Raw genomic sequence first — 115,343 nt, 5'->3', positions numbered from 1 at the left:
ACTGCCTGTGAAGGATTCGTTGAAACGGCGCACGTTGTCCATCGGCGTCTTGTTTTGCGGCACGACGGAGAGGTCGGGCAGCGGCTGATAATCGAGATTGGTGTTGGCGCTTTTATCGGGCAGCACGTCGGTTTTCAGCTGAATGCGCGGCCATTGCTTGAGTTCGGCGAAAAGGCTGTCGACTTTCAGCCACAGCAGGTCCGGCTCCACCAGCGGGCGCATCGGGTCGACGCGGCGGTTTTCGTAACGCTGCACCACATCCTGCCAGAAACGCTCGGCAGACTGCTCGAGAGATCCGGTATTCAGCACCAGCGTATTTTTTGGCAGATAGCTAAACAGGCTGCTCAGCGGCTGGCTGAAAAACAGCGGCTGCCAGTATTCAATACCGGCAGGAAAGGTGCCTTTGCTTACCTGCTGATAGAGATGTTCGGCATCGCGGCGCACCTCGAACTTCTCGCGGAACTGGCTGCGAAACAGCTCGATGGCGTTTTTATCGGTCGGGAATTCGTGCGCGGGCAGCAGGTTGATGGACTCGACTTCGCTCAGCGTGCGCTGGGTATCGACATCAAACAGGCGCAGGCTGTCTATCTCGTCATCAAAGAAGTCGATGCGGAACGGCTCGTCGCTGCCCATCGGATACAGGTCGAGCAGGGCGCCACGGGTAGCAAATTCGCCGTGTTCCATCACTTGATCGACACTGCGATACCCCGCCTGCTCCAGCTGCGATCGCAGTTTGTCGCGAGACAGGCGCTGGCCTTTTTTCATCACCAGCGCATGGCCGTGCAGAAACTCGTGCGGGCAGACGCGCTGCATCAATGTATTCACCGGCAAAATAATAATGCCGCGTTCCATCGTTGGCAGTTGATAAAGGCTCGACAGACGGGTTGAAATTATTTCCTGATGCGGAGAAAAACTGTCGTAGGGCAGCGTTTCCCAATCCGAGAGGCTGATGACTTTGTGTTCGGTAAACTGCTGGATTTCATCGCGCAGCCGCAGGGCGTTTTGCATATCCGGCGCGACAAGCATCACCGGACCCGCGTGACGTTCACTGATTTGTGCGCATTCCAGTGCGCAGGCCGATCCGGTGAGTTGTCCGAGCTGACGTGTGTCGCCCGCACGTTCTGGCAGTGAGTAACGCAGGTCTTTAGGTATTTTTTGAAGCATAAGCAGTTTCACTATCTCTCTTGTCGGCGGGTAAGGGCCGGATTTATAAACCGTATCTTGCGACGGGGTTTACTATCAGGTCAATCCGATTTGTACACGACTCTACATAAATAAAAGCCGTCGAGTTACACCGTTAATGGTTCCATAAAGCGGAGGTAGCCTTTATTATCGTTGATCACTTTGCATTGAGCTACTGCACATAACGGATTTCATGTATCAACCTGTCGCGCTATTTATCGGCCTGCGTTATATGCGCGGGCGAGCTTCGGACCGCTTTGGGCGGTTTGTTTCCTGGCTATCCACCATTGGCATTACCCTTGGGGTAATGGCGCTGGTCACCGTGCTGTCGGTGATGAACGGTTTTGAGAAAGATCTCGAAGGCAATATTTTGGGATTGATGCCTCAAGCTTACCTCACCACAGCGCAGGGATCGCTTAATCCTCAACAAGTTACCCATGACGACGCCATGAAGTTGCAGGGCGTACGCCGTGCCGTGCCGTTCACCACCGGTGACGTGGTACTGCAAAGCCCGGCGAGCGTGGCGGTGGGCGTGATGCTCGGGGTTGATCCCGGGCAGCTCGATCAACTCTCCAGCACGCTGGTGGGCGTCAGTCAGCAGGTGCTGCAACCGAATAAATATCAGGTGATTCTGGGCGACCAGCTCGCCCAGCAGCTGAAGGTCAAGCGTGGCGACACCCTGCGTCTGATGGTGACAAGCGTCAGTCAGTTTACGCCGATGGGCCGCATTCCGAGCCAGCGCCTCTTCACCGTGGCGGGCACCTTTGCGGCCAACAGTGAAGTCGACGGCTACGAAATGCTGGTCAATGTGCAGGACGCCTCGCGCATGATGCTCTATCCACAGGGCAACGTCACCGGCTGGCGGCTGTATCTGAACAATCCGCTGGACGTCGATACCCTCGCGACGCAGGCGCTGCCGAAAGGCACGCAGTGGAAAGACTGGCGCGAGCGTCGCGGCGAACTGTTCCAGGCCGTGCGCATGGAGAAAAACATGATGGGGCTGCTGCTGAGCCTGATCGTTGCCGTCGCTGCGTTCAACATCATCACCTCGCTGGGTCTGCTGGTCATGGAGAAACAGGGCGAGGTCGCGATTCTCAAAACCCAGGGCCTGACGCGCCGCCAGATCATGGCTATTTTCATGGTGCAGGGCGCGAGTGCGGGCGTGATTGGCGCACTGCTGGGCGCGCTGCTGGGCGTGTTGCTTGCCACCCAGTTGAATACCATTATGCCGGCGATTGGCGTGATGCTCGACGGCGCGTCGCTGCCTGTCGACATCGAGCCGCTGCAAGTCGTGGTTATCGCGCTGGTCGCGATGGCCATCGCGTTACTGTCTACGTTCTACCCTTCATGGCGCGCCGCCGCCGCCCAACCCGCAGAGGCTTTACGTTATGAATGATTCCTTGTTGTTGCAGTGCGAAAACCTCTGCAAGACCTATCAGGAAGGCAAACTGAATACCGACGTGCTGCGTGACGTCTCCTTTGCCATCCAGCCGGGCGAGATGATGGCCATCGTCGGCAGTTCCGGCTCCGGTAAAAGTACCTTGCTGCACCTGTTGGGCGGGCTGGATTCCCCGACGTCGGGCGAAGTGATTTTCAAAGGCCAATCGCTGAATGCCATGTCATCGTCGGCCAAGGCCGAGTTGCGTAATCGTCAGTTGGGCTTTATCTATCAGTTTCACCACCTGCTGCCGGACTTCACCGCGCTTGAAAACGTGGCAATGCCGCTATTGATAGGCAGAAACAAGGCATCCGAAGTGCAGGACCGCGCGCGCGAAATGCTGGCTGCCGTAGGGCTTGAGCATCGCAGCAAACATCGACCTTCCGAGCTGTCGGGCGGCGAACGTCAGCGTGTGGCGATTGCCCGCGCGCTGGTAAACAACCCGGCGCTGGTGCTGGCCGATGAACCGACCGGCAACCTCGACCAGAAAAACGCCGACAGCATTTTCGAGCTGCTCGGCGAGTTGAACGTGCGTCAGGGCACGGCGTTTCTGGTGGTGACTCACGATTTGCATCTGGCCAATCGCCTGAGCCGCCAGCTTGAAATGCGCGACGGCAAGTTGCAGACCGACTCTACCCTGCTGGGGGCGCGTTGATGTCAGCCATGCCATTCTCTCTTCTTATCGGCCTGCGCTTTAGCCGTGGCCGACGCGGCGGCGGCATGGTGTCGCTGATTTCCGTGATTTCGACGCTGGGTATTGCGCTCGGCGTTGCGGTACTGATTGTCGGCCTGAGCGCGATGAACGGCTTTGAGCGCGAGCTGAAAGACCGCGTGCTGGCCGTAGTGCCTCATGGTCAGATTAGCCCTGTCAATCAACCGTTCAACGGCTGGCAGGGGGTTATCGATCGCGTCGAGAAGGTGCCGGGCATCGTTGCCGCTGCGCCGTATATCCAGTTTAGTGGTCTGGTTGAAAATGGTGCCAAGCTGCGCGCCCTGCAGGTCAAGGGCGTCTCTCCCGATCAGGAAGGGCGTATCAGCGCGGTGCCGCGGTTTGTGCAGGGTGATGCCTGGCAGAACTTCAAGGCCGGTGAACAGCAGATAATTCTGGGCAAGGGCGTCGCCGATGCGCTGAAACGTCAGGCAGGGCGGCTATGTCACCGTGATGATCCCGAACAGTGACCCTGAAATGAAACTGTTGCAGCCCAAAAGGATCCGCCTGCATGTCACCGGCATTCTGCAACTGAGCGGACAACTTGACCACAGCATGGCGCTGATTCCGCTGGCCGATGCGCAGCAGTATCAGGACATGGGCACCAGCATTACCGGAATCGACATCAAGGTTAACGATGTTTTTGCTGCCAACAAGCTGGTGCGTGATGCGGGAGAGGTCACAAAAGCCTACGTTTACATTAGCAGTTGGATAGGCACTTACGGTTATATGTATCGAGATATCCAGATGATCCGCGCCATTATGTATCTGGCGATGGTGCTGGTGATTGGCGTTGCCTGTTTTAATATCGTCTCGACCCTTGTCATGGCGGTAAAGGATAAAAGCAGCGATATCGCGGTGTTACGCACGCTGGGTGCCAAAGACGGTTTGATCCGCGCGGTATTTATCTGGTACGGGCTTATGGCCGGACTGGTCGGCAGCGTGTGCGGAGTGGTGATAGGCGTCATTGCGTCGTTACAATTGACGAATATCATTAATGCATTGCAGAAGCTGACGGGGCATAAATTCCTCTCCGGCGATATTTATTTCATCGATTTTTTACCTTCGGAACTGCATTGGATAGATGTGGCAAGCGTATTGGCGACGGCGTTGGTGTTGAGCCTTATCGCAAGCTGGTATCCGGCGCGTCGCGCCAGCCGTATCGACCCGGCCCGCGTATTGAGCGGGGGCAGTAATCGATTCCTATGACTACAGTCAGAGTAAGAATCACGACAAGGAGCGGTGAAAATGCGCACACACCATCGTCTGCGACGATTTCGCAAAAACAAGCGCATACGCCATCAGCGTTTTCGGTCGAATATCTTTCATCGCGACAGCATGGCGGCGGCTGAATTGAAACGACCTTACGTGGTGGTGCTCACCGGTGCCGGTATTTCGGCCGAGTCCGGGATCCGCACTTTCCGTGCGGCGGATGGACTCTGGGAGGAACATAAGGTCGAAGATGTCGCTACACCCGAAGGTTATCGCCGCGATCCCGAGCTGGTTCAGGCGTTTTACAATGCGCGTCGCCAGCAGTTGCAGGAAGACTCCATCAAGCCCAATGCCGCGCACCATGCGCTCGCCGTGCTTGAAGATGCCCTGGGCGACAATTTCCTGCTGGTGACGCAAAATATCGACAACCTTCACGAGCGTGCCGGCAGCTCTCGCGTGCTGCACATGCACGGCGAGCTGATGAAAGTGCGCTGTACCGTGTCGGGGCAGGTGTTTGACTGGACCACGGATCTGACGGTAAACGATCGTTGCCACTGCTGCCAGTTTCCGGCGCCACTGCGCCCGCACGTCGTGTGGTTCGGCGAAATGCCGGTTCGCATGGACGAAATCTACAGCGCCCTGGCCAAGGCGGATTTCTTTATCGCCATCGGCACGTCGGGACATGTCTATCCGGCCGCAGGATTTGTGCATGAAGCCCATATTCAGGGCGCGCATACCTTCGAGCTTAACCTGGAGCCGAGCCAGGTTGAAAGCCAGTTCGACGAGCGCATCTACGGCCTTGCCAGTACCGTGGTTCCCGAATTCGTTCACGCCTTTTTAAGTCGAAAGAGCGACGACTGGCGATAAGTCAGCGCGTCAGGGATTGCGCCTATGCATGACCTGACGCAACATCAATTAAATTCAAGCTGCGCATACTACCTTTCTGTTTCCTGAGGATGCCCGATTATGGACAAGTTGCTAGAACGCTTCCTTCATTATGTTTCCATCGATACCCAATCCAAACCCAACGCGAAAACCATTCCGAGCACGGAAGGGCAGCGTCGTTTTGCCGAGATTCTCCGCGACGAGCTGACCACGCTAGGGTTGAGTGACGTCACCATTACGCCAAAAGGCTGCGTGGTAGCGACGTTGCCCGCCAATGTAAGCTGGCCGGTGCCGACTGTCGGTTTTATCTCTCACCTCGACACGGCACCCGATTTTACGGGGCGCAATGTCAATCCGCAGATAGTCGAGAACTATCGCGGGGGCGATATTGCCCTCGGCGATGGCGAAGATTGCCTTTCTCCCGAGATGTTCCCCGTGCTGCACAGCATGCACGGTAAAACGTTGATCACCACGGATGGCAAAACGCTGCTGGGTGCCGATGACAAAGCCGGGATCGCGGAAATCGTCACCGCGATGGTGCGACTGAAAAACAGCGATGTTCCGCACGGCAAGGTGCGCATTGCCTTTTCTCCGGATGAAGAAATCGGCACAGGCGCGCAGTCGTTCGATGTCGAGCATTTTGCCGCCGACTGGGCGTATACGGTGGACGGCAGCGCCGTGGGTGAACTGGAGTTCGAAAACTTCAACGCGGCGTCGGCAACGGTCAATATTGTCGGGAATAATGTGCATCCGGGCAGTGCCAAAGGCGTGATGGTGAATGCGATGTCGCTGGCCACGCGTTTTCACGCCGCCTTACCCGCCGAGGAAACACCTGAAAATACAGAAGGTTATGAAGGTTTCTATCACCTGACCGGGATCAAGGGCAACGTTGAACGCACCGAGATGCACTACATTATTCGTGATTTCGACACGGCGGCATTCGAGGCGCGTAAACAAAAGATGCGCGACATTGCGCAGCAGTTGAGTCAGGGGTTGCATCGTGACTGGTTTCGGTCGAGGTGACGCTGAGCGATTCCTATTTCAACATGCGCGACAAGGTGGCCGAGCATCCGCATATCATTGCCATTGCCGAGCAGGCGATGAAAGATTGCGATATTACCCCGATAATCAAGCCGATTCGCGGCGGCACAGACGGTTCACAGCTGTCATTTCGTGGTTTGCCCTGCCCGAATATCTTTGCCGGTGGCTACAACTTCCACGGTAAACACGAGTTCATTACGCTTGAAGGAATGGAGAGCGCCGTGGCGGTAATCATGAAGATTGCGGAGCTGACCGCAGAGCGCGCAAAACGCTGAAAGAAGAGGCCTCCTTGTTCAGGGAGGCCTCGGACAACACGGGCTTAATCGTTAAAGTACCAGTAACCGTTGTTGATAAACGCACACAGCATGGCAAGGAAAGAGGGATCTTCCAGCGCGTCGCCGAGCATGTCGTGGGTGACAATCAGACTGCGGCTCAGCGCATCGGCGGCCTTGATATGCTCGGTTACCATAGGTTCACCGTTGACATAGCAGCGGTTGCCAACGTGGAGCACGCGCAGCCCGCCAAGACGTTGCAGCGTTTCACCCGACTCCAGCAGTTCATAGATTTCGCCCGGCTGATAAGGCGGCTCTGGTGGCGCGACATCAAGCTCGTGGCGCGACTGAGTGATGAATTCGCCGAACCAGCTGTTGAAGTGTTCCGGATTGCCGACCAGATCCAGCATCATGTTGCGCAGGCCGTCCAGCTCCTGCGGCTGTATTTCGGCAGGGTTTTCACGGGTTACCAACTCGGGGTCGGTGTAGCGCTTGCCACCAAGTTCACGCGAAAGCACATAGTCGGCAAAGCCGCTGACCATTTCACGAGAGCTGGGCGCGCGGAAGCCGACAGAATAATTCAGCGCATTTTCAAGCGAATAGCCTTCATGCGGGAAGCCGGGCGGAATATAGATAATGTCGCCGGGTTCCATCTCTTCGTCGATGATAGCGTCAAACGGCTCGACCTGAAGCAAATCAGGGTGCGGCGTGTGCTGTTTCATCGGGATTTTCTCGCCAACGCGCCAGCGGCGACGACCGGTACCCTGAATGATAAACACATCATACTGGTCGAGATGCGGACCCACGCCGCCGCCCGGTACCGAGAAGGAGATCATGAGATCATCCATACGCCAGTCGGGGATCTGGCGGAAAGGGCGCATCAGATGTGAAGACGGCTCATGCCAGTGATCCACGGCCTGAACCAGAATCGACCAGTTGTTCTCGCCGAGATGGTCATAGCTTTCGAAAGGCCCGTGGCTGACCTGCCAGCGACCCTTGTCATGACTTACAAGGCGGCTGTCTACCTCGTTTTCCATTGCGAGGCCCGCGAGTTCATCAGGGGAGATGGGATCGATGAAGTTTTTAAAGCCGCGTTTAAGCAGGACAGGACGCTTCTGCCAGTAACGCGCAAGGAAATCGTCCCAGTCTAAATCAAGTTGATAATCCATATTTTATTCCACGGATTGCTAATGTCTGACAGAGATTATAACGGAACATCAAGCCGCTGGCGCAGGCAATCTCCGCTCAATTCGTCGATAAGGCTCGCAGATTGGCGTAAAACTCAGGAGGGATCGCTGTCATATTGCTGACCAAAGCAGATACGCATGCTCGCGCCACCCAACTCGCTTTCGCCTATCAGGATTTTGCCGTCATATTGCTCGATGATTTCACTGGCGAGCGACAGCCCGAGGCCCTGACCCGGACGCAGCGTATCGGCGCGCTGACCCCGTTTGAAGATCATTTCACGCTGGTTTTCGGCAATGCCCGGTCCGTCGTCTTCGACCAGAATCACCAGCTCGTTTTCCGTATGCACCGCGCTGATTTCGACAAACTCCAGACAGTATTTGCAGGCATTGTCGATGACGTTGCCCATAATCTCCATAAAGTCGTTTTTTCGCCGATAAAGGTGATTTCGGGAGAGATATCCACGGTCAGCTCGACGCCCTTGCGCTGATAAACCTTGTTCAGGGCCGAGCAGAGGCCGTCGAGCAGCGCTGGAACAGAATGGATTTCGCGCACCAGAATCAGGTGCTCGGAGCGCAAGGTGGCGCGATGCAGATAGTAGCCAATCTGCTGTGAGATGCGGCTTATCTGTTCCAGCATTATGGGTTCGGCTTTCTCGATGGTCATCTGCTGGCTGTTGCGCATGGAGCGCAGTGTCGTCTGCAGCACCGCCAGCGGCGTTTTCAGGCTGTGCGTCAGGTCGGCAAGCGTGGTGCGATAACGGTCATAGCGGCCGCGGTTCGCTGCTTAACAGGATGTTGAGATTGCGCACCAGCCCGCGAAGTTCGAGCGGCGTGTGTTCGTCGAGCAACTCCCGCTCCCGGGTTTCAAGCTCGGCGACCTGTCCAATCAGTGCCTTGATAGGGCGCAGACTCCAGTAGGCCACCAGCCAGAGCAGGGGAACCACCAGCAGCAGGTTGGCCAGCAACACATAGCTGAACCATTCCCACACCAGATCAGAGTGTTGCAACTCCTGCGGAATACTGTCGATCACCACGATATTCAGCGCCGGAAGCCGCGAAGTGGCGGCGTAGGTATTCACCGCCACCGAGTGCGTCATGGCGGAAGCATTGTTGCCATCGTAATTCTTCAGTTGATCCTGCGCGCGGGGATTATTGCCGACCACCTCGCTCGACGTCAGCGTATCGGTGTCGAGGTCATAAAATCCGGCCTTGTTGAGCCATGACTTGCTGATTTGCGCCTCGAGATCGGGCACGCGCCGCTGCGCCCACAGCAGTTTGCCGTGGGTGTCATAGATAAACACCAGCGTCGGGAAATTCAGGTCCAGATCGGGCGGGACATTGATGGAGAGTTTGTTGTCGTGCCACTGTGCAAGGCTGAAAAACAGATTGCTTTCTCCGCGCAGCAGGCGATAGGCCGTTTTATCGAAGCTGACCATATACCCGACTACCGCCACCAGCCCGTAGGCCAGAGACAGCGCCAGCACAACGGCGGCGGTCGCCATCATGTAGCGCGATCGCAGTGAAAAAGGATTTTTACCCTTGCTGCGCATCGATTTCACGGCCGAATATCAAAGCGATAACCTTGACCGCGCACTGTAGTAATCACCTCTTGCGGATGTTCGACCTGCAACTTCTTGCGCAACCGGCCCATCAGCACATCAACGGTGTGACTTTCTCGCAGTTCGGCGTCGGGATAAAGTTGCAGCATCAGGCTGTCTTTGCTTACCACTTTTCCGGCGTTGCGGATAAGGGTTTCAATAATGGTGTATTCGAAGGCGGTAAGTTTGACCGGCTGGTTCGTTGACGGTAAGTTCACGCCGCGACAGGTCGATAACGAACGGCGGCAGGGCGATGACCTGCGAGGCCAGACCGCTGTTGCGGCGCATCAAGGCCTGCATCCGCGCGATCACTTCTTCGAGATGAAAGGGCTTGGTAACGTAATCGTCGGCACCGGCTTCAAGCACCGCGACCTTGTCTTGCCAGCTTTCGCGCGCGGTCAGTACCAGAATCGGCAGTTTGACCTGATGATTACGCCAGCGCTGGATCATGCTCAATCCGTCTTCACCCGGCAGGCCGAGGTCTACAATGGCGATATCAGGCGCATGCTCCTGCAAAAAATAGTCGGCCTCTTTGGCATCTTCGGCAGAATCTACCTGGTTTCCCATCTCGCGCAACTGCACGGACAGATGATGGCGCAACAGCGCATTATCTTCAACGACTAAAATTCGCATAATGTTCTCCGGTTTCGGCTGGGCTCATTATCATCGTTAAAAGATAAACCTGCTATCAACCAGCGGTGGGAAATTATAAACGAAATATAAACGAGAAAAGAAAGTCACGTGAGGTTATTTTTTTAGTGCGAGATGAGTGCGCCAATGTGTCGAGATTCTTGATAACGGGCAAGGTATAAAAGAAAAAGGGAGAAAACAGATGTTTTCTCTCCTCATGATTCAACAGAAAGCGGTCACTTACTTCAGTTCGTCAACCATAGTGGCGGCGCGACCGATGTAGTTCGCAGGTGTCATGGCTTTCAGGCGCACTTTCTCTTCTTCCGGCAGTTCGAGGCTGTCGATAAAGACTTTCATGCCTTCGGCGTCAACACGCTTGCCGCGGGTCAGCTCTTTCAGCTTCTCGTAAGGCTTCTCGATGCCGTAACGACGCATGACGGTCTGAATCGGCTCTGCCAGCACTTCCCAGTTGCGGTCCAGCTCGCCCACCAGATTGGCTTCGTTGACTTCCAGCTTGCTGATGCCTTTCATGGTTGCCTGATAGGCAATCAGCGCATAGCCCAGGCCCACGCCCAGATTACGCAGCACGGTGGAGTCGGTCAGGTCACGCTGCCAGCGGGAAACAGGCAGTTTGCTGGAGAGATGGTTCAGTACGGCGTTCGCCAGACCCAGATTGCCTTCGGAGTTTTCGAAGTCGATCGGGTTAACCTTGTGCGGCATGGTTGAAGAACCAATTTCACCAGCAATGGTTTTCTGCTTGAAGTGGTTCAGCGCGATGTAGCCCCAGATATCACGATCGAAGTCGATCAGGATAGTGTTGAAGCGCGCAACGCAGTCAAACAGCTCGGCAATGTAGTCGTGCGGCTCGATTTGGGTGGTGTACGGGTTCCAGGTAATTCCGAGCGAAGTCACAAACTCTTCGCTGAACTGGTGCCAGTCAACTTCAGGATAGGCCACGATGTGCGCATTGTAGTTGCCCACAGCGCCGTTGATTTTACCCAGAATTTCAACTTGTTGCAGCTGCCTGACCTGGCGGTCCATACGGTAGGCGACGTTGGCCAGCTCTTTACCGATGGTGGAAGGCGTGGCAGGTTGGCCGTGAGTACGGGACAACAGCGGGATATCGCGGTACTGGGCAGCCAGCGCCTTGATGGAATCCACGATGTTCAGCCAGTAGGGCAGCACCACATCCTGACGCGCAGTTTGCAGCATCAGCGCGTGCGACAGGTTGTTGATGTCTTCGGAGGTACAGGCGAAGTGGATGAACTCTGAAACGGCGTGCAGAGCCGGGATAGCGGCTACTTTTTCTTTCAGGAAATATTCCACGGCTTTCACGTCGTGGTTGGTGGTCTTCTCGATGTCTTTAATACGCTGAGCGTCTTTTTCATCGAAATTGGCCACTAACTGGTCAAGGAAAGCGTTTGCGTCGGCGTCAAAAGCAGGGACTTCTTTGATTTCTGCACAGGTGGCCAATTTTTGCAGCCAACGTACTTCAACCTGCACGCGGAATTTCAGCAAACCAAATTCGCTGAAAATAGTGCGCAGCGCGCTGACTTTGTCACCGTAGCGTCCGTCAACGGGGGAAACGGCTGTCAGTGAGGATAATTCCATCGGTAGCAACTCCAGGATCTTATTAACAGTAAAATTTCATACCTGTCTGGCGACGGGTATCACAAATCTGATTTTCAGCAACGGGCGAGAATGCTTTTCGCCTGTTCGAACAATCGGTTACGGGAAAACATCAGCTGTAGGCGGCCACCGCCTACCTGCTGCCACAACACTGCTGCGCGAATGCCTGCAAGCAGCAAGGCCCGAACTTTGGCCTGAATCTGTGGGTTCTGCAAAATGGCTGGCGAACCAACCACCTGAATTCTTGGGCCTGCCGGACTCACGATGTCGACATAAATCGAGGCCAGCGAACTTATCATCTGCTCGGACTCAAGCTCGAAGTGCGCCAACTGGCGGTCGAGCTGGTCGATGCGCTGCCCGAGCTGGTCCATCGACGACTTTTTGGCGTGGAGTTTGCGCTCCAGCACCATCAGACTCAGCGTATAACGCGTGAGCTCGGCCCCGAGTCCCTGACGATTGGCATTCAATACGCCCATCAGCGTTTCAAGGCCCATCTTCAGATTGGCTTCGTTATTGCCAAATACCGCAAGCGTAGACGCCGGATTCATCTCGAGCAGGCTGCGCAGTGAAACGGTCATCCCTTCGCGATCGCACGTCCCTTCGTGGGCCAATTGCTGAACTAGACGCGCAGTCTGGCACATACCCGCCAGCGCTAGCGTAATGTCATAATAATTTTTGGCCACGGTTACTCCTGTAAGCGTTGTTTGACGGCAACGTTCTGCGACTCTTTTTGCGGGGTGCCACTAATGGCGACAGATCATGCCACAAAACGGCGGCTAAACACAGCGCCGAAAAGCAGGGAATGTGGCGGCGATGCCGATAAAATGGAACAGATAGCCTAAACTTGGCCCTAATCGAGTTATTTACCGCTGGACTCTCGTGAAAACGGGCGCATAAATGGCCTTCGAGGGTTGGCAAAAAGAGAGGTGAGATGAAGACGTTAGCAAAGTTCGCCGCCGGATCCGCCGCCGTGTTGTTGTCACTCGGCGCACAGGCTGCTACGCCCGGCAAAGCCATCGATCAAAAAATCGAGCAGTGTTCGCAGAAGGCCATGTCCACACTTGATTCCGAAAGCTGTTTACAGCAAGGCTATGCCGAATGGGACAAAGAGTTGAATGTACAGTATCAGGCATTGCTGAAAGGGCAGGCGGCTGGGGTTAAAAAAGCATTGTGCAGTCGCAGCGGGACTGGCTGACCTACCAGAAATCGTATTTTACCGCACTGGACAACTTTTATCGTCAGCAGCAGGGAACCGTTTGGGGGCTGGTGGATGCGCAGGCCAAACTGGATTTCATCCGTAACAAGGCCATCGAGCTGAATATACTCCGGGGCAGTCTGGATGTGAGCGGCGGAAACGGCTGATTCGCGTTCGAGAAGAGCGCGCAGAAAGCAAAACCCCGTCCTGAAGACGGGGTTGGCAAGGTGCCGCGTTATTGCGTCAGCGGAATGCGCTGTTCAATCACACCGCCGCCCAGGCAGACTTCACCCAGATAAAACACCGCAGACTGACCCGGCGTCACGGCCGCTACCGGCGAGTCGAAACGCACTTCGATACGGTTATCATCCAGTGGCGTAATCACGCACGGAATATCTTCCTGACGATAGCGCGTCTTCACGACGCAGTGCAGCGGAGCGGTGATCGGCTGACGATCGACCCAGTCCAGCTGCTGGGCAATCAAGCCCACCGACATCAGACGCGGGTGCTCGTGGCCCTGTGCAACATAAAGTATGTTGTTGGCGACGTCTTTGTCGACCACGTACCACGGATCTTCGCCGCCGTCTTTCTGACCGCCGATGCCCAGACCTTTACGCTGACCCAGCGTGTGATACATCAGGCCCTGATGCTTGCCCATGTCCTGACCGTCGACGCTTTTGATAGGGCCGGGTTGCGCGGGCAGATAACGTCCGAGGAAGTCGCGGAATTTGCGCTCGCCGATAAAGCAGATCCCGGTGGAATCTTTCTTTTTGGCGGTAACCAGTTCCTGCTCTTCGGCAATGCGGCGTACTTCGGGCTTTTCGAGCTCACCGACCGGGAACAGACTTTTGGCAATCTGCTGGCTGCCCAGCGTGTAAAGGAAGTAGCTTTGATCCTTGTTGCCGTCGAGTCCGCGCAGCAGCAGGCTCTGGCCGTTTATATCCTGACGACGGACATAGTGCCCGGTCGCGATGTAGTCTGCGCCGAGATCTTCGGCGGCAAATTCCAGGAACGCCTTGAACTTTATCTCTTTGTTGCACAGGATGTCGGGGTTTGGCGTGCGGCCGGCCTTGTACTCCTGCAAGAAATGTTCGAACACGTTGTCCCAGTATTCGGCTGCAAAATTAATGGTGTGCAGCTTGATGCCCAGCTTGTCGCTGACCGCTTGCGCATCGGCAAGGTCAGTGGCGGCGGAGCAGTATTCTTCGTCGTCGTCCTCTTCCCAATTCTTCATAAAGAGGCCCTCGACCTGATAACCTTGCTGAAGCAGCAGGTAGGCAGATACCGAGGAATCGACACCGCCGGACATCCCGACGATCACTTTTTTCTGGCTGTTGTCTGACATAGCAGTTCCAAAACATAGAGTCATAACCCGAAAACGCCATCCACACGAGGATGAAGGCCGCGTGCCAACGACGTTTTTTGCGGGGGCATAAAAAGAGCAGGCAGAATTTTATCACGTTGCCTGCCTGGCTGCACTACACCTTGGGAGCGGGCTTTCAGGACGGCAGATTAAAATTGCCGAGCAGCGACAGCGGGTAGCGCAGGTTCTGCTGATAGAGACGAATGCTTTCGGCCACGAGTGGCGAACGCAGATGACTGGAGCGGAATATCTCGTCGGCGCTCAACCAGCGGCAACCGGAGATATCGCTGTCCTGTGGATGTGTCGGCACGATTTCATGCAAGTCGATAACGAAGGAAAAGCGCAAAAATGCCGTGTTGTCGGGTGCCTGCCATTGATGCAGCCCGATAAAAGCCTGCGGCGCGGCGTGGATGCCGGTCTCTTCGAACAGTTCCCGCCGGACGGCGGCTACCAGCGTTTCATTGGCTTCAAGATGACCGGCAGGCTGGTTCAGCGTCAGTCGATCGTTAATGATTTCATCAACCAGCAGGAATCTGCCTTCCGCCTGAACCACGCAGGCGACGGTGACGTTCGGTTTAAACTGGGGTTCAGCCTGGGGTGTTGCCATAATCAATCTCCTTCCATTGTCCCGGCGCCAAATCGCCAAGGGTCAGCTCGCCCATGCTGTAGCGAACAAGCCGTAATGTAGGATAGCCAATATGCGCGGTCATGCGGCGCACCTGACGATTTTTCCCCTCATACAGCGTGATTTTAAGCCAGCAGGTGGGAATGTTCTTGCGCTCGCGAATAGGCGGAATGCGCGCCCATAGCCAGTGGGGTTCGTCGACTTTTTCCACACCCGCCGGAAGGGTTTGCCCGTCTTTAAGCGGTAATCCACGACGAAAAGCCTGCAAGGCGGCCTCATCCGGTTCACCTTCAACCTGTGCGTAATAGATTTTAGCCGTGCGCTTGCCGGGCTGGGTCAGTTGCGCCTGAAGCTGACCATCGTTGGTCAGCACTAGCAATCCTTCGCTGTCTCTGTCGAGACGTCCCGCCGCGTAGACATCCGCCACGGCAATATAGTCTTTCAACGTCGCACGTCCGGCCTCGTCGGTGAACTGTGGCAGCACATCAAAGGGTTTATTGAATAACAGGACCTTGCGCGGCTTGACTGCCGTTGTGCCTGCGCGTGCGGGCTTTGGGCTGAATCGTTTAACCTTGTGATTTTTAACAGGTAATTTAGTCATAATTTTTAAAGTAGCGAATAATCAGCGCATTATACTGCAATTTGGTTTCGGATTGGCGGCAGTAAAATATTCGAGTAGTATCTACATGCATCTTACAAATCATTAACAAATAATGCGCTCAAGGAGAGATTGATGGAAAGCAAAGTAGTTGTCCCTACTGAAGGAACCAAGATTACCGTTGACGCCAAAGGTAAGCTGGTTGTGCCCAATAATCCGATTATCCCTTACATTGAGGGTGACGGCATCGGTGTAGACGTGACGCCGGCCATGTTGAAAGTGGTCGATGCCGCCGTGCAGAAAGCGTATAACGGCGAGCGCAAGATTTCCTGGATGGAAATCTATACCGGTGAAAAATCTGTCGAACTGTATGGCGACGATGTCTGGCTGCCGCAGGAAACGCTGGACCTTATCCGCGAGTATCGCGTGGCTATAAAAGGCCCTCTGACCACGCCGGTGGGCGGCGGGATTCGCTCTTTGAATGTGGCGCTGCGCCAGCAACTCGACCTTTACATCTGCCTGCGTCCGGTGCGTTATTACACCGGCACGCCAAGCCCGGTAAAACGCCCTGAAGATATCGACATGGTTATCTTCCGCGAGAACTCCGAAGATATCTATGCCGGTATCGAATGGAAAGCCGGTTCCGCCGAAGCGGATAAAGTCATCAAGTTCCTTCAGGACGAGATGGGCGTAAACAAGATTCGCTTCCCGCAGGACTGCGGTATCGGCGTGAAGCCGTGTTCCGAAGAGGGTACCAAACGTCTGGTTCGCGCGGCAATCGAATACACCATCACCAACGATCGTGACTCGCTGACGCTGGTGCATAAAGGCAACATCATGAAGTTCACCGAAGGTGCCTTCAAGGATTGGGGCTATCAGCTGGCGCGTGAAGAGTTCGGCGGCGAACTCATCGACGGCGGCCCGTGGGTGAAAATCAAGAATCCAAACAACGGCAAAGATATCATCATCAAAGACGTGATTGCCGATGCCTTCCTGCAACAGATTCTGCTGCGTCCTGCCGAATATGACGTCATTGCCTGTATGAACCTCAACGGCGACTACATTTCCGATGCGCTGGCGGCACAGGTTGGCGGTATCGGTATTGCACCGGGCGCCAACATCGGTTCCGAGTGCGCGCTGTTCGAAGCAACGCACGGTACAGCCCCGAAATATGCCGGTCAGGACAAAGTGAATCCAGGTTCAGTCATTCTTTCGGCCGAGATGATGTTACGTCATCTGGAATGGTTCGAAGCGGCGGACCTTATCGTCAAGGGAATGGAAGCGGCGATAGCCAAGAAAACCGTGACCTACGATTTCGAACGTCTGATGGATGGCGCTAAACTCTTGAAATGCTCAGAGTTCGGCGACGCGATGATTGAGAATATGTAATCTCGCGAAATACGCAACACCAATACGGGAGCCGCAAGGGTTCCCGTTTTTTTATCGAGAAAGGGCGTGATGCCACATTAGAAATAAACTGTGTTTAATCCAAAATCAATTATATTAAAGCAACATTAAGGCCATGAAGTGGCAGGGCTTAACAGTTGATTCCAGTTACTTTGCATGGAGTAATCTTGGAAGTGTTTCAATAATTAATTGATATTGACCCGCGTATATTTATCTTTTTGCAGGCTGTTTTTTGGGTGATTTTTGGATTGGTTATCAAATACATGGATTATCCCCGCAAGCGGGTAAAGCGAAAGGGTCAAAGAAAGGTCAGTCAGGAAAATAGAAGATTGGAAAGCCAAAACCAGCCCGACTTGTCGAGGTTCAACATCAGGCTGAGGGTTTTAGTGGCTTGAGCACAATGCTCATCACGACAAAACTAATTCATATTTAAGCATCAACACCTACACCACCCATCAACGCATTGGCAGCGGCTGGTCCAACGCTCTGGAAACGAATACGTTTTTAATATGCTGTTCGATGAACTCTTCTTTCCTGTCGGTCTTCATTAATTCTGCATGCATATAGCAGGGCACGGCAACATATTGATAAGCTTCACCTTCTGAAAAAATGACATTCAAGGTATGAAGCCCCGGGTTATAGCAGATGGAGCGAAGTTTTGAGGTAATATGTTGATTGCACACCATGTTTCACCTTAGAGATAAAATCTGTAGCAACGGAAATGATGACGGGTCTTTCAGTGACAACCTTTAAAATATAGCTCTGTTTTCAGTTTTGCTCCAATTTGACGAACAAAAAGTGCTTCTCGACACAGGAGTAAGTCATTAAGTACAACTTGCTGAAAATAATAATAAAAAAGGGCATCACGATGGATGCCCCTGGAGGATTTCAATCGCTGCCCGCTTTTTGTTTATTTCATCAGCTTGAGCAGGATTGATATTTATTTTTGTGGCTGCTGTTTCTGCGCCTGAGCCTGCTGCTCTTTCTCTTTTTGGCTTTGGAAGCCATATGATGACCTACAGCACAGCCGCCAACGGCGCCCAGCACGGCGTGGTGATGTGCCACGTGGCCCGCCACGCCGCCCACGGCAGCGCCTTTCAGGCAACCGGCAGCGTTGGCCATGGAGGTAGCAGACATCAATACGGCGAATACGGCGGCGTAGCAAGAAACCTTAATCATAATTCATTCCCCAAAGTGAAAATAAAGATACGGATAAAAGATGGCACAACTCCCGGATGGCGTCATGGCGGCTTCTGTAAGCAAGTAATGCGCCTGTTACGTCAAATAACGGGCGCAGGGACGCAGGGCGGGGCCTGCGTCTTTAGCGGTATAATCAGCTGCTTACAATTAAAGGCACAAGGTGGCAAGGTTTTGTACAATCTGGGGATTGGTTAATCGTAACTTTTGATTTAAAGTGAAATGAACTGATTAAAATACACGCATTAAACAACGTATTTTTCAGTTTCCACTGCCAAAAACAGAAGGATGCCGCTATGTCCAATGAACAGCAGTTACAGGCACTGATGGCGCGTATCGATGCGCTGGAAAAGCGCGAACAGCAACTCACCTATGCTTCAAACGCCTATCAGGCGATCCTCACCACTCTGCTTGGTAACCTTGATAAAACCACCCGCGACAAAGTGATAAGCATGGTCGATCAGGCTCATGATATTGCCTACAAAAAAGCCAACGTGGAACAGAAAAACCGCATCCTCGGCGCAGATGACATTACGCAGCGTATATTTCTGTTTGCTCAGGGACGTGCTTCCCAGTCCCGTTAGGGCGACAAGCACAAGGGAGAATACGGGCGAAATCCCGGCGATGTCAATGCGTCGCCATTTGCTCGCCTTCCTCTTGCGGATTCAAAAACCGGGAGGGACTTTTTTACGAGCGCCTGTCGGTTTTCAGCAAATTAATGGCCGCACCAATAAGGATCCGCTGCTGTACGCCTGCGGTTTTCAGATTGCTTTCCAGATAACTGACCAATGATTCTGACGTCAACGGTTCACCGCGATGGCGCAGTTGAATGACTGCCTCACCGATAATGCGGGCAACTTCGTCCCAAAGGGGTTGTATCTCGCTTGCCGAGAAATGCATAGGGCCTCCCATCTGTACGGATACTGTTCAATTTATCATCTGGGGCAGAGGAGGCAAGCGCATTAGGAAAGCATTTTTGAATCGTGGCGGAGTGAGAGCCTGAGAGGCGGCATTGACCCGTTCATTAGCAAATCAACAGGGTCAATGCGCATCTTTAATCTGATCGACATCTGAATTTCAGGCTACAAGCATGAATATCTCTGAGTTAAACCTGAGTGAAACCTGAAATCAGTGTTTAATCACATACAGATCCTTGGCACGAACACGGCCTTGTGGATCATGATCGTCGTAGCCTCCGATGTAGGGTTTGACCAGTTTGGCGCTGACATAATGATAGAGAGGTACCACCGGTGCTTCTGAACTCAAAATATCTTCGGCGCGTTGATAATCCTTCTGCACCTGATCTTTGCTGGTGGCCGCCAGAGCGTCGTCCAAAACCTTGTCGTAATCGGCATTTTTGAAATGCGGGGTATTTTCGCTGTTATCGCTGCGGAACGTGTTCAGGAAGGTGGAAGGCTCGTTGTAATCGGCAATCCAGGCATATCGCACGACCTCATAATTGCCCTGATGCATGGTATCGAGCATGGTTTTCCACTCCTGATTCTGCAATACCGCCGTCACGCCGAGATTTTTTCCACATCGATGAGGCGGCAATGGCAATGCGCTGGTGTGATTCGTTGGTGTTATAAAGCAGATTGAATTTGAGCGGATGCTGTGGCCCAAAGCCTGCCTCGCTCAACAGTTTGCGGGCTTCGGCATTGCGTTGCGCCTGCGTCCATTTTGCCGATGCCGCGGGCGTAAAGGTGTAACCGCCTGTATTGGCGGGCGTTACGGTGTAGGCGGCGGTTTGCCCCTGACCCAGCACTTTTTCGGCAATGATATTGCGGTCGAGGGATAGACTCAGCGCCTGTCGCACCCTCGGATCGTTGAACGGCGGTTTCTGATTGTTGAACGCATAGTAATACACGCCAAGACTCGGCCCGACATGCACCTGAGTGCCCAGCTCCTTTTTCAGCGACGCAAACTGGATCTCGGGAATAGTGCGGGTAATATCGATTTCACCGGCTTTGTAGCGGTTGACGTCGGCGGTACTGGACGTCACAGGCAGATAGGTAATCTGCGACAACACGGTGTGGGCACTATTCCAGTAATTCGGGTTACGCACCGCGACAATCCGCTCGTTGACTGACCAGGTTTGCAGTTTGAAAGGACCGCTGCTGACCAGATTGCCCGGTTGAGTCCACTTGTCGCCAAATTTTTTCACTTCGGCTTCATTGACCGGGAATAAAGACGAGTGCGCCACCATTTGCAGGAAATAAGACATCGGACGGGTCAATTCGACCTCAACGGTGTGTGCATCCAGAGCCTTGATGCCAAGCTGACTGGCCGGCATTTTTCCGGCGATGATGCCGTCGGCGTTAAGCACATTTACCGTGCCGAGATAACTTTCGTAAGGAGAGGCGGTTTTAGGGTCTATCAATCGCTGCCAGCTAAACACTACGTCCTGCGCGGTTATCGGCGTGCCGTCGGACCAGCGCGCGTCGGGTCGTAAGTGGAAGATCCAGGTCTTGTTGTCTTTCGATTCCCAGCTTGCGGCCAGTTCGGGCTGTGGATTGCCGCTGTCATCAATGCTGACCAGACCTACAAATAAATCGCTTAGAATATTGGTTTCGACATCGCTTTCGGCTTTGTGCAGATCCAGCGTCGCTGGCTCGTCGCCATTATTGCGCACGACTTCCTGTTTTTGCGCCAACACCACGCCCGCAGGGACCGTGGCCGCATTGACCATCTGGGAAGTGAATCCGCATCCTGAAACGAGAAGTGCAAGAGGAAGAAATCTGCCCAGTGTGTTGCTTCTTTGCATCGCGATTTTCCTATTCAAATTAATATGAAATATCAATGAGTAACAGGATAGTGATAGCGCCAAAGAGGGCGTATTGCAATACCTGAAAGCGTTACAGGGAGGGGCGGAATTGAGGATTTAGTAGTCAACACGAGTGTGGGCGGGGATCCAGTAGCCGTCAATAAATTCTTCTATAGGGTAACATCCTGCCTGACGCAGGCCCTGGTTCCTGCATGTTGACGCGGCACTCCTGAGCGGTATTGAAAGCATCTACCACTAAATCGTCACAGCCTCCGCCGAGATAACATACGGTTAAAACCAGTGCAAACATCTCTGCCTCCCATGCATTTTGCTCATTTAAGCATAGAAGCTTTGACGAAATTCAACAGCGGCGTGTTATCCTTTGCGCCGACTTTTTTTGCACAATAATTTTGAACGACACTACGTACCGAGGAGTCACCGGGATGTCACAGAGCTTATCCAAAGATCAGGAACTTGAGTCAGATTTGGTTGCGTGCCAGCTGGTCATTAAACAAATTCTGGATGTTATCGACATCATTGCGCCGACCGAAGTGCGCGACAAAATGTCTCATCAGCTGAAAAACATCGATTTCAGCACCCATCCGGCCGGGGCAGATCCTGTTACCCGCCGCGCTATCGAGAAAGCGGTGTCACTGATTGAGCTGAAATTTACGCGTCAAGACAGCTAGGCATGACGCAACCCGCAGGACCTGCCTGCGGGTTGTGGGCTTTTTTCAATCAGGACTTGTCGACGACGTTATCTATCTGTTTCAGAATCGGGCATTTCGCCACGCCAACGATACCGCTATCAGTATGAATATACTGGGAATCGACGATACCGCGCGCCGTGAGATAATGGCATTTCAGCCCGAGTCCTGCCGCATTTTCGCTGCTGCCGACGGTGATGCCGTAGCCGGAAAACAGCAGGGCAGCATAGATTACCGCGAGTACAATAATGGTTTTGATCACGCTCATTCCTTAGGTGCAATGAAAGTCAGGCAATCGAAGTATACCCTGAGCCAGCCTGATGAGTGTCGTGTAATTCTCTGAAAAAAATCATGAAAACGGCAAGCATTTCAACGCCGTTTATCACTGATTGTCATGATAGGTCTGCTCTGTTTTAAATTTGTTTAACTTATACAGAGTAGGATAGGCTGATATTTTCCAACGTGTCGGACGCAGATTTGGGCATCAACAAGCGCGTGTTAAATCCTGAGAGATCTGCCATCAAATTGAAAAAACCCCTCTTATCCGTGAGAAAAATTGTCGCCATCGCCGTTTTTCTTCTGGCGTGTGTGGGACTCTATCTGCTTGCCTTGAACAGCTATTGCGATCAAGGGGGCAACTTCGATCTCGGCATTTGCTCCGTCACCTCGTTTATCCCCTGGTAACGCCCCGTAATTTCGCACATTTTTGGCCTTTTTCGGAAGCTTCTCTATTTTCGCCAACACCTTCCCTGTGTGTCTGACAATGATAAGATAGGCCTTCCGTTCATCACGTTGTAGGGTGGTCAATGCTTGAACAATTATTGGGCCAAACAGGTTTGGCCTCGCTGCTGCTGTTTGTGCTGCTGGCGCTTCTCTTTCTGATCATCTGGTTTTTCGTCAACCGGGCGAGCGTAAAGGCTACGCGTCAGATTCAGCTCTTGCACGACATCGCCGAGCAGCAGCGCCGTCAGACCGAACTGCTCGAAATTCTGGTCCGCTCGCAGGGAAAATCGCCTGCCGATGCCTTCGATGACGATCACGTCTCCAGCCTGCGAGGCTTCATTCCTGAAAGATAAGTAACCCGATTGCCAAAAAAACCGCCTTAATGGCGGTTTTTGCGTTCATAAAACTGTCTTGTTTCTGCGGTAGGTTGTTGCATAACATTACAGCAGGATATTGTCCGATGATTAAATGGTCCGAAGAACCCGATAACGAATTGAATCATAATGTCGCTCTGTTGACCGGCGAAGACCCCGACAAGTGGTATCCCTACGGCGGAATGAAAGGCAAAGACTACTGCAACAATCCCTCCGACGCCTGGCCGATTATCTGTGCCAACAAAATAAACTTGAATTTCAAAGAGATGACTCATAGCAAGGAGTGGCTGGCGCACATCTCGAGTCAGGAAGGGGAGTGGCAGGCCTCCAGCGCCAGGCCTTTGCGTGCGGCAATGATTTGTTTCTTGCTAAGTAAAACTTGCGCCTGACAAAAAGCGCAGAGATACTCATCTTGTTACAAGCTATATACAAAGCAGTGATTCGAATAAGCGTCGCATAAAGCGAGGCGTATCAAGTGATTAATGTTTCCTCATTTTGACAGCAGTGTCTTAGACGGAGTCCATTATGAAGCGCATCATTAAAGGTGATAAAACTCTCTCTCATCTGGTCGTGGCTCATGCAGCCATCGACAGTCACGAAAAAGCCTATGGCAAACGTCGCCAGGGGTGGCCTTCGACTTACCTGATCAAATACAAAGACACGCGTGTTGCCGTGGAAGTGGTCACGCGCAGGCAGTCTTACGTTGCGACTTTAATGATTGGAGCCAGAAACCTTACCAAGCTTTGTGGGATGGCAGCCTGAGGTCGGCTGACAGTGTAAACATGTAAGTAACCTGTTTTTGTAACTGCTGTTTCTGAGTGAACCTGCATTTTTGCGTCATAAGCAGTGTGTAAACCAAGCCCCGCCGGTTTCAACAACTCGGCGGGGCTTTTTTATCTGCAGGCGGCATTGAATAAACTGACCTTGGCTGACGATGCTGTACAAATACCCCCTTGCACTTTTTGTAGTGAAAAGCAGCAATCCTTTGTGTTACTTAATAGTTAATTCGATCGATACAGCCTTCAACACAACAGCAATTCACTTATAAGGGAAATCATGGCCGAAAAAAATCCCTATTACGATCCTGCCAAACCGCATCACACGCCGAACGGGTTTACCAATCTCGAAAGTGATACGCGTAAAGAGGGCGATCTCAAGCGCTGGCGCAAGGAGCGTAAAGAGCAGGGCTTCCCGCGTCCGCCGGGTAAAGGTTATGACGCGTTCATTCGCGAATGGTGCCAGACGCCCGATTTTGGCGGCAGCGAAGACCGATTGTGGTTTCTGGGCCACGCCTGTCTGCTGCTGCGTGTCGACGGCCGTTATATTCTGACCGATCCGGTGCTGTCCGAGCGCGCCTCACCGCTAAGTTTCTATGGTCCAAAACGCAGAACGCCGGCGGCGGTGACGGTGGCGTCTCTGCCGAAGATAGATTATGTGATGATCTCGCATAATCATTACGATCATCTGGACAAAGCCACGATCCGCAAACTCGTGGATCGTTTCCCGCAGGTTATCTTTATGGTGCCGCTGGGCATGAAGCCGTGGATGGAACGGCAGGGCGCGCACTATATCGAAGAGATGGACTGGTGGGATGCGCTGGTGATGGACGGTGTGAGCTTTCACGCCGTACCGGCGCGGCACTGGAGCATGCGCACGCCGTGGGATAGAAATCGTTCATTATGGTGTGGCTGGGTGGTCAAGCACCGCAATCTCAACTTCTATTTTTCCGGCGACAGTGCCTACAGTGAACAGTTTGCGCAAATCGGCGAGCGGCTGGGGCCTTTTGACATTGCGGCCTTGCCAATCGGTGCCTATGCACCAAGATGGTTCATGCATTCTCATCACATGGACCCGCAGCAGGCTGTGCAAGTGTTTGGCGAAACCCGCTGTCAGCGCGCCATTCCTATTCACTGGGGCGTCTTTGAACTGGCCGACGAGTCGCTGGATGAGCCGCCAAGAGAATTGCGCGACGCGATTGAAGCGGGTGGCCTGAACGCCGATAAATTTTCGCCCCTGAAAATCGGCCAGCATATTTCATTATAATTAACAGGCGCGATATTTCTTTTTAGGTCATTTCGCGCCTGAATTTTTCAACATCGGAAGATTTATCGATTAGAAATGTAAACAGATTGTTTCTTTAATTCGAGATAATCACCGGCTTCTTCTAACGTGACAAATCGTGTCATTCAAATTATCTCTGCTCTTTGGCAAGATATTCAGGACAAAAATCTGTTGTTGAACACTCTCGTTGAGCTAATCAACTTAACTCCCTTGAGTGCTCGCCCATGCCTCCTCGCGAAAGGTCTGACAGACATCGACAGCGGTCACGCCCCTGCAAGCGGCGTCGACACTGGCTTGCATAAAAATGCGTGCCACTGGCAGAGTCCGGCGTCGTGCAAATATTGTTCAGTTAAACTAATTGATTCCATGCGAATATTAGCGCGTAGCGGAAAAAGGCCATTTCCTTATTAATATATTCGGCAATCCTATGCCGGTATTTGAATATATCGTCTGAAATCTGTTCACACCCTTTAATATAAGATTCATTGATTTGTAAACTTTATGCATTATTGACTCTCGATCAAAATTACGTTTATTTGATCTAGGTCAAAAAATCGATAAACGCCTTCACGATTTGTCGCCTGCAAAGAAATTTATCAATTAAAATCACGCACGCTTAAGGTGCAGATTAATAGCATTACCACTTGTCTTGCACCAGATTAGTACCAGGTTGCCTGAGTTGGTGATTGCATAATCAATCTAATTGCTTCTCAGGGTTGCGCAACAAATGGCCGAGACGCGCCTTTGAAAAAGTCGGTCACAGGCGGTGGAATTCCCCCTTGCAAACTTGTGAAGGCCTGCTATAACTGATGCAGATGAACGGGAAGGGGGTTTCTTCTCTGCTGACAGTAGTGCTGAAAAGGTTGCGCAAAAGTCTTTTGTGTTATATCAAATGCGATAATAATTCATTTAAAGCTGACTTTTACTCTTACGCTTCAGTCTTTATTGAGCAATAATCAGCTGTGAGCCGTTATAGATTTGCCGAGCCGCTTCTGCAATGTTTCAAGCAGAAAATAGCAGACGCATCAACCTATTTTGGTCTCACTTGGCAGTAAGTGCCTTTAACCGGCTCAAATATGTGCGACAAGTCCATCGCTGATTAAAAATGGCTTGCCATTAAATTCAGAGTATGTGATAACGCATCTGGGTAAAACGAGGTACAGTTCTGTATATGTGTGGCATTTTCAGTAAAGAAGTTTTGAGTAAAGACGTTATCGTTGAATACCGCTTCCTTGCCGATTTTAATCTTGGTGCCTCAAGCAGTAACGACTCAAGTTTGTCTGTGTAACGCCAAATGGCGGTTTAAACAATCCAAAGGAAATACTCAAAATGGCAAAGATCAAAGGTCAAGTTAAGTGGTTCAACGAGTCTAAAGGTTTCGGTTTCATCACTCCAGCTGACGGCAGCAAAGACGTGTTCGTACACTTCTCTGCAATCCAGGGTAACGGTTTCAAAACCCTGGCTGAAGGCCAGAACGTTGAGTTCGAAATTCAGGATGGCCAGAAAGGCCCATCTGCAGTTAACGTAAACGCTATCTAAGCGACGTTAGTTGTTAAAAAAACCCGCCATGTTGCGGGTTTTTTTGTTTTTGTCCTTTATGCCGCGCGCGTTGCGCTAACTCGGCAAAATGATGATCCCCGACTGCTGATTGCGTCCCTTGATGCCCGGAATGCTCGGGTCAATGGCGCGTCTTAGGCTATTGCGTCGAAAGCTGGTGTATTTATGGCGCGTCGCACCGTGCGGTTCGTCAGCCTGCTTTGTATCAAGACTGCAAATAGTGCAGCTGCCGGCAAAATCAACGGCGGCGAATCCGGCCTGCATCAGCTTGGCATGCGCAATGGCGGGCAAATCAAGATGGCGAAAGGAGGGCGAAATCAACGTCGGCGGCAAATCCAGCCCGTGTTGAAACTCGTCGACCAGTTCCTGACTGACTTCATAGCAGCACGGTCCCGCCGCAGGGCCGATGGAAGCCACCCAGTCCTGCGTTGACCCACTGCGATTAATCCGCGCCGCCATCTGTTCCAGAATGCCGTGACGCAGCCCGCGCCAGCCCGCATGCACCGCCGCCACGGCTTTACCGTCGCGATGTGAAAAAATCACCGGCAGACAGTCGGCCGTCAATACCGCCAGTAATATTCCCGGCTGCTCGGTATAAAACCCGTCGGCCTCGCCGCACGCCTGCCGAGGTTCCACCACATCGACAATTCTCAGGCCGTGAACCTGTTTTTTCTCGGACAAACTTTCGCTATAAGGTTGCAGCGAAAGGGGTAACAGGGCTTCTTTGCTGCCGAAGCCATATTTGATGGCCGGAATATTGGCCAGCAGGGCAGAAATATCGCTCATGACATCACTTATCGTTAGGGGGAACAGAACAAGAATACGGCGCAGGGCAAAAGTTGCAACTGTCAGCGGCCTTCTTTAGACTTGGCGGCCTCAAGACGCGGAAGAATTTTCCTGCCGCGGCCGCTTTCTGGAAACCCGCATGACCTATCAATGTCCTCTTTGCCATCAACCTCTTCAACGCCTCGATAAACAGTGGCGCTGTGAAAATAATCATCAGTTTGATAATGCCAAAGAGGGATACGTCAACCTGCTGCCGGTGCAGCACAAGCGCTCCAGACAGCCGGGCGACAGCGCCGAGATGATGCTCTCACGCCGGACTTTCCTCGAAGGTGCGCACTATCAACCGCTGCGTGACCGCGTTGTTACGTTGCTGGACGCGCATCTCGATGAAAAAGCCGACGCGCTGCTGGATATCGGCTGCGGCGAAGGTTATTACACCTCTGCCATCGAACAGGGGCTTAATGCCCGCCGCAAGATGCAGGTTTACGGACTCGACGTCGCGAAAGTCGCCATTCGCCATGCCGCCAAACGCTATCACAACGTGGAGTTCTGCGTGGCCTCCAGTCATCGTCTGCCGTTCGCCGACCAGTCTCTCGACGCCATTGTGCGTATCTATGCGCCGTGCAAAGCCCCGGAACTGCATCGGGTCGTTAAATCCGCCGGACTGGTATTGACCGTCGCACCGGGGCCGAGACATCTCTATCAACTGAAAGGGCTGATTTATTCCGAGGTTCAGTTGCACAGCGATGCAGAAGAAAGTCTGGAAGGTTTCGAGCGCGTGAGCACAGAATCCCTGCGCTACGAGATGGCGCTGAATGGCAGTCAGGCGTTCGATTTGCTGCAGATGACGCCGTTTGCATGGCGTGCGACAGAAGCGGTGATGCAGGATTTATCGCAGCGCGAGGCGTTTGCCTGCGAAACGGATTTCGTGATTAGCCTGTTCCGCCGAATCGACGGCTAAGCGCAAGGCATCAGGCCGCCCGGCCTGATGTCAGGTTTTCATCCCCTCGTCTCACTGGGCATTGACCATAAATTTATAGATATGCTCAAGATCGTCCATCTGCCGTACCCGCACCAGAAGGGGTTTCTGCTCAAGCTGAATCACCAGCACGCCATCTTCGGAAAGATTCATCGCCTTGATGCGATCGTAGGTGATGAAAATGGTGGCGTAGTAAAACCCGCGTGTCTTGAAGCGCATCTTGGGCCAGCGGATAAACGAGAAATAAAACGCCACCAGCGCAAGCCCGATAAGCAGATAGGCCGTCAGGCTGCTGCCGTGGGCCGTGAGGTTGTTGTAGAGTAAAATCGCCAGCAAACCGATAAAGATAATCGCATCGAGCTTGTTTCTGCGTTGCAGCTGAACTTTGAGCAGCGTATTGCCTTCGCGGCCGTCCAGCAGAAATTCGTCGTAAATACAGTATGCCAACATCAAAACGATAAAAATCACCAGCGCAATATCTGTGACCGACATCCCGAGTCTCCCTGCCCATAAAAAAGCCGGGGGCGAAAGGCCCCCGGCTGACGTCAGGATTATAGGCCCAGCAGGCCAATCCAGTAACCGAATATACCGAGCACAAAGAAGCCGATGATTATCCACAGCGCATTGACCTTTCTGCGTAGCAGCCACATGCAGCCGAAGGTCAGCAACAGCGGCACCAGACCTGGCATTAACTGGTCGAGAATGCCCTGCACAGTGGTGACGGTCGTTTTACCGGTACTGTCGGTAATCTGGGACACCACCAGCGGTATGTTGACGTGGGTCCACTTGTTGACCAGCGCCCCCATGACAAAGAGGCCAAGAATCGACGCCCCCTCGGTCAGTTTTTGCAGGAAGCCGCCGCCCATATCGTTGACGATATCCACGCCTTTCCGGTAGCCGTAGGCCACCCCGTAATAACGGTTCAGCAGGCGCACAAGGTTAAACAGCACGAAGAACAGCAGCGGACCCAGCAGGCTGCCGCTCATGGCGATCCCGGCGCCCAGTGCAGCGAATACCGGACGCACGGTTCCCCAGAAGATAGGGTCGCCGACACCGGCCAGCGGCCCCATCAAGCCTACTTTCAGGCCGTTGATGGCCGCATCGTCGATAGGCGCACCGTTTGCACGCTGCTCTTCCATCGCAAGGGTAACGCCCAGAACCGGCGCAGCGACGTAGGGATGCGTGTTGAAGAACTCCAGATGGCGTTTTATCGCCGCCTTGCGGTCGTCGTTATTTTCGGGATACAGACGACGAATGGCGGGCACCATGCAGTAACAGAAGCCCAGTGCCTGCATACGTTCGAAGTTCCATGACCCCTGAAACAGGTTGGAGCGCAGGAACACACCGCGAATATCGCCGGGTGTGAGTTTTTTTACTTGAGTTTGTTCAGTCATTTCTCTCACCCTAGTCCAGTTCGTTGTCGAGATCGTTAACACCCGGTGCCGCGCGGGCCGCCTGTGCAGACTTGTTGTACTTCGGACTGAGCTGGATATACAGCACGGCCATCACCACACCAATTACCCCCAGCGCAACCAGGTTGAAGTTGGTGAAGGCGGCAGTCACAAAGCCCAGATAGAAGAACGGCATCAGGTAGCCGGCGCGCATCATGTTGATAACCATCGCGTAACCGACCACAACGATCATGCCGCCTGCGATGTTCAGACCGCTGGTGACGACTTCTGGAATCGCGCTCAGCATGCTCTGCACTACGCTTGTACCGACAGACACCGCCACGATTGCCGCAGGCACCGCGATACGCATTGCCTGAAGGATCAAGGCGGAGACGTGGATCCAGGAAATCGCCGTCAGGTTACCTTTTTCGGCCGCCTTGTCAGCGGCGTGCTGGAAGGCCACGGTGATGGTACGCACGATAATGGTTAATACCTGACCTGCGGCCGCCAGCGGAATGGCAAGGGCAATCCCTGCGCCAATCGACTGACCGCCTGCGATGACCAGAATGGTGGAGATTATCGAGGCGAGGGCGGCATCGGGTGCCACGGCGGCCCCGATGTTCATCCAGCCAAGGGCAATCATCTCCAGCGTACCGCCGATAATGATGCCGGTTTTCATGTCGCCAAGTACGATACCTATCAACGTACAGGCGACCAGCGGACGGTGAAACTGAAACTCATCCAGAATGGATTCCATTCCGGCAATACATGCGACAATAAATATCAGCACAATTTGTAGTGTGGTGATCTCCATTGACCTTCTCCTATACCAAAGGAAGCTGAGGTAAATAATGCCAACCTGAATAGCCCGCGGCTCACCGCCGGTTCGGACTCTCTGCGCGGGCCTTATTAGTTCATCTTGTTAATCAGATCCATCATCTTCACACGGTTGTCTGAAGAGACTTTGCGCACTTCAAGTTCGATACCCTGGCTGTTTAATTGCTTAAACGCGTCGATATCTTTCTGGTCAACGGAAACCGCATTGGTTACCTGGGTCTTGCCTTGCCGGAACGCCATCCCGCCGATATTCACCGTGGTAATCTTGACGCCGCCTTCGACTACCCGAACCACATCGGTCGGATTGGTAAACAGCAGCATGACGCGATCGCCGGCATATTTCGGGTTGTCGTAGACGCGGATAGCCTTGGCGACATCGACCACGTGCGCCGTAACGCCGGGTGGTGCCACCTGCGTGAGCAGGGTTTTGCGCACGGTATCGGCAGCGACTTCATCACTGACCACGATGATGCGGTTGACGTTGGTTTCCTTGGTCCAGCGGGTGGCGACCTGACCGTGAATCAGACGGTCATCGATTCGGGCAAGCCCGATTTTCATGTGGTCGTTTGGACCCAGAGCCTTGGCAGGTGCAGCCGACGGGGCAACTTTCGCGGCAGCGGGTGGGGCAGTAACGGGCTTATCACTCTCCGGTTCGGCGAGCTTCAGGGCTCGAACGCCGACTCGGCCGGTTTCCAGCGCGATGCTGGTCAATTCGGCGAGAGAAGGGTTGTCGTCGCGGCCCATAAAGGTTTCGACCATCATGGGAATGTTAACTCCGGTGACGACCTCATAGTCCGGTTTGTCGAGAACGATGCGGCTGGCGGCATTGAACGGGCTGCCGCCCCAGGTATCGACCAGAAACAGCACGCCGCTGCTCTTGTCGAGGTTTTCAAGCTTTGCGTTGTATTTTTCAACCAGCGTATCGGCATTTTCCCCTGGAACGAAATCGATAAAGGCGACGTTATCCTGATCGCCTATTAACATTTCCGTCGTTTTCAGCAGCTGTTCGGCCGCTGAACCATGAGTGCCGATGATAATAGCAATAGTCACTCGCTACCTCCTCTTGTCACCCGACTTGCGGGTTCTGCACTTGGTGATGAAGCTTTTTGATTCGTCGGCAGACTGCATCGACGAACATGGTGTCCCTACACAGTTTTGGAATTTAAAAACTCTGTTTTCCTTTAGTTTCTGAAAAATCAATAACCAAACAGCGGAAATACCGGTCGAGCAATTCGACTGGATTTATTTTAGTGTGTGAAAAAATAATTTTTGTGACGACCGTCTGCTATTGAGAGAGACAAAAGGGGCGATTCAGGCTGTTTTTGCTATTTATCGGATTAACTGCAAGATTCGGCTTTGAGCATAGGCGTTGAAGTAATGGAACGCTTTAAAAGGGGCTTTGCTAAAAGAATCAGAGCTGTTACATTATATTTCCAATTATTACACAGGAGTACCGGGCCTCAGCCCACCCTATGGACTGTCACCGAAGACGCTTAACAACGCTCGACACCCCGACATTTACGATTTCCCGGAAAGCACGACACCTCAGGCACGGCCACATCGCGCCATTATCTGCCTTGAGAACGCCCTTGTTTCCACCTCTCTGTTTATTACTTTCCAATGGCTTATCGCCACAGGCGGCCTCTGGTTCGTCCGCTAAATCAATCCAGAACGCGCGTTTGCTCCCCTCTCGACGCCGCTGGCTTTTTTCCGATGACACATTGCGGAGTTTGAAATGGAATTTTTAATGGATCCTTCGATTTGGGTCGGCCTGCTGACGCTTATCGTGCTCGAAATTGTTCTGGGTATCGACAACCTGGTCTTTATCGCTATTCTGGCCGACAAACTGCCGCCAAAACAGCGCGACAAAGCGCGAATCATCGGCTTGTCACTGGCGCTGATCATGCGACTGGGCCTGCTGTCGCTGATTTCGTGGATGGTGAAACTCACCACGCCGCTGTTTAGCATCGCGCAGTTCAGCTTCTCCGGACGCGACCTTATTCTGCTGTTCGGCGGCCTGTTCCTGCTGTTCAAGGCGACGAGCGAACTGCATGAGCGGCTGGAAGGGCACAATGGACTGGGCAGCAATAACCGTGGCTATTCCGGTTTCTGGGCCGTGGTGGCGCAGATTGTGGTACTCGACGCCGTGTTCTCGCTCGATGCCGTCATCACCGCCGTGGGTATGGTGAACAATCTGGCCGTCATGATGACCGCCGTGGTCATCGCGATGGGCGTGATGCTGCTGGCTTCGAAGGCGCTCACCCGTTTCGTGAACGCGCACCCGACCGTGGTCGTGCTGTGTCTGAGCTTCCTGCTGATGATAGGTTTGAGTCTGATTGCAGAAGGTTTCGGTTTCCACATTCCGAAAGGTTACCTGTATGCGGCCATCGGCTTCTCGGTACTCATTGAGCTGTTTAACCAGATTGCGCGCCGGAACTTCATCAGGCATCAGGCGCATCGCCCGATGCGCGAACGTACTGCCGAGGCGATTCATCGTCTGATGGGCGGCAAACGTGACAGTGACCGCCATGAAGAAGAAGAGCATGACGCGGATACGCCGAAGGACGAAACCTTTGCGGAAGAAGAGCGCTTCATGATTAGCGGCGTGCTGACGCTGGCATCGCGTTCCCTGCGCAGCATCATGACGCCGCGCAACGATATCTCCTGGGTCGACTGTGAACGTCCCGCCGAAGAGATTCGCATGCAACTGCTGGACACTCCGCACAGCCTGTTCCCGATTTGTCGACAGTCTCTGGACGACGTCATTGGTGTGGTGCGGGCCAAAGATCTGCTGGTGGCGCTGGAAGACGGCAAGGACATTGTCGCCTTCGCCGCCAGGACACCGCCTATCGTGGTGCCGGAAACCATGGATGTCATCAAGCTGCTGGCGGTTCTGCGCCGCGCGAAGGGCCGTTTGGTGGTGGTGAGCAACGAATTTGGAGTGATTCAGGGGCTGGTCACACCGCTCGACGTGCTTGAAGCCATCGCGGGTGAATTCCCGGACGAAGATGAAACGCCGGATGTGGTGGTCGACGGTGACGGCTGGATGGCGAAGGGCGGCACGGATCTGCATTCGCTGGAACAGTTGCTGAACAATTTCGAGCTGTTTAGCCCGAATGCCGATTATGCCACGCTGGCCGGTCTGCTGCTTTCCGAATCCGGGCAGATGCCGGTAGTCGGTGAAATTATCGAGATGGCCGGATTACGCTTTGAAATCATTGAAGTTTCTGAATACCGTATCGATCGTGTGCGCATCACCAAGGTGGCGTATCAGGATCCCCGCGAAGAAGCCGAATAACGTTTCGCGCTGGGGTGTCAAGACCGCGCTTCACGAATAGAAAGGGGCAGGTATCTCGCGATGCCTGCCCCTTTTCATGAGCGGCCCCTCTTATTGACGGGCCGTTTTCATTGATACGTGTGAATCAGTGATACACGGCCAAGCCGTTAATCACACTGCACTTTGATTGCCAACCCGCCGCGCGAAGTTTCGCGGTATTTGGAATTCATGTCTTTACCGGTTTCGTACATGGTTTCGATGACTTTATCCAGCGACACGCGTGGCGCGCTGGTGCGGCGCAGGGCCATGCGCGCAGAGTTGATCGCCTTGACCGAGGCAATGGCGTTACGCTCGATGCACGGCACCTGAACCTGACCGGCAACGGGGTCACAGGTCAGGCCCAGATTGTGTTCCATGCCGATTTCGGCAGCGACACAGACTTGCTCGGGACTGCCGCCCATCAATTCGGTTAATCCGGCCGCCGCCATTGAGCAGGCCACGCCGACTTCACCCTGACAACCGACTTCCGCGCCGGAAATCGAGGCGTTCATCTTGTAAAGGATGCCGATAGCGCCCGAGGTCAGGAAATAGCGCTGGTAAATATCGGCGCTGACGGGTTCGATAAACTTGTCGTAATAGGCGAGTACCGCAGGCACGATGCCGCAGGCGCCGTTGGTCGGCGCTGTGACCACGCGTCCACCGGCAGCGTTTTCTTCATTGACCGCCAGCGCGAACATATTGACCCAGTCAATGACGTGCATCGGGTCATTGGAAAGCTTGTCATTGGAAACCAGCATCCGGCGCAGCGCGGAGGCACGACGCGGCACGCGCAACGGACCGGGCAGCACGCCTTCGGTATTCAACCCTCTGTCGATACAGGCCTGCATGGTGTGCCAAATCGCCTCGAAATACTGGTCGATCTCGGCTTTGCTGTGCTGCGCCAATTCGTTTTTCATCATCAGGCCGGACAGCGAAAGGCCGGTTTCATGGCATTTTTGCAGCATTTCGGTGGCGGAATTAAAGGCATAGGGCACATCGACCTGATCCAGCACCGGCTGCCCGAAATGTTCGTCATCGACGATAAAACCCCCGCCGACGGAATAATAGGTTTTGCTGTAAATAAGCTGTTCGCCTACGTAGGCGTGGATCTGCATGCCGTTTTCATGGCGCGGCAGATTTTCGCCCCGGAATACCATTCCGGTATCACGCGGAAAATCGACCTCGTGATGGGTATCGCCAATCGGCAGGCGCTGGCGCTGCTCGACATCCTTGATAAAGTGCGGAATGGCGTCGATGTCGACGGTATCGGGTTTATTCCCTGCCAGGCCGAGAATAATGGCGACATCGGTGTGGTGACCTTTGCCGGTCAGAGACAATGAGCCATAGACATCGACCGAAATGCGGGTCACGTCGGGCAGCAGGTTTTTTCCAGCAGGTCATCGGCAAATTGTTTGCCCGCTTTCATGGGGCCGAGCGTATGGGAACTGGAAGGGCCAATCCCTACTTTGAACATGTCGAATACACTGATCACTTAACACTCCTGGTAAGGCAACGCGGCGGGGAAAAAGATTGGATGGCCGCTTTCGCCCAAATTTTGCTTATTTATTGTTCGGTTGTTAGAGGTATAGTGTAAAAGGGTGTGACAAAGAACGCAGCGCTTTTCGCATGAAAAAAAGTAATTTATCGCATTAGTGTGAGATGGGGTGGGAAACGGCAATAAACCAAAGACTACTCGCCTATCTGTCTGGCAAGCTGGAGAATTATTCCGGCGGTCATTCCCCAGACAAACTGCTCTTCGTACCAGGAAAGATAAACACGACGGCGCAAACCCGCCCGGTGAATATCCAGCGGATGATAACGCGAGAAGTTCAGCGCGTCGTGCAGCGGGATTTCAAACAGTTCCGCGACCTCATCTTCATTGGGATGCAGCGGCACATCGACCGGAATAAGCCCGACGATGGGCGTGACCTGAAAACCGGTGCTGCTGTCGACGGGGTTCAGTTGGCCCAGCACTCTGACCGACGAGGGCGGAATGGCGACTTCTTCATAGGCTTCGCGCAGCGCGGTAAAGACCAGCGACGGGTCGGAATCATCCGCCTTTCCGCCCGGAAAGGCCACCTGACCCGGATGTTTACGCAACTGGTCGGAACGGCGGGTCAGCAGCAGGGTGGGTTCTTCGCGGCAGATAATCGGCACCAACACCGCCGCCCGACGTTTTCCGGTGGCCTTGCGAGGTGGCGTGGTCGGCAGGTGCAGCTGAAAACGGCGCACAAAGTCTTCGACGGCGCTTGGCAGGGCCAAGGCAAGAGGCTGGCTCATGGCATTGCTTCCTCACCCAGCGGCGGCAGAATACGCGCCACCTTGTCGAAGGTTTCCTGATATTCGGCCTGCTCGCGGCTGTCGGCGACAATCCCGCCACCGGCCCAGCAGAAGATTCTTCCCTGCTCGGTCAGTAAGGTACGAATGGTGATGTTGCTGTCCATTGTGCCGCAGCAACTGATATAGGCAATACTGCCGCAATAGCCGTTGCGACGCTGCGGTTCCAGCTCTTCAATAATCTGCATCGCGCGAATTTTTGGCGCACCGGTAATCGAGCCGCCCGGAAAGCAGGCGCGCAGGAGTTCGGCCGGATGACAGCTTTGCGGCAATCGCGCCGTAATGGTGCTGACCAGATGATGCACGGCAGGAAAAGGCTCGACCACAAAGAGTTCCGGCACCTTGACGCTGCCCGGAATCGCCACGCGGCCGATGTCGTTGCGCAGCAGGTCAACGATCATCAGGTTTTCCGAGCGGTCCTTCTCCGATTCCGCCAGCTGTCTTGCCCGTTGTTGATCCGTGTCGGGATCGGCACTGCGGGGCAGAGTGCCCTTTATCGGGCGCGTCTGGATGCGGTCCTCTTCAAGCCAGATAAAACGTTCGGGCGAGAGGCTCAGCACGGCGTTTTCCGGCAGGCGGAGAAAGGCCGAGAAGGGCGCGCGGTTGGCATGATTCAGGCGCAGAAACGCCTGCCATTCATCACCCTGATAATCGGCGTCGAAACGCTGCGCCAGATTGATTTGATAACAGTCGCCGCTGTGCAGATACGCCTGCACCTTGCGAAATTTTTGCCCGTAGGCTTCGCGGGTCATATTGGCGCGCCAGCCGGATTGCAGGGTGAATGGCGTGCTAGGCGCAACCTGTTGATGCTGCGCCAGCCAGTCGAGCCGCGCCTGAATATCGCCATGCGCCACAAGCGTAAGCCGCTCGAGATGATGGTCGGCGACAAGCGCCCAGTCATAGATGCCCATCGCCATGTCCGGCAGCGCAATATCATGCTCCGCCCACGCGGGAAGCTTTTCTATCGAACGACCAAGATCATAACCCAGCAGGCCCAGAGCGCCGCCCTGGAACGGCAGCGCCGGATTCACCTCTGCATGCAGCCCGCTGTTTTCCAGCTCGCGCTGCAATAAAAGGAAAGGGTCATCGCTCAGGACATCCGTTTGGCCATTCTGCCGCGTGATTTCTGTCAGGTGACCCCGTGTTGTCAGGGTTATGCGCGGATCGGCCACCAGAATATCGAAGCGATTATGCGCATGCTGCGCCGATCCCGAATGCAGCAGCATCGCCCACGGCAGGGAAGCCAACGGCGCAAAGCGGGTCAGCAAGGCATCGGGCTGATAAGGTAATTCTTTTATTTCAAGGGATTTTGCGGCTGACATAATTCGACTGGCTTCCTGACACCTGAGTGGCTGACACGACGTTACGGCTGTTCCTGACCGCGCGATCCTAGCATATATTTGCCGGGGTAGGTCATTGGCAGATTAAGGCGTATAATAGCCTGCTTGATTCGCACCACTCACGTTAAATGATGACAGGAATTTTCTCATGCTCACCGGTATGCCTTCACTTTCACACACAGAGCAGCAAGATGCCGCAGAACGAATCCATCAGTTAATGCAGGAGGGGATGAGCAGCGGTCAGGCGATCGCCGTGGTGGCTGCCGAAATTCGCGAGACGCATAAAGGCGATCGCGTGACCGTTATCTTTGATGACGAAGACGACGAATAAATCCCTTCGCGTTGAAACCGCCGTTGCACGCACATTTTACCCCGCGCAACGGCCAGTTTTAATGAGCTTGGAGCCTTAACTAATCAGCCTTTCACCACAACGGCCGCCGCCGCCCTGATAGCCGTTTCAACGGCCTGTTCAATCGTTTCGCCAATCGACAGCGCAACACCCAGACGACGCTTGCCGCTGATTTCCGGTTTGCCGAACAGACGCACCTGATTGGAACCCACCAGTGCATGCTCCAGACCGCTAAAGCTGACGTTGTTGCTGGTCAGTTCCGGCAGGATAACGGCAGAAGCTGAAGGGCCGAACTGGCGAATGGTGCCGATGGGCAGACCCAGGAAAGCACGCACGTGCAGCGCAAATTCCGACAGATCCTGAGAAATCAGCGTCACCATGCCGGTATCGTGCGGGCGAGGGGAAACTTCGCTGAACACCACGTCGTCACCGCAGACAAACAGTTCAACACCAAACAGACCGTGACCGCCGAGCGCCTTGACTACTTTGCTGGCAATGTCTTTGGCCCGCTCAAGCGCCAGCTCACTCATCTGCTGCGGCTGCCAGGATTCGCGGTAATCGCCGTCTTCCTGACGGTGCCCGATAGGCGCGCAGAAATGGATGCCGTCAACGGCGCTGATGGTCAGCAGCGTAATCTCGAAATCAAATTTCACCAACCCTTCGACAATGACGCGACCGCCACCGGCACGTCCGCCGAGCTGCGCATAATCCCACGCGGCCTGCAACGTTTCTTCGCTGCGGATAAGGCTCTGACCCTTGCCGGACGAGCTCATCACCGGCTTGATGATGCACGGATAACCGATTTCCAGCACCGCCTGCCTGAAACTGGCTTCATCATCGGCGAAACGGTAGGTAGACGTCGGTAATTGCAACGTTTCGGCGGCCAGACGGCGAATGCCTTCGCGGTTCATTGTGAGGCGAGTGGCTTCGGCGCAAGGCACCACGTTGTGGCCCTGTTTTTCCAGTTCGACCAGCATGCTGGTGGCGATCGCTTCGATTTCCGGCACGATAAAATCAGGGCGTTCACTTTCGATAAGCTGCTTCAGCGCATCACCGTCGAGCATATTGATGACGTGACTGCGGTGGGCAACCTGCATTGCGGGCGCGTCGGCATAGCGATCGACGGCGATCACTTCCAGACCCAGACGTTGGCATTCGATAGCCACTTCTTTGCCCAGTTCGCCGGAGCCTAATAACATGACGCGGGTCGCGTCGGTTCGCAGTGCAGTTCCAAGAGTTAACATAGCGGGATACCTAATTCTTTGTCGGCAATACCGACGTGGATAATGAATTGTGTTGGCGGTTTTAACCTTGTCGAAAGTCGTTCTGAAGGCGTGCCGAAATTAATTGGCGGTATTATATAGGAAAATTGCCAGCTACGAAAACGATTGCGCAGGCCAGTCTGCATTTGCGTGCGGCCGCCGAATATGCGTTAATAGTCGGGCATTCGCGATCGAGGCGGGTGCTTTTTTAATAGTAAAGGATAGTATAATGAGCAAGTTAACTGGTCAGGTAAAATGGTTCAACGAAAGCAAGGGCTTCGGTTTCATCACCCCTGCTGATGGTTCCAAAGACGTTTTCGTACATTTTTCCGCAATCAACAGCGATGGCTTCAAAACTCTGGCTGAAGGTCAGAACGTTGAGTTCACCATCCAGGACAGCCCACGCGGCCCGTCTGCTGCCAACGTCATCGCGCTGTAATCAGTTTTCTGGCTTATTAAGTCAGACACTAATGAGTAGATAACGTTTTTCTAAAACCCGCCTGCGTTGCGGGTTTTTTTGTGTCTGCCGTTTCTCCTTTCCCGGTTTTTTAGCGCGTAGCGTAGAGCGCTAAGGCGCGGTTTGCCCTTCTCTGTTATTATTCACCTTATTACAGGGCGCCGACCGTCTTGCGCCGTTTCGTTTTATTCGTCTTACATAAGAGTTATCGCCTTGAGCACGCATTCTTTTTCTACCCTGACTTTGCCATCTGAACAACTTGCCAACCTCGAAGAGCTGGGTTACACCCAGATGACGCCGATTCAGGAAGCCGCGCTGCCTGCCATTCTGCTTGGGCAGGACGTACGCGCCAAAGCCAAGACCGGCAGCGGCAAGACCGCCGCCTTCGGCATTGGTCTGCTGGATAAAATCACCGTCAGCGAGTTCGTGTGTCAGACGCTGGTGCTGTGCCCGACCCGCGAACTGGCGGATCAGGTCAGTAAAGAGCTGCGTCGTCTGGCGCGCTTCACCCAAAACATCAAGATCCTGACCCTCTGCGGCGGCCAGCCTATTTCCCCACAGCTTGATTCGCTGGTGCGTCAGCCGCATATCGTGGTCGGAACGCCGGGCCGTATCCAGGAGCACCTGCGCAAGGGCACGCTGAAACTCGACAGCCTGAAAGTGCTGGTGCTCGACGAAGCCGACCGCATGCTAGACATGGGCTTTAGCGAAGACATCGAAGACGTCGTGAGCTATACGCCGCCAACGCGCCAGACCCTGCTGTTCTCCGCGACCTACCCGGAAGGCATCGAGCGCATCAGCGGCAAGTTCCAGCGTCAGCCGCTCAATGTGGAAATCGAAGGCGGGGAAGACGTCGCCGACATCGAACAGATTTTCATCGAAGCCGATCGCCACAGCCGTCTGTCGCTGCTGGCTGCGGTGCTGTATCAGCATCAGCCGACCTCCTGTGTCGTGTTCTGCAATACCAAACGCGACTGTCAGGAAATTGCCGACACGCTGTCGAAAAAGGGCATCTCCGTGCTGGCGCTGAATGGCGATCTCGAACAGCGCGACCGCGACCGCGTACTGGTCCGGTTCTCGAACGGCAGTTGCCGCGTACTGGTCGCGACCGATGTTGCCGCCCGCGGTCTGGACATCAAACAGCTGGGCCTGGTTATCAACTACGAGCTGTCCTTTGACCCTGAAGTCCACGTGCACCGCGTGGGCCGTACCGGTCGTGCGGGCACGAGCGGAGTGGCGGTAAGCCTGGTTGCGCCGCAGGAAATGACCCGCGTTCACGCGCTCGAAGACTACACCAACAAGAAATTCAAATGGCAGCCTGCCTCGCAGAGCCTCTCGGCCCCGGCGGTGACGCTCGAGCCGGAAATGCTGACACTGTGCATCGACGGTGGCCGTAAAGCCAAAATCCGTCCGGGCGATATTCTGGGCGCACTGACCGGCGAAGCAGGGCTCACCGCCGCCGAAGTCGGTAAAATCGATATGTTCCCTATCCATGCCTACGTTGCCATTCGTAAAAATAGCGCCAAGAAGGCGTTGCAACGTTTGCAGGAGGGCAAAATCAAGGGCAAAAACTGCAAAGCGATGTTGATGCGCTGATTGCTGGCGTCCCGACCTTTGCTTCTACACCTCGAGAGGAGAGAGACCGAATAATGATGACACCTCCAAAGGCAGAAAAACGTCCTTACCCGATCACCACGCACGGCGATACGCGCGTGGACGACTACTATTGGCTGCGCGATGACGAGCGCAGCGATGAAGATGTGCTGAACTATCTGCAGGCCGAAAACCGCTGGACCGAGCAGGCCATGAAGCCGCATCAGGCGCTGCGTGAAGCGCTGTATCAGGAGATGGTCGGCCGTATTCCGCAGCAGGATCACTCCGTGCCTTATGTCAGGCACGGCTATCGTTATCAGACGCGCTACGAACCGGGCAACGAATACGCGATTTATCTGCGCCAGCCTGCCGAAGCCACCGAGGAATGGCAGACACTGATTGACGGCAACGAACGCGCCGCCGACCGCGAGTTCTACACGCTGGGCGGGCTGGATGTCAGCCCCGATAACCAGCGCCTGCTGGTGGCGGAAGATTTCCTGTCGCGTCGTCAGTATGATATTCGTGTGAAAAACCTGGTTGACGGGAGTTGGTCTGAAGAAGTTCTGAGTAATACCTCAGGAAGCGCCGAGTGGGCCAACGACTCGAAAACGATTTTTTATGTACGAAAACATAAGACGACGTTGCTGCCTTATCAGGTTTATCGCCATGAAGTCGGCACCGATCCGGCCAATGACGTTCTGATTTACGAAGAGAAGGACGACACTTTTTACGTCGGCCTCGACAAAACCACGTCGGAACGTTTTATCCTTATTCATCTCGACAGCACCACGACTTCGGAGTGCCTGCTGCTGGATGCTGACAACCCGCTGGCCGAACCGAAAATGTTCCTGTCGCGCAGAAAAGACCATGAATACGCGCTCGACCATTATCAGGGGCATTTCTATATTCGCTCGAACAAAGACGGCAAGAACTTTGGCCTCTATAAAAGCGAAAGCGCCGAAGAGGCAAGCTGGCAGACGCTGATTGCCGCGCGCGACGACGTCATGCTCGAAGGCTTTAGCCTGTTCCGCGACTGGCTGGTTATCGAAGAGCGTCAGGACGGATTGACCCATCTGCGCCAGATCCACTGGCAGACGGGCGAAGAAAAATCGCTGAAATTTGACGATCCAACCTATGTCACCTGGCTGTCGTTCAATCCCGACCCGGATACTTCGCTGCTGCGCTATGGCTATTCCTCCATGACCACCGCCAGCTCGCTGTTTGAGCTGGATCTCGACACCGGCGAACGTAAGCTTCTGAAACAGCAGGAAGTTAAAGATTTCGACGCTAAAAACTATCGTAGCGAGCGCGTATGGGTGACCGCGCGCGACGGCGTAAAAGTGCCGGTTTCACTGGTCTATCGTCACGATATGTTCAAGGCCGGGCACAATCCGCTGATGATCTATGCTTACGGATCCTATGGCAGCAGCATGGATCCGGGCTTTAGCGGCAGCCGTCTCAGCCTGCTGGATCGCGGTTTCGTGTTTGCGCTGGCGCATATTCGCGGCGGGGCCGATTTGGGTCAGCAGTGGTATGACGACGGCAAGCTGTTCAACAAGATGAACACCTTCCACGATTTCGTGGATGTCACCCATGAACTGGTTGCGCAGCAGTATGGCGACAAAGATAAAGTGTTCGCCATGGGCGGCAGTGCGGGCGGCTTGCTGATGGGGGCTGTCATCAATCAGGCCCCGGATTTGTATCACGCCGTAGTGGCGCAGGTCCCGTTTGTCGATGTGGTTACCACCATGCTCGACGAGTCTATCCCGCTGACTACCGGCGAATATGACGAGTGGGGCAATCCCAACGACAAGGCCTATTACGACTATATTCTGCAATACAGCCCGTATGATCAGGTCAAGGCGCAGAATTATCCGCATATGCTGGTCACGACCGGCCTGCATGATTCTCAGGTGCAATACTGGGAACCGGCAAAGTGGGTGGCAAAACTGCGAGAACCGAAAACCGACGATCGCCAGTTGCTGATGTATACCGACATGGATTCGGGGCATGGCGGTAAATCGGGGCGCTTCAAGGCCTATGAAGATATCGCGATGGAATACGCCTTCGTCATTGCCCTGAGTCAGTAAACTCAGGTTTTACTCAGTATTCTCATCAAAAAATCAGAGAAATATCAGAGTAAATCGGCAATAATAAGAGGCGGTCAAGGCCGCCTCTTTCTTCACACGAAAAACCCTTCGGCTGAAACGTCAGTTTTGCAGGAAATACTGCAAACTGTACTTCATATCGGCACTCAGGCTGGTGACTGAACGCAGCATCCAGCGAAGATACCCGGGATCCTGCAACGCCACTTCGGCAATCTTTTGTCCGCGATACTTGCCAAACTTTAACGTACGCAGCAGCGTAGGGCGTTCGGCAATCGCCACCATCTCTTCCGGTGTCCAGTCGGACTCTTGCAGAATACGCTGCAACAAGGCGGCCGTGACATAACAGTCATACAAGGCGCGGTGCGCGTGTAAATCCTGCGGCGGATGGGTGTCGAGATTCAGGCTCTTGCGCAGGTTTTGCAGGCTGTAGCTCGGCTGATTCGGAAACAGTTCGCGCGACAGCTTGACGGTGCAAATCCATTGGCCGTTCATTTCGGGCAGCATCTTGCGGTCAAAGGCGGCGTTGTGCGCCACATAAAACGGATGATTTTGATACCGCCTGACCGCCACGGCGATGCGGGGCTTATCTTCCACCATCTCTTCGGTAATACGATGAATGGCCATGGCCTGCGGGCTAATCGGCCTATCCGGACACACCAGATCGCTCATCGGCTGAGTGATGATGCCGTCGACCACATCGACCGAGGCTATCTCTACCACGCCGCCGTCGAAGCCACAGGTTTCTGTATCAATCACCCTGAAAGTCATGTTGCTTTGCTCCTGATAGTCTAGGTTCCCTGATAGCTTAACAGCTCGACGTGTCCCTGCCAGCCGTTGTGAGTTTGTCTGGCGATAACAATCGCGTCTTTGTCTTCCGGCCCGACGGCAATCACATGGCCGAGTTCGGACCAGATAACGCTTTTGCCTGCCGGTGACCAGCCGCCGGTTGGGGCGCAGTGGTTGGCCATCACGACCGTCATGCCATGCATCTCGGCATATCCGCGCATCATGCTGCTGTCTTTGTCATAACCGGGTTTGGAGATTAACACCCCGGCGGCATAGATATCTGCGCCGTGGTCGGCGGCATATTGCGGATGCGAAGGCTCTGCGATGTCGGCGCAAATTGCTATTCCGAGCGTTTTATCCGCCACGCTGAGTTGAGGACCGCCCTGACCGGGTGTGAAGAACGCGTCTTCATCGGCGTGCAGATATTGCTTGGTATAGGAATACAACGTGCCGTCGGGGGAGAACACCACCGCGCCGATATACAGCGCATCGCCATCGGTACACCCTAACGGCGCGCCTACCACGATAGTCATATTGTGGATCTTGGCCTGACTGCGCAGAATTTCAAGTCTGGGGTCCTGTAAAGTCAGTCCGAGTTTTCGGGCAAGTTCCAGTTCGTAACCTGTCAGGGAAAGCTCGGGGAATATTAGCAGATCGACGTCGCTTTTCGCAGCCTGCGCCACGGCTTGCGCGTGACGTTCGATGTTTACTTCGATATTGCCGGCCAGGCAGGAGATCTGCGCCGCAGCAAGAGTAAAGTCACGCATTCAATGTTCTCGGGTGGTTTCAACAAAGGCCAATTAACAAAAAAACCCGCAATGGCGGGTTTATCTTGATACGAAGTCAGGGATTACGCAGAAGCCTTTTTCGCGCGTTTTTCAGCCTTTTTTCGGCTGGCGTTTTCAGCGGCTTTTTCTTCGCATTTTTTTTGCTATCCATTCCTTTACTCATATCGGCCTCTCTAAAGCGGGTTGGATGGGTTGCTCTGCTATTTACTGCCTATTTGCGGCAAGTTGCAAGAGGGGACTGCGAATATTTAGGCAATCCCCGATACCGGCCCTTCACGGGTTACACGCATGAAAAGCCGAACTGCTGATTATCTGCGCAGTGTCGCCGATTTACTGTGCTGTCAGTCGAAAAACACCGTCTTTTTTACGCCTGAAAGAAGCAAGGTGATTGACCCCTCACGCCGGATACGCTGTTATTAAGACCAGCAAGCAAATCAATACACTGGAATGAAAACATAACAGGAAATGTCATGCCTAGATTGAAAGGGTTGTATTTACCTCGGGAAGCATACGCCAGTGGATTGCTGGATACCGGCGACGGTCATCAGATTTACTGGGAACGCAGCGGAAATCCCAAAGGAAAACCGGCGGTCTTTCTGCATGGCGGTCCGGGCGGCGGATGCTCTTCCGTGCATCGGCAGTTGTTCGACCCCAATGACTATGACGTCATGCTTTTCGACCAGCGCGGTTGCGGGCGCTCACTGCCGCACGCCAGTCTCGAAAATAACACCACCTGGGATTTGGTGGCCGATATCGAACGTCTGCGCGAAATGGCCGGTGTCGAAAAATGGCTGGTGTTTGGAGGTTCATGGGGATCGACACTTGCGCTGGCCTATGCCCAGAAACATCCGGATCGCGTGAGCGAAATGGTGTTGCGCGGCATCTTTACCATCAGAAAGCAGGAACTGCTGTGGTATTACCAGGAAGGCGCCTCACGTTTCTTCCCCGAGAAATGGCAACGCGTGTTGTCGATTCTTTCGAAAGAAGAGCGCAAAGACGTGATTGCCTCCTATCGCGCGCGGTTGACCAGCGAAGACAGAGAAGTACAGCTCGAAGCCGCCAAAGTCTGGAGTCTGTGGGAAGGCGAGACTGTTACGCTGCTGCCCACAGAGGATTCCGCCTCGTTCGGCGAAGAGGATTTCGCGCTGGCGTTTGCCCGTATCGAAAACCACTACTTCACCCATTTGGGCTTTATGGAAACCGACGATCAACTGCTGCGCGACGTCGAGAAAATCCGTCATATTCCGGCCGTCATTGTGCATGGTCGTTACGACATGGCCTGTCAGGTGCAGAAACGCCTGGGATCTGGCCAATGCCTGGCCCGAAGCCGAGTTGCATATCATTGAAGGGGCAGGGCACTCATTTAACGAACCCGGCATTCTTGACCAGTTGATCCGCGCCAACCAGAAATTCGCGCGTCGCTGATTGTCCGTTTAATCCTGTCTGCTTTCTGTTTGAAGAGGCGAATTATCGCTGCTTCGGTTCATAAGGCAGGCGGGAGTATTTATGTGATTCCACCCGATAAAACGCCACGCGCTCGCGAAAATAGTCGCGCAGATGCGCAGGCTGCTCACGTTCCACGATTTCAGACACCACCGGCATGTTGTAGCGCTCTTTGAACGCCACGGCGGAGGCGGCCAGATCCACGTTAATCTTGTCCATCTCTTCTTTGCTGATTTCAGCCAGATTTCGATTCATCTTTATCTTCCTGCAAGGTAATGGCGCACATTGTACGCGAGCGCAGCGCCGAGGTGAATGCTTTGCGCGAGCGTAGGGGCAAGTGGCTCAATCTAAATGAGATGAATAATCATTTATATTTCCGTTGTGGATTATTTATTAATTGGCTTCATTTTATGTGCAATTAAATATAATCGTAATAAGAATGATTCTTTTTATTCACCGCAAAAGGCTTGAATAATTCTCAATAACAATATGATTCTTATTTCTTATGATTTTTTTAATTCATTTAAATCAATAACTTAAATTATTTAATTGATTTTCATGATATTAATCAAAACAAGGCTTTTTATTTGAAGGTGAGTTGGGCATAATGCTCGGAAATAACGATTCGCACTAATAAAGAAATTTATTTATTTAAATTCTGGAGACTCATCATGCTTAAAGAAGATATGGTAAAACAGCTTAACGCCCAGCTGAATCTTGAATTCTATTCCGCCAACTTGTATTTGCAGATGAGTGCCTGGTGTAGCGATAAAGGGTTTGAAGGTGCGGCTGCGTTCCTGATGGAACACTCTCGTGAAGAGATGGACCACATGCATCGCCTGTTCAAATACGTAAGCGACACGGGCGCATTGCCGCTGCTGGGCACCATTGAAGCGCCGCGCGCCGACTTTGTTTCGCTTTCTGACGTTTTCAATCTGGCTTACAAGCATGAGCAACTGATCACTGAAGAAATCAACAAGCTTGCCGATTTGGCGATGACCACCAAAGATTACTCAACCTTCAACTTCCTGCAATGGTACGTTGCCGAGCAGCATGAAGAAGAGACGCTGTTTAAACTGGTTCTCGACAAACTGGGTCTGGTCAGCAATACCGGTAATGGTCTGTTCTTCGTCGATAAAGATCTTAAAGGCATGGTTGGGCAATCCACTCCTGTCTAAGCGTTAAAGAAAAACATACACGCAGGGTTGTTCACACGACTCTGCGTTTTTTTTAAGCTTATTATTCATGTCATTACTCCTCTCTCCTCTCTGAACTTTTTGTGCGGGATCCGTGCAATTGCATCTTACGATTATCTTAAGCCAATAATTTTCACAGATCCGGACGGCAGATTGCGCTAAAGTTGCGCGTGCATTTTTCATGTTCAGCTAGCCAAGGATAAATTGTGTCGATTAAAAAACTGATGCGTTCACGGAGTTTCAGTATTGCCTGTGTTTTAGCCGCAGGTTTGATTTCACAACAGGCGCTTGCCCACGCACACCTCAAGACCGAAACACCGTCTGCCGACAGTCAGGTTGCCACCGCGCCGACCGAATTGACGCTCGGCTTCAGCGAAGGCGTTGAACCCAGCTTCAGCAAGGTGGAGTTGACCGGGCCGAACAATAAACCGGTTAAAACCGGTGATTTCAAGCTCGCGACCAATGACAATACGCAGGTGCTGATAACCTTGCCGACGCCTCTGGTTTCCGGAAATTATGTCGTTTCCTGGCACGTAGTTTCCGTTGACGGCCACAAGACGCAGGGTAAATACAGCTTTAGCGTGAAGTAGCCCATGAGTCTGGCGTCACTGTTTGTCTTATGCCGCTTTGTGCATTTCGTGTCGGTGATGCAACTGTTTGGTGCCTGCGTTTTTACCCGCCTGCTGTCGCCGGACGGTTTTTCGGCGATTCTGGCGCGTAAAAATCAGACCTTAATCCTCGTATCGGCCAGCATCTCGGCATTCACTGCCGTACTGATGCTGGCGGTGCAGGCCGGCGTGATGGGTAATGGCTGGGCCGATATCTCCAACCTCAACGTCTGGTTGCTGGTGCTCACTACTGCCTTCGGCGAGGTTTGGCGCTGGCATATGCTGATGGCCGTGTTTGCCTTGCTGCTGTTGCTGATTGACGGCTTACCCGGCCGCTATCTGCTGGTGATAGCGCTGAGCGGCGGACTGCTCGTCGGTCAGGCGTGGATTGGTCATGCTGCCATGCACGACGGGCTGCGCGGGTCCCTGCAACGCATCAATCATGCAGTGCACCTAATCAGCGCTGCCTACTGGTTTGGCAGCCTTGTCCCGCTGTTGACCTGTATGGCCTTCACTCATCAGCCCGGCACGCGACCTGCGGCGATTGTCACCCTGTTGCGATTCTCCACGCTCGGCCATTTTGCCGTGGCGCTGGTGGTACTCACTGGTGTTATCAATAGTGCCATGATTTTGGGCCGTTGGCCGACCAATACACATTCACCTTATGAATTGCTGCTGGTCGTCAAGGCGGGATTGGTGCTGCTGATGGTCGCCGTCGCCGTGTATAATCGCTATCGGCTGGTGCCGCAGCTGGCGCGTGATCCGCACAATGCGCAGCGGCGCATGATTGCCGTTTGCTGGTTCGAATTTGCTTTAGCACTGCTGGTGATTGCGCTGGTCAGCCTTTTTGCTACCCTGTCGCCCAATTAATGATGTCGGCAATTTGCGTCAAGATTGATTTTGGAAAGTTAAACGAGGAAGAGTCATGAAAAAAACACTGCTTGGGTGCCTGTTACTCACTCTGTCTGCCAGCAGTTTTGCGGCGCCACAAGTTATTACTGTCAGCCGTTTGCAGTTTGGCAAGGCGTGGGCGTTTACCCGCGAAGAAGTGATGCTGCAATGCCGTCCGGGCAATGCTCTGTTTGTAATCAACGACAGCACCCTGGCGCAGTATCCCCTTAATGACGTCGCGACTCAGATGGTCAAAGAGGGCAAGTTCAGCGCCTTGCCGTTGAGCACGATTCAGCTCGATGACCCTCAAAACCCCGGTCACAAGATGAGTCTCGCTCCCTTTATCGAACGCGCCAAAACGCTGTGCTAATCTGATTTCCCGAGGCTGACGCCGTTGGCCTCTATTAATGATTTATCATTCAAATGACTGATGAGTTTCGCAGTGTAATCATGTCAGGATGATAAGACCTGTTGGCTTGTTCCCGACTTTTCGTCTCTTATTCGGCCTTTATTCATTAATAATCCACCACGTTTTGCGAATCCGCTCACAAATCTAAACTCATTTCCCCAAGTTATTATCACTTGATGACAAACCCGCTGGTAAACCCATAAGCCTCGTCTACGCTTTAAGGTGTAAGGCTTAAACGCCTGCATCAATGCCAACTTTTAGCGCACGGCTCTCTCCCAAGAGCCATTTCCCTAGACCGAGTATAGGAATCGTACTCGGTCTTTTTTTTAGGTTTTTTAAAACAGCCACTTACATGAAAATCAGTCACTTATGGAGTGTCCTGTTCTACCCTGTACCCCTGTGTATACCCCTCGTAGTCAATTTGTAGTCAGTGAATTCAGCCTTTGCAGAGGGTTGAAATTAATTGCGTCCTCTAAATGGTCTGGTGCGAAATGCGCATAACGCATCGTTACGCGAATATCGGAATGACCAATAATATGCTGTAGTACAATTATGTTTCCCCCGACATCATAAAATGACTGGCGAAAGTATGCTGCAAGACGTGGCTCATCTGGCCTTCAGGTAATTCTATTTTTGCAATCTTGAGCACGCGATAAAACTGACGGTAGCATTCGTCAAAGAGCTTGCCCTTGCGGGCTATTAACTCATCGTAAAGCGTCTGGCTAATAGGTATTGTGCGGTTTTTCTTACCTTTAGTTTTAATAAAGGTGATCTTCCCTGGTGAAAGCTGCGAGGCTTTAAGCTTGGCGGCTTCGTTCCAGCGCGAGCCGGTGCTCAGACATATCTTAACGATTAAAGTGAGGTCAGGGTTTGCGTGTCCGCGACAGGCGCGCATCAGGCGGGTTAACTGTTCATCGGTCAGCCAGGCCATCTCTTTTTCTGGCACAACGAACTCACGGACGCTTTTCAGCGGGTTAGGGTAGCTGATCTCACCTAGTCGGACTAACTCATTAAACACCGCACGTATAAACGCATGTTCACAGTTTACGGTCGCAATCGAGACTTTGAGGGACTTTGTGCTGGTCTTATAGCCGTTTTCAATCTCGCCACGCAGCCGGCAATCGCGATAGTGCGCTCAATCTTTTGCCGTCAGAGTATTAGCAACCTGATCGCCCAGACCGCGACAAATTATATGCAGTTTGCCGAGGCGGCCTTTCTTGTCGTTGAGTGAACAGCCGTGCAGTTTGTACCAGAGGTCGATTAGCTCACTGAGGTGACGTTGGTCGTCTTTTTCGCCCAGCCACGGTTTAGACTCAATTTCAGCCATCATAAATTTTTCGTAATTGATGGCTTCCCCACGGGTTATAAAGGTTTTACGAACCCGCTTAGAACCACGGCCATTGAGGTAGAAATCACACTGCCATTTTCCGTCCGCAAGCTTTTTAAGGCCCATAGTCATTCTGCGCTTTTGAAATCAAAAGACGCAAAAAACTGTATATAAAAACAGTGTTCAATGTTTGTTTTAGTTGTTTTAAACCAATGCTTGGGTATTGGGGAACATTCGAGCCCTAGTTTGCTCTCTCGTTGAATCCTATTACTAAACTAGCAATGTATTCCAGGAAAAATACCTTCTCCCATGCTTAATAATCATACTAATGCTACTAGGTAACATCATATACCAAGCTTTAAAACTGTCAGTAACACAATAGTTCCAGTCAAACTTGATGTAACAAGATAAAGGGTCATTACACCAAGTTATTTCTGTATATAATATTTTCGTAATGTTAGTAATTATTGAATGTTCATAGACTGCACTAATATGAGTTAGTCAATAGTCTCTGACGCAAATATAGCTGTTGGTGTATTGGCCTGGGCACGTATTATTGGCCAATAGAAAGGAGTATCTCTCCATTCATTTTTTGCTTTTCCCTCCTGACGTAGTAAAAACAGAATTGGGTGATCTATTGCATATGCTTTTGCAAGCTTACCTTCAGTTTTCTCTGAATCTGGAGTTTCAATGAATTTTGCATGTGATGTCATGCTTGCTAAACGTGCTGAATTACGTCCGTTAGCCGCCCAAAGCCAAATCTTGCCACGCTGGTCCTTTTGTGTATTTTGGGCACTTAAGTGAGCAAGTGCAGCTCGTGCGCCCTCCCAGTTAAACGGATGCGCGTCTTCTTCGTCTTCGAAAATTAGAGTTGTCTCTATCTGACTTAATAAATCTTGGCCTTCTTGTAGTGAGATAAGTACTGGCTCATCTGCATTAAATCCTATGAGTTTCTCTACCTCAGAATCGATCTTTTCAATTACTTTCTCAATACCATTAGCACCAGTACGATAACCAGTTTGGAAGCCTATCGGAAGAATGCGTTTAAAGGGGCGTAAAGTTTGAGTTGTGGATACCAATATTTTGTTTGGGCTGCATGGCACGATAGTACCGTCCTTAGCTTTGCGAATAAACTGTACAGTTTTATCGCCGCCAGTTTCAATAGCTTCACGTAACGTTGAATCAAATTCTTCCATCTGTTTCATTGTGGCATGGATTGACTGGGACGTGTAAAAACGTGTTACTGCCAGTTCTGCACGTCTATAACCGTACATTCGTGAGTGTTGTAGCACAGTATCTTGCTGAAACTTTTGGGGACGGCGACCATAATAAAAACCAATTAGGTTTGCTAAGGTTATTCCGCGATCAAGGACTTGTCCTCCTAAAAATACATTAAGCGGGCTGCGGAGTTTAAGTTGGCCTGTGTCATCAAGCATGTTGATGACGTTTTCTTCCGAATTTACTTTGGTGATTGTTATATGATCATCGTTTAGAGCCTTAAGAACTGCGGTGCAAACCTCGTCAAGTGTCGGTACTGGCTTATGGTCCAAAATTAACGACTGATATAAGTCGTCATACGAGGTTTTTATCAGCTTGTGAAATATATCACTGCCGTCTTCAGCGGATTTTTTAAGTTGGCTTACTAGCTCAACTGTCAATTTCTCTTGCCAATCGTGGGAATCCCTACCTGCCTCTGAATGCAGGAGAAAAGAATAACGTAGTTTCTTAGCATTAATTTTTGCTATTACACCTTTTATCGACAGAATACACCCACCGACTATAAAAGTGATTAGAGCTGTGCGATACCCCTTAATTTTCGGGCTCTCTAGAGCATTTTCTAGCTTGAAAGCACGGCCATCTTGCTTTTTTAGCCGATCAAATTCACGATGATCTACACGATGGTAGATTAAGCTTTCCAACGTTTCATCATTACGACTTGAAAGCTCACCGAAATAAGTGTCCCCCCTACATACTCAGCTGGTACGGGTACTAATTTAGTGAAAGCTGGTCGCGTGGGCTTAAATTCAAGGACATTACTAACTTCAACCTCAGTTGGTTGAAGATAAAGTGAATAAGGTGTTGCGGTAACTTGGAGAAAAGAAACTTTGGATATAAGTGAGCGAAGTTCGCTAATCTTCGATGCAATCTTGTTTGCTTTTATGACATCTCCTTCTTTTGAGTATCCTATAGATGCACTATCCGCCTCATCATCTATAATAAGTACGCGTTTTTCAGCCATTTGGGGGTGATTTTGGAATAAATCAATCAAGTTTCGTAGGTTGTCATCTTGCTTTTTGGCAATAAATATCATCTTAGAATCAAGCTCAAACTTACCAAATGACTTTGGAGCGCTCATTATGTCATAGATTTCTAGTTCATGGTCATCAACAAACATCTCAAAATCTTTACGGAGTCGCTTATAAGTCTGTTGGGTCAGTGCCTTGGAATTTTTGGTGAGAACAATAGCGAAATCGAAACTATTGTCGAAGGCTAATGCTAGTATGCTTATAAAGGTGCGTGTCTTACCACTTTGAACTTTACCAAGTAGCATGCCAGGATGTTCTGATGTTGTCGAAGTGTTCAATAGTGATGAAATTGTTTCTTCAGCACAAGTAAAGGTATCTTGGCTAAAAGTAACGTTAGATTTTCTGAATTCCGTATAGAAAAAACCTTCTCTGTCAATGGTTTTCATTATTTTTCCTTATGTATTTTTATTTTCACAATAATAGTGAAATTAAAATTAATACATATTTCGGAAAAATGCTAAAAAATTGCGATTACCTGGTACGACTCATAACCTATCCACATTCTGCGAGAAAAATTGTGTCCTTTATCAGATGAGCTCATAGTACTTAACTTTTAATCTATTGACCTTCTAAAAAACAAACCCCGCATCAGCGGGGTAGGGGACTTGTAGTGGCATAGTGAATTTGGCCACCTGAATAGAGGTGATATCATCACCTCATAGTCAAAACAGGTGACATTATGACCGGACGTAACAGACGCAATTTTAGCCCCGAGTTTCGCCTCGAAGCTGCCCAGCTTGTACTCGATCAGCACTACACCGTTGCCGCCGCTGCCACTGCGATGAATGTCGGCAAATCCACGATGGACAAATGGGTTCGACAAATGAAAGAAGAGCGAGCGGGAAAATCACCCGTAGCGTCACCCATGACACCCGAGCAGATTGAGATACGTGAGTTGAAGAAAAGACTTCAACGCGTTGAAATGTAAAGGGATATATTAAAAAAGGCTACCGCGCTCTTGATGTCAGACTCTCTGAACAGTTCTCATTAGTTGAGAAACTCAGGGCGCGGTTTCCTGTTGCCGTTGTGTGCAACGTGTTTGGGGTTCATCGCAGCAGTTATAAATACTGGCGGCAGCCTAGGAATCCTGACGCCACGAGAGTGGCTTTACTGAGCCTTATGCGTGAAGTTTATCGCGAAAGTAACGGTTCAGCAGGAGCGCGAAGCATTGCCGCAATGGTCACCACCAAAGGTATAAAACTGAGCCGCTGGCGGGCAACAAAGCTGATGAAAGCGCTCAATATTATCAGTTGTCAGCAACCTGGCCATCGTTATAAGAAGGCGTCTAAAGAACATATTGAGATCCCTAATTATCTGGATCGCCAGTTTGCTGTTACCGAGCCTAATCAGGCTTGGTGCGGTGATGTGACTTATATCTGGACGGGAAAACGCTGGGCTTATCTGGCTGTTGTACTCGATTTGTTTTCCCGTAAACCGGTTGGCTGGGCTATGTCATTTTTCCCTGATTCAGCACTGACAGGTAAAGCCCTGTCGATGGCCTGGGAAGCACGGGGGAAACCGGCTAATTTACTGTATCACTCGGATCAAGGCAGTCACTATACCAGCAGGAATTTCAGACAGTTACTGTGGAGATATCAGATAAAGCAAAGCCTGAGTCGCCGGGGAAATTGCTGGGATAACAGCCCAATGGAACGGTTTTTCAGAAGCCTGAAAACAGAGTGGGTGCCGGATAATGGTTACGTAAATTTTAGCGAAGCCAGCACAGCGATAACAAATTACATCACGGGATATTATAGCCAGCTCAGACCTCATCAATATAATGGAGGTCTGACGCCGAATGAATCAGAACGATTGTTCTGGAAAAACTCTAAAGACGTGGCCAGTTTTAGTTGACCACTACGTGGGTCTTAACATTAAGTGTCATGATTCTATATATTTAACTACCTTGCTATGACTCAAACTTGAATAGCCAACCAATTTCTCCACTCAGCATTAGGCGTGTTTATATCTGTTGACATGGAGAGGCCAGCCAGTGGGTTTTTGCTGTAAACCTGATTGATTAGACTTGATTGATCATGCTTTGTGATGGGGTTACCTCCATTCCAGGACAGTGTTTCCTCCTGTCAGCACATTTTCCCTAAATCCCCTTCATCCTCCTAAAAGTAGGTTCGTCGAACCTGTACAACCTCGGCCCCATCGTAGCTGTTAATGAGTCTCTGGCGGGTAGGCTTGTACAACTTTCTAAGCTGATTCCTAAGTCAAATTTTATGATTTAAGAATCCTTCTAATTTTATAAAAACGTAATAAAATCAATAGTCACTTAATTAATTAACAATCCATTGACCTCCGACCACACAAAAAACTCTGCATAAAGTTGTACAAGGTGCAGTTTCTTGTATAACTTTATGGCGTGACAGTTAGTCACACGTAACGAAGGTGCTTTGCGCCGCCTCTGAAGGAATTACGGAACTAAACTTTCAGAGGTCTTTTTTTCCAAATTTGATTATTTGATTGATGATTTTGCTTGTTTAGCAATGTTTTTCATCGCATCCAAACTCTGACAATTTCTGGGCTAGGGAGTTAAAATGTTGCGTACCGCGAGTACTGAAACCAAAATAACTGAATATCTCAAAGGCTCTGAGACTCATTCAAATAATGAGATTGAGGCAATCTCCTCAATCTATAATTCGCTCTACGGTAATAAAAAGTTTGTGACCAACAAAGACATTATTCTCGGGCTTATCGAAAAGCTGGAAACCGAATCAGATCCCATGAAGCTCGATGTTTATCGTCAGGCGCTGGAGATTGTGGTCGATCATACGCCGGATGACATAGAGTCCTGATTTATTAGGTGTTAGTGTCTCAAAACAAGGAAGTTAGCTGTCTGCAAGCTATTTTGCCTCTGAATCATTCGGAGGCTTTTTTATGGGGTTATCCCTTCGCATAAAAAATCCGCTCGACTATTCCTTTCACTCAACCATTACTTTCACACAATAAAAGAGTAAAAGTTGCCCATCTGCTTAAACGCAAATCGACGAATCACACGACGATGTGCCTGCCTTGTTATTAAGAATTTATGCGCCGTTAATGCACAGCGTGGGAAATAACCTACATTGCGTATTAATTGAACAATAAAGAGAGGGGAAAGGGGACGTAAGGTATTACCGATGCGAAGAGAAACCAAAGGGAGATTTTTTTAGAGGAAAAGTTCACCACAAGGCCCGGATATGGCTGCCTTGTGATGGGAACCGATTAGACTAAATCGTCAGGGGTGCGAAACACGACGGCTTCGAGAGCGTTACGGTAGATATCCAGTTTAACCACGTCAGACTCAGTCTCCAGCATCGAGATCAGTTTAATCATAATGGCTTTGTTTGTTACCAGGCGACCCTTTGTTGCTAACTCTATTTTAATGTCCTGGATAACGTCTAATTCACTTTGAAAGGAGTGTGCAGTAAAGCGGGTCTTTTCAAATTCTACAAAATTCATTTGCGACATTTTATAACCCTAAAAGGTAGTCAAAAAAATACCACTGAGGATGGAAATCAACGTGGCATCCTCAGTGGCAATGCAAAGCATCTTCGTTACAAGCTCCAGTAGAGCTGCAATAAACTTATACAAAAACCCGAGGTTGTACAACTTTTAAATGAACTATTTGTGCGTTCGTGGGATTTTTTTGCATTTTAGTTATAAGCAAGCATGGGGATTCGCTTTTTAGTTGTATGCAAAATAAACATTTTACGGGTGATGATTGATGTAACTGGCTGTTTAACAGCACTTTATGCCCGATTTGATTCGTTTTTAATCCAAATTTGTGTTACTCGGACATTCTCGCTGTACAGATTATTTACAGGTAACTTTTTCACCCTTGTACAACGTCTCGAACACGTTAAATGTCTATTGCGACGGGTATTCTAGTCAGCTAAAAACGCCACGGCAAAAATGGCCGGTTAAATAATCGCCGTAAAATCAATGATTCGGATTTTTCTTAGCTGTGATTCTTGAGTGCGTTTTTAAAACCCAGGATATTTACGTTCACCAATGCTTTTACACTTCTGCCTCATTTTTTCTGCACACTCAAACTACCCCTTTATCATTCTGTATGCTTAACGTGCAGCGAATGTTTCAGCGCATTATGATGCGTAACTTTTTCAGAATATCGGGACTCGCCGCAAATAATTGTCTTTTGATGTTCTAAGCTGAAAGGGTGATTGTTAACAAACTGCATAAGACAGTTATGTTTAAGCAACCTTCTCATCAAAAAGGAACTAAAAATGAGCGATGCAATTTTTGAACAGGCACCGATGAAATTGATTACGCGATTCACGCTGGGTGACGGCGTGGCGCTGGTGACTTTTCCTGTGGGAAATCCGCCTGTGAGTTATCACCTCGAGGCGAAGATCGTTGAAGTCCGGGATAACGACTATGTGGGGAAATCACCAAGGTTGATCCGGTTGGGCGCGACTCTTTCGAGCAGCATCACTTTCACATTGGTGGGCACGTCGAATTCCTGTCGGAAAATATTATGGCCAACGCACCATAAGAGAATTTTAAAATATCAACTTCCGTTATATTAAGGGCCTTCAAGATTCCCTGCACGCGTGTCGATAGATGCCCGTGCAGGTCGAAATCAGATATCGCCGATTCAAGCTTTTCAACGACTCTGCCACGTTAGCCGTGAGAACTTTGTATCGCTATGTTGGCGATAGAACCTTCTCGTGTTCTTCGCGGAGACCCAAACGTGAAAAAATCATCCTGATTTGTGCCGCGCTGGTTATGGCCGGATGTTCTGCCGGCCCTTACGAGCCAACTCAGCAGGTTTTACAGGCTTACAGCACCAGCAAACCTGATACCACCAAAGTGCGCGTTCATCGTAAACCTCAAATCTCGGGGTCGATTCTTGATGAAAGCTGTCCGCTCATCGTTTATGTCGATGAAAAGGAAGCTGCCGGTTTGCAGAAAAATCAGTACGCCGACCTGTATATCCCGAATGGGATTCACACGCTGAAAGTGAAGTTTTCCTGTGCCATCACGCCATTGGATAAAGCCATGACCATCGAACTTGACGGCACCCCGCAAACCTTTGAGACGGCGTTGAATTCATTGCACCGTTATAGCCTGACGAGAATCAAATAAAGTGATGTCCCTGATTGAGCAAGAAGAAACGCTGATCCTGGTCGATGAGCAGGATAACCGCGTTGGCACGGGTCCTAAATTGCAGGTGCATCTTCAGGGAAAGTTGCATCGCGCGTTTTCAGTGTTCGTGTTCAACCGTCAGGGACAATTAATGTTGCAGCAACGGGCGAGCGGGAAATACCACTCGGGCGGGTTGTGGACCAACTCGTGCTGCGGCCATCCACGGCCCGATGAAGACAATGCGCAGGCGGCGACCCGTCGACTTTACGAGGAGATGGGATTCACCTGCACATTGACGGAAGTTGATCGGATCCTTTATCGGGTCGAGGTGTCTGACGGGTTGGTTGAACATGAATATAATCATACATTTATGGGCGTATTCGATGCCGCGCCGGTCTTGAATCCGGAAGAGGCGGAAGGGTGGCAGTGGATATCGGTCGCCGATGTCTTCACTGCCGTCGAACAAGCCCCTCAGGATTTTACCGCGTGGTTCAAGGTCATTCTGGCCCATTTCGGCCAGCCGGTTATTCAGGGCTGGGCGCAGCGTTGTCTCCCTCATTGACCGAAACCAGCGTTTTGCCGTCCTTGGCCGCGTCGGTGCGGACAATCTTATGCAGCCTGCCATCGCGAAAATGCAACGCAACGCCATCGTCGGCGGCATAGGCTTGCATAATACTTTGCTCTTTCAGCAAGTTGACAAACGACTCCTCTCTGCCTTCCTCTGAACCAAAGTGAGGGCACATGACGCCGGTCAGCAAGCCCAGACCCGGAATCAACGAATACCCTCCGCCCGAATCCGAATGCCCCAAATCGAACCAGCAGATAGCGCCGGCACTGGACCCGCAGAGCACGGCCCCGTGGCGCAGGGCAGATTTCAGCTGCTGGTCGATGGAGAACTCGCGCCAGACGGCCATCATGGCGCGCGTGTTTCCCCCGCAACGAAAATTACATCCGCCTGAGAGATAAGCTCGTCTATTTCCTTCACGGTATGATAAGGCGTGCGGAACAGCGACAGCACACTAACTTTGTGCCCCGCCGAGGTGAACTTGCGTTCGAATTGCTCGATTCTCTCCGGTACGTCGCCGCTTGCGGTAGAAATATAAAGAATCTGCGGATCTTCCTTTTGGGTTAAGGACAGGATGTAGCTGTCAATAGGGGTAATTTGCTGCAAATCTGCCGATGTTTCTCCGCCGATGGCAACAATGTTGGCCTGCTTGATACCGGTATTTTCAGAGTTGGCTTCCATCTTGACCTCTTTTTAAGTAAATCGCATATCCTTCACTATAATAGAAAATTCGGAATGTTATCGTCGCTAGAGGAGCAAAGGGTATGCGTTATATCCTCTTCGCGTTGGTTGTGCTGGTTGCAGGTTTTGCGGTTTATCCGTGGCTGCAAAGCCAGCTTCCCCCGCAGTACAATCCTTTTACCCCGCTTTCCGTGAGCGATCCGCCCGGACTGATTACCCAATATAAACTCAAAAGATTAAGTAAAAATCCGGCTGCCTGTCTGGCCGTGCTTGAACGCGCCAAAGCCGATGGCCTGCTGAATTTTCAAAGCGTAGGCAATACTCGCGGGCAATGTCCATTAACCGATGCGGTGCGCGTACAGAATTTTGGCAAGGTGTCGCTCAGCTCAAGCTTTCTGGCGAGCTGCCCGCTGGCGGTAAGCACGACGATGTTTGTGGCGCAGGCGGCGGCTCCGGTGGCTGAGCGCGTCATGAATCAGAGGCTGATACGCATCGATCATCTCGGCAGTTTTGCCTGTCGCAATGTTTATCATCGGGCTGAGGGGCGGATTAGCGAGCACGCCACGGCAGATGCGCTGGATGTTTCGGGATTCAGAATGACGGGCGGGGAAAATGTCACGGTCGCCGGAGGATGGAAAAGAGAGGACAAGACCTCAACCTTCCTGCATGACGTCTTCAGCGAAGGGTGTCCGTTTTTTGGCAACATTATCGGACCGGACTACAACGCAGCGCACGCCAATCATTTTCATCTCGGCATGCGCTGGTTTGGTTTCTGCCGCTAGTCGGCATTCATGGGCGATTATTCGGCCAGATAACGCTCAACCAGACGGGTCCAGTAGGCGACACCAAACGGCAGGCTGTCGTCGTTGAAGTTATAGGCAGGATTGTGCAGCACGGCGCTGTCGCCATTGCCTAGACGCAGGAAGCAGCCCGGTTTCTGTTGCAGGAAATAGGCAAAATCTTCGCTGCCGGAAATCGGCGGCAGGTCGGCTACCACATTCTCTTCGCCCAGCAGTTCCTGCGCGACCTTCGTGGCGAATTCCGTCTCCTGATGATGATTCACCAGCACCGGATAACCGGGCACATAGTCAATCTCGGCCGTAGCGCCATAGCCCTCGGCATGGCGGGTCACCAGAGAGGTGATGCGCTCTTCGAGAATCTTGCGCACGCCTTTGTCAAACGAACGCACGCTCATTTCGAGGCGCGCGGTATCCGGGATAACGTTCGCCGCATGGCCGGAATGCAGGGAACCAATGGTAATCACGGCAGTCTCATTAGGGTCAATATTGCGCGAGATGACCGTTTGCAGCGCTACGACCAAGCTGCTGGCAACCAGAATCGGGTCGACGGTCATATGAGGGCGCGCCGCATGACCGCCTTTGCCGTGGATAGTGATGTTAACGGTATCGCAGGCCGCCATAAACGGACCCGGACGGAACATCATCTTACCGACCGGATAACCCGGATGATTGTGCAGGCCATAGACGGCATCGCAAGGGAAACGGTCAAACAGGCCTTCCGCCAGCATGCGCTCGGCGCCGCTGTTGAACCCAATCTCTTCGGCAGGCTGGAAAATAAGATGCACGGTACCGGAGAAATTACGGCTGCGAGCCAGTTGTTCCGCCGCACCCAGCAGCATGGCCGTGTGGCCGTCGTGACCGCAGGCGTGCATTTTGCCGGGCGTCTGGCTGGCATAGTCGAGGCCGGTGAGTTCGGTTATCGGCAGGGCGTCCATGTCGGCACGAATACCGATGCTGCGCGTACCATTGCCGACTTTCAGCGAGCCGACTACGCCGAAGCCGCCTACGCCGGTCGACACTTCAAAACCCAGCGCGTGAAGTTTGCCGGCAACCAGTTCGGCCGTGTTGGCTTCTTCGTTTGAAAGCTCGGGATGTTGGTGCAGGTGTTGGCGAATCTCACGCAGGCCGGGTTCAAGGTCGGCTACGTCAGCAAGTGTGCAAAGATTTTTATTATTCATGGCGAATTGTCTGTCTCTTTTGGAGAAGATGAACCCGGCATTGCCGAGTCAACGTGATGTAACACACAGAATGCAATGTCTTTTGGCGTGTGGCAAGCGGCAGAAGACCCGCAAGGGCAGAAGGGAGAATCCCCCTGGATCTGCTATAAAATAGAGAGAAGAATTTTGCAAAAAGCGCCGCTGGGCGCAGCCTGTGGGGGAGTGAGACGCGATTCGAAGACACTTTATGCAGCGCTTTGAGGTCATGCGTGGTAAAAAGTCGATTTTCTACACACTTAACGCGTAATAAAGTGTTTTGATAGGCTCTCAGTCAATAAAATAGCTGCTTTTTGTTGCTCAAGCTGACACCCTATAAGAAATAGCGAACAACATTCATAGAGCTTGATTATTATCGTATTTTCGCTGGCCGCCGTATGCCGGGAACCTGCATGGGGTCAGCGTCGTACCTTTCATCATCTATCAGTCAAAAGGGAATCGGATGATTTATTCCGAAACACTAAAACATGTCATGAATTTCAGTGCATTGGCGCTGGTTCTAGGTACCGCACTTTCTGCACCTGCCCAGGCCGACGATGCCTGGCTGCGAGCGTGTACCGCGCCAAAAACGGCCGACAGCTGTCAGTTGCCTTTCCAGCAGGGCCTTGCGCCGGTGCTGATGGGGTCAAGCCGCGATCAGCAAGGGCTGTGGGGCTTTATCGATGCCTCCGGCAAGATGGTTATCGAGCCTGCCTATCGCGAAGCGCACGGATTTGCCAACGGGCTGGCTGCCGTTAAAAAAGATGACCTGTATGGCTACATAGATGCAAAAGGCCATCTGGCCATCACGCCACGTTTTACCCGTGCCACCGATTTCAACGCGCAGGGCACGGCGCTGGTGGTCACTGACAACCGTTTGGCCCTCATCGACAAGCAGGGCGCGATTATCAAAACCCTGCCGTTTGCGGCGTCACTGGATTCCGCCGGTTTTGAGCAGGGCCAGCCTCTGGCAAGCGTTCAGGTGCAAATTTCTCCGGCGTTGTGGAATGCCACCCAGGGGCGCTCCGTCTCTTTGCCTGATGACGTGATGAATCTGGACGAACCGCAGTCCGGCTTGATCCCCGCCCAGCAGCGCGACACGGCGCAGAGTGGATATTGGGGCTATCTCGATGACAACGGTCAGTGGGCCGTCGACCCGATGAAACTGAAAACGCGCAATCAGCCGCTGCTTAATGGCGATGTGGTTGCCGTCAAGGGTAAGGCCTCCTGGACATTTGTCGATCGCAACGGTGTGAGTCTGAGTAAAGACCAGTATAAGTCCGTTATGCCTCTTAAATCAGGCAGTTGGATTGTTGTCACCGCAAACAATACTCAGCAATTACTCAGTAATAAATTGGAAAAAACTCAGGATCTCCCAGCCGATCAGGCCGACGATTATCAGACCTGGGGCAACATGCTGCTGGGTAAAGGCAGTAAAGGTCTGGTGCTTGTCGGTGCAGACGACCGCGTGGTGGATATCAAGGCCAACAAGCCCCAGTTATTGAGTCAGCATGGCAAACTCTGGGTACAGCAGGTTGATGCACGCGGTGAAAACCGTCCGCCGCAGCTGGTGCAAATTTATGATGCCAATGGCGTGGGGCTGCTGACGGCGGCCACGCTCACGGCGTTGAACGAATATAAGGTGCAGCCGCTCGATGCCCGCGATCTCAATCAGGCCAGCAGTAGCGACGATGCCGACTCGGGCCTGCCGCTGGCCTTGCTGACGCCCAATGACAAGACTAAAAAACCGGCCATCCTGACCGCCGAAGGCGAGATTTACAGCGATCCGCAGTGGGCCGAATTGGGCGCGCCGGGGCGTAACGGGCCGCTGGTGGTGAAAACCGAAAACGGCATGATGGGGGCCGTGACCGCAAACGGTCAGTGGCTGGTCCCGCCAAAATTCCGGCAGGTCGCCCCGTTTGACGGCGCTTATAGCTGGGCCACCGTCGTTGACGACAAAAACGTCGAAAGCCGTAAAGTCATTGATGCACAGGGCAACGTGGTCGATATTCCGACGCGCGGTTCTGCAAACGGCGCAACAGGTTTCAGGCAATGACCTGCTTTATACGCATGGCGACAATGACGAGCGCCGCTGGGGTATCTGGGATATCGCGGCTAACAGCGCCAGAATTCCTCCGCGTTTTATCCAGCTTGAGGCCTTCCACGACGGATATGCGCTCGCGCGCAACGACATTGGCTGGGGCGTGATTAACCCGAAAGGGCTGTGGGCGATTGCGCCTGACGCCGAACGCAGCGGCAAGCCGCAGCCGGCCGGTGACAACATCTTCATGATTGCCGAAGGCGATACGCCGGGCGAACACGATACCAGCAACAACCGTTACAGCCTGTACAGTGCGGTGACCGGCCTTGGCCTCGCGACCCATTTGCTGAGCAATCCGCAGAAAATTGGCGACACGCATTGGCTTATCCGTCCTGAAAATGGCGGCGTGGCGCTAATGGACGACGACGGTCGGGCCGTGGTCAGCAAGCAGATTGCCCCGGAATCGGTGCGCATCAACGGCGACTGGGCCTTGCTCGGCTTTGGCCCGCACATTGGTGCCATCGACAGTCAGGGCAACTGGCAAATCGCGCCTATCTACTCTTCCGCCCTGCGGTTTATTTCACCCCAAAGCTGGGCCAGCGCGCAGAGCGACGGACATACTACGCTTATCGATGCCAACGGTGTTCAGCCTCTGGCCGATAATAACGCGGCGCAGCCACTGGCCTCGATGGACCGCATCGTCATGAATGACGACAGCACCGGCGAAACCGTGTTGCTCGATACGCAGGGCAATGAAATCAGCCGTTTTGCAGGTTTGAACAGCCTGGCGGCCGCCCAGTCGAGTGAAGGCATGGTGCCGGTGCGCGGCACTGACGGGTTGTACGGATTTATCGATGCCAATGGCAAGCCCTTGACGGGTAATTATTTCACCCGCGTCGGCGCCATGAAAGACACCCGCGCCACCGCCGTCAAGCAGGACACATACGGCCAGCTGATAGGCTACATCAACGGCAGCGGAAGTTTCACCACCTTGCCGAAATACAGCTGGGCCAGTGATTTCAGCGAGAAGCGTGCGTGGGTAGTGGCGAAGGGCGTCGTGCAACTCATCGATCCCGACGGTGCCGTTCAGGCGCAGTTGCCGCAAAAATGTAATCAACGTGTGATCCTCAATGCCAAGGGGCATCAACTCTGGCCCGCCAAACCGGTGAACTGTGCGAATCCGGTTCAAAACGGAGGAGCACAATAATGTCTCCATCGACTCTCCAGACCAAACGTTTATCGCGGGCGGTTCGTCACGCTCTGACCCTCGGCGGCGCAATGGGCCTGATGGCGATGACTCTGCCTGCCCATGCCGTGGCCGAAAGCGCCTGTTTTGCGCCAAATACGCTCGATGAAGCCCAGCGCGCCGAAAGGGCGCTGCCCGCCACGCAAAATATCTGTATTCGTGCGGCCAATGAAAGCCGTGCTGCCGTGCTGCTGCCCGATGCCGGACAAGCTATCGACGATGTCGCACTGGTCAAGGATCTCGGCGGTCATCGCTGGGGCTTTCTCGACAATCGCGGCCAGCTGGTTATCAAACCGGTCTTCGAGCAGGTCGGCGATTTCCACTACGGCCTTGCCGCGGCGAAGCTCAAGGGAAAATGGGGTTATATCGACGCCACGGGCAAATGGGCCATTCAGCCTACCTTTGACCGCGCCGAAGACTTCACGCAGGTCGAGCTGGCGCTGGTCGAGAATGCCGGTAAAACGCAGCTTATCAATCGTCAGGGCCAGACCGTTGGCAAACCGCTTGATGCGCTGGTCGATGACGTTCAACTGGGTGACGGCAATCCGGCGCGTCTGGCGTTAAGCTATAAAACCGTGTTGCTGTCGCCCGACGACCAGCGCCACGTTGCCACCGACAAAATGGAAGTGGTGCAGCCTTTTGGCAAGCAGGGGCTGTTTATCGCCCGCGACGCCGATAAAGGATTTGGCATCGCCGACGGCGATTTGGCCTGGCGTGTCGAGCCGCAGTTCAGCGACATTACACTCAGTGACAACAGCAGTGCGCTGGCGGTGGCGAAGGTTGCCGACGGCGTGGTGTTGATTCGCGACAACGGTTCGCGAATCGACAAGACCTACCAGTCGGTGAAAGCGCTGAACGGCCAGTTCTGGCTGGCGAAAACGGCGGATAAAAACACGCTGCTGGACAACGGCGGCAACGAGATTGCCACGTTGAGCAATGACGCGGTCGCAGGGCTTGCGGTGCAGGGCGACTATCTGCTGGATAACAGCGGTAAAGAGACGCTGGCGCTGTATGTGCCCGGCAAAAAGCAGCCGCTTTCCCTGCCTGGAGGCAGCACTCCGCTTCAGGCCGATACCGGTAATTTCCTGCTGACGACGCGCGGCGATCAACACCGCGTCAACGCCATTATTTCACCCGACGGCACGCTGATTGGCGGCACGCAACCGGTGAACTGGCTGGGGCAGATAAGTCACGCGCAGCTTATCAATAACCGGCTGTGGCTGCATGACTCAGACGGCAAAATCGTCAATTTGGTCGACAACGGCGGCAAGCTGCTGTTAAGCGCCAAAAACGTAGCGCTGCTGGCCGATTACCAGATTCAGCCGTTGCAACGCGTGCAGAGTGACAACACTGCGCCGCTGGCGCTTATCAAACCGGATCCTCAAGACCCGAAAGCGGGCGCAGGATTCATTCGTGCCGACGGCGCTGTGCAACTCGACAGCAAATGGGAAAATATTCAACCTGCCGACAGCAGCGAATCGGGGCAGGGCGGTCTGGCTCGACAGTTTATCGTCAATACGGCGCAAGGCACGGGTATCGTCGATGCGCAGGGTAAGACGCTGGTTCCGCTTAGCGAAGACAACATCGCGCCTTTCGTCAACGGCTATGCCCTGGATTATCAGGATGGCAAGCTGACGGCGATAGACACGACGGGTAAACATTTTGCCCTGCCAAACGCCTTCGAGCTGCAATCACTCGGCAACGGCTGGTTCCGGTTCCGCCAGACCGCCGCCGAAGGCGCGCTGTGGGGCATCTTCGACGCGGTCAACCAAAAAGTGATTGCCGCGCCGAGTTATCTGTCGGTCGGGGAGCTCGCCTACGGCCTGTCCAATGTTCAACTGCCCAATGCGCGCTGGGGCATTATCGACGGCGAAGGTAAACCGCTGGTCACGCCAGATTTTGCCAACGTTCGGCGCATCAACAATGCGCTGTGGCAACTCGAAAAGGCGCCCAAAACCGACGACCAACCGGCTTCCGCGACCGAATCGCAGATTATCGCCAACGACGGATCGGTGCGTATCGACCTGACTCGCGACCTTAACGTCAACCAGTTCAATGACGGACGTATTCTGGCCACGTCGGGCGAAGGCCAGTCGTGGCTGCTCAATGCGCAGGGCAATATCGAGCTGCACGAGCAGCAGACGCGCATCTCGGCGGTAGGCGACTGGGTCAAGCTTTCCCGCCAGCCGCAGGTCGGCTATCTGAACGCGCAGGGAATTTGGCAGATTCAGCCGCAAATCCAGCCTGGCTCGGCTTTTGTCAACCAGCGCGCCTTGCGCGTGCTGGCACAGGGCAGCGAACTCATCGACGAGAAGGGCACGCGCGTGGCGGCGATGCCGGAAGGTGACTGGGTATGGCCGACCGGCAGCGCGATGGCCGTGTCTTACGACCTCGACGAAGGCAAGGCCACCACACGCTATGTCGACAGCACCGGCAAGCTTGTGCTGACAGTCTCGGGCGTAGGCAGCCTGATGCAGAAAGGCCAGGCGGTACTCGGCAAACCCGATGGCAGCAAGACCTGGATAGACGCGCAGGGGCATCCTGTTGCCTCGGTGAATTATGGCGACCTGGGGCTGGTAACGGAAGGGCTGGCGTTCGCGCGTATCGGCAGCGGCTACGGCTACGTGAATGCCCAGGGCAGCTTTGTCATTCCGCCGGTATTCAGCGCGGTGTCGGCATTTAACAGCGGCGTGGGCATTGTCTCGACGCCGACAATGTCGATGATGCTCGATGCCACCGGCAAGCCGCTGGCGCGTGTCGACCACGAATGTGGTATTCAGGTGCTCTATGACGGCGGCAACACCCGTCAATGGCCGCAAAAAATGCCGGTTAAGTGTGATTAATGGAATTCGATTTTCGTGCTAAGGTTTAGCTGATAACTCTTGGTAGACCGATTAAATAAAAGGATAAATTATGCTCCCTCAACTTCCGCAAAAGTACAAAGACGCAGAGCGTTGGTCTTTTGGTGACAACGAGGCGCAGGCTGATGATTTGGCAAACAAGGTCATTGAAGGGGTGAAAACCGCGACCTGTGCCAATCTCGACGATGACGGCACGCCGGAAGTGGGCGAAGTCTTCGTGATAGTCGACGGTCGAAATCACCCGGTTTGTGCAGTGAAATTGACCGAAGTGAAGCAGGTGCCGTTCGATTTGGTGACGGAAGAACACGCTTTCGCCGAAGGGGAAGGCGACCGCACGCTGGCCTCATGGCGCGCCGAGCACCAGCGTTTCTTTGAAGCCTACGACATGTTTGAACCGAATATGCCGTTGCTGCTGATGAAGTTCGTCCTGGTCGAAAAATTCTGATTTGCCAGCCGGCCAGCTCACTGAGCTGGCCGGTTCTCTTTTGTCATCCTGATAGTTTTCAACTTACTTGCACTGATGTTCAGGAGAACCCGTTTCATGTCTACCTTTTCACGCAACCCTCTCGCCGAAACCCTTGATATTCCGTATTTTAGCCAGTGGGAATCCCCCTCGTCGGCCCCCGAGATTTTGAGTCAGGCCAAAAGCCTGCACGAGATTGACGAGTGGCCCGCATCGGGCGCCTTGCCGCAGGCGGAATTCGTGGAGTGGGCCAATCATGTCTGCGGCATGTGCTGCCTGAAAATGGCGCTGGCGGCCACAACCGGTGAAGTGGTGCCTATCCTCGAGCTTACTCGTCGCAGCTTGCCTTACGGGGCTTATGTGCGGGAAGGAGAAAACATTCGCGGGCTTATCTATGCGCCATTTGTCGAGTTTCTAAAACATGAGCTGGATATTGGCGGGCAGGTGAGAGTCGAGATGCAGGTCGAGGATATTGCGCGGGAGCTTGAGACACACCGGTTCTTTATTGCCTCGGTGCATCCGGGGATTCGTCATCCAGAGGTTGCGCCGCCTCGCACCGGCGGTCATCTGGTGCTGGTGACCGCCGTGGAGCAGGGTAACGTGACCTTCCATAATCCCTCGGGTCACAGCGAGGCAACCCAGTCCTATGTGCAGCTGCCCCTCGCGCAGTTTGGCCGATTCTTTGCGGGTCGCGGCGTCGCCCTGATGCCCGGAACGACGGCCTGACACCGTAATGGCGGGTTATTTACCGACCCGCATAATCCATTCATCTTTCTGGCTGTCATATTTTTCTTTATAGAGCAGCGAATCGCGCCCGTCGACAATCGCGGGCACGCTCACGTCATCGTCCCAGCCGTCCAGCTGCATGCAAAGACCCGGATCCGATTTGCACGGAATAACCAGCCTGTTGCCGCCCTCGGCTTCAGGGGAAAAGAGCTGCGCGTCGTCAATCTTGAAACTACCGATTTGTAAGCTTGATTTACCCATAGAAATTCTCCTCGTCGAGCTAATGTCGGCAGGCGCAAGCCCGCAGCGTAATCTTTGAGCTTAGTTCAATGAACAAAGAGTGCTATAGGAAAACTCCAACAGGCGGGAAGTAGGCACGGCGGAGAAGAGAGGGAAAGGGCAGACCTCCACAGGAAGTCTGCCCTTGCGACTAGTTTTTCGGAATGGCGGTGCCCCATTGCTGCCAGTCTTTCGGCTCTTCCTGCATCAGCAGGAAATGACGGCCGGTCGAGGCTTTGGGCGCCACAGGAATGGTCGGCGGTGTGGCAAAGGCAATCCCGCCGCGAATAAACTGCTGGAAGGTCCCGCTCTTGAAGCTGCCGCCGGTCAGACCAAATTGCAGGTTATAGCCCGAAGCCAGCCAGAACGTGGTGTTGTCACGCACCAGATACTGGTATTTCTTGCTGATGCGCAGTGCCACATTGACGCGGTCGGCCATCTCGCCGAGATTGAAACCGGTGACGGTACCGACTTCAATGCCGCGGAACAGCACCGGCGTACCGATTTGCAGCGATCCGACTTCGGTCGCATCGACAACAATCGCCAATCCGTCGGTGTAACGCGAATCCGTGATGGTCGCCGTTTGCAGATCAAAGGTGCGGCTCGGCGGCCCTTTACCCGCTTCGACATTGATATAAGGCTGCAGCAGCGTATCCAGGTTCTGCACGCCCGCGGCGGAAATCTCGGGCGTTACGATCGAGAAGCGCGTGCCGAGGCGGGCGAAGTCATCGACGTATTCCGGATACAGCACCGCCTTCGCCGCGACCTGATTCAGACGCGGGTTCAGTTTCAGCGACTCGACCTGACCGATGGTAATACCCAGATAGCGAATCGGCATGCCCGCCGAAATTTTGCTGGCATCGTAGGTATTAAAGGTAATCTGACTGCCCACCGCGCGCGCCGCTGTTTCGTTGTCGTACAGGACGCGTTTCACGCCTTTGGTCAGCGTCACCCCTTCAATGTTGTCAAAGCTGATGGCGCCTTTCAGGGCGCGATCCAGCGGCGAAGCCTGAACCGTCAGGCCGCCACCGTTGAGCTGGACCTTCGCGCCGCCCTCGGCCCAGAAAATGGTTTTCTGAGTCAGGAGGTTGCGATATTCGGGCTGGATGTAGACATCCACCTCGAACTCGTTGGCCTTGGGACGAACATTCACAATTTCGCCGACCTGGAATTTGCGGTAAAGCACCACGGAGCCGGTCTGTACATCCGGCAGGCTCTTGGCGGTCAACGTCAGCGTGGTACTCGGTTTTTCGCCCAGAATGCCCTGCTCGGCCTTTTCGGCATTGCTGTAAAGCGGATACTGACCGGAAGGCGAGCCTTTACTGCCCGGCATGACGCGGATCCCGCCGTCAATCCACTCCTGCGCGCTGGCACCGAGCACTTCCATGCCGTCCACGCCCAGTTTCACGTCAAGGCGGCTGTTGACCACGAACTTGCTGTCCTGATGCACCAGACTCTTGTACTGCGACTTGATGGCGACATTAAACTGAATACCGGCATCGGTCAGTGTGCGGTCAAGCACCTGACCAATGGTGATGCCGTGCAGGATAAGCGGTTGACCGGCGTCGATACCGTAACTCTGTGGCGCAAGCAGTTTCAGCGTCAGCACGCCGGGGTCCTGCAACATGCGCTGGCTGCTGTCGAGCACGGTAAACTGGTTTTTCGGCTCGCCTTCGCCCGGAATCAGTTCCAGCGTGTTGCCGGTCAGCAACTGACTGAGTTTGGCATTATTCAGGCTGACGCGCGGACTGTTCATCTCGATGCGGGTGTGCGTGCGAAGCAGATCGATAACGGAAGGATCGATGGTCAGTTTGCCTTTCACCTTGTTGTCGGGCTGAAGCTTGACCTCGGTCAGCGTACCGACCTGCAGACCCTGATACATCAGCGGCGTATGGCCCTCGCTGAGTCCGTCGCCGCTTGGCAGGTCAAGCGTTACTTCAACGCCGCGCTGACTTTGCGCCAAATCGGGATACAGCTCGTAGGACTGCTCGGCCTTGGCGGGTTTACCGTCGGCAGGGGAGTCGAGCGCAATCGCCCCGTTGACCAGCGCCGCGAGGCTTTCCATCTCGACCTTCACGCCGCTCAGGCTAAAGTCGCCCTTGAAGCCCGACACGTTCCAGAAACGGCTGGTCTCTTTCACCAAATGGGCAAAACGCTTGTCGATAAGCACGTCGATAGTGACCCCCGTGTTGGCAGGTTCAATATCGTAATCATAGACTTTGCCTACGGGAATTTTGCGGTAATACACAAGCGATCCGGTACTGAGCGAGCCTAAATCTCTGGAGTGCAGATGCACCATGAGCTCGCCGGTGTTAAGCCGGAATTTCGGCTGGGTATCGAGCGCGGTAAAGTGGTCCTGCTCCTTGCCGGTGCCCGGCATCATGCCGATATAGTTACCGCCGACCAGCGCGTCCAGCCCGGAGATCCCGGCCAGCGAGGCTTTCGGCGTAACCAGCCAGAACTGCGTGCCTTCACGCAGCGAATCGGCCAGTTCACTCTTGATGCTGACTTTGACATTGATGGTGCGCAGGTCTTTGCTCAGGCTGATTGACTGCACGGTCCCGACCTCGACCCCCTGATAGCGCACAGGCGTGCGGCCCGCGACAATACCTGCCGCCGACTGGAAGTCGATGGTCACGGTATTGCCCTGTTCCTGATAGTTGCTCCAGATAAGCCAGGCTGCAATCAGCAGGGCAACGAAAGGCAGCAGCCAGAAAGGTGAAATGCGACGTCTGTTTTTGACGCGTGCTTCAGTCGGAGTATTCGGTGTGTCTTGTTGCATGTGCATCCCAAATCAGGCGGCTGTCCAGCCATTCAACGGCAAGAATAGTCAGTATCACGGCAGAGCCAAAATAAAACGCGGCCGGACCCATGGTAAACGAGAGTAATTGGTCGCGGTTGACCAAAGACATCATCAATGAAATAACGAATAAATCCAGCATCGACCAGCGGCCTATCCATTTCACCAGACGCAACAGGCGGATGCGGGTCTTGAGTCCCTGATGAGCCTTGAAATGAATGCTTATCAGCAGTGTCAGCAGCACGATAACCTTGGTAAAGGGCACCAGCACGCTGGCGATGAACACGATACCGGCGATGGGAATGTTGCCCGAGGTCGCGAGCGAAACCACGCCCGAGAAAATCGTGTCCTTCAACTGCTGGCCATTGGCATAAATTACCGAGATAGGTAATAGATTAGCCGGAATTAACAATACCATCGCTGAAATCAATGCCGCCCATGTTTTTTGCAGGCTGTGCTTGTAGCGTTTTCTCATTTGCTGATGGCAGCGAGGGCAGCGCCCGCGGTTGTCGGGATGGCCGGTAAACTTGCAGGAGAGGCAAAGCACCAGCGAATCGGGCACGCATTTGGGCCGTGGCTGCGGATAGAACTCCTCCCACAGCTGTTCGATATTGAGGTTTATCTGGGTCAGCGTCACCAGAATCGCCATCGAGATATAGGCCACCAGCGCGGTGCCCATGTCGATATCGGCATACTCTTTCACCTTGATGCAGGCCACGGCCATGCCTATCAGGTAAATATCGAGCATCACCCAGTCTTTCAGGCGATCCAGCACCAGCAGCACCGGCTTGAGATTCATGCCGTACTTGCTGCCGAAATAGAGATACAAAATGGAGCAGACCAGCGTCAGCGGCGCGCCGATGGTGCAGAATGCCACCATGCTGGCGGTCAGGGAGAGCCCTGGCTCGACATCTGCCAGATGCCTTCGAACAGGCTGGCGTCGATGCGGGTACCGAGCAGACGAATGCTGATGAGCGGTTCGGTATAGGCAAAGGGCATCAATAGCAAAATGCTGATTGCGATAACCATAAGCCTTGGAAGCGAGCAGACTTTGCCTTTTTCGACTTTACTATTGCAACGCGGGCAGTGTGCAGTTTGCGTTCTGCGCAACGCCGGCATGGCAAAGAGGTAGTCGCATTCGCTGCAGCGCTGGTAACGTGGCTGCGGCAACGGGCCTGATATTGTTCGTATTTTCATAGGACCTGTAAGCAAAATGACCTGCAGTTGATTGAGGCTGACTGTCACAAATTGCGGACATTTTAACTATCTGGCAAGGTAACCGCCAAGAAGGTCAGGGATTTTTAGATAAAATAACGTATCATGCAAACGCCGGAACATAAATTTGTCTCGGCAAAATTTTGTCCGGGGCGCACTTTCGCCTCCCGGCAAAAAGTACATTGTAGGCCAGTCTTTTTGAAGACACACAGGATTAACCTTGTCTGAATGCGCATTTAAAGCTTATTTTAGAAAGGTTAAGCATGCAAAATAGCGGTCTGCCCTCAGGTTTTAATGGTTACAACATGACTAAAGAAGCATTCTACACGGAATTAAAACGTGACCTGAACGCGTTAATCGCCGGGGAAAACAACTTCATCGCGACACTGTCCAACGTCAGTGCCTTGCTCTACGAACGTCTTGAGGGCGTGAACTGGGCGGGATTTTATCTGATGGATGGCGATTCGCTGGTGCTCGGACCGTTCCAGGGCAAGATTGCCTGCGTACGAATTCCGGTAGGCAAGGGAGTCTGCGGAACAGCCGTCGCCGAGAACGCGGTACAACGCGTCGGCGACGTGCATGCCTTCCCCGGACACATTGCCTGCGATGCGGCCAGTAACGCAGAAATTGTCTTGCCCGTGACCGTTTCAGGTCAGGTTATTGGTGTTTTGGACATCGACAGCACGCTCTATCAGCGCTTCGACGACGTCGACGAGCAGGGGCTAACAGAATTGGTAGCCGGGCTTTGTCAGCACCTGGAAAACAGTAACGCTGCAAAATATGTCAATTTGATCGCAAGTTGATCGACGGATAACGTAGCATTTACGGACGGGGTCATTATAATGACGCCTGTTCATGCCTGCGCCGGTTGGCAAACCCGTTGTAATCAGGAAATTTCATGGAAAATCAACCTAAGTTGAACAGTAGTAAAGAAGTGATCGCCTTTTTGGCAGAGCGTTTCCCGCTTTGCTTTAGCGCCGAAGGTGAAGCGCGCCCATTAAAGATCGGCATTTTTCAAGATCTGGTAGAGCGCGTTCAGGGCGAAGAAAATCTGAGCAAGACACAATTGCGTTCTGCTCTGCGCCTGTATACCTCTAGTTGGCGTTATTTGTATGGCGTTAAAGTCGGCGCCCAGCGCGTAGACCTTGACGGCAATGCCTGTGGTGTTCTTGAAGAACAGCACGTCGAGCACGCCCGTAAACAATTGGAAGAAGCAAAAGCCCGCGTTCAGGCACAACGTGCCGAGCAACAGGCCAAGCGTCGCGAAGCCAACGGTGAAAATGCCGAGCCGCGTCGCCCACGTCCGGCAGCAAAAAACCTGCGCCTCGTCGTGAAAATGCGCCTGCCGCTGTTTCTGGTCAAGAAAATCGCAAACCGCGTACTCCACGTCCACCACGTGAAGTCAGCCAACCGCGTCCAGTGCCAGTCACAGATATCTCAAAACTGCAAATTGGCCAGGAAATCAAAGTCAGAGCAGGAAAGAGTGCGATGGATGCCACCGTTTTGGAAATTGCAAAAGACGGCGTTCGTGTACAACTCTCTTCGGGTCTGGCGATGATCGTGCGCGCAGAACACTTGCAGTTCTGATACGGAGGCCAACTCAGGCATGAACAAATTTGTCAGATTAAGCGTAATCGCGGGTCTGCTTTTTTCGGGAGCAACTCTGGTCAACACCAGTTTTGCGAATGAGAGTGCACCGGTCACTCTCGCTCAGCTTCCGCAATTGGCACAGGAACCGCAAGACGCAACGGTGAGTGAGCGTGTGACAGCACGCTTTACCCGTTCGCACTACCGTCAATTCGATCTTAATGCCGACTTTTCAGGGAAGATCTTCGATCGCTACCTGAACATGCTCGATAATGGCCATAACGTATTAATGGCTTCCGACGTTGCCCAATTCGCCGACAAACGCGGCACGCTGGGTGACGAGCTGAAATCCGGTCAACTGTCTACGCCTTACGCACTGTATAATCTGGCGCAGAAACGTCGTTTCGAACGCTACGAATATGCGCTGTCCGTGCTGGCGCGACCAATGGATTTCAACGGTAACGATTCCATTACCCTCGATCGCACCAAATCTCCGTGGCCGAAAGATTCCACCGAGCTGGACCATCTTTGGGATCAGAAAGTCAAATATGACGAGCTGAACCTCAAGCTGACCGGTAAGAACGATCAGGAAATCCGCGACATTCTCGGTAAACGCTATCGCTTCGCCATGAAGCGTCTGACGCAGAGCAACAGCGAAGACGTCTTCCAGCTGGTGATGAACGCGTTTGCCCATGAAATCGATCCCCACACCAACTATCTGTCGCCGCGCAGCACCGAACAGTTCAACACCGAAATGAGCCTGTCTCTGGAAGGTATCGGTGCCGTTCTGCAGGGCGATGACGACTACACGGTCATCAACTCGATGGTAGCAGGCGGCCCGGCGGCCAAGAGCAAAACCATTGCGGTTGGCGATCGTATCGTCGGCGTCGGCCAGACCGGCAAACCGATGGTTGATGTGATTGGCTGGCGTCTTGATGACGTCGTGGCGCTTATCAAGGGACCGAAAGGCAGCAAGGTTCGCCTTGAAGTTCTGCCGGCGGGCAAAGGCACCAAAACCCGTACCGTGACACTGACCCGCGAGAAAATCCGTCTGGAAGACCGCGCAGTCAAGATGACCATCAAGAAAGTCGGCAATGAAAAAGTCGCCGTGATGGACATTCCTGGCTTCTACGTCGGCCTGACCGATGACGTCAAGGTTCAGTTGCAGAAAATGGCCAAGCAGAACGTCAACAGCCTGGTTATCGACCTCCGCACCAACGGCGGTGGAGCGCTGACCGAGGCGGTGTCTCTGTCAGGGCTGTTTATTCCGAGTGGTCCGGTGGTTCAGGTGCGCGACAATAACGGCCACATCCGTCAGGACAGTGATACCGACGGCGTCGTGTACTACAAAGGTCCGCTGGTGGTGCTGGTCGACCGCTACAGTGCTTCCGCGTCTGAAATCTTTGCCGCTGCGATGCAGGATTACGGCCGTGCGCTTATCGTGGGTGAACCGACCTTCGGTAAAGGTACCGTGCAGCAATACCGTTCCCTGAACCGCATCTACGACCAGATGCTGCGCCCTGAATGGCCGGCGCTCGGCTCCGTGCAATACACCATCCAGAAATTCTATCGAATCAACGGTGGCAGCACGCAGCGCAAGGGCGTAACGCCGGATGTCGTCATGCCAACCGGCCTTATCGACAATCAGGTCGGCGAGCGATTCGAAGACAACGCCATGCCGTGGGACAGCGTCAATGCCGCAACCTACACCCGCACCGGCGATTTGGCTCCTCTCGTTCCGCAACTGGTGAAAGAGCACGACGCGCGTATTGCCAAGGATCCGGAGTTCCAGTATATCCAGCAGGATATTGCCAAGTTCAATGCGAATAAAGACAAGCGCGACAACGTGTCCCTGAATTACGCCCAGCGTGATAAAGAAGACAAGGAAGACGACGCTACCCGTTTGACTCGTTTAAACGAGCGCTTTAAACGCGAAGGCAAGAAGCCTATCAAGTCTCTCGACGATCTGCCGAAAGACTATGTGGCGCCGGACCCGTATCTCGACGAAGCCGACAACATTGCCGTTGATCTGTCCAAACTCGAAAAAGAGCAGAACAGTCAGGCGCAGTGAGTTTCTCGATGCCATAACAAGCCGTATTCCGTAGCGCACCTCTGGTGCGCTATTTTTTTGCCTGCGCCGCCGTGTAGAATGGGTTAATCAAAACGCTTCAAACTGTAAAGTATTGTGAATTACCTGCGCCATCAGGCTTTTCCCCTTGAAACTTGCAGGGAAGCCCATAGGATCTAGATATCCTGTCTCGTACAGACGGTTTACACGAATTAATACAACAATGAGGAAGTAATAAACATATGATGCGTATAGCGTTGTTCCTGTTGACCAACCTGGCTGTCATGGTGGTTTTCGGACTGGTGCTCAGTCTGACAGGCATTCGTTCTAGCAGCGTGATGGGACTCATGATCATGGCCGGTCTCTTCGGCTTCGGCGGTGCATTCGTCTCTTTGCTGATGTCAAAATGGATGGCGTTACGCTCGGTTGGTGGAGAAGTCATAGAGCAGCCGCGCAATGAAACCGAACGCTGGTTGATGAACGTGGTCAGCCGTCAGTCACAGCAGGCCGGTATCAAGATGCCGCAGGTCGCCATTTATCATGCGCCCGACATCAACGCCTTTGCCACCGGCGCACGCCGCGACGCCTCTCTGGTCGCGGTCAGCACGGGCCTGTTGCAGAGCATGAGCCAGGATGAGGCCGAGGCGGTTATCGCCCATGAAATCAGCCATATTTCCAACGGCGATATGGTTACGATGACGCTGATTCAGGGCATCGTGAACACCTTCGTTATCTTTATTTCCCGCATTCTGGCACAGATTGCCTCGGGCTTTATGTCAGGCGATCGCGAGGGCGAAGAGAGCAGCAACGGCAATCCGCTGGTGTACTTTGCCGTGTCCATGGTGCTTGAGCTGGTCTTCGGTATTGTTGCCAGCATCATTACCATGTGGTTCTCCCGTCACCGCGAATTCCACGCCGACGCCGGTTCTGCGAAACTGGTTGGCCGCGAGAAGATGATTGCCGCGTTGCAGCGTCTGAAAACCAGCCATGAACCGCAGGAAGCGGGCAGCCTGATGGCGTTTTGCATCAACGGCAAGAACAAGACGTTCAGCGAGCTGTTCATGTCGCACCCGCCGCTGGACAAACGCATCGAAGCCCTGCGTAGCGGTGAATACCTGAAATAACCCTCGGCGCGGTTTGCGCCAAAAGGTAAAAGGCCCGGCAAACATGAGGTTGCCGGGCCTTTTTTATTGGGCAGAAAAAGCACCGATGGCTCAGGTTTGCTGCGGATTGGCCGATTTCTGCGTCATGCGCAAGATACTGATAACAGCCCCGCCAAGCGCCAGAGAGCCTGCCAGAATCAATGAAGCATGGGTGCCATGCACGCCGAACAGATTGAACATAAGGGCGACCATTGCCGCACCGGTGGTTTGTCCGAGCAGGCGCGCCGTGCCGAGCATGCCGCTGGCTCCGCCGCTGCGACTGCGAGGGGCCGAAGAGACGATGGTGTGATTATTCGGCGACTGGAACAGGCCGAAACCCGCACCGCAGATGATCATGCGCCAGATAATGTTGAGAGAGGACGGATGGTCCGGCAGTAACGCCAGCGAATATAGCCCGAGCGAGAACACGACCAGCCCGATACCGCCGAGCATACCCGCGTGATAGCGCTCCACCAGGCGTCCGGAAATCGGTGCCATTACCATCGTCGCCAGCGGCCACGGCGTCAGCAGCAGACCGGTCGAGACGGCGTCCAGCCCGAGTGTATTTTGCAGGAAGAAGGGCAGCGAAACGAAGGCCAGCATCTGTGCGGCGAAAGAACACATCGAGGTGCCGATAGAGAGACTGAAAATCGGAATGCGCAGCAAATCGACCGGCAGCAGCGGCGAGGATCGGGTGAGCTGACGGCGCACGAAGAACCAGCCGACCACCAGCAGCAGCACGACTTCGCCAAGGATCAGACGATGATCCTGGCCCTGCGCATAACCGCTCATCGCGCTTATCAGCAGGCCGAAAGTCAGCGCATTCATCACGCTACTGACAAAGTCGAACTTCTGTCCCGCCGTTTTGATGCTATTGGCCGGAAGATATTTCAGACCAAGGAAGAAGGCGACTAGACCAATCGGCAGGTTGATGGCAAACAGCCACGGCCAGTTGGCGACGGAAAGGATAGCGGCCGCCACGGTCGGACCTGCGGCCGAAGAGACGGCGACGATCAGCGCATTGATGCCCATTCCGCGCCCGAGATAGCGCTGCGGATAAATTATCCTCACCATGGCAGTATTGACACTCATGATGCACGCGGCCCCAAGCCCCTGCAGCACGCGCGCGAGGGTCAATGTAGGCAGTGAATCAGACAGGGCGCAGGCGAGAGACGTGAAGCTAAACACCACCAGGCCAATCATGTAGATGCGGCGATAGCCGAAGATTTCGCCAAGCGAGGCCAGCGACAACAGCGACACGGTAATGGCGAGCTGGTAGGCGTTTACTATCCAGATGGAAGAGGCGGGGCTGGCGTTAAGGTCCTGCGCAATGGTCGGCAGGGCGACGTTGGCAATGGCGCCATCGAGTACCGAAACCGTAATACCCAGGGCAATGGTCAGGATTGCCCCGTAGCGTTGTGGTGCTGGAAGTCCGTCGTTAACCGTGGTTGTCATGTCTGAGCGTCAGCGTTTGGCTAATAAGTGAAGGAAATATTATCACGCTAACTACTCAACGTCCGTTTAGACGCGCGGTTGTCGGACTTAATTAATTGTAACCAGAGTTAACATTTTCACGTAAATGCTGAAATGCGATCGAGTTCAATTCTTTAGAAATAGCGTTCCATTATTAATGAAACAAAAAAAGTATCATTCGGGAATTTATGAAATAATAACGTCATACACACTCTGGCAGGACAAAGACTATGGCGATCGCTGATCTTGATAAACAACCCGACTCCGTATCTTCGGTGTTGAAAGTATTTGGCATCTTGCAGGCCCTCGGCGACGAGCGCGAGATAGGTATCACCGAACTTTCGCAGCGCGTGATGATGTCAAAAAGCACGGTCTACCGTTTTCTGCAAACCATGAAGTCGCTGGGCTATGTCGATCAGGAAGGGGAGTCCGAGAAATACACCCTGACCCTCAAGCTGTTCGAGCTGGGTGCCAAGGCGTTGCAGAAACGTCGATCTTATCCGTTCTGCCGACATTCAAATGCGTGAAATCTCCCGATTAACGCGCGAAACCATTCACCTGGGCGCGCTGGATGAAGACGGCATTGTCTATATCCATAAAATCGACTCGATGTACAACCTGCGTATGCATTCGCGCATCGGCCGTCGCAACCCGCTGCACAGCACCGCCATCGGCAAGGTGTTGATGGCATGGGGCGAACCCGGCGACGTCAAGGCGCTATTGGCGGAAATGCAGTTTACCCGCAGCACCGAAAACACCATTACGGATGTGCCGAGTCTGGTCAAGGTGCTTGAAAAAGTGCGTGAGCAGGGGTATGGCGAGGACATCGAGGAGCAGGAACAGGGGTTGCGCTGTATCGCGGTGCCCGTCTTCGATCGTTTTGGCGTAGTGATTGCCGGGCTCAGCATTTCGTTCCCGACCATTCGTTTTTCGCAGGAGAGCAAGAAGGATTATGTCGAGATGCTGCATACTGCGGCGCGTAACATCTCCGAACAGCTCGGCTATCATCAGTATCCCTTCTGATAACCGCCTTCTGCCGCTGTTCTCCGGCGGCAGAAGGCAGGGTTCCGGCACCTTACTCCGTGTCAGACATTAACGATGCGCCAGCTCGGCGTGTTCGTCTTCATCCATCACCTTCTTGTCGGTGAGTTTCAGAATCTGGCTGGTAATGGTGCCTGCGGTCATCGAGCCGCTCACGTTAAGCGCCGTACGGCCCATGTCGATCAGCGGTTCGATGGAAATCAGCAGCGCCACCAGCGTTACCGGCAGACCCATCGCAGGTAGCACGATAAGCGCAGCAAAGGTCGCCCCGCCGCCAACACCCGCCACACCGGCAGAAGAGAGCGTAACAATGCCGACCAGAGTGGCTATCCACATCGGTTCGAACGGATTTATCCCAACTGTTGGCGCAACCATGACGGCAAGCATGGTCGGGTAAAGCCCGGCACAGCCGTTTTGCCCGATAGTGGCACCAAAGGACGCGGCAAAGCTTGCAATGGATTCAGGAATGCCGAGACGACGCGTCTGGGCTTCAACGGCCAGCGGAATCGTCGCAGCGCTTGAACGGCTGGTAAAGGCAAACGACAGCACCGGCCACACCTTGCGGAAAAACTTCGCCGGATTCACGCCGGTAAAGGAGAGCAGCAGGGCATGAATGGCAAACATGATAGCCAGACCCAGATACGACGCGACCACAAAACTGCCCAGCTTGATGATGTCGTGGATGTTTGAACCGGCCACCACTTTGGTCATCAGCGCCATCACGCCGTAAGGGGTGAGTTTCATCACCAGACGTACCAGCTTCATCACCCAGGATTGCAGGATGTCGATAAACGCCAGAACCTTCGGGCCTTTTTCGGCATCGTCTTTCACCAGCTGCAACGCGGCAACGCCCGCAAAGGCGGCGAAGATAACGACGCTGATAATCGAGGTCGGGCTGGCACCGGTGAGATCGGCAAACGGGTTTTTAGGAATAAAGGACAGGATCATCTGCGGCACGGTCAGGTCGGCAACCTTGCCCACATAGTTGGTTTGAATCGCCGCCAGACGGGCGGTTTCCTGCGTACCCTGCACCAGACCTTCCGCCGTCAGGCCGAACAGTCTGGTTACAAACACGCCCACCAGTGCGGCAATCAGCGTAGTGAACCAGCAATGTACCGATGGTCAGGAAACTGATTTTACCCAGCGAGGAGGCATTATGCAGACGCGCCACCGCACTCAGAATCGACACAAATACCAGCGGCATGACAATCATTTGCAGTAGCTGAACATAGCCGTTACCAACGATGTTGAACCACGGAATCGAGTTTTTCAGTACGGCGCTGTCGGATCCATAGATCAACTGCAAGGCCAGACCAAATACCACGCCGACCAGCAGGCCTACGAGGACTTTCTTTGCCAGACTCCATTGCTTGCGGCTTGATTTGGCCAACAGCAAAAGGAGGGCAACAAACACTACCACGTTTAAAATCAGCGGAAGATTCATACCCAAAGCTCCAGAGAATTGATTCACTTGAGAAGGCTGCCAGAGGGAATAATAAGGCAGCGCTTAACGATGGGCGTAGAGTACCAGAATGAGAGGGCAAGCTCTTATAACCAAAAGGAATGGGCTATAACTTTCCGCTTAATATTGTGTATTGGTTAAACGATATGACCATTTTATAGACGTTATTAAGTCAAATACTTCAAAATAAAGTCGAGGCTGTGCGGATTGATGGCACCGATAATAGGCGACCAGTCCGGCCAAAACAAGGTCAGTCCGACCATCAGCAGGCAAAAAATCCGCTCGAGCTGATTGCCCTTTTGCGTGGTGATGATAGGCAGGCGAAAACGCCAGCGACAGGGCCACAGCAGCGGCACACCCGCGGGAGTCAGCATGTCGGCCAGAATATGGCTCAAATAGCCAATCACCATGCCATGCAGCGCATCGATAGGGATAACCCAGTCTGGCGGCAAACGCGTTTTCAGCAGAAAAACGCCTGCGGCAACGGCAAGCAGACTGTGCGTGAATCCACGATGGCCGAATATTCGGGCAATGGGCTGCGAGATAAACCTCAGCCTCTGACCGAGCAGCGATTTGGGGTGATCGATATCAGGCACCAGTGACATCAACAGTGACGCCGGGACAATATGCCACCAGTCGCCGTGAGCAAGCTCAGGCGATAATTGTGCCTTCTTGGCAAACACTGCGCAGGCAATGGAGAAAATGAGATGACCTTCCGCAGTCATAATGCTTCCGAACTGAATAACTGTTATTTTATCCAGTATAGGTGAAAGCCCATTCTCGCGGAAGGTGTTACCCTGTAACTATTTGTCAACCTTTTGATTAAAAAGGTAATAATTATCGACTCGTGACAGTGTCATGACGCCTTTTGTCACTATCTCGCGAGCCAGCCGCCATCAACGGCCAAAGTATAACCATTTACGTAGTTCGAGGCGCTGGACGCCAGAAAGACGACCGGCCCCATAATGTCTTCCTGTTCGCCCCAGCGGCCTGCGGGAATGCGGTCGAGAATTTCCTGACTGCGGCTCTCGTCGGCGCGCAGCTGTTCAGTGTTGTTGGTTACCATGTAGCCCGGTGCAATCGCATTGACATTAATGCCGTGTTTGGCCCATTCATTGGCCAGCAGGCGGGTAATGCCCATCACGGCACTTTTGGAGGCGGTATAGGAGGGCACGCGGATCCCGCCCTGAAACGACAGCATGGAAGCAATGTTGATTATCTTGCCGCCGCCGCCTTGGGTGATAAACTGCCGCGCCACCGCCTGCGCCATGAAGAACAGGGTCTTGCTGTTGACGTTCATCACGTCATCCCAGTCTTTCTCGCTGAAATTCAGCGCATCTTCACGGCGAATGATCCCGGCATTGTTGACCAGAATATCGATGTGGCCCAACTCGCTAACGGCGCTTTCAAGCAGGCGAGGAATGGCGTCGATGCGGGTAAGATCGGCGCGCAGGTCCAGAAAGCGGCGGCCGAGCGCGTGCACGGCGTCCAGCGTTTCGTTGGGTTCGGAACGGTTGACGCCGACAATATCGCAACCTGCCTGCGCCAAACCTATCGCCATCGCCTGTCCGAGACCGGTGTTGCAGCCTGTCACCAGCGCCACTTTTCCTTGCAAATCAAAACTGTTAAGCACCATAGCCCTATACCGCCTGTGGTTTGCCAATAATTAAAAACTATTTCAGATCGCCGACGGCCACGTGATCCATGTCGTCGAACACCTGATTTTCCCCGACCATGCCCCAGATAAAGGTGTAGCGCTTGGTACCGACGCCCGCATGAATCGACCAGCTCGGCGAAATCACCGCCTGCTCGTTATGCACCAGCAGATGACGTGTCTCCTGCGGTTGGCCCATCATGTGGAAGACGGCGGTGTCTGCATCCATATCAAAGTAGAAATAGACTTCCATACGGCGCTCGTGAGTGTGGCACGGCATGGTATTCCACAGGCTGCCTTCCTCAAGCTTGGTCAGACCCATCGTCAACTGACAGGTTTCCAACACGTCCGGCACGATAAATTTGTTGATGGTGCGGCGGTTGCTAGTCGAAGCATCGCCCAGTGTCTGCGGAGAAGCCTCGGCGAGCGTGATTTTCTTGTCCGGGAAACGCGAATGCGCAGGGGCACTGTTGTAATAGAACTTGGCCGGGCGGCTTGCGTCCACGCTGCTGAAATCGACCTGCCGCGCACCTTTGCCGACGTAGAGGGCTTCTTCGTTGCCGATTTCATAGGTTTTGCCATCGACCACGATCAGGCCCGGCCCGCCGATATTGATGACGCCGAGCTCGCGACGCTCAAGAAAATAGCTCACGCCCAGTTGCTTACCGACTTCATCGCCCACGGTAACCACATTATTAACGGGCATTACGCCGCCGATAATAATGCGGTCAATGTGGCTGTAGGTCATGGTGTAGTTGTCCTGCTCGAAGATTTTTTCGATCAGAAACTCCTGACGCAGACCGGTGGTATCGAGTTGTTTTGCGTGATCGCTATGAATACTTTGACGAACTTGCATGTCATTGCCTCTTCTTGGTCATCGGAAAGGAAGCGGGGTCATCGGGCGTATGGGCGGCCCGACTCGTCCTGATGAGAAAAGCATAGGACGATTGGGATGTGAATTCAATAAAAATGAAATGATGTTTTACTTTTTTGCGAGCGGGGTCAATGTTTGATGTTTTAACGCTGGGGCGAGCGCATAAAAAAGGCGGACACCCGGTCCGCCATAAGAACTTGTCATGCCGGGCTTCACCCCAGATGTTCGGCTTTAAGCTCTTTTAACGAAGACAGTTTGACATCGGCCAGCGCCCAGCGCGGGTCTTCACCCAGCAGAGGATCCGGCACGACAATCGAACGCATGCGCGCCGCCTTGGTGGCAATCATGCCGTTAAACGAGTCTTCGAGGGTCACGCAGTCGAGAGGATCCACGCCAAGCGCCGCCGCGGCCTGCAAATAGACTTCGGGATGGGGCTTGCTGTAGGGCAGATGCTCGGCGGACTGGCGAGTCTGAAAGTAGGATTGCAGGTTGAACATCTCGAGCACCTTGTCCAGCATGTGCAGCGGCGAGGCCGAAGCCAGTCCAATCTTGAGTCCTCGCGCCTGACAGAGTTTCAGCGCGTCTTCAACGCCCGGCAGCAGCGGACGGGTCCGCTCCACCTGCTCGATGGTGCGGGCAATAATCCTTGCCGTTACTTCGGCTTCGCTCACGCCTTTCCACGGCAGCACCTGCGCCCAGAGGCGCACGGTCTGGTCGATACGCAGACCCAGGGTATGGGGGATCAAATCCTTTTTGGAGATATCGACGCCCACGCTTTCAAAAATTTCCAGCTCGGATTGCATCCACAACGGTTCCGAATCAATCAGCAGTCCATCCATGTCAAAAATTGCGGCCTGAACGGGTTTTACCTGACTCATTTTTACCACTCCCTATTACACTGAATTTGCGGGTTGTCTCACGGAGCATAGCATAGACATCTTGGCGGCTTCCCGATGAAATAGTGAGTGACCAAAAGATGTTACCTAAAATTTTGGGCGTCTTTCGTTAACTATGGTTAAACTGACCTCTCAAACGAGACGTCCTAACAAGGGGAATTCATGACGTATCAACAGGCAGGGCGCGTCGCCGTCTTAAAACGCATCTTGGGATGGGTGATTTTTATCCCTGCGTTGCTCTCGACGGTTATTTCGCTGCTCAACTTTTTTACGAGCAGGCCAGAGCTGAAAAGGGCATCAACGCAGTAATGGTCGATTTTGTGCATGTGATGGTGGATATGGCCAAGTTCAACACCCCGTTCCTGCACGTCTTCTGGAACAACGCGCCGCTTCCGGTGCTGGGGCAGGGCTTGACCAGCGCCAACTTCATGTTCCTCCTGATTTACTGGCTGATTTTTGTCGGGTTGGCCTTGCAGGCGAGTGGGGCGCGCATGTCACGTCAGGTAAGACACATCCGCGAAGGCGTGCAGGATCAAATGATTCTGGAACAAACCAAAACCACCGAGGCGCGCACGCAGCAGCAAATCGAAGAGCGAATTGTCATTCCTCGCCACACGATTTTCCTGCAATATTTCCCGCTCTATATTCTGCCGCTGATTATTGCGATTGCCGCCTATTTCGTGATGAAACTATTAGGCCTGATTCCTTCATAGCGACGTAATCAGTCTGAGTAAAAGCTGAGTAAAAGCTGAATTATTCCTGAAAAAAACAAAGCCTGATCATATTATTATGGTCAGGCTTTTTTGTGGGTAAACAATTACAGGCAAACCCCTGAAAAGCTGATTAGGTTTCCTGCAATAAACGTTCAATGGCGCGCTGTGCCACCACGCTGTGCTGGCCGCCAAACAGGTTGCTGCGATTCAATAAATAATAAAGTTGATACACCGGCTGGCGTTCAATATAGCCCGCCGGAAGTGTCGTCATGCTTTGATAACCGTCGAACAGTTGCGAAGGAATATTGGGATAGAGCGGCAGCATGGCGAGATCGCATTCGCGGTCACCCCAGTAGCAGGCCGGATCGAAAATGACCGGTCCGTGTTCCGACTGCGCACAATTGTGGGGCCAGAGATCGCCGTGCAGCAGGGAAGGCTGCGGCTGGTGGTTTTGCAATCTAGCTCTCACGCGCTCGATGATGAGTTCGGTATCGCCGAAAATAATCTCTTTTTCGGCCGCCAGTTGCAGTTGCCAGCCAATGCGCTGCTGCGAGAAGAAGGTTGACCATTTGCGTTGCCAGGCGTTTGGCTGCGGCACCGTTGCCAGTTCGTTGTCGAAATCCAGTCCGAATTCGAGCTGTTCGCTCCACTGATGCAAGGCGGCGAGCTGTTGACCCAAAAGGTAGGCGTTGTCGACATCAAGCGACGTCATCGGCAGGTATTCCAGCAGCAAAAAGCTGTAGTCGCGATCGCTGCCCACGCCGTAAACATCGGGGACGGCTACCGTTTTACTCTTTGCCAGCATCGCCAGCTGATCGGCTTCGGCGGCAAAGAGAGGTAACATCTCTCGGGAATTACATTTAACAAAGACTTCGTGGTCGCCGTAATTAACCCGCCAGGCGGCATGAATTTCGCCTCCGGGCAACTCGACGCGTTCACGAATTTCGGCTTTACCCAGATGTTCACTCAACAGACGATTAACGGCTTGCCACATGGTATTACCCCTTCTGACTGGCCTGATAATTCATTACGTTAGCGTTTCTCACGCGTAAAAACTCCGATCGACTGCACAGCCTGACCGAAAATATCCCTGTTATAAAGATTATCCGTTTCGATAATGTAAATCGGGAAAGCGGTTTAAAAAATGCTATATAACGGCGTCTATACGAAACCTGACATTAATACAGGATTTATCCGATCGACTAAATCCTCAGATCCTTGTTTCATCTACCATTCTTGATATTAGTCGAAAAATATATTCAGGTGCTCAAAAAATATGTATATGCTTGCTTTCGTCCTTGCTGCGAGATAACTCATTTGAAACTCAAATTTCTCTATTTGACGACAGCGCTACTATTGGTTGGGTGCGCGAAAGAAACCCCAACGCAAACAAGCAGATTGCTTCCACAACAACGTATCCCCGACACCCCTTCGCTTATGCATCAGGGGCCATACGGAAGTGTTATCAAGCAGGCCGCCAGCACCTATGGGGTTGATGAAACACTGGTCAAGGCCATTATTCAGGTCGAATCCGGATTTAATCCGGCCGCCGTCAGCAAATCCAATGCCGTCGGATTAATGCAGCTCAAGGCCTCGACCGCCGGTCGCGACGCCTACCGTCTGAAAGGGCGCAACGGGCAGCCTTCGACCTCTGCCCTGAAAGACCCGAGCGTGAATATCGATTTGGGCACCGCTTACCTAAGCATGTTGCAGCAGCAGCTGGCCGGGATCAACAATCCCGAGACCCTGCGTTATGCCACGACAGTTGCTTATGCAAACGGCGCCGGTGCACTGCTACGAACCTTCTCGAAAGACCGGGTCTATGCCGTTGCGAAAATCAATCAGATGACCCCGCAGCAGTTTTACAGGCATATTCAGAACAACCATCCTGCCGCTCAGGCACCGCGCTATCTGTGGAAAGTGAACAACGCCTATCTGGCGATGCGCTAGGTTCACGGACAGTCCGACGAATAAAATGTGCTGCATCCGTGTAAGTTGCTGGAAAAATGCGCTTTACGGGTGCTACACTCTACCCAGTTTTTCGCGTCACACCCTAAACTCCGCCGTATTTCGAGCTTAGGCGTGTACATATTTGGCAAGGTAAAGTCGAATAGCGCGATAAACCAGATGAACTCAAATACATATATTTTTCTATATGTGCTCTGTCGTGTGGGGCACCACTGTAGATAAGGAAAGAACATGCCTGTTATTACTCTCCCTGACGGAAGTCAGCGTCAGTTTGATCATCCCGTTTCTCCCTATGATGTAGCACTGGATATCGGTCCGGGTCTGGCGAAAGCCTGTATCGCCGGTCGGGTAAACGGTGAGCTGGTTGACGCCGGCGATCTCATCGAGAACGATGCTCAGTTAGCCATCATTACCGCAAAAGACGATGCCGGTCTGGAAATTCTCCGTCACTCCTGCGCGCACCTGCTGGGTCATGCCATCAAGCAACTCTGGCCCAACACCAAGATGGCTATCGGTCCTACCATCGACAACGGTTTCTATTACGACGTCGATCTGGACCACACGCTGACCCAGGAAGATCTGGATCTGCTTGAAAAGCGCATGCACGAACTGGCTGAAAAGAATTACGACGTCGTCAAAAAGAAAGTCAGCTGGCAGGAAGCGCGCGACACCTTCGAGAGTCGCGGCGAGCAGTACAAGATTGCCATTCTTGATGAAAACATCAGCCATGACGACCGTCCCGGCCTGTATCATCACGAAGAATACGTCGATATGTGTCGGGGTCCGCACGTACCGAACATGCGTTTCTGCCATCATTTCAAACTGCAGAAAACCTCCGGTGCCTACTGGCGTGGCGACAGCGACAACAAAATGTTGCAGCGTATCTACGGCACGGCATGGGCTGACAAGAAGCAGCTGAATGCCTACCTGCAGCGTCTGGAAGAAGCGGGCAAGCGCGATCACCGTAAAATCGGCAAGATGCTTGACCTGTACCACATGCAGGAAGAAGCGCCGGGTATGGTGTTCTGGCACAATGACGGCTGGACTATCTTCCGCGAGCTGGAAGCTTTCGTGCGCATGAAGCTGAAAGAGTACCAGTATCAGGAAGTCAAGGGCCCGTTCATGATGGACCGCGTGCTCTGGGAAAAACCGGACACTGGGACAACTACAAGGAAGCGATGTTCACCACCTCTTCCGAGAACCGTGAATATTGCATCAAGCCGATGAACTGCCCGGGTCACGTGCAGATTTTCAACCAGGGGTTGAAGTCTTATCGCGATCTGCCGCTGCGCATGGCCGAATTTGGTAGCTGTCACCGCAACGAGCCGTCGGGTGCCCTGCACGGCCTGATGCGTGTGCGTGGCTTCACTCAGGACGACGCCCACATCTTCTGTACCGAAGAGCAGGTTCGCACCGAAGTGAACAGCTGCATCAAAATGGTCTATGATGTGTACGGCACCTTTGGCTTCGAAAAAGTGGTAGTCAAGCTGTCCACCCGTCCTGCCAAGCGTATCGGTACCGACGAAATGTGGGACCGTGCCGAGAAAGACCTTGCCGCTGCGTTAGTCGAAAATAACATCGCTTTCGAATATCAGCCGGGCGAAGGGGCCTTCTACGGACCAAAAATTGAATTTACCTTGCATGATTGTTTGGATCGTGCGTGGCAGTGTGGTACCGTGCAGCTCGACTTTTCATTACCGGAGCGTTTAGACGCCACTTACATCGGCGAAAGCAACGATCGTAAGACCCCGGTTATGATTCACCGAGCCATTTTGGGTTCAATGGAACGCTTCATTGGTATTCTGACCGAAGAATACGCGGGCTTCTTCCCAACCTGGATTGCTCCGGTACAGGTAGTGGTAATGAATATTACCGATACACAGGCTGCCTACGTCGAAGAATTGACCAAAAAACTGCAAGATGCAGGTATTCGCGTTAAAGCCGACTTGAGAAATGAGAAGATTGGCTTTAAAATTCGCGAACACACGCTGCGTCGTGTTCCCTATATGTTGGTTTGTGGTGATAAAGAGGTCGAAGCAGGCAAAGTTGCCGTTCGTACCCGCCGCGGTAAAGACCTGGGAAGCATGGACGTTAGCGAAGTCGTAGACAAACTGTTAGCGGAGATCCGCAGCAGAAGTCTTCATCAACTGGAGGAATAAAGTATTAAAGGCGGAAAACGAGTTCAACCGGCGCGTCCTAATCGCATTAACAGAGAGATTCGCGCGCAAGAAGTTCGCCTAACTGGCGTCGATGGCGAGCAGATTGGTATTGTCAGTCTGAATGAAGCTCTTGAAAAAGCTGAGGAAGCTGGTGTTGATTTAGTAGAAATCAGTCCGAATGCCGAGCCGCCAGTTTGCCGAATCATGGATTACGGCAAATTCCTCTACGAGAAGAGCAAATCGACCAAAGAACAGAAGAAGAAGCAAAAAGTCATTCAGGTTAAGGAAATCAAATTCCGACCTGGTACCGATGATGGCGACTATCAGGTCAAACTACGCAACCTGATTCGCTTTCTGGAAGATGGCGATAAAGCCAAGATCACGCTGCGTTTCCGCGGCCGTGAAATGGCGCACCAGCAGATCGGCATGGAAGTGCTTAACCGCGTCCGTAAAGACCTGTGTGAAGATATTGATCTGGCAGTGGTCGAATCCTTCCCTACGAAGATCGAAGGCCGTCAGATGATTATGGTGCTCGCACCCAAGAAGAAACAATAAGGCTCTCAAGTAGCCTGGCTCACGGTGTGTTCGCACACTGTGGGTCATGTTCGCCTTACTGATTCATGTTATCAACAATGCGAAGTGGAATTATTTATAATGCCAAAGATCAAAACAGTACGCGGCGCCGCTAAACGCTTCAAAAAGACTGCCAATGGCGGTTTTAAGCGTAAGCACGCTAACCTGCGTCACATTCTGACCAAAAAATCGACTAAGCGTAAACGTCACCTGCGTCCAAAAGGCCAAGTATCCAAGAACGATTTGGGTCTGGTTGCTGCATGCTTGCCGTACGCTTAAAAATATATCCGTAAAGATATATCACTTTTTTTAATCAAGAATAAAACTCAGGAGAGCATATGGCTCGCGTAAAACGTGGTGTGATTGCACGTGCACGTCACAAGAAAATTTTAAAGCAGGCGAAAGGTTACTACGGTGCCCGTTCGCGCGTATATCGTGTTGCATTCCAGGCTGTTATCAAAGCTGGTCAATACGCTTACCGTGACCGTCGTCAGAAAAAACGTCAGTTCCGTCAGCTGTGGATTGCGCGTATCAACGCAGCAGCACGTCAGAACGACATGTCTTACAGCAAATTCATCAACGGCTTGAAAAAAGCTTCGATCGAAATTGACCGTAAGATCCTGGCTGATATCGCAGTATTCGACAAAGTGGCATTCTCTGCACTGGTCGAAAAAGCGAGAGCAGCTCTGGCGTAAGTCAGGTGAAAGAGGGAGCTTGCTCCCTCTTTTATATTTCCGGAAAGCCTACACCTCCGGATCTCCAGTGTGATGATTAAGGTTCTGCAAGCATGAATGCGGCTATTTTCCGTTTCTTTTTTTACTTTAGCGCCTGACTCAGGAAGGCTTTCGCGCGTAAGAGAAGAAACGGAAACTAGCGCTAAAGCCTCCCTCGTGGAGGCTTTTTTTTGCTATTGCCGAACTAAAAACAAGAATTACTCAAACTTTTATTTCACATCGGGTCATATCGGCCAGAAGAAGAGGAAAGCAATGTCACATCTCGCAGAACTGGTTGCCCAAGCCAAGGCAGCCGTAGAGAGTGCCCATGACGTCGCCGCGTTAGATTTGGTTCGCGTCGAATATTTAGGCAAGAAGGGCCATTTGACCCTGCAGATGACTTCCCTGCGCGAACTGCCGGCGGAAGAGCGCCCGGCAGCCGGCGCGGTCATCAACCAGGCCAAGCAGGAAGTTCAGGACGCGTTGAATGCGCGCAAGAACGACCTTGAATCTGCCGCACTGAATGCGCGTCTGGCGCAGGAGACCATTGATGTCTCCCTGCCGGGTCGTCGTATCGAGAACGGTGGCCTGCATCCGGTAACGCGCACCATCGACCGCATCGAAACCTTCTTTGGCGAACTGGGCTTCTCCGTCGAGACCGGTCCTGAAATCGAAGATGACTACCATAACTTCGATGCCCTGAATATTCCGGGCCACCACCCGGCACGTGCCGACCACGACACCTTCTGGTTCGATGCGACCCGTCTGCTGCGCACCCAGACTTCCGGCGTGCAGATCCGCACCATGAAAAACCAGCAGCCGCCAATCCGCATCATTGCGCCGGGTCGCGTGTATCGTAACGATTACGACCAGACCCATACGCCAATGTTCCACCAGATGGAAGGCCTGATCGTCGACAAGGACATCTCTTTCAGCAATCTGAAAGGCACGCTGCACGACTTCCTGAACAACTTCTTTGAAGCCGATTTGCAGATTCGTTTCCGTCCGTCCTACTTCCCGTTCACCGAACCTTCCGCGGAAGTCGACGTGATGGGCAAGAACGGCAAGTGGCTCGAAGTGCTGGGCTGCGGCATGGTTCACCCGAACGTTCTGCGCAGCGTAGGCATTGACCCTGAAATCTATTCGGGCTTTGCCTTCGGTATGGGCATGGAGCGTCTCACCATGCTGCGCTATGGCGTGACCGATCTGCGTGCATTCTTCGAAAACGATCTGCGTTTCCTCAAACAGTTTAAGTAAGGCGGGAATATCACATGAAATTCAGTGAACTCTGGTTGCGCGAGTGGGTAAACCCAGCCATCAGCAGCGAAGAATTATCCGAACAAATTACCATGGCCGGTCTGGAAGTTGACGGCGTCGACGCCGTTGCCGGGGCTTTCCACGGTGTGGTCGTGGGTGAAGTCGTCGAGTGCGGTCAGCACCCGAATGCCGACAAACTGCGCGTGACCAAAATCAACGTCGGCGGCGATCGTCTGCTGGACATCGTCTGCGGCGCACCAAACTGCCGTCAGGGCCTGAAAGTGGCCGTGGCTACCGTCGGTGCCGTTCTGCCGGGCGATTTCAAAATCAAGGCCGCCAAGCTGCGTGGCGAGCCGTCCGAAGGTATGCTGTGCTCCTTCGGCGAGCTGGGCATCAATGTCGAAAGCGAAGGGATCATCGAGTTGCCGCTGGATGCGCCAATCGGTACCGATATCCGTGAATTCCTGCAACTCGATGACAACACCATCGAAATCAGCGTCACCCCGAACCGTGCCGACTGTCTCGGCATTATCGGTATTGCCCGCGATGTTGCCGTGATCAACCAGCTGCCGCTGAATGCGCCGGCGATGGACGCCGTACCGGCTACCATTGGCGACGTGCTGCCCATCGATGTGCAGGCGACCGACGCCTGTCCGCGCTATCTGGGTCGCGTTGTCAAAGGCATCAACGTAGCGGCGGCCACGCCGCTGTGGATGAGCGAAAAGCTGCGTCGCTGCGGTATCCGCTCCATCGATCCCGTGGTTGATATCACCAACTACGTGCTGCTCGAGCTGGGTCAGCCGATGCATGCATTCGACCTGAACCGCATTGAAGGCGGCATTGTCGTGCGTCTGGCTCGGAAAGACGAAACGCTGACGCTGCTTGATGGCACCACTGCCAAGCTGAACGACGACGTGCTTGTCATTGCCGACCACAACAAGGCGCTGGCGATGGGCGGAATTTTCGGCGGCGAGCATTCCGGCGTCAACGAACCAGACGCAGGACGTGCTGCTGGAGTGCGCATTCTTCAATCCGCTGTCCATTACCGGCCGTGCACGTCGTCAGGGTCTGCATACCGACGCTTCGCACCGTTACGAGCGTGGCGTCGACTCTGCGCTGCAATACCAGGCGATGGAGCGTGCCACTGCGCTGCTGCTGGAAATCTGCGGCGGACAGGCGGGTCCGGTTATCGATGCAACAACCGAATCCACCTTGCCGAAAGCGGCCAGCATTACGCTGCGCCGTGAAAAACTGGATCGTCTGATTGGTCACCACGTGGAAGATGCGCTAGTGACCGATATCCTTCAGCGTCTGGGTTGCCAGGTCGAGGTGCAGGAAGGTCGCTGGGTTGCCGTTGCACCAAGCTGGCGTTTCGACATGGAAATCGAAGAAGATCTGGTGGAAGAAGTGGCACGTGTTTACGGCTACAACAATATTCCGGATGTGCCGGTCAAGGCCGATTTGGTCATGACCCAGCATCGCGAAGCCGACCTGTCGCTGAAACGTGTTAAAAATCTGCTGGTTGACCGCGGTTTCCAGGAAGCGATTACCTACAGCTTTGTCGATCCTAAAGTGCAGCAATGGCTGCATCCGGGCGAAGACGTGCTGATGCTGCCAAGCCCGATTTCCGTCGAAATGTCTGCAATGCGCCTCTCTTTATGGACAGGTTTGCTTTCTTCAGTGGTTTATAACCAGAATCGTCAGCAGGGTCGCGTCCGTCTGTTCGAAAGTGGCCTGCGCTTTGTGCCTGATTCCGAAGCTTATTTGGGTATCCGTCAGGATGTCATGCTGTCTGGTGTCATTGCAGGCAATCGCAATGAGGAACATTGGGACCTGGCGCGCAATGCGGTTGACTACTACGATTTGAAAGGTGATCTTGAGGCGATTCTTGAGCTTACCGGCAAATTGGACGATATTCAGTTCAAGGCCGAAGTCAATCCGGCGCTGCATCCGGGACAGAGTGCTGCCATTTATTTACACGGCGAACGTATTGGTTTCATTGGAGTAGTGCATCCTGAGCTCGAGCGTAAACTGGACCTGAATGGTCGTACGGTGGTGTTCGAAATGCTGTGGAATAAGCTCGCAGACCGCGTCCTGCCTGATGCGCACGAGATTTCGCGCTTCCCGGCGAACCGTCGCGACATCGCGATTGTCGTGCCTGAAAACGTCGCCGCAGACGATATTTTGGTAGAGTGTAAGAAAGTTGGCGCAAATCAGGTAGTTGGCGTAAACTTATTTGACGTGTACCGTGGCAGGGGCGTAGCGGATGGTTTTAAAAGCCTGGCTATCAGTCTGGTATTGCAGGATACCGCTCGTACACTGGAAGAAGAGGAGATCGCCGCTACTGTTGCAAGATGTGTAGAGGCCCTAAAACAGCGATTCCAAGCATCCTTGAGGGATTGAACCTATGGCGCTTACTAAAGCTGAAATGTCAGAACACCTGTTTGAGAAGCTCGGGCTGAGCAAACGGGATGCCAAAGACCTGGTTGAGCTGTTCTTTGAAGAAGTACGTCGTGCTTTGGAGAACGGTGAACAAGTTAAATTGTCTGGCTTTGGCAATTTTGATCTGCGTGACAAAAACCAACGTCCGGGGCGTAACCCGAAAACTGGCGAGGACATTCCTATTACGGCGCGCCGTGTGGTGACCTTCCGTCCAGGACAGAAGTTGAAAAGCAGAGTGGAAAACGCCACTCCGAAAGAATAAGCACGACTGATAAAAAGGCCGCACATCGCGGCCTTTTTTTTGTGCATAAATCAGCGGAAATATGACTTAAGTGTGTCGTTTGAAAATTATTCGCCAGAAATGAAAAGATAACGTTAAGGTGTTGGGATCTTCAGGAATAGTCTGATAGATTAAATTTCGTCGCAGGAGAGAAGGGAAGTCTTTTCTGAAAGGGTTTAAGGCGCGAGGTTTATTTATTATTGACCGGATGATTAAAGTCAAATAAAAAAGGGACCGCAGCCCCTTTTAGTATGATTCACTGTATTAACCGGCTTGATGCAATAAATACATTGCAGGGCGATTAAGCGAGCGTGATATTAACGGCCAGGGCCGCCGCCATGCCAACCGCCGCCACCACCACCACCGCCGTGACCACCGCCGCCGCCAGGGCCCCAGAACCGGAGGGAACAGGCAGCCGCTCAGGCTACACGCGACCAGAGCTACCGTAACAAATGCCAATAAACGACGCATAATAATTCCTTTGTTTGATTAAACAGTCCGATTATAAATAAAACAAGGAAACGTTGTTGTCAGACTAACGTTAAGAGTTGTTAGCGTAATTATGAAAATTGAAGCTTATTTACGCAAAATTCTGCTGATTTATTTCAGGTGGGATACATTTGTGCGTTTATTGTAAATTAGCTGCAAGGCAAACGAAAAGCTCTTTTATTCTCATAGTCACCCTTTATTCCCCCTGATATAAATTCCGCAGATCTGTAATATTTCGCAGAACAATAATATTAAGGTGAACTGTGTGAAAAAATCTCATTTGATGCTGTGTATCGCGTTGGCCCTGCCTGCTCTTGCTCAGGTTAATGTTGCGCAGGCGAACCGTATCCGTCGATCTGAACGTGCCAGGTGGATCCATTCACATTGGTGATAAAAACTCCCGTGGCGATTACTGGGATGGCTATGACTGGCGCACGCCGCAGTGGTGGCGCAATCACCAGAACAAACACATGGGCGAGCGCAACAGCCGCGGCATGTATTGGCATGGCAACCGCTGGGAAGCGGCGCCGCCGCCGAAACACGATGCAGGCAGACCGCAACCTCATCGCGAGCCGCAGCACGAGCAGAACCACGGCAACCACGGCCCGCAGGATAATCATGGTCCCAAAGACAACGCAGGCCACGGCCAGCCTGTGCCTCCGCAGGATCAGCACCGCTAGGCCTTCCGGCACAGCCTGAAAATGCCAATCCGGACAGACCGTCGCATCGTTATGCGGCGGTTTTTTTTATGATTTTTCCGTGACACCTCGCAATAAGCATTCAAATCCTCTGTTAACTGTCTAATATAGGGAGATAATCAGTCAGAAGCCGCAGCACGCCCTATGTCATCGTTTCCTACATTTTCCCGGCTTGAATCGCAACACAAGCGCCGTGACAGCCAACGCCTGTGGCTGCTTCTGGCGCTGCTGATACTGGTGCTGACGTTCAGCCTGTGCGCCGGTGAACGCTGGCTGTGGCCTACTCAATGGTTGTCGTCCGAGGCCAGACTCTTTATCTGGCAGATTCGCCTGCCTCGGGCGCTCGGCGTGATTCTGGTGGGGGCCGGGCTTGCCGTGAGCGGGGCGGTGATGCAATCGCTGTTTGAAAATCCGCTGGCCGAACCCGGATTGCTTGGCGTGGCCAGCGGTGGCGGCGTGGCACTGGTCGCGTGTGTCATGCTGGGTCACGGCCTGCTGCCGGATTGGGTGATGAGCCTGAGTGCGGTTATGGGCGCGCTGGCGGTTACCTTGCTGTTGCTGCATTTTGCGCGAAAACGCTTTTTCGCCCACTCCCGCCTGCTGCTGGTGGGTGTAGCTATCGGCATAATTTGCAGCGCCGTGATGACGTGGGTCACTTATTTCAGTTCCAGTCTGGATTTACGACAACTGATGTACTGGATGATGGGCGGTTTTGGCGGCATCGACTGGCGTCAGTCCTGGTTGGGACTGCTGTTATTGCCCGTGCTGGTGTGGTTATGCTGTCAGGGGAAAACGCTCAATCTGCTGTCGCTTGGCGTTGGTCAGGCACAGCAACTCGGCTTGTCCGTTGTTCTATGGCGTAATTTACTGGTGCTGGCGATGGGCTGGATAGTCGGAATCAGCGTGGCGCTCGCGGGCGTAATCGGCTTTGTCGGACTCGTTATCCCTCATCTGTTACGCTTGTCCGGCATCACCGATCAGCGCCGCCTCCTGCCCGCCTGCGCGCTGGCAGGCGGTATCGTGCTGCTGCTGGCCGACGTAACCGCGCGTATGGCGCTCTCGTCAGCCGAGCTGCCCGTGGGTGTGGTCACGGCCATTTTGGGCGCACCGCTGTTTATCTGGTTGCTGTCGCGTGCAGACAAAGGCGATTAACGGCCGTCGGGCCGACACTGACTTTTCACCTTTTTTCCAAAACATTTCACACAGGAGATGACTCATGAGCAACGCAATCTATGCCACCCCTCTGACGACCATCGATGGCAAATCGACAACCCTTGGCGCGTATGAAGGCAAGGTGCTGCTGGTGGTCAACGTCGCCTCTCAGTGCGGCCTGACCCGACAATACGAAGGGCTTGAAAGCCTTTATCGGCAGTGGCACGCGCAGGGTTTTGAGGTGCTCGGCTTTCCGTGCAACGAATTCGGGGCGCAGGAACCTGGTACGGAAGAAGAAATTCAGACCTTTTGCAGCACGCAGTTTGGCGTAAGTTTTCCGATGTTCAGCAAAATTGAAGTCAACGGGGAAGGGCGTCATCCGCTCTATAAATCCCTGATTGCCGCAAAATCCGAGGCGGTCAAACCCGAAGGCAGCGAGTTTTATCAACGTCTGGCGAGTAAAGGCCGTGAACCGCTTCAGCCAGGCAACATCCTCTGGAACTTTGAAAAATTTCTGATTGGCCGCGATGGTCAGGTTATTCAGCGCTTTGCACCGGACATGACGCCTGAAGACCCGATTCTGGTCAACGCGGTGAAAGCCGCGATCGCGAAGTCATGATTACGAAATCACGTTAAGGGAATGCGTCCTGTTTTTCAGGGCGCAGGAGTAACTTGCCGATAACAGGCCAAACCATGCTCAAGATTGAAAGTCTGGCCGTCACCGGACGTGTTGCCGCCTTGAGTGCCGAAGTCGCGGCCGGATCCCGCGTGCACATCATCGGGCCGAACTGGGGCCGGGAAAAGCACTCTGCTGGCGAGCATGGCGGGCATGTTACCGGCAGAGGGCGAAATATCTCTCGCGGGTCAACCGCTGTCGGCGCTTACCGGTCAGGCGCTGTCGCGCTATCGCAGCTATCTACGCCAGCAGTATTTACCGCTTTCGGTAATGCCGGTTTTTCAGTATCTGTCGCTGCATCAACCCGCGGGCGTCGCACCCGCTGCGCTTGAAGAGACATTAATGATGCTGTGCGACCGTCTTCATCTTGCCGATAAACTCGCCTCGTCGATTACGCGTCTCTCCGGCGGGGAGTGGCAGCGCGTGCGAATTGTCGCCGCACTTTTGCAGGTTTGGCCCACGATTAACCCCCAGGGTCGACTTCTGCTGCTCGATGAACCGGCAAACAGTCTGGATATTGCCCATCAGCAGGCGACAGACCAGCTTGTCGATGCCTTTTGCGCGGCGGGCGGTATTGCCGTCGTCAGCGACCATGATCTCAATCATACCCTGCACCATGCTCATCACGTGTGGTTAATGAATAATGGCAAGGTCATTAAACGCGGCTCGCCCGAAGAAGTTATGCAGCCAGCGAATCTGACACCGGTCTATGGGGTTTATTTTCAGCAGCATCAGGTCGCTGGAAAAGACTGGATCCTGACGTGCTGAAATGATTCATGTATTATTAAGTTAATCCCGAGGTTTAAGAAATGGTAAAAGTTCCATTCTTGAAAAAATAATAAACTGCCTTTTCTTTGCAATATTCTCTTTATTTAAAAACACCTCCCCATATTGGCCTGTCGAGATGGCTTTCTTTAACCTTTTGTTTTAAAAGAAAATTTATTGGTAATTCGTGCTTTATTATCTCTTTTATTTTCTTAAGGTTAAATTAAGCATAAACGAAAATAATCTTATCACGATGAATAGGGCATGTTTACTTACCGTTAAATAAGTGAACGCTACACTCGAAAATATAACTGTTTCTAACGTCTGAAAACGATGAGCGTTAACGTGATCCATTAATTGGGTCCCTTAACGGGATCCATTAACGACAGGATATACGCGATGGAAAACTTTTTACCTTTTTCGCGCCCCTCGATGGGGGAAGAAGAAATTCACGCCGTCGGGCAGGTATTGCGTAGCGGGTGGATTACTACGGGTCCGCAAACCCATCAGCTTGAGCAGGATTTCTGCGCCACCTTTGGCAGTAAACACGCCATTGCGGTGAGTTCCGCAACCGGCGGAATGCATATCACGCTGCTGGCACTCGGCATCGGCCCCGGCGATGAAGTTATCACGCCCTCGCAGACCTGGGTGTCCACTCTCAACATGATTGTGCTGCTGGGTGCGGAACCGGTCATGGTCGATGTCGACCCCAACACGTTAATGGTAAGGCCCGAAGAGGTAGCAGCGGCCATTACGCCTAAAACCAAAGCCATTATTCCTGTTCATTACGCAGGTGCTGCGCTGGATCTCTACCCGCTTTACGCGCTCGCCGAGCAACATGGCATCGCCCTGATTGAAGATGCAGCCCATGCGGCAGGCAGTCGCTATCAGGAGCGCTGGATTGGCGCACAGGGTACGGCTATCTTTTCCTTCCACGCCATTAAAAACATGACCTGTGCGGAAGGCGGAATCATTGCCACCGACGACGACGCGCTGGCCGCCAGAGTCAGAATGCTGAAATTCCATGGTCTGGCCGTCGATGCCTTCGACAGACAGGCTCTGGGCCGTCGTCCGCAAGCCGAGGTGATTGAGCCGGGCTACAAGTACAATTTGTCGGATGTTCATGCCGCGATAGCGGTCGTGCAGCTAAGGCGTCTATCTGAAATGAATGCGCGCCGCGCCGCACTCGCCGAGCGTTACCTGCAAAAGCTACAGGGTACGCCCTTCCTGCCGCTGCATATCCCGACGTATCCCCATCTGCATAGCTGGCACCTGTTTATCATTCGTGTTGACGAGGCAAGCTGCGGCATCGACAGAGACGCCCTGATGGAGGCATTGAAAGAGCAGGGTATTGGTACCGGCCTGCATTTTCGCGCCGCACATACCCAGAAATTTTACCGTGAGCGCTATCCCGACCTTTCTTTGCCGCACAGCGAATGGAATAGCGCACGGCTGTGCAGTTTACCGCTGTTCCCGGATATGCAGGACAGCGATGTGGATCGCGTCACCAACGTGCTGCTATCCCTGCTGGAGAAGACCCGTGTCACAATTTGAAGCCATACAGAAAGTCTCGATAGTCATTCCGGTTTTTAACGAACAGGAAAGTTTACCCGCCTTGCTGACTCGCACACTGGCGGCCTGTCGGCAGTTAACCCAGACATTTGAAATCGTGCTGGTGGATGATGGCAGTACCGATAATTCGGCCGAGATGTTGACCGATGCGGCTGAAGATCCCGAAAACTGCGTGGTGGCCGTGCTGCTTAACCGCAACTATGGACAGCATTCGGCCATTATGGCCGGTTTCAATCAGGTCACGGGCGATTTGATTATTACGCTTGACGCCGACCTCCAGAATCCGCCCGAAGAGATCCCGCATCTGGTTCGGAAAGCCGAAGAAGGCTATGACGTGGTAGGTACCGTGCGTGCCAATCGTCAGGATTCGTGGTTTCGCAAAAATGCCTCGCGAGTTATCAACCTGATGATTCAGCGCGCCACCGGCAAGGCAATGGGCGATTACGGCTGCATGCTGCGGGCCTACCGTCGACATATCGTCAAGGCCATGCTCAATTGCCACGAGCGCAGCACCTTTATTCCCATACTGGCCAACACCTTTGCGCGTCGCACTGCCGAAATCCCCGTTCAGCACGCCGAGCGGGCGTATGGCGATTCGAAATACAACTTGATGAAACTGGTCAATCTGATGTTTGACCTGATTACCTGTTTGACCACGACACCGCTGCGCATGCTTAGCGTTGTGGGCAGTGTGGTGGCGCTTTGCGGCTTCCTGCTGGCGGTTACATTGTTGTTAATGCGATTGATTTTTGGTGCCGAATGGGCGGCAGAGGGTGTGTTTACGCTCTTTGCCCTGCTGTTCATGTTTGTCGGCGCGCAGTTTGTTGGCATGGGGCTGCTTGGCGAGTATATCGGGCGCATCTATACCGACGTGCGGGCTCGGCCTCGTTATTTTGTGCAAAAAGTTATCGGGGCGGTCGCCGTGGATAACGCTAAAGATCAGGAAAACACCTTATGAAAGCGATCGTTTTTGCCTATCACGATATTGGTTGTGTGGGTTTACAGGCACTGGTGGCGGCAGGTTATGACGTTCAGGCGGTATTTACCCATGCCGATGCGCCCGATGAAAATCAGTTTTTCTCTTCCGTGGCGCGCGTGGGTGCCGAACTGGATCTGCCGGTCTACGCGCCCGAAGACGTTAACCATCCCCTTTGGCTGGATAACATTCGCGCCTTGCAGCCCGACATTATTTTCTCGTTTTATTACCGCAACCTGCTGAGTGATGCCTTGCTGTCGATTGCGCCTTTGGGCGGGTTCAACCTGCACGGTTCGCTGCTGCCGCGTTACCGCGGACGTGCGCCGGTCAACTGGGCGCTGCTGCATGGCGAAACGCACACGGGTGTTACCCTGCATAAAATGGTGAAACGTCCGGATGCGGGCGATATTGTCAGTCAGCTGGCGGTTGATATCGCGCCGCAGGACACAGCACTCAGCCTGCACGGCAAACTCAAGGATGCGGCACAAACGCTTCTCGCCAAAACCTTGCCGACCATACGGGTGGGTGAAATCAGCCTCACGCCGCAAGACGAATCGCACGCCAGCTATTTTGGTCGCAGAACGGCCGCCGACGGCGAAATCCACTGGCAGCAACCGGCACAGAAAATTCATAACCTGGTTCGCGCGGTCACAGAGCCTTATCCTGGCGCATTCAGCTATCTGGGCGAGCGGAAATTGACCGTCTGGCGCTCGCGGGCGCTGGAGATGCAACACGACAAACGGCCGGGTACCGTGCTTTCGAGTCATCCTCTGGTTGTGGCCTGCGGCGAAGGAGCGCTGGAGATACTGGCGGGGCAGAATGAGTCCGGGCTTTATGTTCAGGGGTCACGTCTGGCGCTCGAGATGGGTATCATGCCTGATGTCAGACTCTCGTCCAAACCGACCGCCGTGATGAAACGCCGGACCCGCGTGTTGATTCTCGGGGTTAACGGTTTTATCGGTAACCATCTGAGCGAGCGCCTGCTGCGCGATGATAATTACGAAATCTATGGTCTCGATATCAGTTCCGACGCCATCGGGCGATTTATGGGCAATCCGCGTTTCCATTTCGTTGAAGGCGATATCAGCATTCATTCCGAATGGATCGAATACCACATCAAGAAATGCGACGTCGTGCTGCCGCTGGTCGCCATTGCCACGCCTATCGAATATACCCGCAATCCTCTGCGCGTTTTCGAGCTGGATTTCGAAGAAAACCTGAAAATCGTTCGCGACTGCGTGAAGTACAAAAAACGGATTATCTTCCCGTCGACCTCCGAAGTTTACGGCATGTGCGATGACAAAGAGTTTGATGAAGACACCTCGCGACTGATAGTCGGGCCTATCAACAAGCAGCGCTGGATCTATTCTATCTCCAAGCAACTTCTGGATCGCGTCATCTGGGCGTATGGCGCAAAAGAAGGGCTGCGTTTTACCCTGTTCCGTCCGTTTAACTGGATGGGGCCGCGTCTGGACAATCTTGACGCCGCGCGGGTCGGCAGTTCACGTGCCATTACCCAGCTTATTCTCAATCTGGTCGAAGGTTCGCCTATCAAGCTTATCGACGGCGGCGAGCAGAAGCGCTGTTTCACCGACATCAACGATGGTATCGAGGCGCTGTTTAGAATTATCGAAAACCGCGATGGCCTGTGTGACGGTCAGATAATCAATATCGGCAATCCCGAAAATGAAGCGAGTATTCGCCAGCTGGCCGAGATGCTGCTGAAAAGCTTTGAGGCGCATCCACTGCGTAGCCATTTCCCTCCGTTCGCCGGTATGAAACTGGTGGAAAGCAGCAGTTATTACGGCAAGGGCTATCAGGATGTCGAGCACCGCACGCCAAGCATTAAAAATGCCCGTCGTCTGCTCAACTGGCAGCCGGAAGTCAGCATGGACAAAACGGTAGAAGCCACGCTGGACTTCTTCCTGCGCTCGGTCGAGTTAACGGAAAAGGTAGGGTAAGCCGTTGAAAGAAAATAGAAGGGTCGGGCTGAGGATTGACGTCGATACATTAAGCGGTACGCGGCATGGCGTGCCCGAGCTGTTAAGGATTCTGGACAAACATCGCATCACCGCCACCTTCTTTTTCAGCGTCGGGCCAGACAACATGGGGCGTCATTTATGGCGCCTGCTTCGACCCCGATTTTTATGGAAGATGCTGCGCTCGAATGCCGCCTCACTTTATGGTCTGGATATTCTCTTTGCCGGAACCGCATGGCCCGGTCGAGTCATAGCCAAAACTTGTGCGGGCATTATGAAAGAGACAGCCGAGCGCGGACACGAAATCGGCCTCCATGCCTGGGATCATCAAGGGTGGCAGGCCAACGTCGAGAAATGGAGTGACGATCAACTCGAAAAGCAGATACGAAAGGGGCAGGTCGCGCTCGAAAACGCGATCGGCAAACCGGTAGATTGTTCGGCCGTGCCGGGTTGGCGCGCCGACTCGCGAGTCATCGACATCAAGGAAAAATTCCGTTTTCGCTATAACAGCGACTGTCGCGGCGGCAGCCTGTTTCGCCCACGGCTTGAAAACGGCGACACCGGAACCGTTCAAATTCCGGTAACACTGCCCACCTACGATGAAGTCATTGGCCGTGAAATCAACGACGCAGGCTACAACAACTACATTCTGAATCTGATTGACAACAACGCAGGACTGGCGGTTTACACCCTTCACGCCGAGGTGGAAGGAATGTCCCGCGCGGCAATGTTCGACGATTTTTTGACTCGCGCCGCAGAGCGCGGCCTGCACTTTTGTGAATTGGGCCGTTTATTGCCTGCCCGTTCCAGTGAGCTCGCTATCGGCAGTGTCGTGCGCGCACCGTTTCCGGGGCGGGAAGGGTGGTTAGGCCGTCAGTCAACCGGAGTCGAATAAATGCCCATCTTGCCTAAACGCGCCCTTGGGCCCCTGCTGCTGCTCTATTTTGCCGTCATCTATCTGTTGCCGCTTAATCTTCGCGCCCTATGGATGCCCGATGAAACACGTTATGCCGAAATCAGCCGCGAGATGTTACAGCGCGGCGACTGGATAGTGCCGCATTTTCTCGGCTTACGCTATTTCGAAAAGCCTGACGCAGGTTACTGGATAAACAATCTCAGCCAGTTAATCTGGGGACACTCCAATTTTGCCGTGCGTTTCGGCTCGGTATTTTCAACAGGCATAAGCGCTTTACTGTTGTTCTGGCTCGCCAATCTCCTCTGGAGCAATCGGCAGAAAGCCTACAGCGCAGTGGTCATCTATCTCTCCTGCGTGCTGGTATTCAGTATTGGCACTTATAGCGTGCTTGATCCCATGATAACGCTGTGGATGACCGCCGCGATGCTGTGCAGCTATTTCTGTTTGCGGGTGACCTCTCTCAAACACAAGATGACAAGCTGGATAGCACTCGGGTTTGTCTGCGCGATGGGCTTTATGACCAAGGGCTTTCTGGCGCTGGCATTGCCGGTGATTGCCGTCCTGCCCATTGTCTGGCGAGAAAGGCGGATTAAAACCCTGCTGGGCTGGGGACCGCTTGCTATTGCCAGCGCCGCGTTGCTCAGTCTGCCGTGGGTTATTGCCATTGGCAGGCGCGAGCCGGATTTCTGGAACTACTTTTTTTGGGTCGAGCATATTCAGCGCTTTGCGGAAAAGGATGCACAACATGGCGCGCCGTTTTGGTATTACCTGCCGATTCTGCTGCTGGGCACCTTGCCGTGGATGGCGCTATTGCCCGGTGCGCTGTGGGCGGCGTGGAAACGTAAATCCCAGCGCTCCGAGCTGTTCTTCCTGCTAAGTTGGGCCATTATGCCGCTGATTTTTTCAGCATCGCGCACGGGAAATTGCCCACCTATATCTTGCCGTGCTTTGCGCCCCTGGCGCTGCTGATGGCGGATTATCTTGAGCAGATACGCCAATCGACTCACCTGCGAATCCTGAAAATCAATGGCCTGATCAACCTGCTGTTTGGCGCATTAACTTCGCTGGTCTTGCTGCTTTCGGCGTTTTTACCGAGGCTTAACGGGAAAATTTATGCCCCCGATGAACATGCCGCGTGGTTTATGGCATTACTGTGCTGCATTGGCTGGGCGCTGGCGGGAGCAATAAGCCTGTCTGCCTCGCGGCGATGGTATTGGGCCGCTGCCTGCCCACTGGTGCTTTCACTGCTGGTGGGGCAGGCCATTCCGCAGCGGGTTATCGACTCCAAACAGCCGCAGGCCTTTATCCAGCAGAACGGCCCACTCCTGCGCCAGAGCCGTTTTGTGTTGACCAATGATGTCGGATTGGCCGCCGGATTGGCATGGGAACTGCGCCGCAGCGATATTCTGATGTATGACGAGAAGGGGGAGCTGGAATACGGGTTGAATTATCCAGACGCTAAAGGGCGCTACATTGGCAGCGAGGCTCTTGCGGGCTGGCTGATAAAGGCACGCGAACCAGGGAGACGTCAGTCTGCTGGTCAAGCTCGACAACAAGGTGCAGAACTCGGCGCTTTTCCCGCCGGCCGATGTCGAAATCCAGGCCAACCGCTTCAGAATGCTGGTGTATAAAAAGCTGCCATGAGTGATTATCTGCTGCTATTTGGCGTGATTATCTTTACCTGTGCGGGTCAGCTGTGTCAGAAAAAGCCGCGCAGCAACTCGCCGCCTCGCGAGCCGCTATTTTGGGCTGGATAATGCTGGCGCTTATACTGATGGGTTGTGCGCTGCTGGGTTGGCTGCGGGTATTACAGCATCTGCCGTTGAGTGTGGCTTATCCTCTGCTTAGCTTGAACTTTGTATTGATTGCGCTCGGTGCGCGGTTCTGTTTTGGTGAAACTCTCGAAAAACGTCACTGGCTCGGCATCGTATTTATCATGCTGGGCGTTACCTTGATGGGGATCCGCTGATGAAAGGTTATCTGTGGGGTATCGCCAGCCTGTTTTTGGTCAGTATGGCGCAGCTTCTCATGAAATGGAGTGTGATGCGGCTGCCGACGAGCCTGCCCGACACGGTGCAATCGAGCCTGATAATGGGCCATTTGCCCGCCCTGATCGCCCTTTTCAGTGGGATCGCCGGGTATGCATTGTCGATGGTCTGCTGGTTCTTTGCCTTGCGAAGGCTGCCGCTTAATCGTGCCTACAGTTTGCTCGGGCTGAGCTACGCGCTGGTTTATCTCGCGGCCGCCTGCCTGCCCGTATTCAATGAGCCTTTGCAGGCGCTTAAATCTCTGGGCGCCATACTGATTGTCATGGGTGTCGGGCTGATTAACCATCAGGGTGCCCGATCGGCAATTCCCCCGTCCAGATGACAAGAAATTCTCTACCTCCACGTCGATTTTAGTTGGACGACAGATAAAATAACGTTAGATTCTTTTAATCCATTGATAACGGCACGTTATCCTTTACTCGCCTTGCGCGTAAATGTTTCGGGATGTCAGCCAGGGAAAGAATGAAATGTTTAAGCACTCAAGAATTCTATATTCATTGATGGCATTGTTGGCGCTTATCCTTAGCGGCTGTAGCAGTCATGCGCCCCCTCCCAGCGGGAATCTCGCCGACTCCGTGGCGGTGGTTGCAGAGCTTAACGACCAGCTTGGCGAATGGCACGGCACGCCGTATCGCTATGGCGGGCTCGGACGCGGCGGCATCGACTGTTCCGGCTTCGTATTCAGAACCTTCCGCGATCGCTTTGGCGTAGTTCTTCCACGCAGCACCGCCGCACAAACCAAAATCGGCACCAAAGTCTCGCGCAAAGAGCTGCTGCCCGGTGATTTGGTATTCTTTAAAACCGGCGCGGGCGAAAACGGTCTGCACGTCGGCATCTATGATTCCGGTGATGAATTTATTCATGCTTCAACCAGCCGCGGCGTGATTCGTTCTTCGCTGGATAATGACTATTGGCGCAAAGCCTATTGGCAGGCGCGACGCATTTAATTTCAGGTCTTCGGACTCTTTACGACATTGTCGAGCAATCCTCCTTTCAAACGGTCATCTTTCAGGACACCCATTTATGACGGCCTTACGCCTTCTACTTTCCGACTCTTACGATCCCTGGTTCAATCTGGCCGTCGAAGACTGTATCTTTCGGCAAATGACCACCCAGAAGGTACTTTTTCTGTGGCGCAATGCCGAAACCGTGGTCATCGGTCAGGCGCAAAATCCGTGGAAAGAGTGCAACACCGCGCGTATGGAGCAGGACGGTATTCGTCTGGCGCGCCGCAGCAGCGGTGGCGGGGCGGTATTTCACGATCTCGGCAACACCTGCTTTACCTTTATGGCCGGAAAACCCGAATACGACAAAAGTGTTTCCACCCAGATTATCCTTAATGCGCTGGCCAACCTGGGTATTACCGCCAGCGCCTCGGGACGCAATGATCTTGTGGCACTGACCGCGGAGGGTGAGCGAAAAATCTCCGGTTCAGCCTACCGAGAAACGCAGCAGAGTGGATTTCACCACGGCACGCTTTTACTCCATGCCGATCTCAGTCGTTTGGCGAATTACCTGAATCCCGATCCCAAGAAGTTGCAGGCCAAGGGCATCACGTCAGTACGTTCGCGGGTGGCCAATCTCAGTGAATTTGTGCAGGGTATCGATCATCGGCAAATCTGTCAGGCTATTACCGAGTCCTTTTTCGACTGGTATGGCGCGCGCGTAGAACCTGAAATAATCTCTCCCGATGTATTTCCCGATCTTCCGGGATTTGCCGAACAATTTGAAAAGCAAAGCAGTTGGGCATGGAATTTTGGCAAGGCACCGGCCTTTAGCCATGAATTAAATGAGCGCTTTGTTTGGGGTGGCGTAGATATATATTTCGATGTCGAGAAGGGATTAATTAGCCGAGCGCAATTATTTACCGACAGTCTTAATCCGGAACCATTAAATGATTTCGTTCATCGACTGGTGGGCAGGAAATATTATGGTGACGACGTGATGGCCGCCTGCGAATTATCCTGCATCGCCTATCCGCCGCACCGACCGGAACTCGAGCAACTGGCGATATGGATGAAGAGTTGCATAAGGTAGCACTGTGTTAAAACGCGGCGGTGACACCCTGTTTTACCGCAAAAAGGCAGACGTAACAGGTGTTGGCATCCATTCCTGACAGGAATGGATGCATGCCGGCCCCACTCTATTGAGTTAGGTTATTTTAACAATTGGTTAAGTTTTTTTAAATAAAATGTCCATGGCTTTTTATGTCTAAATCAGGCATCGAGTTAATTCTATAAAAACTTTCTTTTTTGCAATCAGATTTTTATTACTTTTTGACACGGCTCGACATTTTTATAAACTTTAGAATAACTAAAAAAACGGCTTATTCGCAATTATGTGCGAGTTAATTGATAACTTTTATTTTAGCAACTATCGTATAATCACCGTTCAACAAAGCTTTTTGGTAGGCTAATATATAACGAGATGGTTCTATGATATTGATTTCAATGATCTACACGACGTCGCAAGACAATATACTGGGTCACAAAAAAACGATCCCCTGGCAAGCCAAAGGAGAACAAGCCCGTTTTAATGCCGCCACGTTAGACAAACTGGTTGTCATGGGCCGACAGACCTATGAAGCCCAATTCCGCGCCCATCCTTACGACAACATCATCGTCCTCGGTTCCCAGCCTTTGAAGGATGCTCAAGTGAAATGGGCAAGCTCGCTGGATGAAGCCTTAAAGATTGCCGAGGCAGAAGGCCGCACCGAAATTGTTATTACTGGCGGCGCGAAACTCTACAGTGAAGCGATTAATATTTGCCACGTGATATATAAATCGACTGTGCTGGTCAACGTAATCGGCGATGTCTACGGCCCGAAAATACCCACCGACCGATTTAAACTGGTCTGGGTGAAAAATATAAAAGAGAATCCTTCCTATTCCTACCAGACTTTTGTGACGAAAGAGTTTGAAAGCAGAAAATTAACTTCTGATTTCGGACTGCTGATTCCCTAAAATTTCCGTGCGCGAAAGCGCCCAGATCAATGCAGCAATCCAACCGATGAGGGTCCAGCCAAACACCAGATTCAGCCCGAAGATAGCCGGAAGTTTAGCGTGTTTACGATGATCGGCGATCAGGAAGGGAAGCAGGTAGCCCGCACAAGCCAGAATAACGGCAATCGGGATAAGCATTTGGCCTGTAGTCATAAGTATTTCACTGAAAATATTGCGATAATTTTTATACTTTAAGATTGTTAAATTTGAATTTCAACGACTGTTGCATCTGCTAACAAAGTTGTCTTCTTTTTATACTCACACACGTATCAGCATTAAATCCGGCCTGTCAGACGCGGTATAGCGTATTACCCTGACAGGCCATTCCAGGTCTCAGACCTGCCAGCCCAGCCCCAAACTCTTTTGCAAGGCAACATAATCCACGGCCAAATCTGTCTGAGACTGGATCCGTTTCTGACTGGCATCAAGCTGCGAACGTTGTGTATCAAGTACATCGATCAGGCTGGCGACGCCCGCATTGTAACGTTGCTGCATCAACTTTTCGTCACGTCCTGCGGCGTGCTCGACATCAAGATAATTGACCAGCGTCTGACGTTGCTCACCATAGCGGGACAGCTGTCCATTGGCATCACGCAGGGCATCGAGCACCGTTTTTCGCCACTGTGCTTCGGCTTCGTCCCGTTCGGCTTTGGCGACATTGATTTGTGAGCGTATACGGCCAAAATCGAGAATATTCCACTGCAACATCGGGACGAGCAGCCACGACTTGTTGCTGCTTTCGTAGACGCTTGCGCCGCTGTCACTGCTAAACCCGAGGATCCCGCGCAGGGTTATTTTCGGGTAGAGGTCGGCCACGTGTTCGCCGATTCCCGCCGTGCTGGCCGCAAGTTTACGTTCCGCGCTGCGCACGTCGGGGCGATGACGAAGCAGGGCAAGCGGGTCGCCGACCTCAACGTTTCTGAGGCTGGGCGGGAAGGGTGGTTGCGCCCGAGAGCACAGAATCCAGTGCGCCCGGCGTCAGGCCCGACAGAAACGCCAGCTGGTCCTTGTACTCGTTTATCTGCGCCCGCCGGTTTGGCAGTTCGGCCTGCGTAGTTTCAAGCTGGGTTTGAAGACGGTTGACGTCACTCTCGTTGGCGGCGCCTCGCGATTGGCGTTGCCGAGTCAATGTCAGCATCTGCTGTTGCAACGCGATGTTGCGTTGCAGATTGGCCCACTGCTCCTGTGCGCCGCACAGTTTCAGATAATTGCTGGCCACGTCGGCGGCAATCGCCACCTGGGTGTCGGCCAGACTGGCTTCACTGGCCTGCTGACTGGCTTGACCCGCTTCGGTTGCACGGCGCTGCTGACCAAACAGGTCCAGCTCCCAGCTGGCATCGAAGCTGCTGCTGTAAAGATTGAGCGGATTATCGATGGGCAATTCGCCGTCACTGCCCGGCAAGCCTGCACGGACCATCGTGGCGCTGGCATCAAGCTTCGGCAGTTGTCGGGCTCGGTCACCCGCCAGCGAGGCGCGCGACTGTTGCAGCCTGGCGCGGGCTATCGCCATATCCGGATTATGCTGCATTGCTCTTTCGATTAGCTGGCTTAAACGGTCGTCGTGGAACGCCAGCCACCAGGAGGCTTGCGCCTGACGCGTACTTACGCCGGATGCAGGCAGGCGGGCAAAGGTCTTGCTGACCGGCAGGCTGGGTGCGCCGTGATAATCAGGCCCGACAGAGCACGCCGTCAGCAGCACGGCAACACCGGTTAGTGGAATCATTCGTCGTAATGTTTTAGTCATCGTCTGTCACTTGTTTGATAATTTTGGCGCGCGCAGCAACAGCGCCAGCGGAATACAGCACACGAGGGCGATGCCCAGCACGAAGAACGACTCCGAGTAGGTCATGACCATCGCCTGTTGAGAAATTTCGTTGGCCAACTGGCCGAAAGCCTGCATTTTGGCATGCAGCATGTCGCCGCTTTGGGTGAGGAACTGCCCCGTGCTGGCCGAAATACGGCTGTCAGCCAGCGGAGAGTTCGCCGTTACCGACTCGCGAATAATGTCGTCATGCAGCTTCTTCTGCCGGTCGATAAAAATGCCCAGCAGCGCCAGGCCGACCGATCCTCCCAGATTGCGCATCATGTTGTAGATACCGGCGGCATCGGCAACTTCATCGTCTTTGACCGCCGCCATCGACGCCTGATTGAGCGGCATCATCGCCATGATCTGCCCCGCTCCGCGCAGCAGTTGCGACCAGAAGAAGTCATCGCCGGTGCTTTGCGTGGTCAGCGTGATGTCCAGAAAACAGCTTGCCGCGAAACAGACAATGCCGGTGATGACCAGAATGCGGCTGTCGATGCTGCGCAGCATTCTCGGCAGCACAGGCATCAACATCAGGCTCGGGATGCCCGAAATCAGCAGCACCATTCCTGACTGTTCGGCGTTGTAGCCCGCCACGCCACTGAGAAACTGCGGCAGCAGATAAAGCACGCAGTACAAGCCCATCCCGACGACAAAAACTATCAACAACACACTGACGAAACGGGCATTGCGCAAGAGCGAAAGGCGGATTACCGGTTTCTTCGCCGTAAACTGCGCGATGCCGAGCACGATAAAGCCCGCGATCATCGATATCGTCAGCCAGACGATAAGCGTCGATTCAAACCAGCGGTCGCGCTGACCTTCTTCGAGTACGACGGTAAGGCAACTCAGCCCGATACTCAGGCCAAAGATACCCAGCCAGTCGGCCTCCCTGAATCCTTGCCAATGCGGTTTTTCCTTCGGCAATCCCGTGAGCAGCAGCGCCATCAAACCGATACCGACCGGCAGATTAAGGAAGAAGCACCAGTTCCAGCTGACATTTTCAGCCAGCCAGCCGCCGAGCACCGGCCCCATTACAGGGCCGAGGATCACGATAACGCCAAAAATAGACATCCCGAATGAAAGCTGATGACGAGGCAAACGGGTGCGGATGATCATCTGCGCCGTCGGGATCATCGCGCCACCTGCAAAACCCTGACCGACGCGGCCGATAATCATTTGCGTCAGGCTGCCCGAGGTGCCGCAGATGACGGAAAACACGATAAACAGCAGTGCGCACCACAGCAGGAAATTACGCAGACCCAGTAGGCGGCTGAGCCAGGCGGCCAGCGGGATCATCACGATTTCCGAGAGTAAATAGCCGGTAGAGATCCATGTGCCTTCGGTGCCGGTTGCGCCGATTTCCCCTGAATCTGCGGCAGCGCGGAGTTGGTGATGGAAATATCCAGCGTTGCCATCAACGCCCCGAGCGCACCGGCGAAGACGGCTATCCAGTCGGTGACCGAAGCATTGGCGCGTGACGCGGGAAGGACCGCGCTACTCATGGCTGCGCCCGTGAAGACTGCGGATGCGTGTCGACATCAACCGTAACGGACATGCCCGCCAGCAGGCGTTTTACGGCTTCACTTTTATCCGTGATGCGGATGCGCACCGGCACACGCTGCACGATTTTGGTAAAGTTGCCGGTGGCATTATCCGGCGGCAGCAGGGCGAACAGCGACCCGGTGCCCGGCGCAAAGCTGTCGACGACGGCACTGAAATCATGACCCGGGAAGGCATCGACGTGCAGCGTTGCGGGTTGACCGGGCTGCATGTGCGTCAACTGCGTTTCCTTGAAGTTGGCGACCAGATAGAGGTCGTGCTCGGGCACCACCGTCAACAGGCGGGTGCCGGGCTGCACATATTGGCCGACGCGCACGGAGCGATCGCCTACGCGGCCATCAAGCGGGCTGTAAATTACGGTGCCGCGAAAATCGATATTGGACTGGGCGCGATTAGCCTGTGCGGAAGCCAGCTGGGCCTTCGCCTGCTCAATCTGCGCATGCATCGATTGAATCTGCGCCGACGCCGATTTCACGGCCGCGACGTTGGCATCATAATCGGCCTGCGCCTGATCACGACTGCGGCGCAGTTCGGCCAGTTTCTCTTTATTTTCGGCGCCGCTTGCCGCCAGCGGCAGGTAGCGTTGGTATTCATGATTTGAATAGTTGAGCTGAACCTGTGCGGCGCGCTGCTGCGCCTGTGCCTGCTCGATTTGCGCATTCTGACGATTGATTTCGGCATTGGCCTGATCGATGGCGGCCCGATCGGCCAAAATGGTGGCGCTGGCCTGATTGAGCCGCGCCTGATACTGGTCGTCCTCAATTTGCACGACAGGCTCACCCGCCTTGACCCACTGATTATCCTTCACCAGCACTTTGGCGACGTAACCCGAAATTTTCGGCGCGAGTGCCACGCTGTCGGCCTGAATATAGGCGTCATCGGTTGTCTCGCTATAACGGGCTATGAAAAACCAGTAGAGAAACGCCAGCAGGGCTATCAGGGCGACGGCCAGGGCAAGGCGCAGCAAAATTCGACGCTTTTTTCGCGCTTGGGGCAATGAAGTTGCCGCTTGCGGCACTTCTGAAGATGTAGACATAGAGGCAAGTAGCACGGTGAAAACCCTAAATTGAAATTATTCCGGTTGAGATAAATATTCCAATTGAGACAATTGTGTCAAGTGATAGAGTTTTATTATGTAATTTGACTGTTATAATTCGCATGTTTTGCAACAGGAATGGATTGATGACAGAGAACACGCTTCCAAAATTGCTGCGCCATCCTCCTTCAGGCGGTTATGCCCGGGGCGATGAAACGCGACAACGTATTATCGACAGCGCAATCGTCCTGTTTGGCGAGTTGGGTTTCGAAGGCGCCTCGACGCGCGCCATTGCCCGCGAGGCCGGAGTCAATACGCCTGCGCTGCAATATTATTTCGAGAATAAAGAAGGACTTTACGTCACCTGCGCGGATTTTCTGGCGACCGAAAGCTTTCGCTGGTTTGAACCTTTGCTTGCCCGCATCGCCCAGCTTGACGAGCCTGACGATGAAGCCTGCATTGAAATGTTCTGCCAGATGCTGGAAACCGTGCTCGAGCGCGTGCTGAACATCAACACTGTTTATCAACGCCGTCTGTTTCATGCCCGTATCAAGATGGGGCAGGGGCCGGAGAGAGCCGCCGAGTTATTCAATGAAAAGCTGATTGACCATATTCATCTCGCAGGCGTGACGCTGGTGGCGCGTATTGCCGGAACGAAAATCGATGATGATCGATCGCAAATCAGGACCCAGGCGCTGTTTGGATTGGCGACAACTTTTTATACGAATAAACATCCGATCTACACCTCGGGTGATGAACAGGGGCAATTCCCCGCCGAAAGAATGGCATTAATCAAAAACACCGTCCGCGAGCAGTGTCAGGTGCTGATGCGCAGCTGGCGGGTCAACTCGGACTGAAAGGTCTGAAGAGGAAGGTATGCCGCAATTCGAACATCACTATCTTGACCAGTTGACCGGTTTCTACACCGAGCTGCAGCCAACGCCGCTCAAGGGCGCGCGTCTGCTCTATCACAGCGCTCCGCTGGCCGCCGAACTCAGGCTGGAGTCCGCCTTGTTCAACCCTGAAAATTCGGGCTACTGGAGTGGCGAAACGTTGTTTCCGGGGATGAAACCACTGGCGCAGGTTTACAGTGGGCATCAGTTTGGTGTCTGGGCCGGACAGCTTGGCGACGGGCGTGGCCTGCTGCTCGGCGAACAGAAACTGGCTGACGGAACGTTTGTCGACTGGCATCTGAAGGGGGCTGGCTCTACGCCCTATTCCCGTATGGGCGATGGTCGCGCCGTGCTGCGGTCGGTGATTCGCGAATTTCTTGCGTCGGAAGCGCTGCACCATCTCGGCATTCCCACCACCCGCGCGCTTACCATTGTCACCAGCGACGAGCCGGTGTACCGCGAGCAAACCGAGCGTGGCGCAATGCTGATTCGCGTTGCGCCAAGCCATATCCGCTTTGGTCATTTCGAGCATTTTTACTACCGCAAGCAGCCCGGGCAGGTCAAACAGCTGGCGGATTACGTCATCGAACACTTCTGGTCGGCGCTGGAAAACCGGCAGGACCGCTATGTGTCGTGGTTCAC

The 115,343-nt window shown here is 53.2% G+C and carries 100 protein-coding genes, 20 pseudogenes and 1 other annotated feature (2 of these 121 running past the window's edge); of the genes and pseudogenes, 71 read left to right on the top strand and 49 right to left on the bottom strand.

Going from position 1 to position 115,343, the window contains the following annotated elements; translation table 11 throughout:
* Positions 1-1,164, bottom strand: partial view of a transcription-repair coupling factor gene (gene mfd, locus O1V66_RS10415; protein ID WP_414058461.1) — the 5' end (the start) only. It extends 2,298 nt beyond the left edge of the window; only the first 1,164 of its 3,462 coding nucleotides appear in the window; the start codon lies at positions 1,162-1,164; the stop codon falls past the left edge of the window.
* A 211-nt stretch (positions 1,165-1,375) separates the two neighbouring features.
* On the opposite strand from mfd, the gene lolC reads away from it, so the two are divergent.
* The 5 genes and pseudogenes from lolC (at position 1,376) to pepT (ending at position 6,742) form a co-directional block, all read left to right on the top strand.
* Positions 1,376-2,578 carry a lipoprotein-releasing ABC transporter permease subunit LolC gene (gene lolC / locus O1V66_RS10410; protein WP_045046485.1) on the top strand — a complete coding sequence of 401 codons (1,203 nt, stop codon included), beginning with the start codon at positions 1,376-1,378 and terminating at the stop codon, positions 2,576-2,578.
* The gene (gene lolD, locus O1V66_RS10405; protein WP_045046486.1) at positions 2,571-3,275 is read left to right on the top strand and encodes a lipoprotein-releasing ABC transporter ATP-binding protein LolD; all 705 of its coding nucleotides are present in this window, start codon (positions 2,571-2,573) and stop codon (positions 3,273-3,275) included. The genes lolC and lolD overlap by 8 nt, the downstream gene beginning before the upstream one ends.
* A gap of 8 nt (positions 3,276-3,283) precedes the next feature.
* Positions 3,284-4,538, top strand: a pseudogene (lolE, locus tag O1V66_RS10400) (lipoprotein-releasing ABC transporter permease subunit LolE).
* 39 nt (positions 4,539-4,577) lie between these two features.
* Positions 4,578-5,408, top strand: a complete 831-nt coding sequence (gene cobB, locus O1V66_RS10395) for a Sir2 family NAD+-dependent deacetylase (protein WP_045046488.1) — start codon at positions 4,578-4,580, stop codon at positions 5,406-5,408.
* Positions 5,409-5,507: 99 nt separating this feature from the next.
* Positions 5,508-6,742 (top strand): annotated as a pseudogene (gene pepT, locus O1V66_RS10390) (peptidase T).
* A gap of 44 nt (positions 6,743-6,786) precedes the next feature.
* On the opposite strand, the gene O1V66_RS10385 reads toward pepT, so the two are convergent.
* The 5 genes and pseudogenes from O1V66_RS10385 to hflD form a co-directional block, all read right to left on the bottom strand.
* A complete protein-coding gene (locus tag O1V66_RS10385) occupies positions 6,787-7,908 on the bottom strand; it encodes a ribosomal protein uL16 3-hydroxylase (RefSeq protein WP_045046490.1) in 1,122 nt (373 codons plus the stop codon).
* Between the two features lie 113 nt (positions 7,909-8,021).
* Positions 8,022-9,476, bottom strand: a pseudogene (gene phoQ, locus O1V66_RS10380) (two-component system sensor histidine kinase PhoQ).
* 5 nt (positions 9,477-9,481) lie between these two features.
* A pseudogene (gene phoP / locus O1V66_RS10375) lies at positions 9,482-10,157 on the bottom strand (two-component system response regulator PhoP).
* Positions 10,158-10,394: 237 nt separating this feature from the next.
* Complete coding sequence (gene purB, locus O1V66_RS10370) at positions 10,395-11,765, bottom strand: adenylosuccinate lyase (protein ID WP_045046493.1); 1,371 nt, start codon at positions 11,763-11,765, stop codon at positions 10,395-10,397.
* Between the two features lie 74 nt (positions 11,766-11,839).
* Positions 11,840-12,466: a high frequency lysogenization protein HflD gene (gene hflD, locus O1V66_RS10365; RefSeq protein ID WP_045046494.1), complete on the bottom strand. Its 627-nt coding sequence runs from the start codon at positions 12,464-12,466 to the stop codon at positions 11,840-11,842.
* A 248-nt stretch (positions 12,467-12,714) separates the two neighbouring features.
* Here hflD and O1V66_RS10360 point away from each other — a divergent pair, with 248 nt between their 5' ends.
* Together O1V66_RS10360 and O1V66_RS10355 are read left to right on the top strand one after the other, a co-directional pair.
* Complete coding sequence (locus tag O1V66_RS10360) at positions 12,715-12,978, top strand: lysozyme inhibitor LprI family protein (RefSeq protein ID WP_269128304.1); 264 nt, start codon at positions 12,715-12,717, stop codon at positions 12,976-12,978.
* Positions 12,954-13,145 (top strand): hypothetical protein, encoded by a 192-nt coding sequence (locus O1V66_RS10355; RefSeq protein WP_269128303.1) that lies wholly within the window; start codon positions 12,954-12,956, stop codon positions 13,143-13,145. Before O1V66_RS10360 ends, O1V66_RS10355 begins: the two co-directional genes overlap by 25 nt.
* A 68-nt stretch (positions 13,146-13,213) precedes the next feature.
* On the opposite strand, the gene mnmA is transcribed toward O1V66_RS10355, so the two are convergent.
* The 3 genes from mnmA to rluE all read right to left on the bottom strand — a co-directional run bounded on the left by mnmA (position 13,214) and on the right by rluE (position 15,567).
* Positions 13,214-14,323 carry a tRNA 2-thiouridine(34) synthase MnmA gene (mnmA, locus tag O1V66_RS10350; protein ID WP_045046496.1) on the bottom strand — a complete coding sequence of 370 codons (1,110 nt, stop codon included), beginning with the start codon at positions 14,321-14,323 and terminating at the stop codon, positions 13,214-13,216.
* Between the two features lie 154 nt (positions 14,324-14,477).
* Entirely contained in the window at positions 14,478-14,948 is a 471-nt protein-coding gene (locus O1V66_RS10345; RefSeq protein ID WP_045046497.1) for an NUDIX hydrolase, read from the bottom strand.
* Positions 14,929-15,567, bottom strand: coding sequence for a 23S rRNA pseudouridine(2457) synthase RluE (rluE, locus tag O1V66_RS10340; protein ID WP_045046498.1), 639 nt, complete (start codon positions 15,565-15,567; stop codon positions 14,929-14,931). The genes O1V66_RS10345 and rluE overlap by 20 nt, the downstream gene beginning before the upstream one ends.
* Positions 15,568-15,699: 132 nt before the next feature.
* Between rluE and icd the strand changes: the two genes are divergently transcribed.
* A complete protein-coding gene (icd, locus tag O1V66_RS10335) occupies positions 15,700-16,953 on the top strand; it encodes an NADP-dependent isocitrate dehydrogenase (protein ID WP_045046499.1) in 1,254 nt (417 codons plus the stop codon).
* 473 nt (positions 16,954-17,426) lie between these two features.
* On the opposite strand, the gene O1V66_RS10330 is transcribed toward icd, so the two are convergent.
* Positions 17,427-17,657, bottom strand: a complete 231-nt coding sequence (locus tag O1V66_RS10330; RefSeq protein WP_045046500.1) for a KTSC domain-containing protein — start codon at positions 17,655-17,657, stop codon at positions 17,427-17,429.
* Positions 17,658-17,889: 232 nt separating this feature from the next.
* The gene (locus O1V66_RS10325; protein WP_269128302.1) at positions 17,890-18,150 is read right to left on the bottom strand and encodes a hypothetical protein; all 261 of its coding nucleotides are present in this window, start codon (positions 18,148-18,150) and stop codon (positions 17,890-17,892) included.
* A 314-nt stretch (positions 18,151-18,464) separates the two neighbouring features.
* Between O1V66_RS10325 and O1V66_RS10320 the strand changes: the two genes are divergently transcribed.
* The gene (locus O1V66_RS10320) at positions 18,465-18,752 is read left to right on the top strand and encodes a hypothetical protein (RefSeq protein ID WP_045046502.1); all 288 of its coding nucleotides are present in this window, start codon (positions 18,465-18,467) and stop codon (positions 18,750-18,752) included.
* Between the two features lie 103 nt (positions 18,753-18,855).
* Here the strand turns inward: O1V66_RS10320 and O1V66_RS10315 are convergent, their stop codons facing one another.
* The 3 genes and pseudogenes from O1V66_RS10315 to O1V66_RS10305 form a co-directional block, all read right to left on the bottom strand.
* Positions 18,856-19,068, bottom strand: a complete 213-nt coding sequence (locus O1V66_RS10315) for a hypothetical protein (protein ID WP_045046503.1) — start codon at positions 19,066-19,068, stop codon at positions 18,856-18,858.
* A 228-nt stretch (positions 19,069-19,296) separates the two neighbouring features.
* Positions 19,297-20,932: pseudogene (locus tag O1V66_RS10310) on the bottom strand (ABC transporter substrate-binding protein).
* 117 nt (positions 20,933-21,049) lie between these two features.
* Positions 21,050-21,242: pseudogene (locus O1V66_RS10305) on the bottom strand (YdfD/YebW family protein).
* Positions 21,243-21,375: 133 nt separating this feature from the next.
* On the opposite strand from O1V66_RS10305, the gene O1V66_RS10300 reads away from it, so the two are divergent.
* On the top strand, positions 21,376-21,621 hold the full coding sequence (locus tag O1V66_RS10300; protein ID WP_045046506.1) for a DUF2766 family protein: 246 nt from the start codon (positions 21,376-21,378) through the stop codon (positions 21,619-21,621).
* A 49-nt stretch (positions 21,622-21,670) separates the two neighbouring features.
* Here the strand turns inward: O1V66_RS10300 and O1V66_RS10295 are convergent, their stop codons facing one another.
* A complete protein-coding gene (locus O1V66_RS10295) occupies positions 21,671-21,907 on the bottom strand; it encodes a YobH family protein (RefSeq protein ID WP_045046507.1) in 237 nt (78 codons plus the stop codon).
* A gap of 296 nt (positions 21,908-22,203) precedes the next feature.
* Here O1V66_RS10295 and mgrB point away from each other — a divergent pair, with 296 nt between their 5' ends.
* From mgrB to cspE (O1V66_RS10260), 7 genes are all read left to right on the top strand, one after another.
* Positions 22,204-22,323 carry a PhoP/PhoQ regulatory lipoprotein MgrB gene (mgrB, locus tag O1V66_RS21895; protein ID WP_269128349.1) on the top strand — a complete coding sequence of 40 codons (120 nt, stop codon included), beginning with the start codon at positions 22,204-22,206 and terminating at the stop codon, positions 22,321-22,323.
* 122 nt (positions 22,324-22,445) lie between these two features.
* The gene (locus O1V66_RS10285) at positions 22,446-22,715 is read left to right on the top strand and encodes a YebO family protein (protein WP_045046509.1); all 270 of its coding nucleotides are present in this window, start codon (positions 22,446-22,448) and stop codon (positions 22,713-22,715) included.
* A gap of 107 nt (positions 22,716-22,822) precedes the next feature.
* Positions 22,823-23,125 (top strand): phage protein NinX family protein, encoded by a 303-nt coding sequence (locus tag O1V66_RS10280; RefSeq protein WP_045046510.1) that lies wholly within the window; start codon positions 22,823-22,825, stop codon positions 23,123-23,125.
* Positions 23,126-23,261: 136 nt separating this feature from the next.
* Positions 23,262-23,498: a DUF4060 family protein gene (locus O1V66_RS10275; protein ID WP_045046511.1), complete on the top strand. Its 237-nt coding sequence runs from the start codon at positions 23,262-23,264 to the stop codon at positions 23,496-23,498.
* A gap of 294 nt (positions 23,499-23,792) precedes the next feature.
* Positions 23,793-24,779 carry an MBL fold metallo-hydrolase gene (locus O1V66_RS10270; protein ID WP_045046512.1) on the top strand — a complete coding sequence of 329 codons (987 nt, stop codon included), beginning with the start codon at positions 23,793-23,795 and terminating at the stop codon, positions 24,777-24,779.
* Between the two features lie 1,189 nt (positions 24,780-25,968).
* Complete coding sequence (locus O1V66_RS10265) at positions 25,969-26,085, top strand: DUF2627 domain-containing protein (RefSeq protein WP_072045046.1); 117 nt, start codon at positions 25,969-25,971, stop codon at positions 26,083-26,085.
* 41 nt (positions 26,086-26,126) lie between these two features.
* Positions 26,127-26,336 carry a transcription antiterminator/RNA stability regulator CspE gene (gene cspE / locus O1V66_RS10260; protein ID WP_034791295.1) on the top strand — a complete coding sequence of 70 codons (210 nt, stop codon included), beginning with the start codon at positions 26,127-26,129 and terminating at the stop codon, positions 26,334-26,336.
* Positions 26,337-26,411: 75 nt separating this feature from the next.
* On the opposite strand, the gene O1V66_RS10255 is transcribed toward cspE (O1V66_RS10260), so the two are convergent.
* Complete coding sequence (locus tag O1V66_RS10255; protein ID WP_045046513.1) at positions 26,412-27,140, bottom strand: purine nucleoside phosphorylase YfiH/LACC1 family protein; 729 nt, start codon at positions 27,138-27,140, stop codon at positions 26,412-26,414.
* 139 nt (positions 27,141-27,279) lie between these two features.
* Between O1V66_RS10255 and rlmA the strand changes: the two genes are divergently transcribed.
* The gene (gene rlmA / locus O1V66_RS10250; protein ID WP_045046514.1) at positions 27,280-28,101 is read left to right on the top strand and encodes a 23S rRNA (guanine(745)-N(1))-methyltransferase; all 822 of its coding nucleotides are present in this window, start codon (positions 27,280-27,282) and stop codon (positions 28,099-28,101) included.
* Positions 28,102-28,152: 51 nt separating this feature from the next.
* On the opposite strand, the gene O1V66_RS10245 is transcribed toward rlmA, so the two are convergent.
* The 4 genes from O1V66_RS10245 to manX all read right to left on the bottom strand — a co-directional run bounded on the left by O1V66_RS10245 (position 28,153) and on the right by manX (position 31,397).
* Entirely contained in the window at positions 28,153-28,611 is a 459-nt protein-coding gene (locus O1V66_RS10245) for a DUF986 family protein (RefSeq protein WP_045046515.1), read from the bottom strand.
* Positions 28,612-28,670: 59 nt separating this feature from the next.
* Positions 28,671-29,513, bottom strand: a complete 843-nt coding sequence (locus tag O1V66_RS10240) for a PTS mannose transporter subunit IID (protein WP_045046516.1) — start codon at positions 29,511-29,513, stop codon at positions 28,671-28,673.
* Between the two features lie 10 nt (positions 29,514-29,523).
* Positions 29,524-30,324 carry a PTS mannose/fructose/sorbose transporter subunit IIC gene (locus O1V66_RS10235; protein ID WP_045046517.1) on the bottom strand — a complete coding sequence of 267 codons (801 nt, stop codon included), beginning with the start codon at positions 30,322-30,324 and terminating at the stop codon, positions 29,524-29,526.
* 95 nt (positions 30,325-30,419) lie between these two features.
* Entirely contained in the window at positions 30,420-31,397 is a 978-nt protein-coding gene (manX, locus tag O1V66_RS10230) for a PTS mannose transporter subunit IIAB (protein ID WP_045046518.1), read from the bottom strand.
* A 685-nt stretch (positions 31,398-32,082) separates the two neighbouring features.
* Here manX and O1V66_RS10225 point away from each other — a divergent pair.
* Positions 32,083-33,645 (top strand): TerC family protein, encoded by a 1,563-nt coding sequence (locus O1V66_RS10225; RefSeq protein ID WP_045046519.1) that lies wholly within the window; start codon positions 32,083-32,085, stop codon positions 33,643-33,645.
* Positions 33,646-33,791: 146 nt separating this feature from the next.
* On the opposite strand, the pseudogene O1V66_RS10220 reads toward O1V66_RS10225, so the two are convergent.
* From O1V66_RS10220 to pabB, 3 genes and pseudogenes are all read right to left on the bottom strand, one after another.
* Positions 33,792-35,155, bottom strand: a pseudogene (locus O1V66_RS10220) (L-serine ammonia-lyase).
* A 197-nt stretch (positions 35,156-35,352) separates the two neighbouring features.
* The gene (locus tag O1V66_RS10215; protein ID WP_045046521.1) at positions 35,353-35,943 is read right to left on the bottom strand and encodes a CoA pyrophosphatase; all 591 of its coding nucleotides are present in this window, start codon (positions 35,941-35,943) and stop codon (positions 35,353-35,355) included.
* Positions 35,940-37,322, bottom strand: a complete 1,383-nt coding sequence (pabB, locus tag O1V66_RS10210) for an aminodeoxychorismate synthase component 1 (RefSeq protein WP_045046522.1) — start codon at positions 37,320-37,322, stop codon at positions 35,940-35,942. The genes O1V66_RS10215 and pabB overlap by 4 nt, the downstream gene beginning before the upstream one ends.
* A gap of 166 nt (positions 37,323-37,488) precedes the next feature.
* On the opposite strand from pabB, the gene O1V66_RS10205 reads away from it, so the two are divergent.
* Entirely contained in the window at positions 37,489-37,671 is a 183-nt protein-coding gene (locus O1V66_RS10205) for a YoaH family protein (RefSeq protein WP_045046523.1), read from the top strand.
* Positions 37,672-37,754: 83 nt separating this feature from the next.
* On the opposite strand, the gene purT is transcribed toward O1V66_RS10205, so the two are convergent.
* Positions 37,755-38,933 carry a formate-dependent phosphoribosylglycinamide formyltransferase gene (gene purT / locus O1V66_RS10200; protein ID WP_045046524.1) on the bottom strand — a complete coding sequence of 393 codons (1,179 nt, stop codon included), beginning with the start codon at positions 38,931-38,933 and terminating at the stop codon, positions 37,755-37,757.
* A gap of 247 nt (positions 38,934-39,180) precedes the next feature.
* On the opposite strand from purT, the gene cspE (O1V66_RS10195) reads away from it, so the two are divergent.
* The 3 genes from cspE (O1V66_RS10195) to O1V66_RS10185 all read left to right on the top strand — a co-directional run bounded on the left by cspE (O1V66_RS10195) (position 39,181) and on the right by O1V66_RS10185 (position 43,091).
* Positions 39,181-39,390: a transcription antiterminator/RNA stability regulator CspE gene (cspE, locus tag O1V66_RS10195; protein ID WP_009635825.1), complete on the top strand. Its 210-nt coding sequence runs from the start codon at positions 39,181-39,183 to the stop codon at positions 39,388-39,390.
* A gap of 231 nt (positions 39,391-39,621) precedes the next feature.
* A complete protein-coding gene (dbpA, locus tag O1V66_RS10190) occupies positions 39,622-41,004 on the top strand; it encodes an ATP-dependent RNA helicase DbpA (protein ID WP_045046525.1) in 1,383 nt (460 codons plus the stop codon).
* Positions 41,005-41,057: 53 nt separating this feature from the next.
* A complete protein-coding gene (locus O1V66_RS10185) occupies positions 41,058-43,091 on the top strand; it encodes a S9 family peptidase (RefSeq protein ID WP_269128301.1) in 2,034 nt (677 codons plus the stop codon).
* A gap of 120 nt (positions 43,092-43,211) precedes the next feature.
* On the opposite strand, the gene exoX is transcribed toward O1V66_RS10185, so the two are convergent.
* Positions 43,212-43,877 (bottom strand): exodeoxyribonuclease X, encoded by a 666-nt coding sequence (gene exoX, locus O1V66_RS10180; RefSeq protein ID WP_045046527.1) that lies wholly within the window; start codon positions 43,875-43,877, stop codon positions 43,212-43,214.
* A 20-nt stretch (positions 43,878-43,897) separates the two neighbouring features.
* On the bottom strand, positions 43,898-44,662 hold the full coding sequence (locus tag O1V66_RS10175; protein ID WP_045046528.1) for a carbon-nitrogen hydrolase family protein: 765 nt from the start codon (positions 44,660-44,662) through the stop codon (positions 43,898-43,900).
* Positions 44,663-45,153: 491 nt separating this feature from the next.
* Here O1V66_RS10175 and pip point away from each other — a divergent pair.
* Positions 45,154-46,108, top strand: a pseudogene (pip, locus tag O1V66_RS10170) (prolyl aminopeptidase).
* A 42-nt stretch (positions 46,109-46,150) separates the two neighbouring features.
* On the opposite strand, the gene O1V66_RS10165 reads toward pip, so the two are convergent.
* Positions 46,151-46,381 (bottom strand): DNA polymerase III subunit theta, encoded by a 231-nt coding sequence (locus O1V66_RS10165; RefSeq protein WP_045046530.1) that lies wholly within the window; start codon positions 46,379-46,381, stop codon positions 46,151-46,153.
* Positions 46,382-46,797: 416 nt separating this feature from the next.
* Here O1V66_RS10165 and ftnA point away from each other — a divergent pair, with 416 nt between their 5' ends.
* The 4 genes from ftnA (at position 46,798) to O1V66_RS10145 (ending at position 49,191) form a co-directional block, all read left to right on the top strand.
* Positions 46,798-47,304, top strand: a complete 507-nt coding sequence (gene ftnA, locus O1V66_RS10160; protein ID WP_045046531.1) for a non-heme ferritin — start codon at positions 46,798-46,800, stop codon at positions 47,302-47,304.
* Between the two features lie 224 nt (positions 47,305-47,528).
* Positions 47,529-47,912, top strand: coding sequence for a CopC domain-containing protein YobA (yobA, locus tag O1V66_RS10155; protein WP_082050949.1), 384 nt, complete (start codon positions 47,529-47,531; stop codon positions 47,910-47,912).
* A 3-nt stretch (positions 47,913-47,915) separates the two neighbouring features.
* A complete protein-coding gene (copD, locus tag O1V66_RS10150) occupies positions 47,916-48,800 on the top strand; it encodes a copper homeostasis membrane protein CopD (protein WP_045046532.1) in 885 nt (294 codons plus the stop codon).
* Between the two features lie 55 nt (positions 48,801-48,855).
* Positions 48,856-49,191 (top strand): YebY family protein, encoded by a 336-nt coding sequence (locus O1V66_RS10145; RefSeq protein WP_045046533.1) that lies wholly within the window; start codon positions 48,856-48,858, stop codon positions 49,189-49,191.
* Between the two features lie 455 nt (positions 49,192-49,646).
* On the opposite strand, the pseudogene O1V66_RS10140 reads toward O1V66_RS10145, so the two are convergent.
* The 3 genes and pseudogenes from O1V66_RS10140 to O1V66_RS10130 form a co-directional block, all read right to left on the bottom strand.
* Positions 49,647-50,683: pseudogene (locus tag O1V66_RS10140) on the bottom strand (phage integrase).
* 371 nt (positions 50,684-51,054) lie between these two features.
* Positions 51,055-52,476, bottom strand: a complete 1,422-nt coding sequence (locus O1V66_RS10135; RefSeq protein ID WP_269128300.1) for a Z1 domain-containing protein — start codon at positions 52,474-52,476, stop codon at positions 51,055-51,057.
* Positions 52,464-53,249, bottom strand: coding sequence for a DEAD/DEAH box helicase family protein (locus tag O1V66_RS10130; RefSeq protein ID WP_269128299.1), 786 nt, complete (start codon positions 53,247-53,249; stop codon positions 52,464-52,466). Before O1V66_RS10130 ends, O1V66_RS10135 begins: the two co-directional genes overlap by 13 nt.
* A gap of 293 nt (positions 53,250-53,542) precedes the next feature.
* Between O1V66_RS10130 and O1V66_RS10125 the strand changes: the two genes are divergently transcribed.
* Both O1V66_RS10125 and O1V66_RS10120 read left to right on the top strand, forming a co-directional pair.
* Positions 53,543-54,717 (top strand): IS3 family transposase gene (locus O1V66_RS10125; RefSeq protein WP_414058460.1). Its coding sequence is split into 2 segments (ribosomal slippage): positions 53,543-53,789 and positions 53,789-54,717, totalling 1,176 coding nucleotides; the frame shifts between segments, so codons are not numbered across the junction.
* A 692-nt stretch (positions 54,718-55,409) separates the two neighbouring features.
* Positions 55,410-55,667, top strand: a complete 258-nt coding sequence (locus O1V66_RS10120; RefSeq protein WP_045046537.1) for a biofilm development regulator YmgB/AriR family protein — start codon at positions 55,410-55,412, stop codon at positions 55,665-55,667.
* Between the two features lie 409 nt (positions 55,668-56,076).
* Here O1V66_RS10120 and O1V66_RS10115 read toward each other — a convergent pair whose 3' ends face one another.
* Complete coding sequence (locus O1V66_RS10115; RefSeq protein ID WP_045046538.1) at positions 56,077-56,322, bottom strand: biofilm development regulator YmgB/AriR family protein; 246 nt, start codon at positions 56,320-56,322, stop codon at positions 56,077-56,079.
* A 776-nt stretch (positions 56,323-57,098) separates the two neighbouring features.
* Between O1V66_RS10115 and O1V66_RS10110 the strand changes: the two genes are divergently transcribed.
* The 3 genes from O1V66_RS10110 (at position 57,099) to idi (ending at position 58,522) form a co-directional block, all read left to right on the top strand.
* Complete coding sequence (locus O1V66_RS10110) at positions 57,099-57,401, top strand: hypothetical protein (RefSeq protein ID WP_269128298.1); 303 nt, start codon at positions 57,099-57,101, stop codon at positions 57,399-57,401.
* A gap of 100 nt (positions 57,402-57,501) precedes the next feature.
* Positions 57,502-57,960 carry a hypothetical protein gene (locus tag O1V66_RS10105; RefSeq protein WP_269128297.1) on the top strand — a complete coding sequence of 153 codons (459 nt, stop codon included), beginning with the start codon at positions 57,502-57,504 and terminating at the stop codon, positions 57,958-57,960.
* Positions 57,961-57,964: 4 nt separating this feature from the next.
* The gene (gene idi / locus O1V66_RS10100; RefSeq protein WP_045046541.1) at positions 57,965-58,522 is read left to right on the top strand and encodes an isopentenyl-diphosphate Delta-isomerase; all 558 of its coding nucleotides are present in this window, start codon (positions 57,965-57,967) and stop codon (positions 58,520-58,522) included.
* Here the strand turns inward: idi and O1V66_RS10095 are convergent.
* Positions 58,485-59,206 (bottom strand): annotated as a pseudogene (locus O1V66_RS10095) (Type 1 glutamine amidotransferase-like domain-containing protein). The gene idi and the pseudogene O1V66_RS10095 sit on opposite strands and share 38 nt — an antisense overlap.
* A gap of 83 nt (positions 59,207-59,289) precedes the next feature.
* Between O1V66_RS10095 and O1V66_RS10090 the strand changes: the two are divergent.
* Complete coding sequence (locus tag O1V66_RS10090) at positions 59,290-59,988, top strand: extensin-like domain-containing protein (RefSeq protein ID WP_045046543.1); 699 nt, start codon at positions 59,290-59,292, stop codon at positions 59,986-59,988.
* 17 nt (positions 59,989-60,005) lie between these two features.
* Here the strand turns inward: O1V66_RS10090 and O1V66_RS10085 are convergent, their stop codons facing one another.
* Positions 60,006-61,184, bottom strand: a complete 1,179-nt coding sequence (locus tag O1V66_RS10085; RefSeq protein WP_045046544.1) for a M20 aminoacylase family protein — start codon at positions 61,182-61,184, stop codon at positions 60,006-60,008.
* Between the two features lie 478 nt (positions 61,185-61,662).
* On the opposite strand from O1V66_RS10085, the gene O1V66_RS10080 reads away from it, so the two are divergent.
* From O1V66_RS10080 to O1V66_RS10060, 5 genes are all read left to right on the top strand, one after another.
* A complete protein-coding gene (locus O1V66_RS10080) occupies positions 61,663-63,255 on the top strand; it encodes a WG repeat-containing protein (protein ID WP_269128296.1) in 1,593 nt (530 codons plus the stop codon).
* Complete coding sequence (locus O1V66_RS10075) at positions 63,185-64,447, top strand: WG repeat-containing protein (RefSeq protein ID WP_269128295.1); 1,263 nt, start codon at positions 63,185-63,187, stop codon at positions 64,445-64,447. The genes O1V66_RS10080 and O1V66_RS10075 overlap by 71 nt, the downstream gene beginning before the upstream one ends.
* Positions 64,447-67,329 (top strand): WG repeat-containing protein, encoded by a 2,883-nt coding sequence (locus tag O1V66_RS10070; protein ID WP_269128294.1) that lies wholly within the window; start codon positions 64,447-64,449, stop codon positions 67,327-67,329. The genes O1V66_RS10075 and O1V66_RS10070 overlap by 1 nt, the downstream gene beginning before the upstream one ends.
* Before the next feature lie 70 nt (positions 67,330-67,399).
* A complete protein-coding gene (locus tag O1V66_RS10065) occupies positions 67,400-67,792 on the top strand; it encodes an ASCH domain-containing protein (protein WP_045046547.1) in 393 nt (130 codons plus the stop codon).
* A gap of 96 nt (positions 67,793-67,888) precedes the next feature.
* Positions 67,889-68,536, top strand: a complete 648-nt coding sequence (locus O1V66_RS10060; RefSeq protein WP_045046548.1) for a hypothetical protein — start codon at positions 67,889-67,891, stop codon at positions 68,534-68,536.
* 15 nt (positions 68,537-68,551) lie between these two features.
* Here O1V66_RS10060 and O1V66_RS10055 read toward each other — a convergent pair whose 3' ends face one another.
* The 3 genes and pseudogenes from O1V66_RS10055 to yebS all read right to left on the bottom strand — a co-directional run bounded on the left by O1V66_RS10055 (position 68,552) and on the right by yebS (position 72,812).
* Positions 68,552-68,797 carry a DUF1480 family protein gene (locus tag O1V66_RS10055; protein ID WP_045046549.1) on the bottom strand — a complete coding sequence of 82 codons (246 nt, stop codon included), beginning with the start codon at positions 68,795-68,797 and terminating at the stop codon, positions 68,552-68,554.
* 169 nt (positions 68,798-68,966) lie between these two features.
* On the bottom strand, positions 68,967-71,597 hold the full coding sequence (locus O1V66_RS10050; RefSeq protein ID WP_045046550.1) for a PqiB family protein: 2,631 nt from the start codon (positions 71,595-71,597) through the stop codon (positions 68,967-68,969).
* Positions 71,566-72,812, bottom strand: a pseudogene (gene yebS, locus O1V66_RS10045) (membrane integrity lipid transport subunit YebS). Before yebS ends, O1V66_RS10050 begins: the two are co-directional and overlap by 32 nt.
* A gap of 323 nt (positions 72,813-73,135) precedes the next feature.
* Between yebS and O1V66_RS10040 the strand changes: the two are divergent.
* The 5 genes and pseudogenes from O1V66_RS10040 to htpX all read left to right on the top strand — a co-directional run bounded on the left by O1V66_RS10040 (position 73,136) and on the right by htpX (position 77,609).
* A complete protein-coding gene (locus O1V66_RS10040) occupies positions 73,136-73,633 on the top strand; it encodes a GAF domain-containing protein (RefSeq protein ID WP_045046878.1) in 498 nt (165 codons plus the stop codon).
* A 95-nt stretch (positions 73,634-73,728) separates the two neighbouring features.
* A pseudogene (gene proQ, locus O1V66_RS10035) lies at positions 73,729-74,196 on the top strand (RNA chaperone ProQ); the annotation flags it as partial.
* A 122-nt stretch (positions 74,197-74,318) separates the two neighbouring features.
* A complete protein-coding gene (locus O1V66_RS10030) occupies positions 74,319-74,417 on the top strand; it encodes a hypothetical protein (RefSeq protein WP_269128293.1) in 99 nt (32 codons plus the stop codon).
* Between the two features lie 19 nt (positions 74,418-74,436).
* Complete coding sequence (gene prc, locus O1V66_RS10025; RefSeq protein WP_045046553.1) at positions 74,437-76,488, top strand: carboxy terminal-processing peptidase; 2,052 nt, start codon at positions 74,437-74,439, stop codon at positions 76,486-76,488.
* A 239-nt stretch (positions 76,489-76,727) separates the two neighbouring features.
* Positions 76,728-77,609, top strand: coding sequence for a protease HtpX (gene htpX / locus O1V66_RS10020; RefSeq protein ID WP_045046554.1), 882 nt, complete (start codon positions 76,728-76,730; stop codon positions 77,607-77,609).
* 90 nt (positions 77,610-77,699) lie between these two features.
* Here the strand turns inward: htpX and O1V66_RS10015 are convergent, their stop codons facing one another.
* Entirely contained in the window at positions 77,700-79,082 is a 1,383-nt protein-coding gene (locus tag O1V66_RS10015) for an MFS transporter (RefSeq protein WP_045046555.1), read from the bottom strand.
* 248 nt (positions 79,083-79,330) lie between these two features.
* On the opposite strand from O1V66_RS10015, the pseudogene kdgR reads away from it, so the two are divergent.
* Positions 79,331-80,123 (top strand): annotated as a pseudogene (gene kdgR / locus O1V66_RS10010) (DNA-binding transcriptional regulator KdgR).
* 69 nt (positions 80,124-80,192) lie between these two features.
* Here the strand turns inward: kdgR and O1V66_RS10005 are convergent.
* The 5 genes and pseudogenes from O1V66_RS10005 to hxpB all read right to left on the bottom strand — a co-directional run bounded on the left by O1V66_RS10005 (position 80,193) and on the right by hxpB (position 85,009).
* Positions 80,193-81,585: pseudogene (locus O1V66_RS10005) on the bottom strand (L-cystine transporter).
* Between the two features lie 185 nt (positions 81,586-81,770).
* A complete protein-coding gene (locus tag O1V66_RS10000; protein ID WP_045046558.1) occupies positions 81,771-82,328 on the bottom strand; it encodes a metal-dependent hydrolase in 558 nt (185 codons plus the stop codon).
* A gap of 149 nt (positions 82,329-82,477) precedes the next feature.
* Positions 82,478-83,239 carry a 2-dehydro-3-deoxy-D-gluconate 5-dehydrogenase KduD gene (gene kduD / locus O1V66_RS09995; protein ID WP_045046559.1) on the bottom strand — a complete coding sequence of 254 codons (762 nt, stop codon included), beginning with the start codon at positions 83,237-83,239 and terminating at the stop codon, positions 82,478-82,480.
* 37 nt (positions 83,240-83,276) lie between these two features.
* Positions 83,277-84,113, bottom strand: coding sequence for a 5-dehydro-4-deoxy-D-glucuronate isomerase (kduI, locus tag O1V66_RS09990; RefSeq protein ID WP_045046560.1), 837 nt, complete (start codon positions 84,111-84,113; stop codon positions 83,277-83,279).
* Between the two features lie 230 nt (positions 84,114-84,343).
* Positions 84,344-85,009: a hexitol phosphatase HxpB gene (gene hxpB / locus O1V66_RS09985; RefSeq protein ID WP_045046561.1), complete on the bottom strand. Its 666-nt coding sequence runs from the start codon at positions 85,007-85,009 to the stop codon at positions 84,344-84,346.
* Positions 85,010-85,189: 180 nt separating this feature from the next.
* Here hxpB and O1V66_RS09980 point away from each other — a divergent pair.
* A pseudogene (locus O1V66_RS09980) lies at positions 85,190-85,740 on the top strand (YniB family protein).
* Positions 85,741-85,870: 130 nt separating this feature from the next.
* Here O1V66_RS09980 and O1V66_RS09975 read toward each other — a convergent pair.
* On the bottom strand, positions 85,871-86,734 hold the full coding sequence (locus tag O1V66_RS09975; RefSeq protein WP_045046563.1) for a fructosamine kinase family protein: 864 nt from the start codon (positions 86,732-86,734) through the stop codon (positions 85,871-85,873).
* Between the two features lie 323 nt (positions 86,735-87,057).
* On the opposite strand from O1V66_RS09975, the gene O1V66_RS09970 reads away from it, so the two are divergent.
* From O1V66_RS09970 to O1V66_RS09860, 23 genes and pseudogenes are all read left to right on the top strand, one after another.
* A complete protein-coding gene (locus O1V66_RS09970) occupies positions 87,058-87,690 on the top strand; it encodes a transglycosylase SLT domain-containing protein (protein WP_082050950.1) in 633 nt (210 codons plus the stop codon).
* A gap of 249 nt (positions 87,691-87,939) precedes the next feature.
* Positions 87,940-89,867 (top strand): annotated as a pseudogene (gene thrS, locus O1V66_RS09965) (threonine--tRNA ligase).
* Between the two features lie 3 nt (positions 89,868-89,870).
* A complete protein-coding gene (gene infC / locus O1V66_RS09960) occupies positions 89,871-90,422 on the top strand; it encodes a translation initiation factor IF-3 (RefSeq protein WP_071882841.1) in 552 nt (183 codons plus the stop codon).
* A gap of 99 nt (positions 90,423-90,521) precedes the next feature.
* On the top strand, positions 90,522-90,719 hold the full coding sequence (rpmI, locus tag O1V66_RS09955; protein ID WP_045046566.1) for a 50S ribosomal protein L35: 198 nt from the start codon (positions 90,522-90,524) through the stop codon (positions 90,717-90,719).
* Between the two features lie 59 nt (positions 90,720-90,778).
* Positions 90,779-91,135 carry a 50S ribosomal protein L20 gene (rplT, locus tag O1V66_RS09950; protein WP_009635878.1) on the top strand — a complete coding sequence of 119 codons (357 nt, stop codon included), beginning with the start codon at positions 90,779-90,781 and terminating at the stop codon, positions 91,133-91,135.
* A gap of 87 nt (positions 91,136-91,222) precedes the next feature.
* Positions 91,223-91,347 (top strand) — a sequence feature (Phe leader region).
* On the top strand, positions 91,228-91,272 hold the full coding sequence (gene pheM / locus O1V66_RS09945; RefSeq protein WP_106120997.1) for a pheST operon leader peptide PheM: 45 nt from the start codon (positions 91,228-91,230) through the stop codon (positions 91,270-91,272). Its footprint overlaps the feature before it by 45 nt.
* A 79-nt stretch (positions 91,348-91,426) precedes the next feature.
* Positions 91,427-92,410, top strand: a complete 984-nt coding sequence (pheS, locus tag O1V66_RS09940; protein ID WP_045046567.1) for a phenylalanine--tRNA ligase subunit alpha — start codon at positions 91,427-91,429, stop codon at positions 92,408-92,410.
* Between the two features lie 14 nt (positions 92,411-92,424).
* Positions 92,425-94,813: pseudogene (pheT, locus tag O1V66_RS09935) on the top strand (phenylalanine--tRNA ligase subunit beta).
* Positions 94,814-94,817: 4 nt separating this feature from the next.
* Positions 94,818-95,114: an integration host factor subunit alpha gene (ihfA, locus tag O1V66_RS09930; RefSeq protein ID WP_004717732.1), complete on the top strand. Its 297-nt coding sequence runs from the start codon at positions 94,818-94,820 to the stop codon at positions 95,112-95,114.
* Positions 95,115-95,983: 869 nt separating this feature from the next.
* Complete coding sequence (locus tag O1V66_RS09925) at positions 95,984-96,301, top strand: DUF2502 domain-containing protein (protein WP_269128292.1); 318 nt, start codon at positions 95,984-95,986, stop codon at positions 96,299-96,301.
* 162 nt (positions 96,302-96,463) lie between these two features.
* Positions 96,464-97,471 (top strand): vitamin B12 ABC transporter permease BtuC, encoded by a 1,008-nt coding sequence (gene btuC / locus O1V66_RS09920; RefSeq protein WP_045046570.1) that lies wholly within the window; start codon positions 96,464-96,466, stop codon positions 97,469-97,471.
* A 64-nt stretch (positions 97,472-97,535) separates the two neighbouring features.
* Positions 97,536-98,090: a glutathione peroxidase gene (locus O1V66_RS09915; protein ID WP_045046571.1), complete on the top strand. Its 555-nt coding sequence runs from the start codon at positions 97,536-97,538 to the stop codon at positions 98,088-98,090.
* 74 nt (positions 98,091-98,164) lie between these two features.
* A pseudogene (gene btuD / locus O1V66_RS09910) lies at positions 98,165-98,915 on the top strand (vitamin B12 ABC transporter ATP-binding protein BtuD).
* Positions 98,916-99,311: 396 nt separating this feature from the next.
* A complete protein-coding gene (gene arnB, locus O1V66_RS09905; protein WP_045046573.1) occupies positions 99,312-100,466 on the top strand; it encodes a UDP-4-amino-4-deoxy-L-arabinose aminotransferase in 1,155 nt (384 codons plus the stop codon).
* Positions 100,453-101,442 carry an undecaprenyl-phosphate 4-deoxy-4-formamido-L-arabinose transferase gene (gene arnC / locus O1V66_RS09900; RefSeq protein ID WP_045046574.1) on the top strand — a complete coding sequence of 330 codons (990 nt, stop codon included), beginning with the start codon at positions 100,453-100,455 and terminating at the stop codon, positions 101,440-101,442. The genes arnB and arnC overlap by 14 nt, the downstream gene beginning before the upstream one ends.
* The gene (arnA, locus tag O1V66_RS09895; protein ID WP_045046575.1) at positions 101,439-103,421 is read left to right on the top strand and encodes a bifunctional UDP-4-amino-4-deoxy-L-arabinose formyltransferase/UDP-glucuronic acid oxidase ArnA; all 1,983 of its coding nucleotides are present in this window, start codon (positions 101,439-101,441) and stop codon (positions 103,419-103,421) included. Before arnC ends, arnA begins: the two co-directional genes overlap by 4 nt.
* A gap of 4 nt (positions 103,422-103,425) precedes the next feature.
* Positions 103,426-104,334, top strand: coding sequence for a 4-deoxy-4-formamido-L-arabinose-phosphoundecaprenol deformylase (arnD, locus tag O1V66_RS09890; protein WP_045046576.1), 909 nt, complete (start codon positions 103,426-103,428; stop codon positions 104,332-104,334).
* Positions 104,335-105,999, top strand: a pseudogene (arnT, locus tag O1V66_RS09885) (lipid IV(A) 4-amino-4-deoxy-L-arabinosyltransferase). It begins immediately after the preceding gene.
* A pseudogene (gene arnE, locus O1V66_RS09880) lies at positions 105,996-106,324 on the top strand (4-amino-4-deoxy-L-arabinose-phosphoundecaprenol flippase subunit ArnE). Before arnT ends, arnE begins: the two co-directional pseudogenes overlap by 4 nt.
* The gene (gene arnF, locus O1V66_RS09875) at positions 106,324-106,725 is read left to right on the top strand and encodes a 4-amino-4-deoxy-L-arabinose-phosphoundecaprenol flippase subunit ArnF (RefSeq protein ID WP_045046579.1); all 402 of its coding nucleotides are present in this window, start codon (positions 106,324-106,326) and stop codon (positions 106,723-106,725) included. The pseudogene arnE and the gene arnF overlap by 1 nt, the downstream one beginning before the upstream one ends.
* Positions 106,726-106,870: 145 nt before the next feature.
* Positions 106,871-107,350, top strand: a complete 480-nt coding sequence (locus O1V66_RS09870; RefSeq protein ID WP_045046580.1) for an NlpC/P60 family protein — start codon at positions 106,871-106,873, stop codon at positions 107,348-107,350.
* Positions 107,351-107,426: 76 nt separating this feature from the next.
* Complete coding sequence (locus O1V66_RS09865) at positions 107,427-108,440, top strand: lipoate--protein ligase (protein ID WP_045046581.1); 1,014 nt, start codon at positions 107,427-107,429, stop codon at positions 108,438-108,440.
* A 398-nt stretch (positions 108,441-108,838) separates the two neighbouring features.
* Positions 108,839-109,366, top strand: coding sequence for a dihydrofolate reductase (locus tag O1V66_RS09860; RefSeq protein WP_269128291.1), 528 nt, complete (start codon positions 108,839-108,841; stop codon positions 109,364-109,366).
* Here O1V66_RS09860 and O1V66_RS09855 read toward each other — a convergent pair.
* The 6 genes from O1V66_RS09855 to O1V66_RS09830 all read right to left on the bottom strand — a co-directional run bounded on the left by O1V66_RS09855 (position 109,334) and on the right by O1V66_RS09830 (position 113,739).
* Positions 109,334-109,558, bottom strand: a complete 225-nt coding sequence (locus O1V66_RS09855; protein ID WP_045046582.1) for a superinfection immunity protein — start codon at positions 109,556-109,558, stop codon at positions 109,334-109,336. The genes O1V66_RS09860 and O1V66_RS09855 overlap by 33 nt on opposite strands.
* Before the next feature lie 180 nt (positions 109,559-109,738).
* Positions 109,739-110,275 carry a TolC family protein gene (locus O1V66_RS09850; protein WP_269128290.1) on the bottom strand — a complete coding sequence of 179 codons (537 nt, stop codon included), beginning with the start codon at positions 110,273-110,275 and terminating at the stop codon, positions 109,739-109,741.
* 40 nt (positions 110,276-110,315) lie between these two features.
* Positions 110,316-111,149 (bottom strand): TolC family protein, encoded by an 834-nt coding sequence (locus tag O1V66_RS09845; protein ID WP_269128289.1) that lies wholly within the window; start codon positions 111,147-111,149, stop codon positions 110,316-110,318.
* Positions 111,150-111,155: 6 nt separating this feature from the next.
* Positions 111,156-112,541 (bottom strand): DHA2 family efflux MFS transporter permease subunit, encoded by a 1,386-nt coding sequence (locus O1V66_RS09840; protein WP_269128348.1) that lies wholly within the window; start codon positions 112,539-112,541, stop codon positions 111,156-111,158.
* Complete coding sequence (locus O1V66_RS09835; RefSeq protein WP_269128288.1) at positions 112,508-112,714, bottom strand: hypothetical protein; 207 nt, start codon at positions 112,712-112,714, stop codon at positions 112,508-112,510. Before O1V66_RS09835 ends, O1V66_RS09840 begins: the two co-directional genes overlap by 34 nt.
* Positions 112,711-113,739, bottom strand: coding sequence for an HlyD family secretion protein (locus tag O1V66_RS09830; RefSeq protein WP_269128287.1), 1,029 nt, complete (start codon positions 113,737-113,739; stop codon positions 112,711-112,713). Before O1V66_RS09830 ends, O1V66_RS09835 begins: the two co-directional genes overlap by 4 nt.
* A gap of 215 nt (positions 113,740-113,954) precedes the next feature.
* Between O1V66_RS09830 and O1V66_RS09825 the strand changes: the two genes are divergently transcribed.
* Positions 113,955-114,665, top strand: a complete 711-nt coding sequence (locus O1V66_RS09825; RefSeq protein WP_045046586.1) for a TetR family transcriptional regulator — start codon at positions 113,955-113,957, stop codon at positions 114,663-114,665.
* 19 nt (positions 114,666-114,684) lie between these two features.
* Positions 114,685-115,343, top strand: the beginning of a protein-coding gene (locus O1V66_RS09820) for a protein adenylyltransferase SelO (RefSeq protein WP_045046587.1). The gene runs 784 nt beyond the window's last position; the window shows 659 of its 1,443 coding nt (coding positions 1-659); the start codon lies at positions 114,685-114,687; the stop codon falls past the right edge of the window.

Source organism: Rouxiella chamberiensis (assembly GCF_026967475.1).
In the GTDB taxonomy this organism is placed as follows: Bacteria; Pseudomonadota; Gammaproteobacteria; order Enterobacterales; family Enterobacteriaceae; genus Rouxiella; species Rouxiella chamberiensis.
This window is presented reverse-complemented; position numbering and strand designations above follow the sequence as displayed.

Coding starts and splice junctions, on each gene's coding strand:
- ftnA (WP_045046531.1), top strand. CDS start 46,798: ATGCTTAAAGAAGATATGGTAAAACAGCTTAACGCCCAGCTGAATCTT.
- O1V66_RS09825 (WP_045046586.1), top strand. CDS start 113,955: ATGACAGAGAACACGCTTCCAAAATTGCTGCGCCATCCTCCTTCAGGC.
- O1V66_RS10270 (WP_045046512.1), top strand. CDS start 23,793: ATGGCCGAAAAAAATCCCTATTACGATCCTGCCAAACCGCATCACACG.
- exoX (WP_045046527.1), bottom strand. CDS start 43,877: ATGACTTTCAGGGTGATTGATACAGAAACCTGTGGCTTCGACGGCGGC.
- arnF (WP_045046579.1), top strand. CDS start 106,324: ATGAAAGGTTATCTGTGGGGTATCGCCAGCCTGTTTTTGGTCAGTATG.
- O1V66_RS10345 (WP_045046497.1), bottom strand. CDS start 14,948: ATGGCAACACCCCAGGCTGAACCCCAGTTTAAACCGAACGTCACCGTC.
- icd (WP_045046499.1), top strand. CDS start 15,700: ATGGAAAGCAAAGTAGTTGTCCCTACTGAAGGAACCAAGATTACCGTT.
- O1V66_RS09865 (WP_045046581.1), top strand. CDS start 107,427: ATGACGGCCTTACGCCTTCTACTTTCCGACTCTTACGATCCCTGGTTC.
- lolC (WP_045046485.1), top strand. CDS start 1,376: ATGTATCAACCTGTCGCGCTATTTATCGGCCTGCGTTATATGCGCGGG.
- O1V66_RS10130 (WP_269128299.1), bottom strand. CDS start 53,249: ATGAAAACCATTGACAGAGAAGGTTTTTTCTATACGGAATTCAGAAAA.
- O1V66_RS10320 (WP_045046502.1), top strand. CDS start 18,465: ATGTCCAATGAACAGCAGTTACAGGCACTGATGGCGCGTATCGATGCG.
- O1V66_RS10175 (WP_045046528.1), bottom strand. CDS start 44,662: ATGCGTGACTTTACTCTTGCTGCGGCGCAGATCTCCTGCCTGGCCGGC.
- O1V66_RS10245 (WP_045046515.1), bottom strand. CDS start 28,611: ATGTCGGTCACAGATATTGCGCTGGTGATTTTTATCGTTTTGATGTTG.
- O1V66_RS10185 (WP_269128301.1), top strand. CDS start 41,058: ATGATGACACCTCCAAAGGCAGAAAAACGTCCTTACCCGATCACCACG.
- O1V66_RS09975 (WP_045046563.1), bottom strand. CDS start 86,734: ATGTGGCAAGCCGTTAATCGTCTGTTGAGTGAACATCTGGGTAAAGCC.
- purB (WP_045046493.1), bottom strand. CDS start 11,765: ATGGAATTATCCTCACTGACAGCCGTTTCCCCCGTTGACGGACGCTAC.
- arnB (WP_045046573.1), top strand. CDS start 99,312: ATGGAAAACTTTTTACCTTTTTCGCGCCCCTCGATGGGGGAAGAAGAA.
- O1V66_RS10085 (WP_045046544.1), bottom strand. CDS start 61,184: ATGAATAATAAAAATCTTTGCACACTTGCTGACGTAGCCGACCTTGAA.
- O1V66_RS10030 (WP_269128293.1), top strand. CDS start 74,319: ATGGATGCCACCGTTTTGGAAATTGCAAAAGACGGCGTTCGTGTACAA.
- O1V66_RS10265 (WP_072045046.1), top strand. CDS start 25,969: ATGTGTGGCATTTTCAGTAAAGAAGTTTTGAGTAAAGACGTTATCGTT.
- lolD (WP_045046486.1), top strand. CDS start 2,571: ATGAATGATTCCTTGTTGTTGCAGTGCGAAAACCTCTGCAAGACCTAT.
- htpX (WP_045046554.1), top strand. CDS start 76,728: ATGATGCGTATAGCGTTGTTCCTGTTGACCAACCTGGCTGTCATGGTG.
- O1V66_RS10385 (WP_045046490.1), bottom strand. CDS start 7,908: ATGGATTATCAACTTGATTTAGACTGGGACGATTTCCTTGCGCGTTAC.
- O1V66_RS10065 (WP_045046547.1), top strand. CDS start 67,400: ATGCTCCCTCAACTTCCGCAAAAGTACAAAGACGCAGAGCGTTGGTCT.
- O1V66_RS10295 (WP_045046507.1), bottom strand. CDS start 21,907: ATGAGCGTGATCAAAACCATTATTGTACTCGCGGTAATCTATGCTGCC.
- O1V66_RS10075 (WP_269128295.1), top strand. CDS start 63,185: ATGCACAGGGCAACGTGGTCGATATTCCGACGCGCGGTTCTGCAAACG.
- O1V66_RS10090 (WP_045046543.1), top strand. CDS start 59,290: ATGCGTTATATCCTCTTCGCGTTGGTTGTGCTGGTTGCAGGTTTTGCG.
- ihfA (WP_004717732.1), top strand. CDS start 94,818: ATGGCGCTTACTAAAGCTGAAATGTCAGAACACCTGTTTGAGAAGCTC.
- O1V66_RS10275 (WP_045046511.1), top strand. CDS start 23,262: ATGAAGCGCATCATTAAAGGTGATAAAACTCTCTCTCATCTGGTCGTG.
- O1V66_RS10000 (WP_045046558.1), bottom strand. CDS start 82,328: ATGACTGCGGAAGGTCATCTCATTTTCTCCATTGCCTGCGCAGTGTTT.
- O1V66_RS10255 (WP_045046513.1), bottom strand. CDS start 27,140: ATGAGCGATATTTCTGCCCTGCTGGCCAATATTCCGGCCATCAAATAT.
- arnA (WP_045046575.1), top strand. CDS start 101,439: ATGAAAGCGATCGTTTTTGCCTATCACGATATTGGTTGTGTGGGTTTA.
- O1V66_RS10360 (WP_269128304.1), top strand. CDS start 12,715: ATGAAGACGTTAGCAAAGTTCGCCGCCGGATCCGCCGCCGTGTTGTTG.
- O1V66_RS10015 (WP_045046555.1), bottom strand. CDS start 79,082: ATGACAACCACGGTTAACGACGGACTTCCAGCACCACAACGCTACGGG.
- O1V66_RS09835 (WP_269128288.1), bottom strand. CDS start 112,714: ATGAGTAGCGCGGTCCTTCCCGCGTCACGCGCCAATGCTTCGGTCACC.
- O1V66_RS10285 (WP_045046509.1), top strand. CDS start 22,446: ATGCTTGAACAATTATTGGGCCAAACAGGTTTGGCCTCGCTGCTGCTG.
- O1V66_RS10205 (WP_045046523.1), top strand. CDS start 37,489: ATGCTCACCGGTATGCCTTCACTTTCACACACAGAGCAGCAAGATGCC.
- O1V66_RS10145 (WP_045046533.1), top strand. CDS start 48,856: ATGAAAAAAACACTGCTTGGGTGCCTGTTACTCACTCTGTCTGCCAGC.
- O1V66_RS10040 (WP_045046878.1), top strand. CDS start 73,136: ATGACTAAAGAAGCATTCTACACGGAATTAAAACGTGACCTGAACGCG.
- O1V66_RS10240 (WP_045046516.1), bottom strand. CDS start 29,513: ATGACTGAACAAACTCAAGTAAAAAAACTCACACCCGGCGATATTCGC.
- O1V66_RS10300 (WP_045046506.1), top strand. CDS start 21,376: ATGTCACAGAGCTTATCCAAAGATCAGGAACTTGAGTCAGATTTGGTT.
- O1V66_RS10110 (WP_269128298.1), top strand. CDS start 57,099: ATGAGCGATGCAATTTTTGAACAGGCACCGATGAAATTGATTACGCGA.
- O1V66_RS10055 (WP_045046549.1), bottom strand. CDS start 68,797: ATGGGTAAATCAAGCTTACAAATCGGTAGTTTCAAGATTGACGACGCG.
- cobB (WP_045046488.1), top strand. CDS start 4,578: ATGCGCACACACCATCGTCTGCGACGATTTCGCAAAAACAAGCGCATA.
- O1V66_RS10070 (WP_269128294.1), top strand. CDS start 64,447: ATGTCTCCATCGACTCTCCAGACCAAACGTTTATCGCGGGCGGTTCGT.
- O1V66_RS10120 (WP_045046537.1), top strand. CDS start 55,410: ATGTTGCGTACCGCGAGTACTGAAACCAAAATAACTGAATATCTCAAA.
- O1V66_RS10165 (WP_045046530.1), bottom strand. CDS start 46,381: ATGAATCGAAATCTGGCTGAAATCAGCAAAGAAGAGATGGACAAGATT.
- O1V66_RS09870 (WP_045046580.1), top strand. CDS start 106,871: ATGTTTAAGCACTCAAGAATTCTATATTCATTGATGGCATTGTTGGCG.
- O1V66_RS10060 (WP_045046548.1), top strand. CDS start 67,889: ATGTCTACCTTTTCACGCAACCCTCTCGCCGAAACCCTTGATATTCCG.
- purT (WP_045046524.1), bottom strand. CDS start 38,933: ATGTTAACTCTTGGAACTGCACTGCGAACCGACGCGACCCGCGTCATG.
- cspE (WP_034791295.1), top strand. CDS start 26,127: ATGGCAAAGATCAAAGGTCAAGTTAAGTGGTTCAACGAGTCTAAAGGT.
- pheS (WP_045046567.1), top strand. CDS start 91,427: ATGTCACATCTCGCAGAACTGGTTGCCCAAGCCAAGGCAGCCGTAGAG.
- O1V66_RS09845 (WP_269128289.1), bottom strand. CDS start 111,149: ATGACTAAAACATTACGACGAATGATTCCACTAACCGGTGTTGCCGTG.
- copD (WP_045046532.1), top strand. CDS start 47,916: ATGAGTCTGGCGTCACTGTTTGTCTTATGCCGCTTTGTGCATTTCGTG.
- rpmI (WP_045046566.1), top strand. CDS start 90,522: ATGCCAAAGATCAAAACAGTACGCGGCGCCGCTAAACGCTTCAAAAAG.
- pabB (WP_045046522.1), bottom strand. CDS start 37,322: ATGTCAGCCGCAAAATCCCTTGAAATAAAAGAATTACCTTATCAGCCC.
- rlmA (WP_045046514.1), top strand. CDS start 27,280: ATGACCTATCAATGTCCTCTTTGCCATCAACCTCTTCAACGCCTCGAT.
- btuC (WP_045046570.1), top strand. CDS start 96,464: ATGTCATCGTTTCCTACATTTTCCCGGCTTGAATCGCAACACAAGCGC.
- O1V66_RS10225 (WP_045046519.1), top strand. CDS start 32,083: ATGGAATTTTTAATGGATCCTTCGATTTGGGTCGGCCTGCTGACGCTT.
- O1V66_RS10050 (WP_045046550.1), bottom strand. CDS start 71,597: ATGCAACAAGACACACCGAATACTCCGACTGAAGCACGCGTCAAAAAC.
- mnmA (WP_045046496.1), bottom strand. CDS start 14,323: ATGTCAGACAACAGCCAGAAAAAAGTGATCGTCGGGATGTCCGGCGGT.
- O1V66_RS10330 (WP_045046500.1), bottom strand. CDS start 17,657: ATGGTGTGCAATCAACATATTACCTCAAAACTTCGCTCCATCTGCTAT.
- O1V66_RS09915 (WP_045046571.1), top strand. CDS start 97,536: ATGAGCAACGCAATCTATGCCACCCCTCTGACGACCATCGATGGCAAA.
- kduD (WP_045046559.1), bottom strand. CDS start 83,239: ATGGTGCTTAACAGTTTTGATTTGCAAGGAAAAGTGGCGCTGGTGACA.
- O1V66_RS10325 (WP_269128302.1), bottom strand. CDS start 18,150: ATGATTAAGGTTTCTTGCTACGCCGCCGTATTCGCCGTATTGATGTCT.
- idi (WP_045046541.1), top strand. CDS start 57,965: ATGTCCCTGATTGAGCAAGAAGAAACGCTGATCCTGGTCGATGAGCAG.
- O1V66_RS10280 (WP_045046510.1), top strand. CDS start 22,823: ATGATTAAATGGTCCGAAGAACCCGATAACGAATTGAATCATAATGTC.
- O1V66_RS10115 (WP_045046538.1), bottom strand. CDS start 56,322: ATGTCGCAAATGAATTTTGTAGAATTTGAAAAGACCCGCTTTACTGCA.
- prc (WP_045046553.1), top strand. CDS start 74,437: ATGAACAAATTTGTCAGATTAAGCGTAATCGCGGGTCTGCTTTTTTCG.
- rluE (WP_045046498.1), bottom strand. CDS start 15,567: ATGACTAAATTACCTGTTAAAAATCACAAGGTTAAACGATTCAGCCCA.
- rplT (WP_009635878.1), top strand. CDS start 90,779: ATGGCTCGCGTAAAACGTGGTGTGATTGCACGTGCACGTCACAAGAAA.
- O1V66_RS10080 (WP_269128296.1), top strand. CDS start 61,663: ATGATTTATTCCGAAACACTAAAACATGTCATGAATTTCAGTGCATTG.
- O1V66_RS10235 (WP_045046517.1), bottom strand. CDS start 30,324: ATGGAGATCACCACACTACAAATTGTGCTGATATTTATTGTCGCATGT.
- hxpB (WP_045046561.1), bottom strand. CDS start 85,009: ATGAGTCAGGTAAAACCCGTTCAGGCCGCAATTTTTGACATGGATGGA.
- kduI (WP_045046560.1), bottom strand. CDS start 84,113: ATGCAAGTTCGTCAAAGTATTCATAGCGATCACGCAAAACAACTCGAT.
- O1V66_RS09860 (WP_269128291.1), top strand. CDS start 108,839: ATGATATTGATTTCAATGATCTACACGACGTCGCAAGACAATATACTG.
- O1V66_RS10315 (WP_045046503.1), bottom strand. CDS start 19,068: ATGCATTTCTCGGCAAGCGAGATACAACCCCTTTGGGACGAAGTTGCC.
- O1V66_RS09855 (WP_045046582.1), bottom strand. CDS start 109,558: ATGACTACAGGCCAAATGCTTATCCCGATTGCCGTTATTCTGGCTTGT.
- cspE (WP_009635825.1), top strand. CDS start 39,181: ATGAGCAAGTTAACTGGTCAGGTAAAATGGTTCAACGAAAGCAAGGGC.
- O1V66_RS10215 (WP_045046521.1), bottom strand. CDS start 35,943: ATGAGCCAGCCTCTTGCCTTGGCCCTGCCAAGCGCCGTCGAAGACTTT.